This is a genomic window from Undibacterium sp. SXout7W, assembly GCF_049339385.1.
Lineage (GTDB): Bacteria > Pseudomonadota > Gammaproteobacteria > Burkholderiales > Burkholderiaceae_D > Undibacterium.
Genome location: NZ_JBMPPF010000014.1, coordinates 1 through 115,343 on the forward strand (window position 1 = coordinate 1; position 115,343 = coordinate 115,343).

The 115,343-nt window shown below is 51.5% G+C and carries 112 protein-coding genes, 3 tRNA genes and 1 riboswitch (1 of these 116 running past the window's edge); of the genes, 64 read left to right on the top strand and 51 right to left on the bottom strand.

Annotated elements, in window-relative coordinates:
* From ACO0LB_RS13460 to ACO0LB_RS13475, 4 genes are all read right to left on the bottom strand, one after another.
* Positions 1-124: GTP-binding protein (locus ACO0LB_RS13460; protein ID WP_229827326.1), on the bottom strand; the 124-nt coding region annotated here is incomplete at its 3' end.
* 75 nt (positions 125-199) lie between these two features.
* Positions 200-274, bottom strand: a tRNA-Thr gene (locus ACO0LB_RS13465).
* 34 nt (positions 275-308) lie between these two features.
* A tRNA-Gly gene (locus ACO0LB_RS13470) sits at positions 309-382 on the bottom strand.
* A 37-nt stretch (positions 383-419) separates the two neighbouring features.
* Positions 420-505, bottom strand: a tRNA-Tyr gene (locus tag ACO0LB_RS13475).
* 217 nt (positions 506-722) lie between these two features.
* On the opposite strand from ACO0LB_RS13475, the gene ACO0LB_RS13480 reads away from it, so the two are divergent.
* The gene (locus ACO0LB_RS13480) at positions 723-1,310 is read left to right on the top strand and encodes a TetR/AcrR family transcriptional regulator (protein WP_423049851.1); all 588 of its coding nucleotides are present in this window, start codon (positions 723-725) and stop codon (positions 1,308-1,310) included.
* Positions 1,311-1,414: 104 nt separating this feature from the next.
* Here ACO0LB_RS13480 and ACO0LB_RS13485 read toward each other — a convergent pair whose 3' ends face one another.
* A complete protein-coding gene (locus ACO0LB_RS13485; protein ID WP_423049853.1) occupies positions 1,415-2,137 on the bottom strand; it encodes an MgtC/SapB family protein in 723 nt (240 codons plus the stop codon).
* A 197-nt stretch (positions 2,138-2,334) separates the two neighbouring features.
* Positions 2,335-2,502, top strand: a riboswitch (yybP-ykoY riboswitch).
* A 63-nt stretch (positions 2,503-2,565) separates the two neighbouring features.
* On the opposite strand from ACO0LB_RS13485, the gene ACO0LB_RS13490 reads away from it, so the two are divergent.
* The 3 genes from ACO0LB_RS13490 to ACO0LB_RS13500 are packed head-to-tail and all read left to right on the top strand — an operon-like array spanning position 2,566 to position 4,317.
* Positions 2,566-3,138 carry a TMEM165/GDT1 family protein gene (locus tag ACO0LB_RS13490; RefSeq protein WP_423049855.1) on the top strand — a complete coding sequence of 191 codons (573 nt, stop codon included), beginning with the start codon at positions 2,566-2,568 and terminating at the stop codon, positions 3,136-3,138.
* 8 nt (positions 3,139-3,146) lie between these two features.
* On the top strand, positions 3,147-3,506 hold the full coding sequence (locus ACO0LB_RS13495) for an ArsC/Spx/MgsR family protein (protein ID WP_423049857.1): 360 nt from the start codon (positions 3,147-3,149) through the stop codon (positions 3,504-3,506).
* A 4-nt stretch (positions 3,507-3,510) separates the two neighbouring features.
* Complete coding sequence (locus ACO0LB_RS13500; protein ID WP_423049859.1) at positions 3,511-4,317, top strand: hypothetical protein; 807 nt, start codon at positions 3,511-3,513, stop codon at positions 4,315-4,317.
* 87 nt (positions 4,318-4,404) lie between these two features.
* Here the strand turns inward: ACO0LB_RS13500 and ACO0LB_RS13505 are convergent, their stop codons facing one another.
* The 5 genes from ACO0LB_RS13505 to ACO0LB_RS13525 form a co-directional block, all read right to left on the bottom strand.
* On the bottom strand, positions 4,405-5,052 hold the full coding sequence (locus ACO0LB_RS13505) for a LysE family translocator (RefSeq protein WP_423049861.1): 648 nt from the start codon (positions 5,050-5,052) through the stop codon (positions 4,405-4,407).
* A 365-nt stretch (positions 5,053-5,417) separates the two neighbouring features.
* Positions 5,418-6,974 carry an HDOD domain-containing protein gene (locus tag ACO0LB_RS13510; protein WP_423049863.1) on the bottom strand — a complete coding sequence of 519 codons (1,557 nt, stop codon included), beginning with the start codon at positions 6,972-6,974 and terminating at the stop codon, positions 5,418-5,420.
* Positions 6,975-7,176: 202 nt separating this feature from the next.
* Positions 7,177-8,886: a response regulator gene (locus tag ACO0LB_RS13515; RefSeq protein WP_423049865.1), complete on the bottom strand. Its 1,710-nt coding sequence runs from the start codon at positions 8,884-8,886 to the stop codon at positions 7,177-7,179.
* 107 nt (positions 8,887-8,993) lie between these two features.
* On the bottom strand, positions 8,994-9,191 hold the full coding sequence (locus ACO0LB_RS13520; RefSeq protein ID WP_423049867.1) for a DUF2905 domain-containing protein: 198 nt from the start codon (positions 9,189-9,191) through the stop codon (positions 8,994-8,996).
* Positions 9,192-9,281: 90 nt separating this feature from the next.
* Entirely contained in the window at positions 9,282-10,502 is a 1,221-nt protein-coding gene (locus ACO0LB_RS13525) for a class I SAM-dependent methyltransferase (RefSeq protein ID WP_423049869.1), read from the bottom strand.
* Between the two features lie 72 nt (positions 10,503-10,574).
* Here ACO0LB_RS13525 and ACO0LB_RS13530 point away from each other — a divergent pair, with 72 nt between their 5' ends.
* Genes ACO0LB_RS13530 through ttcA form a run of 3 tightly spaced genes read left to right on the top strand, consistent with a single transcriptional unit; the run spans position 10,575 to position 12,776 of the window.
* Positions 10,575-11,369: an SDR family oxidoreductase gene (locus ACO0LB_RS13530; protein ID WP_423049871.1), complete on the top strand. Its 795-nt coding sequence runs from the start codon at positions 10,575-10,577 to the stop codon at positions 11,367-11,369.
* 31 nt (positions 11,370-11,400) lie between these two features.
* Positions 11,401-11,799 (top strand): dihydroneopterin aldolase, encoded by a 399-nt coding sequence (locus ACO0LB_RS13535; RefSeq protein WP_423049873.1) that lies wholly within the window; start codon positions 11,401-11,403, stop codon positions 11,797-11,799.
* A gap of 8 nt (positions 11,800-11,807) precedes the next feature.
* Positions 11,808-12,776 carry a tRNA 2-thiocytidine(32) synthetase TtcA gene (ttcA, locus tag ACO0LB_RS13540; RefSeq protein WP_423049875.1) on the top strand — a complete coding sequence of 323 codons (969 nt, stop codon included), beginning with the start codon at positions 11,808-11,810 and terminating at the stop codon, positions 12,774-12,776.
* A gap of 269 nt (positions 12,777-13,045) precedes the next feature.
* Here the strand turns inward: ttcA and ACO0LB_RS13545 are convergent, their stop codons facing one another.
* The 7 genes from ACO0LB_RS13545 to phnG are packed head-to-tail and all read right to left on the bottom strand — an operon-like array spanning position 13,046 to position 19,070.
* Positions 13,046-14,221, bottom strand: a complete 1,176-nt coding sequence (locus tag ACO0LB_RS13545) for an alpha-D-ribose 1-methylphosphonate 5-triphosphate diphosphatase (RefSeq protein ID WP_423049877.1) — start codon at positions 14,219-14,221, stop codon at positions 13,046-13,048.
* Positions 14,218-14,955, bottom strand: coding sequence for a phosphonate C-P lyase system protein PhnL (gene phnL / locus ACO0LB_RS13550; RefSeq protein WP_423049879.1), 738 nt, complete (start codon positions 14,953-14,955; stop codon positions 14,218-14,220). The genes ACO0LB_RS13545 and phnL overlap by 4 nt, the downstream gene beginning before the upstream one ends.
* Positions 14,956-14,970: 15 nt before the next feature.
* Entirely contained in the window at positions 14,971-15,846 is an 876-nt protein-coding gene (phnK, locus tag ACO0LB_RS13555) for a phosphonate C-P lyase system protein PhnK (RefSeq protein WP_423049881.1), read from the bottom strand.
* Entirely contained in the window at positions 15,843-16,718 is an 876-nt protein-coding gene (locus ACO0LB_RS13560) for an alpha-D-ribose 1-methylphosphonate 5-phosphate C-P-lyase PhnJ (protein WP_423050111.1), read from the bottom strand. The genes phnK and ACO0LB_RS13560 overlap by 4 nt, the downstream gene beginning before the upstream one ends.
* Positions 16,718-17,968 (bottom strand): carbon-phosphorus lyase complex subunit PhnI, encoded by a 1,251-nt coding sequence (locus tag ACO0LB_RS13565; RefSeq protein WP_423049883.1) that lies wholly within the window; start codon positions 17,966-17,968, stop codon positions 16,718-16,720. The genes ACO0LB_RS13560 and ACO0LB_RS13565 overlap by 1 nt, the downstream gene beginning before the upstream one ends.
* Positions 17,953-18,588 carry a phosphonate C-P lyase system protein PhnH gene (gene phnH / locus ACO0LB_RS13570; RefSeq protein ID WP_423049885.1) on the bottom strand — a complete coding sequence of 212 codons (636 nt, stop codon included), beginning with the start codon at positions 18,586-18,588 and terminating at the stop codon, positions 17,953-17,955. Before phnH ends, ACO0LB_RS13565 begins: the two co-directional genes overlap by 16 nt.
* A complete protein-coding gene (gene phnG / locus ACO0LB_RS13575; protein WP_423049887.1) occupies positions 18,585-19,070 on the bottom strand; it encodes a phosphonate C-P lyase system protein PhnG in 486 nt (161 codons plus the stop codon). The genes phnH and phnG overlap by 4 nt, the downstream gene beginning before the upstream one ends.
* 121 nt (positions 19,071-19,191) lie before the next feature.
* Between phnG and ACO0LB_RS13580 the strand changes: the two genes are divergently transcribed.
* Both ACO0LB_RS13580 and phnN read left to right on the top strand, forming a co-directional pair.
* Positions 19,192-20,403 (top strand): alpha-D-ribose 1-methylphosphonate 5-triphosphate diphosphatase, encoded by a 1,212-nt coding sequence (locus tag ACO0LB_RS13580; protein ID WP_423049889.1) that lies wholly within the window; start codon positions 19,192-19,194, stop codon positions 20,401-20,403.
* Positions 20,403-21,701, top strand: coding sequence for a phosphonate metabolism protein/1,5-bisphosphokinase (PRPP-forming) PhnN (phnN, locus tag ACO0LB_RS13585; protein ID WP_423049891.1), 1,299 nt, complete (start codon positions 20,403-20,405; stop codon positions 21,699-21,701). The genes ACO0LB_RS13580 and phnN overlap by 1 nt, the downstream gene beginning before the upstream one ends.
* Before the next feature lie 171 nt (positions 21,702-21,872).
* Here phnN and ACO0LB_RS13590 read toward each other — a convergent pair whose 3' ends face one another.
* The 7 genes from ACO0LB_RS13590 to ACO0LB_RS13620 form a co-directional block, all read right to left on the bottom strand.
* Positions 21,873-22,355, bottom strand: coding sequence for a GNAT family N-acetyltransferase (locus ACO0LB_RS13590; protein ID WP_423049893.1), 483 nt, complete (start codon positions 22,353-22,355; stop codon positions 21,873-21,875).
* Positions 22,339-23,073 (bottom strand): HD domain-containing protein, encoded by a 735-nt coding sequence (locus ACO0LB_RS13595; protein WP_423049895.1) that lies wholly within the window; start codon positions 23,071-23,073, stop codon positions 22,339-22,341. Before ACO0LB_RS13595 ends, ACO0LB_RS13590 begins: the two co-directional genes overlap by 17 nt.
* On the bottom strand, positions 23,073-23,846 hold the full coding sequence (gene phnE, locus ACO0LB_RS13600) for a phosphonate ABC transporter, permease protein PhnE (protein ID WP_423050113.1): 774 nt from the start codon (positions 23,844-23,846) through the stop codon (positions 23,073-23,075). Before phnE ends, ACO0LB_RS13595 begins: the two co-directional genes overlap by 1 nt.
* A gap of 64 nt (positions 23,847-23,910) precedes the next feature.
* Complete coding sequence (phnD, locus tag ACO0LB_RS13605; RefSeq protein WP_423049897.1) at positions 23,911-24,903, bottom strand: phosphonate ABC transporter substrate-binding protein; 993 nt, start codon at positions 24,901-24,903, stop codon at positions 23,911-23,913.
* A 26-nt stretch (positions 24,904-24,929) separates the two neighbouring features.
* On the bottom strand, positions 24,930-25,772 hold the full coding sequence (gene phnC, locus ACO0LB_RS13610) for a phosphonate ABC transporter ATP-binding protein (protein WP_423049899.1): 843 nt from the start codon (positions 25,770-25,772) through the stop codon (positions 24,930-24,932).
* Between the two features lie 261 nt (positions 25,773-26,033).
* Positions 26,034-26,936 (bottom strand): pirin family protein, encoded by a 903-nt coding sequence (locus ACO0LB_RS13615; protein ID WP_423050115.1) that lies wholly within the window; start codon positions 26,934-26,936, stop codon positions 26,034-26,036.
* A gap of 158 nt (positions 26,937-27,094) precedes the next feature.
* Complete coding sequence (locus ACO0LB_RS13620) at positions 27,095-27,697, bottom strand: FMN-dependent NADH-azoreductase (RefSeq protein WP_423049901.1); 603 nt, start codon at positions 27,695-27,697, stop codon at positions 27,095-27,097.
* A 136-nt stretch (positions 27,698-27,833) separates the two neighbouring features.
* Between ACO0LB_RS13620 and ACO0LB_RS13625 the strand changes: the two genes are divergently transcribed.
* Genes ACO0LB_RS13625 through ACO0LB_RS13640 form a run of 4 tightly spaced genes read left to right on the top strand, consistent with a single transcriptional unit; the run spans position 27,834 to position 30,368 of the window.
* Positions 27,834-28,769, top strand: coding sequence for a LysR substrate-binding domain-containing protein (locus ACO0LB_RS13625; protein WP_423049903.1), 936 nt, complete (start codon positions 27,834-27,836; stop codon positions 28,767-28,769).
* Between the two features lie 57 nt (positions 28,770-28,826).
* The gene (locus ACO0LB_RS13630) at positions 28,827-29,006 is read left to right on the top strand and encodes a hypothetical protein (RefSeq protein WP_423049905.1); all 180 of its coding nucleotides are present in this window, start codon (positions 28,827-28,829) and stop codon (positions 29,004-29,006) included.
* Positions 29,007-29,022: 16 nt separating this feature from the next.
* Entirely contained in the window at positions 29,023-29,625 is a 603-nt protein-coding gene (locus ACO0LB_RS13635; RefSeq protein WP_423049907.1) for a sigma-70 family RNA polymerase sigma factor, read from the top strand.
* The gene (locus ACO0LB_RS13640) at positions 29,622-30,368 is read left to right on the top strand and encodes an anti-sigma factor (protein ID WP_423049909.1); all 747 of its coding nucleotides are present in this window, start codon (positions 29,622-29,624) and stop codon (positions 30,366-30,368) included. The genes ACO0LB_RS13635 and ACO0LB_RS13640 overlap by 4 nt, the downstream gene beginning before the upstream one ends.
* Positions 30,369-30,480: 112 nt before the next feature.
* Here the strand turns inward: ACO0LB_RS13640 and ACO0LB_RS13645 are convergent, their stop codons facing one another.
* Positions 30,481-30,834, bottom strand: a complete 354-nt coding sequence (locus tag ACO0LB_RS13645) for a hypothetical protein (RefSeq protein WP_423049911.1) — start codon at positions 30,832-30,834, stop codon at positions 30,481-30,483.
* A gap of 468 nt (positions 30,835-31,302) precedes the next feature.
* On the opposite strand from ACO0LB_RS13645, the gene ACO0LB_RS13650 reads away from it, so the two are divergent.
* The 4 genes from ACO0LB_RS13650 (at position 31,303) to ACO0LB_RS13665 (ending at position 34,012) form a co-directional block, all read left to right on the top strand.
* Positions 31,303-31,593 (top strand): DUF1778 domain-containing protein, encoded by a 291-nt coding sequence (locus tag ACO0LB_RS13650; RefSeq protein ID WP_423049913.1) that lies wholly within the window; start codon positions 31,303-31,305, stop codon positions 31,591-31,593.
* Positions 31,590-32,087, top strand: coding sequence for a GNAT family N-acetyltransferase (locus ACO0LB_RS13655; RefSeq protein ID WP_423049915.1), 498 nt, complete (start codon positions 31,590-31,592; stop codon positions 32,085-32,087). Before ACO0LB_RS13650 ends, ACO0LB_RS13655 begins: the two co-directional genes overlap by 4 nt.
* 127 nt (positions 32,088-32,214) lie before the next feature.
* Positions 32,215-33,681, top strand: a complete 1,467-nt coding sequence (locus tag ACO0LB_RS13660) for a hypothetical protein (RefSeq protein ID WP_423049917.1) — start codon at positions 32,215-32,217, stop codon at positions 33,679-33,681.
* A gap of 4 nt (positions 33,682-33,685) precedes the next feature.
* A complete protein-coding gene (locus ACO0LB_RS13665) occupies positions 33,686-34,012 on the top strand; it encodes a DUF6572 domain-containing protein (RefSeq protein ID WP_423049919.1) in 327 nt (108 codons plus the stop codon).
* Here ACO0LB_RS13665 and ACO0LB_RS13670 read toward each other — a convergent pair.
* From ACO0LB_RS13670 to hmgA, 4 genes are all read right to left on the bottom strand, one after another.
* The gene (locus ACO0LB_RS13670; protein WP_423049921.1) at positions 34,009-34,413 is read right to left on the bottom strand and encodes a hypothetical protein; all 405 of its coding nucleotides are present in this window, start codon (positions 34,411-34,413) and stop codon (positions 34,009-34,011) included. The genes ACO0LB_RS13665 and ACO0LB_RS13670 overlap by 4 nt on opposite strands.
* A gap of 321 nt (positions 34,414-34,734) precedes the next feature.
* On the bottom strand, positions 34,735-34,908 hold the full coding sequence (locus ACO0LB_RS13675; RefSeq protein WP_423049923.1) for a hypothetical protein: 174 nt from the start codon (positions 34,906-34,908) through the stop codon (positions 34,735-34,737).
* 100 nt (positions 34,909-35,008) lie between these two features.
* The gene (gene fahA / locus ACO0LB_RS13680; protein WP_423049925.1) at positions 35,009-36,340 is read right to left on the bottom strand and encodes a fumarylacetoacetase; all 1,332 of its coding nucleotides are present in this window, start codon (positions 36,338-36,340) and stop codon (positions 35,009-35,011) included.
* Positions 36,341-37,648, bottom strand: coding sequence for a homogentisate 1,2-dioxygenase (hmgA, locus tag ACO0LB_RS13685; protein ID WP_423049927.1), 1,308 nt, complete (start codon positions 37,646-37,648; stop codon positions 36,341-36,343).
* A gap of 74 nt (positions 37,649-37,722) precedes the next feature.
* Here hmgA and ACO0LB_RS13690 point away from each other — a divergent pair, with 74 nt between their 5' ends.
* From ACO0LB_RS13690 to ACO0LB_RS13735, 10 genes are all read left to right on the top strand, one after another.
* Positions 37,723-37,881 (top strand): hypothetical protein, encoded by a 159-nt coding sequence (locus ACO0LB_RS13690; protein ID WP_423049929.1) that lies wholly within the window; start codon positions 37,723-37,725, stop codon positions 37,879-37,881.
* Between the two features lie 33 nt (positions 37,882-37,914).
* Complete coding sequence (locus ACO0LB_RS13695) at positions 37,915-38,820, top strand: LysR family transcriptional regulator (RefSeq protein WP_423049931.1); 906 nt, start codon at positions 37,915-37,917, stop codon at positions 38,818-38,820.
* A 114-nt stretch (positions 38,821-38,934) separates the two neighbouring features.
* Positions 38,935-40,071 (top strand): alpha-hydroxy acid oxidase, encoded by a 1,137-nt coding sequence (locus ACO0LB_RS13700; protein ID WP_423049933.1) that lies wholly within the window; start codon positions 38,935-38,937, stop codon positions 40,069-40,071.
* A gap of 371 nt (positions 40,072-40,442) precedes the next feature.
* The gene (gene acpS, locus ACO0LB_RS13705; protein ID WP_423049935.1) at positions 40,443-40,958 is read left to right on the top strand and encodes a holo-ACP synthase; all 516 of its coding nucleotides are present in this window, start codon (positions 40,443-40,445) and stop codon (positions 40,956-40,958) included.
* 52 nt (positions 40,959-41,010) lie between these two features.
* Positions 41,011-41,250, top strand: a complete 240-nt coding sequence (locus ACO0LB_RS13710; RefSeq protein WP_423049937.1) for an acyl carrier protein — start codon at positions 41,011-41,013, stop codon at positions 41,248-41,250.
* 1 nt (position 41,251) lies between these two features.
* The gene (locus ACO0LB_RS13715; RefSeq protein WP_423049939.1) at positions 41,252-42,418 is read left to right on the top strand and encodes an acyl-CoA dehydrogenase family protein; all 1,167 of its coding nucleotides are present in this window, start codon (positions 41,252-41,254) and stop codon (positions 42,416-42,418) included.
* A 112-nt stretch (positions 42,419-42,530) separates the two neighbouring features.
* Positions 42,531-43,442 carry an amino acid--[acyl-carrier-protein] ligase gene (locus ACO0LB_RS13720; protein WP_423049941.1) on the top strand — a complete coding sequence of 304 codons (912 nt, stop codon included), beginning with the start codon at positions 42,531-42,533 and terminating at the stop codon, positions 43,440-43,442.
* Positions 43,439-44,443: a DUF1839 family protein gene (locus ACO0LB_RS13725; protein ID WP_423049943.1), complete on the top strand. Its 1,005-nt coding sequence runs from the start codon at positions 43,439-43,441 to the stop codon at positions 44,441-44,443. Before ACO0LB_RS13720 ends, ACO0LB_RS13725 begins: the two co-directional genes overlap by 4 nt.
* Positions 44,433-46,985 carry a glycoside hydrolase family 2 protein gene (locus tag ACO0LB_RS13730; protein ID WP_423049945.1) on the top strand — a complete coding sequence of 851 codons (2,553 nt, stop codon included), beginning with the start codon at positions 44,433-44,435 and terminating at the stop codon, positions 46,983-46,985. The genes ACO0LB_RS13725 and ACO0LB_RS13730 overlap by 11 nt, the downstream gene beginning before the upstream one ends.
* Before the next feature lie 5 nt (positions 46,986-46,990).
* Positions 46,991-48,862, top strand: coding sequence for an alpha/beta fold hydrolase (locus tag ACO0LB_RS13735; RefSeq protein WP_423049947.1), 1,872 nt, complete (start codon positions 46,991-46,993; stop codon positions 48,860-48,862).
* On the opposite strand, the gene ACO0LB_RS13740 is transcribed toward ACO0LB_RS13735, so the two are convergent.
* Entirely contained in the window at positions 48,859-50,136 is a 1,278-nt protein-coding gene (locus ACO0LB_RS13740; RefSeq protein WP_423049949.1) for a lipopolysaccharide biosynthesis protein, read from the bottom strand. The genes ACO0LB_RS13735 and ACO0LB_RS13740 overlap by 4 nt on opposite strands.
* A gap of 111 nt (positions 50,137-50,247) precedes the next feature.
* On the opposite strand from ACO0LB_RS13740, the gene queC reads away from it, so the two are divergent.
* From queC to ACO0LB_RS13755, 3 genes are all read left to right on the top strand, one after another.
* Positions 50,248-50,982 (top strand): 7-cyano-7-deazaguanine synthase QueC, encoded by a 735-nt coding sequence (queC, locus tag ACO0LB_RS13745; RefSeq protein WP_423049951.1) that lies wholly within the window; start codon positions 50,248-50,250, stop codon positions 50,980-50,982.
* A 170-nt stretch (positions 50,983-51,152) separates the two neighbouring features.
* On the top strand, positions 51,153-51,896 hold the full coding sequence (locus ACO0LB_RS13750; RefSeq protein WP_423049953.1) for a metallophosphoesterase family protein: 744 nt from the start codon (positions 51,153-51,155) through the stop codon (positions 51,894-51,896).
* A 1-nt stretch (position 51,897) separates the two neighbouring features.
* Positions 51,898-53,337: a protein kinase domain-containing protein gene (locus ACO0LB_RS13755; RefSeq protein WP_423049955.1), complete on the top strand. Its 1,440-nt coding sequence runs from the start codon at positions 51,898-51,900 to the stop codon at positions 53,335-53,337.
* 186 nt (positions 53,338-53,523) lie between these two features.
* Here the strand turns inward: ACO0LB_RS13755 and ACO0LB_RS13760 are convergent, their stop codons facing one another.
* Positions 53,524-54,723 (bottom strand): ABC transporter substrate-binding protein, encoded by a 1,200-nt coding sequence (locus ACO0LB_RS13760; protein ID WP_423049957.1) that lies wholly within the window; start codon positions 54,721-54,723, stop codon positions 53,524-53,526.
* A 217-nt stretch (positions 54,724-54,940) separates the two neighbouring features.
* On the opposite strand from ACO0LB_RS13760, the gene ACO0LB_RS13765 reads away from it, so the two are divergent.
* Positions 54,941-55,768 carry an SIR2 family NAD-dependent protein deacylase gene (locus ACO0LB_RS13765; RefSeq protein ID WP_423049959.1) on the top strand — a complete coding sequence of 276 codons (828 nt, stop codon included), beginning with the start codon at positions 54,941-54,943 and terminating at the stop codon, positions 55,766-55,768.
* Between the two features lie 11 nt (positions 55,769-55,779).
* Here ACO0LB_RS13765 and ACO0LB_RS13770 read toward each other — a convergent pair whose 3' ends face one another.
* The gene (locus ACO0LB_RS13770; protein ID WP_423049961.1) at positions 55,780-56,931 is read right to left on the bottom strand and encodes an alpha-D-ribose 1-methylphosphonate 5-triphosphate diphosphatase; all 1,152 of its coding nucleotides are present in this window, start codon (positions 56,929-56,931) and stop codon (positions 55,780-55,782) included.
* Positions 56,932-57,167: 236 nt separating this feature from the next.
* Between ACO0LB_RS13770 and ACO0LB_RS13775 the strand changes: the two genes are divergently transcribed.
* The 3 genes from ACO0LB_RS13775 to ACO0LB_RS13785 all read left to right on the top strand — a co-directional run bounded on the left by ACO0LB_RS13775 (position 57,168) and on the right by ACO0LB_RS13785 (position 59,742).
* Complete coding sequence (locus ACO0LB_RS13775) at positions 57,168-58,049, top strand: amino acid ABC transporter substrate-binding protein (RefSeq protein ID WP_423049963.1); 882 nt, start codon at positions 57,168-57,170, stop codon at positions 58,047-58,049.
* A 131-nt stretch (positions 58,050-58,180) separates the two neighbouring features.
* On the top strand, positions 58,181-58,990 hold the full coding sequence (locus ACO0LB_RS13780) for a DUF1045 domain-containing protein (protein WP_423049965.1): 810 nt from the start codon (positions 58,181-58,183) through the stop codon (positions 58,988-58,990).
* Positions 58,963-59,742 (top strand): alpha/beta fold hydrolase, encoded by a 780-nt coding sequence (locus ACO0LB_RS13785; protein ID WP_423049967.1) that lies wholly within the window; start codon positions 58,963-58,965, stop codon positions 59,740-59,742. Before ACO0LB_RS13780 ends, ACO0LB_RS13785 begins: the two co-directional genes overlap by 28 nt.
* A gap of 190 nt (positions 59,743-59,932) precedes the next feature.
* On the opposite strand, the gene ACO0LB_RS13790 is transcribed toward ACO0LB_RS13785, so the two are convergent.
* A complete protein-coding gene (locus ACO0LB_RS13790) occupies positions 59,933-62,416 on the bottom strand; it encodes a TonB-dependent receptor plug domain-containing protein (protein WP_423049969.1) in 2,484 nt (827 codons plus the stop codon).
* A gap of 390 nt (positions 62,417-62,806) precedes the next feature.
* Between ACO0LB_RS13790 and ACO0LB_RS13795 the strand changes: the two genes are divergently transcribed.
* Complete coding sequence (locus ACO0LB_RS13795) at positions 62,807-63,019, top strand: cold-shock protein (protein ID WP_110256361.1); 213 nt, start codon at positions 62,807-62,809, stop codon at positions 63,017-63,019.
* Between the two features lie 37 nt (positions 63,020-63,056).
* Here ACO0LB_RS13795 and ACO0LB_RS13800 read toward each other — a convergent pair whose 3' ends face one another.
* Positions 63,057-63,182, bottom strand: coding sequence for a hypothetical protein (locus tag ACO0LB_RS13800; RefSeq protein WP_423049972.1), 126 nt, complete (start codon positions 63,180-63,182; stop codon positions 63,057-63,059).
* A 626-nt stretch (positions 63,183-63,808) separates the two neighbouring features.
* Here ACO0LB_RS13800 and ACO0LB_RS13805 point away from each other — a divergent pair.
* The gene (locus ACO0LB_RS13805) at positions 63,809-64,678 is read left to right on the top strand and encodes an AraC family transcriptional regulator (RefSeq protein ID WP_423049974.1); all 870 of its coding nucleotides are present in this window, start codon (positions 63,809-63,811) and stop codon (positions 64,676-64,678) included.
* Between the two features lie 251 nt (positions 64,679-64,929).
* Here ACO0LB_RS13805 and ACO0LB_RS13810 read toward each other — a convergent pair whose 3' ends face one another.
* The 3 genes from ACO0LB_RS13810 to ACO0LB_RS13820 form a co-directional block, all read right to left on the bottom strand.
* Positions 64,930-65,175, bottom strand: coding sequence for a hypothetical protein (locus ACO0LB_RS13810; RefSeq protein WP_423049976.1), 246 nt, complete (start codon positions 65,173-65,175; stop codon positions 64,930-64,932).
* A 298-nt stretch (positions 65,176-65,473) separates the two neighbouring features.
* Positions 65,474-66,769: an acetyl-CoA hydrolase/transferase family protein gene (locus tag ACO0LB_RS13815; RefSeq protein ID WP_423049978.1), complete on the bottom strand. Its 1,296-nt coding sequence runs from the start codon at positions 66,767-66,769 to the stop codon at positions 65,474-65,476.
* 351 nt (positions 66,770-67,120) lie between these two features.
* Positions 67,121-68,857 carry an alkaline phosphatase D family protein gene (locus ACO0LB_RS13820; protein WP_423049980.1) on the bottom strand — a complete coding sequence of 579 codons (1,737 nt, stop codon included), beginning with the start codon at positions 68,855-68,857 and terminating at the stop codon, positions 67,121-67,123.
* 312 nt (positions 68,858-69,169) lie between these two features.
* Here ACO0LB_RS13820 and ACO0LB_RS13825 point away from each other — a divergent pair, with 312 nt between their 5' ends.
* Together ACO0LB_RS13825 and ACO0LB_RS13830 are read left to right on the top strand one after the other, a co-directional pair.
* A complete protein-coding gene (locus tag ACO0LB_RS13825) occupies positions 69,170-70,549 on the top strand; it encodes a M28 family peptidase (RefSeq protein ID WP_423049982.1) in 1,380 nt (459 codons plus the stop codon).
* Between the two features lie 129 nt (positions 70,550-70,678).
* Positions 70,679-71,290: a glutathione S-transferase family protein gene (locus ACO0LB_RS13830; protein WP_423049984.1), complete on the top strand. Its 612-nt coding sequence runs from the start codon at positions 70,679-70,681 to the stop codon at positions 71,288-71,290.
* A gap of 198 nt (positions 71,291-71,488) precedes the next feature.
* Here the strand turns inward: ACO0LB_RS13830 and ACO0LB_RS13835 are convergent, their stop codons facing one another.
* Complete coding sequence (locus tag ACO0LB_RS13835) at positions 71,489-71,869, bottom strand: DUF423 domain-containing protein (RefSeq protein WP_423049986.1); 381 nt, start codon at positions 71,867-71,869, stop codon at positions 71,489-71,491.
* Between the two features lie 147 nt (positions 71,870-72,016).
* The gene (locus ACO0LB_RS13840) at positions 72,017-75,598 is read right to left on the bottom strand and encodes an indolepyruvate ferredoxin oxidoreductase family protein (RefSeq protein WP_423049988.1); all 3,582 of its coding nucleotides are present in this window, start codon (positions 75,596-75,598) and stop codon (positions 72,017-72,019) included.
* Between the two features lie 302 nt (positions 75,599-75,900).
* Between ACO0LB_RS13840 and ACO0LB_RS13845 the strand changes: the two genes are divergently transcribed.
* From ACO0LB_RS13845 to ACO0LB_RS13925, 17 genes are all read left to right on the top strand, one after another.
* Positions 75,901-78,237 carry a methyl-accepting chemotaxis protein gene (locus ACO0LB_RS13845; protein WP_423049990.1) on the top strand — a complete coding sequence of 779 codons (2,337 nt, stop codon included), beginning with the start codon at positions 75,901-75,903 and terminating at the stop codon, positions 78,235-78,237.
* Between the two features lie 115 nt (positions 78,238-78,352).
* Complete coding sequence (dapF, locus tag ACO0LB_RS13850) at positions 78,353-79,204, top strand: diaminopimelate epimerase (RefSeq protein WP_423049992.1); 852 nt, start codon at positions 78,353-78,355, stop codon at positions 79,202-79,204.
* 6 nt (positions 79,205-79,210) lie between these two features.
* Complete coding sequence (locus ACO0LB_RS13855; protein WP_423049994.1) at positions 79,211-79,870, top strand: DUF484 family protein; 660 nt, start codon at positions 79,211-79,213, stop codon at positions 79,868-79,870.
* Positions 79,871-80,048: 178 nt separating this feature from the next.
* On the top strand, positions 80,049-80,978 hold the full coding sequence (locus tag ACO0LB_RS13860) for a tyrosine recombinase XerC (protein WP_423049996.1): 930 nt from the start codon (positions 80,049-80,051) through the stop codon (positions 80,976-80,978).
* Positions 80,979-81,244: 266 nt separating this feature from the next.
* Positions 81,245-82,693, top strand: a complete 1,449-nt coding sequence (locus ACO0LB_RS13865; RefSeq protein ID WP_423049999.1) for an alkaline phosphatase — start codon at positions 81,245-81,247, stop codon at positions 82,691-82,693.
* 30 nt (positions 82,694-82,723) lie between these two features.
* Positions 82,724-84,127, top strand: coding sequence for an alkaline phosphatase (locus ACO0LB_RS13870; RefSeq protein WP_423050001.1), 1,404 nt, complete (start codon positions 82,724-82,726; stop codon positions 84,125-84,127).
* Between the two features lie 236 nt (positions 84,128-84,363).
* Positions 84,364-85,089 (top strand): hypothetical protein, encoded by a 726-nt coding sequence (locus ACO0LB_RS13875; RefSeq protein ID WP_423050003.1) that lies wholly within the window; start codon positions 84,364-84,366, stop codon positions 85,087-85,089.
* 278 nt (positions 85,090-85,367) lie between these two features.
* Positions 85,368-85,859, top strand: coding sequence for a Fur family transcriptional regulator (locus ACO0LB_RS13880; protein ID WP_423050004.1), 492 nt, complete (start codon positions 85,368-85,370; stop codon positions 85,857-85,859).
* A gap of 17 nt (positions 85,860-85,876) precedes the next feature.
* A complete protein-coding gene (locus ACO0LB_RS13885) occupies positions 85,877-86,947 on the top strand; it encodes a CobW family GTP-binding protein (RefSeq protein ID WP_423050006.1) in 1,071 nt (356 codons plus the stop codon).
* Between the two features lie 205 nt (positions 86,948-87,152).
* Positions 87,153-87,557, top strand: coding sequence for an RNA polymerase-binding protein DksA (dksA, locus tag ACO0LB_RS13890; RefSeq protein ID WP_423050116.1), 405 nt, complete (start codon positions 87,153-87,155; stop codon positions 87,555-87,557).
* Between the two features lie 217 nt (positions 87,558-87,774).
* Positions 87,775-88,155, top strand: coding sequence for a hypothetical protein (locus ACO0LB_RS13895; RefSeq protein WP_423050008.1), 381 nt, complete (start codon positions 87,775-87,777; stop codon positions 88,153-88,155).
* Positions 88,156-88,409: 254 nt separating this feature from the next.
* Positions 88,410-90,416, top strand: a complete 2,007-nt coding sequence (locus ACO0LB_RS13900) for a TonB-dependent receptor (RefSeq protein ID WP_423050010.1) — start codon at positions 88,410-88,412, stop codon at positions 90,414-90,416.
* Positions 90,417-90,857: 441 nt separating this feature from the next.
* On the top strand, positions 90,858-92,099 hold the full coding sequence (locus tag ACO0LB_RS13905) for a hypothetical protein (RefSeq protein WP_423050012.1): 1,242 nt from the start codon (positions 90,858-90,860) through the stop codon (positions 92,097-92,099).
* Positions 92,100-92,245: 146 nt separating this feature from the next.
* The gene (hslV, locus tag ACO0LB_RS13910) at positions 92,246-92,782 is read left to right on the top strand and encodes an ATP-dependent protease subunit HslV (RefSeq protein ID WP_423050014.1); all 537 of its coding nucleotides are present in this window, start codon (positions 92,246-92,248) and stop codon (positions 92,780-92,782) included.
* Between the two features lie 109 nt (positions 92,783-92,891).
* Complete coding sequence (gene hslU / locus ACO0LB_RS13915) at positions 92,892-94,229, top strand: ATP-dependent protease ATPase subunit HslU (RefSeq protein ID WP_423050016.1); 1,338 nt, start codon at positions 92,892-92,894, stop codon at positions 94,227-94,229.
* Between the two features lie 25 nt (positions 94,230-94,254).
* On the top strand, positions 94,255-94,452 hold the full coding sequence (locus tag ACO0LB_RS13920) for a hypothetical protein (protein ID WP_423050018.1): 198 nt from the start codon (positions 94,255-94,257) through the stop codon (positions 94,450-94,452).
* Positions 94,453-94,524: 72 nt separating this feature from the next.
* Entirely contained in the window at positions 94,525-94,722 is a 198-nt protein-coding gene (locus ACO0LB_RS13925; RefSeq protein ID WP_423050020.1) for a hypothetical protein, read from the top strand.
* An 85-nt stretch (positions 94,723-94,807) separates the two neighbouring features.
* Here ACO0LB_RS13925 and ACO0LB_RS13930 read toward each other — a convergent pair whose 3' ends face one another.
* The 5 genes from ACO0LB_RS13930 to ACO0LB_RS13950 all read right to left on the bottom strand — a co-directional run bounded on the left by ACO0LB_RS13930 (position 94,808) and on the right by ACO0LB_RS13950 (position 97,871).
* Entirely contained in the window at positions 94,808-95,806 is a 999-nt protein-coding gene (locus tag ACO0LB_RS13930; protein ID WP_423050022.1) for an NAD(P)H-dependent glycerol-3-phosphate dehydrogenase, read from the bottom strand.
* 248 nt (positions 95,807-96,054) lie between these two features.
* Positions 96,055-96,504 carry an SH3 domain-containing protein gene (locus tag ACO0LB_RS13935; protein ID WP_423050024.1) on the bottom strand — a complete coding sequence of 150 codons (450 nt, stop codon included), beginning with the start codon at positions 96,502-96,504 and terminating at the stop codon, positions 96,055-96,057.
* Positions 96,505-96,555: 51 nt separating this feature from the next.
* Positions 96,556-97,026: a protein-export chaperone SecB gene (secB, locus tag ACO0LB_RS13940; protein ID WP_423050026.1), complete on the bottom strand. Its 471-nt coding sequence runs from the start codon at positions 97,024-97,026 to the stop codon at positions 96,556-96,558.
* A 163-nt stretch (positions 97,027-97,189) separates the two neighbouring features.
* Positions 97,190-97,456, bottom strand: a complete 267-nt coding sequence (gene grxC / locus ACO0LB_RS13945; RefSeq protein ID WP_423050028.1) for a glutaredoxin 3 — start codon at positions 97,454-97,456, stop codon at positions 97,190-97,192.
* Positions 97,457-97,469: 13 nt separating this feature from the next.
* Positions 97,470-97,871 (bottom strand): rhodanese-like domain-containing protein, encoded by a 402-nt coding sequence (locus ACO0LB_RS13950; RefSeq protein ID WP_423050030.1) that lies wholly within the window; start codon positions 97,869-97,871, stop codon positions 97,470-97,472.
* Positions 97,872-97,962: 91 nt separating this feature from the next.
* On the opposite strand from ACO0LB_RS13950, the gene gpmA reads away from it, so the two are divergent.
* Genes gpmA through ACO0LB_RS13975 form a run of 5 tightly spaced genes read left to right on the top strand, consistent with a single transcriptional unit; the run spans position 97,963 to position 103,191 of the window.
* A complete protein-coding gene (gene gpmA / locus ACO0LB_RS13955) occupies positions 97,963-98,709 on the top strand; it encodes a 2,3-diphosphoglycerate-dependent phosphoglycerate mutase (protein WP_423050032.1) in 747 nt (248 codons plus the stop codon).
* A gap of 6 nt (positions 98,710-98,715) precedes the next feature.
* Positions 98,716-100,053, top strand: a complete 1,338-nt coding sequence (locus ACO0LB_RS13960; protein ID WP_423050034.1) for a murein hydrolase activator EnvC family protein — start codon at positions 98,716-98,718, stop codon at positions 100,051-100,053.
* A gap of 22 nt (positions 100,054-100,075) precedes the next feature.
* Complete coding sequence (locus tag ACO0LB_RS13965; RefSeq protein WP_423050036.1) at positions 100,076-101,554, top strand: S41 family peptidase; 1,479 nt, start codon at positions 100,076-100,078, stop codon at positions 101,552-101,554.
* Positions 101,555-101,599: 45 nt separating this feature from the next.
* Complete coding sequence (locus ACO0LB_RS13970) at positions 101,600-102,388, top strand: HesA/MoeB/ThiF family protein (protein WP_423050038.1); 789 nt, start codon at positions 101,600-101,602, stop codon at positions 102,386-102,388.
* Positions 102,385-103,191: a spermidine synthase gene (locus ACO0LB_RS13975; protein ID WP_423050040.1), complete on the top strand. Its 807-nt coding sequence runs from the start codon at positions 102,385-102,387 to the stop codon at positions 103,189-103,191. Before ACO0LB_RS13970 ends, ACO0LB_RS13975 begins: the two co-directional genes overlap by 4 nt.
* Positions 103,192-103,204: 13 nt before the next feature.
* On the opposite strand, the gene ACO0LB_RS13980 is transcribed toward ACO0LB_RS13975, so the two are convergent.
* The 5 genes from ACO0LB_RS13980 to ACO0LB_RS14000 all read right to left on the bottom strand — a co-directional run bounded on the left by ACO0LB_RS13980 (position 103,205) and on the right by ACO0LB_RS14000 (position 108,614).
* A complete protein-coding gene (locus ACO0LB_RS13980; RefSeq protein ID WP_423050042.1) occupies positions 103,205-103,597 on the bottom strand; it encodes a VOC family protein in 393 nt (130 codons plus the stop codon).
* Between the two features lie 26 nt (positions 103,598-103,623).
* A complete protein-coding gene (locus ACO0LB_RS13985; protein WP_423050044.1) occupies positions 103,624-104,382 on the bottom strand; it encodes an ABC transporter ATP-binding protein in 759 nt (252 codons plus the stop codon).
* Positions 104,382-106,199 carry an ABC transporter permease subunit gene (locus ACO0LB_RS13990; RefSeq protein WP_423050046.1) on the bottom strand — a complete coding sequence of 606 codons (1,818 nt, stop codon included), beginning with the start codon at positions 106,197-106,199 and terminating at the stop codon, positions 104,382-104,384. The genes ACO0LB_RS13985 and ACO0LB_RS13990 overlap by 1 nt, the downstream gene beginning before the upstream one ends.
* Positions 106,199-107,254, bottom strand: a complete 1,056-nt coding sequence (locus ACO0LB_RS13995) for a branched-chain amino acid ABC transporter permease (protein ID WP_423050048.1) — start codon at positions 107,252-107,254, stop codon at positions 106,199-106,201. Before ACO0LB_RS13995 ends, ACO0LB_RS13990 begins: the two co-directional genes overlap by 1 nt.
* A gap of 196 nt (positions 107,255-107,450) precedes the next feature.
* Complete coding sequence (locus ACO0LB_RS14000) at positions 107,451-108,614, bottom strand: ABC transporter substrate-binding protein (RefSeq protein WP_423050050.1); 1,164 nt, start codon at positions 108,612-108,614, stop codon at positions 107,451-107,453.
* A gap of 549 nt (positions 108,615-109,163) precedes the next feature.
* Between ACO0LB_RS14000 and ACO0LB_RS14005 the strand changes: the two genes are divergently transcribed.
* From ACO0LB_RS14005 to ACO0LB_RS14015, 3 genes are all read left to right on the top strand, one after another.
* Complete coding sequence (locus ACO0LB_RS14005) at positions 109,164-109,430, top strand: hypothetical protein (RefSeq protein ID WP_423050052.1); 267 nt, start codon at positions 109,164-109,166, stop codon at positions 109,428-109,430.
* A 103-nt stretch (positions 109,431-109,533) separates the two neighbouring features.
* On the top strand, positions 109,534-110,385 hold the full coding sequence (locus ACO0LB_RS14010) for a DUF692 domain-containing protein (protein WP_423050054.1): 852 nt from the start codon (positions 109,534-109,536) through the stop codon (positions 110,383-110,385).
* The gene (locus tag ACO0LB_RS14015; protein WP_423050056.1) at positions 110,382-111,227 is read left to right on the top strand and encodes a putative DNA-binding domain-containing protein; all 846 of its coding nucleotides are present in this window, start codon (positions 110,382-110,384) and stop codon (positions 111,225-111,227) included. The genes ACO0LB_RS14010 and ACO0LB_RS14015 overlap by 4 nt, the downstream gene beginning before the upstream one ends.
* Before the next feature lie 72 nt (positions 111,228-111,299).
* Here the strand turns inward: ACO0LB_RS14015 and ACO0LB_RS14020 are convergent, their stop codons facing one another.
* Positions 111,300-113,267 (bottom strand): chorismate-binding protein, encoded by a 1,968-nt coding sequence (locus ACO0LB_RS14020; RefSeq protein ID WP_423050058.1) that lies wholly within the window; start codon positions 113,265-113,267, stop codon positions 111,300-111,302.
* 308 nt (positions 113,268-113,575) lie between these two features.
* Here ACO0LB_RS14020 and ACO0LB_RS14025 point away from each other — a divergent pair, with 308 nt between their 5' ends.
* Positions 113,576-114,871, top strand: coding sequence for a diguanylate cyclase domain-containing protein (locus ACO0LB_RS14025; protein ID WP_423050060.1), 1,296 nt, complete (start codon positions 113,576-113,578; stop codon positions 114,869-114,871).
* 68 nt (positions 114,872-114,939) lie between these two features.
* On the opposite strand, the gene slmA is transcribed toward ACO0LB_RS14025, so the two are convergent.
* On the bottom strand, positions 114,940-115,343 hold the 3' portion of the coding sequence (gene slmA / locus ACO0LB_RS14030; RefSeq protein ID WP_423050063.1) for a nucleoid occlusion factor SlmA. Its footprint extends 172 nt past the window's final position; only the last 404 of its 576 coding nucleotides appear in the window; its start codon lies beyond the right edge, outside the window; it ends in the stop codon at positions 114,940-114,942.

A 115,343-nucleotide genomic window follows, 5' to 3' on the forward strand; every position in this document is an offset into this window, starting at 1 on the left:
CACCGAATTTTGCGGACAATACTGTCGCGATCGCTGCTGTCAATGTTGTTTTGCCGTGATCCACGTGGCCAATTGTGCCTACGTTGACGTGCGGCTTGGTGCGTTCGAACTTACCTTTTGCCATTTTGGACTCCTAACGATTTTGATGAGAATGCTCAGGCACGCGCCCGACAACTACAGACTTGAAACACCATTTTCATGGTGCCCTTGACGTGGATTGAACACGTGGCCTCTCCCTTACCAAGGGAGTGCTCTACCACTGAGCTACAAGGGCAGCTTCTTTTGAACAGATAACTGCACAAATAAACTGGAGCGGGTGAAGGGAATCGAACCCTCGTCATAAGCTTGGAAGGCTTCAGCTCTACCATTGAGCTACACCCGCAGGGGCCACCACTTCAGCCACGCACAAATTCTTTACCTGGTGGAGAGGGCTGGATTCGAACCAGCGTACTCGCAAGAGGGCAGATTTACAGTCTGCTGCCATTAACCACTCGGCCACCTCTCCTCAGGGAACTCAGAATTATGGAGATGTCGCCCCCGATTGTCAACTACTTTTTGAAAAGACCCGTCAAATTCCTGCAGAATTCCTTTGCAATCACTCTCCAGAGCATCAATACAAATTATTCCCAACGAATGACCATGGCAGTATTTGAAATCACTTATTTCCTATCGTGGGCGTGACAAGCTATGATTAAGCGAATTATTTTAGAAAAACAGAATCAATGGCACGCACCCAAGCACCTGACCACCATCTGCAACGAGACGAAATTCTGGAATGCGCGGCAAGCGAATTTGCAAAAAACAGCTATCCCGGCACCTCGATGATCAATTTGGCGATGGCCTGCGGCACATCAAAAGCGAGGCTGTATCACTACTACCCCAGTAAGGAAGCGATTCTGTTTGACTTGCTGGATCGCTACACTAAAGCCCTGATTGCGATTGCTGAAAAACATGAGGATTTACCGGCCCTGATACTGGCTTTTCTGACCGAATATAAACATTCAAGAACACGGCACATTGCCTTGTTAAACGATTTAAAATTTCTCGAAGAGCCCCAGCGTGCCGTTATCGTTGAAGCACAAAGAAAACTGGTTGATTTGTTTGCCGACAGCATACAGCGCAGCTATCCCGACATCGGGGCAACGCCTAATCGCGGTGCCATCACCATGCTTTTATTCGGGATGATCAACTGGACATTTACGTGGCTAAAGCCTGGTCAGGATAGCGACATGCTGTCGTACGCAGATTTTGCCAAAATGGTGACGACAATATTCATGCATGGCATGGATAAATTAAATAGTGAACACTAACTTTAGTTGGAAATATTTTTTACTGACTCAGTGATATCGCTTTCGATATTCCCTGATCAACGCGGATAATTTTCTCGATTACGGCAAGACCAATTGAAGGGCATTCAATTGCGCGCATGCGACAACTGAAACGAATCAATACCATTAAATTTTTCCAGTTCAATTGCCAACACACTTAATGACGCTGCGAACTTGCGGTCGATGGCCACAGCAACAAAGCGCCATTCAATTTTTCCATCCTGAAACGCAATGTTGACTGAGCCTTCGGCGATTTCATAGCCATGAGCGAATGCGGCTTGGCGCAAAGCATCCGCAGTCGGTGCACTGGCCTCACAAAAACGCATAGAAATTGCTACCGCAGGTCTGGATGGCAAACATGATTCAACCCTCACAATCAAGATCATGCATGCCGCTGACAGCAATGCCAGTAAAATGGCAGCCGCGTAAAATCCTACTCCCACCAGGATACCGATGGCTGACGATGCCCATAGCGAAGCAGCCGTCGTCAGGCCACTGATCGTAAAACCTTCCTTCATGATGACGCCGGCTCCCAAAAAGCCAATGCCAGTCACGATGCCTTGTATGGTGCGGGAAGGATCCAGATTCACTGGTGACAATGCCCGTCCACCGTACCAAAAATCCGGATAACCCGAGATCACCACCAGTGCAGCAGATGCCATGCATACCAGTCCATAAGTGCGCATACCGGCAGCTCTGCCATGATAAAAGCGCTCATAGCCGACAACAAATCCAAGCAGCATAGCGCCCGCCAGATTCAGAAAAATAATGATGTTCGCGTTCAGCTCAGCTTGCGACCAATAAGCCATGAAATAATTCATATACTCAGACATAAAACAAAATGATATAAATAATTTTTATAGTGTAACAACAGCACCGGCTAAAAGGTGGATTTGCGTTGAAATACGGTGACAAAATCAATGCTAGCTCTTTGAGTATCACAAAATATCGGACAAAACATGAATACGGCGAGCTTTACTCCAAGAGCTTTACGATATAATGCTCGCTCACATTCATTGGGGAGTAGCCTGCTTCAGTCTGTTCTGAAGAAATCGCATCAACATACTTGATCAAATTGATCATGGTGCGGTTGATCTGATTAGTACGCAACCGGTTTGATCTGTTGCCACACTGATTTGATTGGGCAAGACCTTTGATAGTTGCGCTTCTGATTGCCAGGGACTGGGCAGAAGTGTGTCTATCATTGGTTAAGACAAGCCCGGTTCCACACTCAATCATGGAAGCTTTCCTCGTCTCTCTGCTCGCTGTTACCGTTGGTGAAATTGGTGACAAAACCCAATTGCTGGCACTACTACTGGCGGCGCGCTATAAAAAACCTGCCCCTATCATTCTTGGCATTCTGGTTGCCACGCTGGCCAATCATGCGCTCGCAGGTCTGCTTGGTCAGTGGATAGCGCAGCATATTTCTGCCGATGTATTACGCTGGGCGCTTGGCATTTCTTTTCTGGCGATTGCTGCATGGACACTCAAACCCGATGAAATGGACGATGATGGCCTGAATGAAAGCCATTACGGTGTCTTTATGCTGACCTGTGTTACTTTTTTCATTGCAGAAATCGGCGATAAAACACAACTCGCTACTGTCGCGCTGGCCGCAAAATATACTGATCTGTCACTGGTCATTGCAGGCACCACGCTAGGTATGCTCGTCGCTGATGTGCCTGCAGTGTTTTTGGGCAAAATCGCTGCACCGAACTTCCCTTTTAAACTGGTTCGCTGGATCGCCGCTGGCGTGTTCGCCATTCTCGGTGTATTGGTATTACTTGGCATTGGCGACCGCTTTCTTTAATACCCTTCATGATTACAATATATCACCATCCACGCTGCTCAAAATCCAGAGAAACACTGGCCATCGTCGAACAAATCGCGACCGACCAGCATCTGGCATTGGAGGTGATTGAGTATCAGAAATCACCCCCGACACCAGAGCAATTGACACAATTATTACAACAACTCGGGGGCGACATCCAGACCATGTTACGCAGCAATGAGGAAGAATATGCGTTACTGGGTCTGGCACATGCCGATGCCGCAACCGCACTGGCCGTACTGACCACTCATCCGGCATTATTGCAACGCCCTATCGTCAGTTACAACGGTAAAGCCGCTATCGGACGCCCTCCGGAAAACGTCCTCTCCTTATTCAAGAAAGCCTGAAACCATGTCGGAAGAATTTAAACTGGCCGCAGGAAGCCGTATCAAATACGGTTGCGCATCCACTTCGTTATACGCGATCCTGCGTCATGGCATCCCTGCGGATGCACCAAGGCATGGGTTTGAAGCTCCTGCTGACAGCGTAACCCAAGGCATTATGGTGGGTGAACTGATGGCGTATTTTTCTGCTTGTGCAGCCTTCTGTAACAACACCAGTGCCCTGCATCATACGCATCAGGACGTCATGGCAACGTTTGTCGGTGCACTGCAGGAAAAGCATGGTGAAAAACCTGTCATGCCAGAACTGGAAGCCATTGCGGCAGAAGCCGGATTGCCGGTCATACTGGAGATTGAACTGGCAGAGGATTGCATCTTACTCGCCGACGAACGCTTTGTGGGCGCGACAGAAGCTGAAAAAAGCTGGAAACTGTGGCGCAGCGGCAGTTTGCAAACCAGTGCCGGAATTCCTGCTAGCTGGATCAAACAATTTTATTTTCCGCGCCTGCTCGATTATCGCGATGTTGGTACCGCCAGAAGCCCTCGTATGCTGGAGCAGACGACAGATAGTGCGCTGATGGTGGGTGGGCTGATGCAAGCCTGGCACAAGGACACACCCGCTGACTTGCTGACTGCCTTCAAAAAACAATATGGCCGGACGAACTTTTCTCAGTCATTGACGTTTGATGAAACAGGGCTGGAACGCTTTTTCAATCTGAACGCAATGCTGGACCCGGCGACCCGCCTGTTGAACCAAATGACCATCTGGCAGGACATTGATGCTCTGGCAAAAAAACAGGAAATCCAGTTAGGCTGAGTGAGTTCCTGGCAAAGAACATTACACCGCGCATGAGACGATGCATCATTCTGTGCCGGTCAGCAGCAACACTGACCGGCCTGAAAATTAATTCGCAGGATTGCGTTTAACAAAGAACAGCGCCGTACCGATCGCCATCAGAATGCCACCGAAAAAGCGATTCTGCCCTTTAAGCCAGCGTGGATCACTGAAATAACGCTGCATGGTGGATGCGGCAAATGCGTAGCTGTGCATCACCACCAGATCGACCGCGCACATGGTCACGCCGAGAATCAACAACTGCGGTAACAGCGGTGCATCATGCGAAATAAATTGCGGCAATACAGCAACCATGAAAATAATCCCTTTTGGATTCGTCGCATTCGTCAAAAATCCAATCAGAAAGCGCTTACGCCAGTCAGGAATAGCGCTTTGCGCAGGCTGAGCAGTATCTTCTTCCTTCACCACTTCAACGCGCGCGCGCCATTGATTGATGCCAAGATAAATCAGATACAGCGCGCCTATCGTTTTGACGATGCTGAATGCAACTTCAGATGCCATCAGGATTGATCCCACGCCAGCACCTGCAATCGCCAGAATCATCAGCAAGCCGACTTGCAGGCCAGCAATGGTGGAGCTGGTTTTTTTCACGCCATAATTCAAACCATGCGACATCGATAATACCGCACCGGAACCCGGCGAAATTGCAATCACACATGCGGCAAAAAAGAAGGTGAACCAAGTAGTAAATGTCATCGCAATCCTTTTAAAAAATGAAATCAGCGTTCTATTCTAGCCTGTCTGTCGCCATACAGTGCACGGTGATCGACACCAGGCGACAACGAAGATTTGCCCTCACACACCAACCGCCGTCTCAGAATGATGCATGATGGTGTTAAAGATGTTGGATAGTGGCGGATGATTGATGGGTTGATGGGTTGATGGGTTGATGGGTTGATGCCCGCCAGCTTGACCGCAGTTCAAGGCAGGCAATGGACATCACCATGGCCGCGAAAAAAAGATAGCAAAGACAACCCCACTCCACCTGACGCAAGCCTATTCAGTCATATTCACTGAGCATGCTCAAAAACGGCCTGCAACAATACGCACGTTGCAGCGCGCTAGTTGCGTAACATCGCGGCCAGCAACTGGCTTCTCAGCGTTTTAATCAGCGCCGTTTCATCCGGAGGTACGCCTTCCTCTGCGGGAACAGCACGATCTGCATAAAACAGACCGAGGGGCTTTTTTTGTACCACCAATGGCAAAACGATGAAGCTGCGCGCATTGGGTAAAAGTTGTCTGTGCCAGTCTGGTAAAAGATTTTGGATTTTGGGCACGCTGGCATCTGAAATCATCAGATCAACATTGTTGTTCATCGCCAGATGAAATAAATCTGCTTCTGCCTGGGCCGGAAAAACAAAGCCTTTTTGCCGTTCGGCGTATTGATCACCCACCGCCACCCTGGCAGTAAAGCGGGCACTTTGCAGATCCCTGAGGCACACCGTGGCGAAACGAAAACCCATGCTGCTGTACAAGGTTTCCAGCACCAGCAATATCAAATCATTTAATCTGAACTGATCTTCTGCCAGCATTTGCGTCACATCCTGTACACCTGCCAGCAACAAATCACGCGCATGTACCGGCTTGCCACTCAGATAGCGCTCGTTTTCCTGCATTTGCGCCGGATCGTAGGCTTTCAGCAAAAATTCGCTAGGCAATTCTTTTTCGGACAATGGCTCGACATCTCCGGCATTGGCGTCCGGCATGGAAATGTCCATACTCTTGGCAAGCTGGCGGGTTTCGCTATCCACTTTTGCCAGCATATTGTCCATGATGCCAGCATCCAGCTCCAGCACCTTGCCATACCGCAGCAACAGGCTCTTACAAGCAGCCTTGAGATCGGCACCGGCAGAATTCACCACAATCGCAGCCAGCGCATCGCTGAAACTGGCAACTTGCTTCAACCATTCGCCACGGTGCGACGTCATTTTTAATTCGCTGGATGGCAAGGCTGCCATGGACTGCACGATGATGTCGGGAATTTTCCATTCCTGTAACGCCATTTCGCCAAAGCGCTCATAGCTGCATCCGAGCAAGACTGCACTGGCTTCGGCAGCGGTCGTCTGTCCTTTGCTGGTCATTGCCAGAATACGGGAATACAGATCATGATCGAACGAAGCCACCAGCACGCGCCCGACGTTTTTGAAGAGCGACACCACCGCCGCTTCTTCGCCATTCTGAAAGCGCCCGCGCTGTGCCATTTCACGCCCGATAATGCTGGCGCACAGCGCTTGTATCAATTCTTTCCTGACACTTTTGGCGTGTTGCTTATCTTTAAAACAATCTACCAGCAACATGGCCATGGCGCTGGTTTTAATGGTGTTAAATCCGAGCAGAAAAATCGCGCGGGAAATCGTGGTGACCGGCGCACCTGAGCTGGTGCGGTACTGGATGGTATTGGACAAACGCAGTATTTTTTGGGTCAACCCCACATCTGACAAGACAAAATGTGCGAGCTTAGAGACGGAATCTTCGCCCGAGGACGTGATCTGTACCACCTTGGAGATGGCAACACCCAAGGTCGGCAAATTATTGTCTTCTTTAATTTTTCTCAACAGCCGGTCACGCGGCGGCTCAGGTGCATGTTGTCCAAGGTTTGCGGAAGGTTCGGTTGCCATGATTCTGCTTATTCTTTTTTTATAGTGGTAAGTGCATTCAATTCTGATCACATGTCATCACGTACAATCACATGCGATCACGTATGACCAAATGGCAAAATAGTCCGTCAGCAACGTCAACAATTTCCGACTTGTGCCACTGTGAAATCAACTTCTGCACATGAGTTGCGGGTGCGCCGCCACTGATTTTTTGCGATGCTGATTATTTAACACTACGGTTAGTGATGCCGTATTTTTTCTGCATTTCGTTGTACAAACCGCGAATCGCTTTCAGACGGGGATTCATCGGGTCCAGACGGCGGGCTGATTCGATCAGCATTTTTGCCTGCTCGCCGACGGTTTGATCCCAGCCAAGATTTTCCAGACATTTCAGTGCCGCCAGCGCCGCATTCATTACCACCTGCGGATTATCAGGCGATTTGCGGGCAGCTGCCGTCATCAGATCAACGGAACCACGGAAATCGCCCTGCTTGGCTTTCTGCACACCCAGCGCCACCAGATCCATGACTTCTTTCTGACTGCGCTGCGCCAGTTCTTTACCAAGATGACCTTTGCCTGCACTTTCGAATACACCCAATGCGCGCGTCATGACTTGCTGGCTGCTGGCATTTTTCATGACATCGAGAATAATCTCGGAGGCGTCACCTTCCTGATCGTTGTCGAGGCAGCTTTTTGCCAGCCCCAGCTTGGCACCGGTAGACAGCCCGATATCTTCACGTGACGCGACAACGGCAGCCCCAAGCTCTTCGCTCAGGCGCACGTCGCCCGTTTTAGCATGTACCATCGCCGCGGAAATCGCCCGGCAGGCTGCGGTTTTTTTGAGACCGGACATATTTTTTTCCATGTCCCGGATCACCGATTTCGCCTGATCGGTATCGCCTTTTTTGACCAAGGCACCAACCAGATTCATATGGTCTTCCGGGTCCCGGAATTCTGAAAATTTAGCTTTGCTGACAACCTTTTTGAACACGTCTTCGGCAGTTTCGATGTCGCCGGTTTCCATGGCAATCCGTCCCAGATTGCGCAAGCGCCTGACTGCGTGCGGCGACACACTGACCGCGGTATCAAGTACGACTTTTGCCTCTGGTAACTGGCCGATCATTTCATGTGTTTTGGCGAGCCAGTCATAGGCATCCATGTATTTACTGTTTTCAGCGACCAGATTTTTGAGGATATCTTCGGCTTGCTGGTATTTTCCCTGCATGAACAGGGTTTTTGCGAGGCCCAGCCGGGCCCAGGCAACGGCCTTGAGCTCAAACAAATGCACATACAAGGCCTCTGCTTCTTCGGCTTCCCCCTGGATGACGTGCAATTCTGCGCGCAGGCGCATGAAATCAATGGCGTATTTCGGATAATCCCGTTCACCGTGATGGCAGGCAAGAATCGCTTCGACGATCGCACCTTGTTCCATGAGTGCATGTACTTCGACAAACGCCTTACGCTTTTCTAGCGCCCGCACCACGCGTTCGAGCAGCATGTCGGCGGTAAAAGGTTTTAACAGGTAATCGGAGGGAGCCAGTTCTGCGGCGCTGACGACTTTGGCATACGAGCGTTCGGCAGTCACCATGATGAAGATGGTAGATAAAGGCGTCAGCTTGTGATGGCGAACATCTTCCAGTAATTGCTGTCCGTCTTGCCCGACGCCCAGATCGTATTCGCACAGAACCAGATCGAATACCTTGCCTTGTATTGAGCGCACAGCGGTGCCGGCCGTCAGCGCGTGTTCGATTTTTGTAATGCCACACAAATTAAGCATATTGTGCAAACTGACCCGCATTCCCTGATGCGGTTCAATGAGCAATGCCCGGATATCGCTGAGTTCGCTCATTTCAACCTTTACTGTAATTGTGTCTCCACTACCATTCACTGCCGTATCAGCATTGTCGGCCACTGCATACTGCTGCGTCGGCATTCTCAGGATAGATCCTAATTATAGGAAGGTGACGGCAATGTGGCGCAGAAACTTTAACCCTGAGACCATGATTGTTGCAACAGAAGAACAATTTATATTATTTAATATTATTTAAAAATGCGGGCAAGCAGCAACACCAGTAATGAAATCAGTATCGTCGACGCAAACGGAAAAGAAAACGTGCGTCCAAACAAGCGAAACCGGACATCGCCGGGCAAGCGACCGATACCCAGTTTTTCCAACCACGGCAAAGCGCTGGAAAATACGATCACGGCCAAAAAAATCGTCAGTACCCAGCGTATCACCACATACTCCCCATCAATTTAAACAAAACGCGCTTCTAGTCAGCAAGATCAAAGGCTTTCAAAATATACTCCCCATTAGTATATTTTTACTCATAAACGATGGCTACGATCCTGACGCAGCAACCCAGACGGCAAATCCATCTGACACCCCACCATCAACACCTTGAATAACTCACCCATTTCGGCGGGAGAAACCAGCTTTTGTAAGGCATTCGCTTGTGGCAAATAATGCATCACCTGCTCTGCCGATGTTCTCGACAACAGCTGGGTAATACCTGCTTCGATCAGCAAACTGGCCTGGCTGGTGTAAGACAACAACTCCACTCCGCCATCCAGTGCGGCCTTTGCCATCGCTGTAAAATCCACATGCGCCGTAATGTCCTGCAGACCCGGCAAATAAAACGGATCTGGATGCGCATGGTGACGATAATGACACATCAGGCTGCCCTGATGACGCTGCGGGTGATAATACTCAGCCGCCGGAAAACCGTAATCAATCAGGATCGCCATGCTTCCGAGGCCGGTGTCGGCATGACCCGCCTTCAACATCTGCGCCAGACTGTGCATAAAACCACTGGCAACAGCGTGCACTTCGGTCATGTAACCAACCGGCAACTGTTCGGCATCCGGAATCTGAGCGATGTGATCCGCGATATCTGATTGACCGACCTGCCCGGTTTGCTCTGTTTGTTCGGTTTGTTCGGGGCGTTCGCGGTAAATCAGACGGGCAGGCGTTTCCTGTGTCACGGCTGCCACGCCGATCTCGCGCCATCCCTGTTCAGTCTTGATCACAAGATCAACCGGCATGGCATCGAGCACCTCGTTACCGATGACGAGACCGCAAAAAGCCTCTGGCATTTGCTGCAACCAGACCACCTGCGGAAAGTCGCGCAACAAAACTTCCTGACGTGCGCGCAGTTCGCCGGACAATTCCACGATAAAATAGCGGTCGATGACAATGCCGGAAGATTGGCATTCTGTTAAAAAATCCAGTGCCAGCTTGCCAGTGCCAGCGCCAAATTCCATGATCTGCGGCGTCGTTTGCTTCAGCAGATCAGCAGCCAGGGTTGCCAGCGAAGCACCAAATAAGGACGACATTTCCGGTGCGGTTGTAAAATCACCGTCTTTGCCTAATTTTGTGGCACCACCGCTGTAATAACCCAGATCCGGCGCATACAGCGCCAGCTCCATGTAACGGGAAAACGGTATCCAGCCTGCATGACTGGAAATATCATCGAGAATCAACTGTTGCAACGCGTGCGATGCAGCAAGCGCATCAGGCGCCGGGACAGGAAGTGAAAGTGTAGTCATACCGGCATTGTATTAAAAACGCCATTGCGGCGTTCAACTTTTGACATTTTGATCCTCAGCGAGCATACATTCATGAACCATTCCGTTTCCAGTCCACGCAGGGTCGCCATCGTCACGGGCGCTGCCAGACGTATAGGACGGCAAATCGCCCTGACGATGGCAGAACAAGGCTGGGATATTGTGGTCCATTTTGGCCAATCGGCAGAAGAGGCCGCCAGCGTGGTCGCTGCCATCCAGACACTGGGATGCCGCGCGATTGCACTGGCCTGCGATCTGTCCGACGAAGCTGCAACGCGGCAATTGTTTCAGGACGCACAACATCAAATGGGCCGCATTGATTGCGTGGTCAACAACGCCTCCCTGTTTGAAGAAGACCAGGCCAGCACTGTCAGCCAGATGGCACTGGACAAGCACATGCATGTCAACCTCGCCGCGCCGCTGATTCTGGCGCAGGCATTGCATGCGGCAACACCCGAAGGGCAGCAGGCCTGCGTCATCAACGTGCTGGATCAGAAACTGTACAACCTGAATCCGGATTTTTTTTCGTATACGCTATCCAAAGCTGCACTACAATGCGCGACCACCATGCTGGCGCAAGCAATGGCACCAAAGCTGCGCGTGGTCGGCGTGGCACCCGGCATCACGATGGTGTCCGGTCATCAGAGTCAGGATGATTTTGAACAGGCGCATCAGGCTACTCCTCTGGGGCGTTCCAGCACGCCAGAAGACATCGCCCGCACCGTCTGTTTTATCGCCGACAGTCCCGCCATGACTGGCACAACCATACTCGTCGATGGCGGCCAGCATCTGATCCCACTACAGCGCGATGTGATGTTTCTTGCAACGGCAACAACAAAGCATTCCTGAAGAATTACCCTTTTATCTTATCGAGCTCATTATGTTATCCATTCTGCACCACCCACAACTCGCCGATTGTCGCCGCCTGTTTTTACGCAACTACGAAATTTCGATCAACATCGGCGTTCATGAGTTCGAGAAAAAAGGCGAGCAACGTGTTCTGATCAATGTCGATCTGTATATTCCGCTGGCACTCTCCACCCCCAAAGACGACCAGTTGGAAGAAGTCGTTGACTATGATTTCATGCGCGGCTCCATCGCACAGCGTATTGCGCAGGGCCATGTGCACCTGCAGGAAACCTTGTGCGATGATGTGGCTAATATCATGTTGTCTCACCCGCGTGTACGCGCAGTCCGCGTATCCACAATGAAGCCGGATGTTTATCCCGATTGCGAAGGCGTCGGCGTTGAAGTATTCCAGATTAAAAACGAAATTTAAGTTCTGCCATGCAAGCTCTCAATGAATCTTTAGTTGATGTCGTGCTCGACACCAGCACTGCCAACACTGGTACGCGCGCCGACACCGGTGTGAAGTCGCAAGAAAAAATCACCTACGAAAATAATAAATTACACAAGCGTCTGTGCCGTCTGGTGGGTCAGGCGATCGGTGATTTCAATATGATCGAAGACGGTGACAAAGTCATGGTCTGCCTGTCCGGCGGCAAGGATAGCTATGCCCTGCTCGATATCCTGATGACGCTGCGTGAACGCGCGCCGATACATTTTGATATCGTCGCGGTGAATCTGGATCAGAAGCAGCCGAACTTTCCGGCCGATGTATTGCCGACGTATCTGGAAAAAATCGGCATTCCGTATCACATCGAAAATCAGGATACGTACAGCATCGTCAAGCGCCTGATCCCAGAAGGTAAAACGACCTGCTCACTGTGCTCGCGCCTGCGTCGTGGCATTCTGTACCGCGTTGCCGATGAACTGGGCGCGAATAAAATTGCACTCGGCCATCACCGTGACGATATTCTCGAAACCTTTTTCCTGAATATGTTTTTCGGCGGAAAAATCAAGGGCATGCCAGCCAAACTGCAATCGGATGATGGCAAGCACATCGTCATCCGCCCGATGGCGTATGTCAAAGAAGCTGATACCGAGCGTTATGCAGAAGTCAAAAATTTCCCTATCATTCCTTGCGATCTGTGCGGCTCGCAAGAAAATCTGCAACGCAAACAGATCAAAAATCTGATGCGTGAATGGGATAAGAAATATCCGGGTCGTGTCGATAATATTTTCTCGTCTTTATCCACCGTCGTGCCTTCTCATCTGATGGATAAAAATCTGTTCAACTTCACTGATTTGCAAATAGATGGTGAAGCGAATCCGGATGGCGATATCGCCTTCGATGACGAGCCATGCGCCACGCCAACCAACAGCGTGATTCAGCTGCATCTGGATCAGGATTAAACTTGTTGAAGTGCTGCATTCTGCATACCAGAATGCAGCACAGTGATGTGTGGATGTCGTCTATTTCGATTCGCTTGATTGGCTATGTATCACGAATGCGATCAGCTTTTTGATCACTTATTTTGAACAGTTATTTTGATCAATTTTTTTGATCCATTTTTCTTGATCAAATTCCTTCGCTCAGCTCCTTCATTCGACTCCCTGATCGAATGCAGGATTCAACATATTCAGAACAAAATCTGATATTACCCGTATGTGCATTTCGGGTATCACGCAATCCGTTGTCCTTCCTTCCAGACGCCAAGAACCACGGGAATTCCCTGTGATAAGCGCACCCGTACAAAGTCGGCCCGTAAGCCAGTGGCGATTTCGCCGCGATCCTGCAAACCGACCATCTGTGCCGGATTGCGCGACACGGTAGCGATCGCTTTTGGCAAACTGAATCCCTGCTCCTGCAATAAAAATGCAGCATGCAACAGACTCGCCGGTACATAGTCGGAAGAAAGCACATCGAGTAAATCTGCCCGTGCCAGTTGCGCAGCAGATACGTTGCCGGAATGTGAACCACCGCGCACCATGTTCGGTGCACCCATGATGATGCCGAGACGCTGTTCGCGGGCAGCATGAGCAGCGGCTAATGTCGTTGGAAATTCAGAAATACTGACGCCATCATCCACGCCTTCTGTCACATGAGCAACCGTCGTGTCATCGTGAGTCGCCAGTGGCACAGGTCGCGCCAGACTGCGGCAACTCGCCACCACGCTCTGCCGGTTACTGGCGGCATAGGTTTGCTGACGCACCAGCAACCGTTCCAGCATGTATTCAACCTTATCCTCACTCCAGCCACGTTTGCCGGACACATAAGTGCGGTAATGCGCCAGGTCTGTCCACTGACGTTGGCCCGGTGTGTGGTCCATCAGCGAAACCAGTCTGAGTCTGTCATCGTGCAGATAGGGAGAAAACATATCCAGCAAATGTTCTTCTGCCAGCTCCAGTCGCATGTGAAGAAAATGATCTGCCCGCAAAATGCCGGCGTTGGCAGCATGGCGCAGACCCTGCGTACAGGCGTACAAGGTATCGTTGCGCATACTGTCAGAATCGATATCGCCGACAGAAATCGCATCCAGCACCGTGGTAATGCCGGCCGAAGCAATCTGCGCATCATGCGCCATGATCGCGGGCAGGGTCGGCCAGTTCACCTTTGGCCGTGGCATCAGATGTTTTTCGAGATTATCCGTATGCAATTCGACCAGACCGGGCAACAGATAATCGCCACCCCAGTCTTCGACAGGAACATTCCCCACCTGCGCCGCACGGATGCCAGTACCAATAACAGCACCAGCGCCCTCTCCCAGATCAATGATGATCCCGTTCCGGGTCAGCATGCTGCCGCAAAATGTTTGCGTCGCAGTGACTATATGTGCGTTACGTATCAGCGTCATCATGCAGCTACCAAAGAAGCCGGTGATGCCGGCGTGATGGAAAAAATTCTTGTTGCCAGCGCCTCACGTACGGCCTCGTCATGAAAAATACCCACCACAGCAGCACCACGCTCACGCGCAGCATTAATCATCTGTATCACTGTCGAACGGTTTGCCTCATCCAGTGAAGCCGTGGGTTCGTCCAGCAACAGCACCGGATAATCACAAATCATCGTGCGGGCAATATTAACGCGCTGTTGTTCACCACCAGAAAAAGTCGCTGGCGGTATCTGCCAGAGTCGCTGCGGAATACGCAACAGCGACAATAATTCCTGTGCCTGTTCACGTGCGCTCTGTGGCTCAACACCGCGTGTCATCAACGGCTCGGCAACCAGATCCAGCGTAGAAATACGTGGTATCACCCGCAAGAACTGGGTAACAAATCCCATCGTGGTATGACGTACTGCCAACACCTGTTGCGCCGGTGCAGATTGCACATCCACCCACGCATCACCGTGGCGAATATGCACACTACCGCTGCTGGCACGATAGTTGGCGTACAGGCAGCGCAATAGCGTACTCTTACCAGCCCCCGACGGTGCATGAATCACCACGCACTCACCGGCGTCGACTTGCATATCAATGCCGGACAAAATTGGCATCGACACGCCACCTTGCAGATGCAAAGTAAAGTCTTTGCACAAGGCGCTGACTTCAATTCGCCGGGATATCGTTCCAGACATCGTGTTAGATATCATATTCAACCTGTTTCTTTATGCCTGCAAAACGGAAGACACCAGCAATTGCGTATAGGGATGTTGCGGGTCATCCAGCACCTGATCGGTCAATCCCTCTTCCACTACCTGTCCCTGACGCATGACCATCAGGCGATGTGCTAACAAACGCGCAACGGCCAGATCGTGCGTAACAATCACCGCTGCGACCTGCAATTGCGACACCAGTTGCCGCAGTAAATCGAGCAAGCGCGCCTGCACGGATACATCAAGACTGGCGGTCGGTTCATCCATAAAAATCAGGCGTGGTTGTGTCACCAGATTGCGGGCGATCTGCAAACGCTGCTGCATACCTCCTGAAAAATCACGCGGCAAATCATCAATCCGCGCGGCATCAATTTCCACACGCTCCAGCCACTGCTGCGCCTCGCTGCGCAAACGTCCATAATGACGGCCACCGACGGCCATCAGCCGTTCACTGACATTCGCGCCGGCAGACACATTGATACGCAAACCGTCTTTGGCACTCTGGTGCACAAATCCCCAATCGGTACGTGATAATAAACGGCGCCTGGCTTCGCTGATGGTCAACAAATTCACCAGACCTTCATCACGTGTCTGAAACCAGACTTCACCCTGCTCCGGCATTAATTGACCCGCCAGACAATTGAGCAAGGTCGATTTACCTGAACCGGATTCACCGACGATTCCCAGCACTTCACCGGGATAAAGATCAAGATGAATATTCTGGCAAGCGACTTTGCCACCATACCACTTGCTCAGATGGCGAACCTGCAGTAAAGGCGAAGGCAGAGACTGGCGCTGTGGCGAAGCTTGCTGTACAGGCGGCGCCTGTTCATGAGCAAATGCATCATCAAACGCCATCGCAGAGGCGTGCGGTATCACGGTATTCATGATGACTCCTCTGTCTGGCGGACCTGACGCGTGTGGCAATAATCGGTATCGCTGCACACATACATGCGAGCGCCCTGATCATCCATGATCACCTCATCGAGAAAGCTGTCATCCGCCTTGCACAGTGCGCAGCAATGTTCCCAGCGCTCGATCTCAAATGGGTAATCTTCAAAATCCAGACTCTTCACCGATGTGTAAGGTGGCACTGCGTAGATGCGCTTTTCACGACCAGCACCAAACAGCTGGAGTGCCGGACTATGATCGAGTTTAGGATTATCAAACTTAGGAATCGGTGACGGGCGCATCAGATATCGGCCATTCACGATCACCGGATAATCATAGGAAGTTTCGATTTTTCCGAGACGGGCAATATCTTCATACAGCTTGACGCTCATGAGGCCGTAGTCCGCCATGGCATGATATTTCCGTGTTTCTGTTTCGCTCGGCTCCAGCCAGCGCAAAGGCTCTGGAATGGGTACCTGATAGACCATAATCTGCCCCGGTGACAGCGGTGTTTCCGGTATCCGGTGGCGTGTCTGTATTAAGCTTGCCAACGTCGTTTTTTCCGTCGTCGCCACGCCTGTCGTGCGACGGAAAAAGCGTCGTATATTGACCGCATTCGTCGTGTCATCGGATCCCTGATCAATGACTTTCAGTACATCGTCCTGACCGATGATAGCGGCAGTCACCTGAATGCCGCCTGTGCCCCAGCCATAAGGCAAAGGCATTTCACGTCCACCAAACGGCACCTGATAACCCGGAATCGCCACGGCTTTCAAAATGGCGCGCCTTATCATGCGTTTGGTCTGCTCATCCAGATACGCAAAGTTATAGCCAGGTTCTGCCTGAGTCATCATGTGTTCACTGCTCATCATGCAACCTTTTGCTGTGCGCTGGGCATGTGCTGTGTGCCGGTAGTTTGATTGCTACCTTCATCCAAATCCACCTCTGTCTGAGGTTCATTCATCGACGCAGAAGAAGAAACTGCCTCCGTTGCTGTCGCCTGTATGCGTTGGCGTAACTCGCGTAACAGATTCAGCTCTGATTGAAAATCGACGTAATGCGGCAACTTTAAATGCTGCACAAATCCGGAAGCCTCGACATTATCTGCGTGGGACAAAACAAACTCCTCCATCTGTGCCGGTGCAGTAATTTCTTCTTGTAATTCGGTCGCCCGCAAAGCCCGGTCCATTAAACCCATCGCCATTGCTTTACGTTCGCCATATCCAAAGCTCAAGCCATAGCCGCGCGTGAATTTGGGAGCTTCAGTATGTGAGCCGATAAACTGATTCACCATCTGGCATTCCGTCACATCCATTTCACCGATCTCAATGGCAAATCCCAGTTCTTCCGGTATCACTTCCACATTGATTTTCCCGTAGCGGATTTCTCCGGCAAACGGATGATTGCGTGCATAGCCACGCTGGGTTGAATATGCCAGCGCCAGTAAAAATCCTTCATCACCACGCGCCAGACTTTGCAAACGCAAAGCGCGTGAAGCAGGAAAATGCAAAGGTTCACGAGTCAGATCAGCTGGCTCAGGATCGCCTTCCGGAATCTGTTCTGCTTCGATCAAGCCTTCTGCATTTAAAAAATCCAGTACTCGCGGACAGGCTACATTTGCCTCACTCTTCACCTTTAGCGTATTCGCAGAAGCAGCGCCGCTCAGCATATCTGAACGAGTTTCCTGATCAGATCCGGTGGTTGCCAGCACATCTGCCGCCAAAGAAAAATCGAGCAGGCGTTGCGTGTAATCGTAAGTTGCACCAAGTACCTGACCACCTGGCACATCCTTGAATGTGGCTGAAATACGGCGCTGTATCAGCATGCGTGAGGTGTCCAGTGGCACCGTCGCCAGCAAGCGCGGTAAGGTGGTGCGATACGCTCGCAGCAAAAATATCGCCTCAATCAGATCGCCGCTGGCCTGCTTGATCGCCAGTGCCGCCAGATCCTTGTCATACAATGAGGCTTCGCTCATCACGCGGGCAACTGCCAGTGACATCTGTTCACGTATCTGGGCAATGCTCAGTTCCGGTACCGTGATATCACCGCGACGTAGTGTTGCCAGTGCCTCGTATGATTGCTCTATGGCTTTCTCGCCACCCTTTACTGCGACATACATGGTGCGTCACCTTTCTGTAACCGGGTCGTCCGTGGCAAGCCGAGCACTTTGTCTTCACAACAAAAAATCACATCCACGCCTGCCGGAAATGCCTGATGGTTCTGCTCCCAATCGGCAAAAAAATGTTCTGGCAAACCGCTGACACGCAGGCTCGCACGATCCTTGATACCAGGGCCGGACATCCAGAATTGCGGGCCATGCTCCAGATCATCGAGCTGTATCAGCAAGGTGGCCGATGTATCGGGATAGGTCAGGCTCCCCTGAGCAAAATCATGCAGCGTGAATGGCGGTAATACGCCCTGCTCCGCCGCCAGCACCGCAAACTGCGCCCGCACTCGTTCGCTGACCAGTGGCATACCACAATGAAAACGTAAATAGCTGCGCAGTGCCGGTGTATCAACGCCCGGCGCTAGCCAGACTGGCGTCTCAAAATCCATCAGACTCAGACAGGCTGCAGTCGTCGCCAGCATCAGCGGTGCAACGGGCGTCAGCTGTACTGGTAATTGCTGTATCACGCCTGGCTCAGACAGCGCTTTCAACAGGCAGCGGAACGTTGCCTGCGCATCATGTACGGGGTCCTTCCATGCTGGCAGCAAGCCCTCATCAGCAATGATCGTCATGCATCTTCTCCCCGCACCATCGTCATGAATTCCACTCTGGTCGCCTGTGCTTGCGCCTGCAATTGTGCTTGCTGTTGCTGCAGTCTGCCTTCTATCGGTGTGATCACGCTGGCTTCTATGCTGGTAGCAGCGGAAGTCTGCATCAGTGCATCGAATAGTGCCACTCTGGTGGCATGTGCCGTATCGCGACCAGCGATATATGCCATGCCGGTTTCACCGGATACGAGGCGCAGGGAACAGCGTGTCACAGACATTTCACCGAGATTAAACTGAGTACCGCTGCCGCCGGTACGGGCGCGCACCATTGCCAGACCGGTTTCCGGCTGACGTAACCAGACATAGGATGGCAATGTACCGAACTGTTTCGCGGCTTCTTGCAACCACGCTGGCGGCGACTTGGCGAGAACAGACATCCAGCGTGCACGGCCTTGTTTTTTCTCTGTGCTACAGGTGGAATCTGAAGTAAATTGAGATGAGTTCATCTCTTCATTACAGCATCTGAAAATGAAGTCTTGATGACATGACGGAATACTGTACTGCATGTCAATCGGTAGTCATATTTGATGACTAAGATGAGCTGTATTGATCAGACAAGGACGCGCCATGAACCAGCCAATTCACCTGTACAACGGCACTGTATTGCAGCACCATCCTGCGGCTGCGTCCGAATGGAAAAACACGGATTTGCATCTGGCGGGGCAGCAGATCGTCAGCACCGCAGACGTTGCGTCATCAGCAGGCCCGGGCAGCGTACGGCATTTTGATGCCAGTGGTTTGCTGGTGTTGCCGGGTCTGGTGGATATCCACGGCGATGCCTTTGAACGTCAGGTGCAGCCACGTCCCGGCACGACGTTTTCGTATGACATCGCATTTGCCGATACCGACAAACAACTGATCGCCAATGGCATCACTACTGCCTGCCACGGACTGACGTATTCATGGGAAGGCGGTTTGCGCGGACGTGAAGCCGCGCTGGCATTGATTCATCAGTTGCAACAGCAAAAACAGAGCATGCATGCTGATCACCGTTTGCATCTGCGTTTTGAAAATCATCATACCGATGGCTGCGCCGAAGCACTGGAATGGATAGAACAGGGGCTGGTGGATTTTTTTGCCTTTAATGAGCACCTGCCATCCATCTTAAAAAAATCGTCGTCTCCCGAAAAACTGATGACTTATGCCGAGCGTGCGCGCTGTGATGTCAATCAGTTTCTGGAACGTCTGCATAAAGCACAATCACGCTCCACCAGAGTAGCGCAGACCATACAACTGCTGGCGGCTGCCTGTCGCAGAAAAGGCATCGCAATGGCCTCACATGATGATGAAACTGCCGCAGACCGTGAGCGCTATCAGGAACTCGGTGTGCATATCAGTGAATTTCCAAAAACCGACGTCGCCCTGAACACCGCACGGATGCTGAGTAATCACGTCATCATGGGCGCACCGAATGTGTTGCTGGGTGGCAGCCATTGTGGCGGCTTGTCTGCCACCGAGGCTGTGCGCCGTGGTCAATGCGACATTCTGGCATCGGATTATTACTATCCTGCCTTATTGCATGCGCCTTTCCGGCTGGTACAGGAAGGCGCATGTGATCTGGCACAGGCATGGGATCTGGTCTCACGCAATCCGGCACAAGTACTAGGCTGCGGCGATCGCGGACAATTGCATGCAGGCGCACGCGCTGACGTGCTGCTGGTGGAACAACTGAGTAACGGCAGCCCACGTCTGATCGCCACCATCGCGGCAGGCAAGCTGATTTACTGCGCACAACCCGAACGTCTGGCCAGCGCCAAGCTGGTCTCACTGGCGGCATAATGCGCTACGCCCTGTATTTCAGCCCGGCACCGGAGAGTCATTGGTGGCAAGCCGGAGCCGACTGGCTGGGACGTGATCCTCTGCATACCGGCCCGCATCTGCAAACCCGTATTTCCGGCGTGCCAGATTTGCTGTTAGCTGAGCTGACAAGGGACGCGCGTCGCTATGGTTTTCATGCCACGCTGAAAGCACCGTTTGAACTCAGGGAAGGCTTTCATGCCTGCGATCTGGAAGCGATGGCCAGTGCATTTTCTGCGATACAACATGCATTCCCGGTGGGGCCGCTGTCGGTACGCCGCATGGGGCAGTTTCTGGCCTTGCTACCGGCAGAAGACAAGCATCTGCGGGCGCTGGCGATGCGTTGCGTCAGTTATTTTGATTTGCTCCGGGCAGCACCGGATCAGCAATCCCTGAACCGCCGCCGACGGGCTGGCCTGAGCGCAAGGCAGGAAGAATTATTATTGCAGTGGGGATATCCTTACACCGAAGAAGAATATCATTTTCATCTGACACTCACGGATGCCATGACCGACAGCAATGCCAGTCCGGATCTGCAATATGCCATACGCAAAGCTGCTGAACAGCATTTTCAGCACGCTGCGCAAATAGCGCCTTTACTAATAGACGGGCTGACGATTTTTCGGGAAGAACATCCGGGGGCTGATTTTCAGTTCTGGCGGCGTTTCCCGTTTCAGGCTGCATTTCAGCAAAAAAGCCTGCCGGATGGTGGACGCCTGTTTTATGTGGTTGGCCCTTCCGGTGCGGGTAAAGACAGTCTGCTGCAATGGGTCAGAGCACGTTTGCCAGCCGACAGGCGGATTCATTTTGCCCAGCGCGTGATCACACGTCCGTGTCACGACAGCGAAGATCATTTTCCGGTAACGCAGGAACAGTTCTGGCAACAGGCATCAGCGGGCGAATTCTGTATGCACTGGCAAGCCAATCAATTGCATTACGGCATACGTCGCCATATTGAGGCACATCTGCGCTGCGGCCAGGATGTGGTGGTGAATGGCTCCAGAGAATATGTCCCACAACTACGGCTGCGTTTTCCGGAGGCACAGATCATCTGGATAGAAGCGGATGCAACCTTGATACAAGAACGCATTGCGCGCCGTCAGCGCGAAACGGGAGCCGCCCTGCTGCATCGCGTACAGCGCGCCCAACAGTTCACTGCCGACAACGACAACATACATAAAATTGATAACAGCGGCACCATCGACATCGCGGGACAACAACTATTGCAACTATTGATGACGCCTGCCAGTTCTCAGATATCGTCGATGCCTGCGGAGTGATGTAATGCCATAGGGTAGACATAATCCGTATTGCATGGACGCACACGGGGGCACACGGCATGAACATGACGCTATAGGTATATGAGTGCTATAGGTACATGAGTGTTATAGGAACGCTGCAAAACTCCTGGAAGAGTTCTGTAGCCATCCTGTGCCGACTTCGCTGTTGCTTCACAGTTCTATACTGAAACTCAGGCCATGCTGAACAAAACCCAGGCGCTCATAAAAACGATGTGCCGCCACTCGTTTCAGATTCGACGACAGCATCATCTTGTAGCAACCAGCGCTGGCGGCGAGTTGCATAGCCTGCTGTATCATCATTTCGCCATATCCTTCGGAACGACGGGCGGCTGTGATCACCACCGCATCGAGCAAGGCTTGCGGGCTACCCTGATGTGATGGACTGGCAAATATCAGCAAACTGAAACTACCGATGATCTGATCATGATCAAGCAAAAAATAGGCATGGAAATCAGGATAGGTCGCCATGATTTTTAATGTCTGGCGCATGGCGGCAATGTCCAGCTGATGTTCAGCAAGCGGCAGATCATCATCCATTTCTGCCTGCAAGCGCGCCAGTAAAGCCGCATCATCTTCCTGCACCAGACGAAACGAAACACTCTCGGGAATGATGGAATCAGGCATCGTATTCATGGGTGTCCACGTCCGTGTTCATATTGGAATGCAGGTCGGCATGCATATCAACATTCATGTCAGCGCCAGACGCGTGAGGCGCGATCATCACTTCCTGCATGATCGCAACGAAATGCGCTAACGGCAGCGTCACTTTATCACGTTGTTTTGCTGCATCATCCCAGAGCCGCAGCTGTACGGCATCGTCTGCATACGGCTGTCGGATAAAGATGTCTGCCTGCTCTGCGGTATAAGGGCCACCTTGCCATTCCAGACTACGTCTGGATGCGGGCGACAGGCCAGACCAGTACAATGGATCGGCTGCGCACAGATAGCGCTTTGCTTCGACATGCATGCGTACAGGCTCGATTACAGCAGGGCCAAACAATTGGCTTAACAAGGCTGATGCAAGTTCACCGTGAGGATAAGTTTCATCCGTTTCTCCGTCTGCCAGATGACCAATATCGTGCAATAAAGCCGCGCTGATCAACGAAGCGCTGGCACCGTGTTCCAGCGCCAGCTCAGCACATTGCAAAGCGTGTTCCAGCTGAGTAATGGCTTCGCCACCATAAAAACCACCGGCACGCTGTTCCAGCCAATCAAGCAGCGTTGCCAGAATGATCGGTGCCGCCAGTTGCCTGTATGTGGAAGGACCGGACGGAGTGATCAAAGCAATAGGATGATCAGAAATAATAGAAGTCATAGCAGCCAAAGAAAACGCAGCAGAAGATTCTGTCATCAGATAAAAATCTTTCTGAGGCGAGAAGAAACCACATCAATCGCGCTGACGGTGATGACAATCATGAGGATGACAGCACAGGTCTGCGCATACTGAAATGCCCGTATCACTTCCCATAAAATCACACCGATACCACCAGCGCCCACCATGCCGACCACCGTGGCAGAACGCACATTTGACTCAAACCGGTACAAGGTAAAAGAAATCCACAGCGGCATCACCTGCGGCAAGACGCCGTAGACAATTTCTTCGAGTGCATGCGCACCAGTAGCGCGAATGCCTTCTACCGGTTGCGGATCAATCGCTTCCACGGCTTCAGAAAACAGCTTGGACAAAATGCCGGTTGTGTGTACAAACAGCGCCAGCACGCCAGCAAACGGCCCCAGCCCGACTGCCACCACAAACAACATCGCGAAGACCATTTCATTGATGGCACGCGCTGCATCCATCAATCGCCGCACTGGTTGGGTGACCCAGTCAGGCGCGATATTGGATGAACTCAGCAAACCCAGAGGTACTGCACACACCACCGCCAGGGCTGTGCCCCAGACGGCAATTTGCAAGGTCACGATCAGCTCTTGCAAGTAAATACGCCATTCATGAAAATCCGGCGGAAAAAAACTGGCAACATAAGTAACCATGTTACCGCTGTCACGTATCAGTTCCAACGGACGCATGTCTGCGCCCTGCCAGGACAGACCCAGCAGCGCCAGCACAATCGCCCAGACCATCAGTTTGCTCATATCCTGTCTGGGTGGTTGTGGTAATTGCATGGCCTTCGACGCTGACTGGCTGGATGAAGCAGACATACGATGAGACATAGAATCAGAAATAGAATCAGGATTTGGCGATGTCATTGAGTTTGCGGGTAATGTCATCGAGCTTTTGTTTTCTTTCCTCTGCCGAGATCGTCATGTCAGATTCCAGTTTCACTTTTTCCTTGAACAGTTCAAGCTGGCGTATCGGCTTGAGTTGTGCATTGGAAGATTCTTGAAATCCGCTGAGTGTCAGCTTGTTCAGTTGTGCTTTTTCGCGCGCAGCATCAGGGCCAGTTTTGCCGTAAGTCACAAAGAAATTTTTGATCTTGTTTTTAGTATCTGCTGGCAAATCTTTGCGCCAGACGATAGGATCAGCGGCGATCAGCGGAGACTTCCACACCTGACGCAACTGGCTTGCCATTTCAGGCTGGCGTGCTGCAATGCGGTCGAGCGTATCGGAGCTATGTACCGCCGCATCTACCTGCTTATTAGCGACTGCCAGGATATTCGTTTCGTGATTAGCACCACGTACCGTCTTGAATGTGGTTTTAGGGTTCAGATTATTTTGTGCAAACACGTAATAACTCGGCACCAGATAACCTGATGTGGAATTCGGATCACCAATCCCAAAATTCATATTTTTAGCGTTACGCAACACTTCATCCAGCGTTTGATAAGGACTGTCTTTGTGTACGCTGATCATGCTGTAATAGCCTAAGGTGCCATCGGTATTCACGATCTGGGCAAATACTTCTGCATTTGAACGGTCTACTGCTTCAATCGCTGATTTATTACCAACCCAGGCAAACTGTACTTTGTTAAACCGCATACCTTCGATCACACCGGCATAATCAGGCGCAAAAAAGGCATTGATTTTCATGCCCAGTTTTTTGCTCATATCATCCAGAACCGGCTGCCAGTCCTGCTTCAGATTTTGTGAAGACTCGGTGGAAATAATGCCGAAATTCAGTGTTTTTCCTGCATCGTCTGCCAGCGCGCCACCGGCGCTCGCGGCCAGTGTCAGACCCAGTGAGAAAGAGAACAGCATTTTACGCAGCGTTACAGTGGTCATAGTGACTCCAGAAGAAACAATAAAACTCAGGCGGCAGCCGCAAGAGCAGATAAAGGAAGGTGTTCAACAGGCAGATCGGCAGTATTCGGTACAGGCGCTGCACTCAATAATTCATCGGCTTCAGCGCCATATAATTCACGCAGCATGGATTCGGTTAATTGATTCGATGGTCCGTCATAGACCACCCGGCCTTTGGATAAGGCGACGGTGCGCGGGCAAAAGCGCAACGCCACATCAACCTGATGCAGCGATACCAGCACCGTCGTACCATCCTGACGGTTCAGGTCTGCCAGCGTCTGCATAACACGCCGGGCAGATTCCGGATCAAGAGAAGCAATGGGCTCATCCGCCAGAATCATGTTGGCGCGTTGCACGATGGTGCGGGCAATCGCGGCACGCTGTTGCTGGCCGCCAGAGAGCGCCGATGCACGCTTATACGCATGTTCAGCAATGCCAACCCGTGCCAGCGCCGCCAGACCAGCAGCTCGCTCTTCTGCGGTGAATATTCTGAAGCAGCTGCGCCATAAAGGAATACGGGCGATGCCTCCTGTGAGTACGTTCGTCAACACCGGCAAACGGCCTACCAGATTGAATTGCTGGAACACAAAACCAATCTGCGAACGCAACTGACGGATATGCTGGCCGATCACCCCATTGGCTTGCACAGGTCGGCTGCCAAAGAGGATCTGATTATCACCAGCATCGGCGGCAATCAGGCCAGAGATATGACGGAGCAAGGTGGATTTGCCCGAGCCGGATGCACCGATCAACGCCACCATTTCTCCGGGAGAAAAAGTCAGCGATACCTGATCAAGCGCCTGATAGCCGCCCCGAAAAGTTTTTGAAATCCCGTTGATTTCCAGCTTCATGACATCCGCTCCGATAGCACTGATCTGCGGGAGTATTGAGCATGAATGTGTCAGGCGTATGAACGCCGGATTACAAAATGATGAAACGGCAGGGAAGCTGTTGCTCCGTCTGCCGTTTCTTATGTGAGTATGTGATATTGGTTTTTAAAAAATCAGATACCAGTAACAATGTCCACCTTATACCAACTTCCGATCACGCTTGAGACCGCCTTGCATTTGCCACGTTATTCGCCATGCAGAGTGCATTCTGTACATTTTTCATCACGCATGACTCACCAGTTTACCGGCCTGAAAATCATGAATCGCTTGCAAAATTTCTTGCTGAGAATTCATGACGAAAGGGCCGTACTGTACTATCGTTTCGTTCAACGGCTGTCCGGCGATCAGTAAGGCTCTGGTTTCTGTTGTGGCATAAGTCGCATCGGTAGCATGGGCTGCCTGCATCACCACACCGTCAGCCTGCGCTGATTTTTTCAGAATCGCCATCCGTTGTTGCGGTACCAGTCTGTCGCCGATCAGTAGTTCGCCTTCATACACATACACAAACGCATTGAAATGAGCAGGCAATACTTGCTCCATCGTCGTACCGGCGGGCAGATGAATATCCAGATACAGCGGCTGTGTCACTTCCCGTTGCACCGCGCCGTCGATGCCATGACTGCTTCCGGCAATCACTCTGACCCGCACACCTTGTGACGTTAAAAATTCAGGAATCGCTTCGCTCTGGATGTCGCGGTACCAGGGGGCAGTCATTTTGTCTTTGGCGGGTAAATTCAGCCATAGCTGAAAACCTGCCATGCGTCCTTGATCCTGCTCCGGCATTTCGGAGTGAATCACGCCACGTCCGGCGGTCATCCATTGCACGCCGCCGTTCTGCAACAGTCCTTCGTTGCCAGCACTGTCGCGGTGGCGCATGCGCCCGGCCAGCATGTAGGTGATGGTTTCGAAGCCGCGATGCGGGTGATCAGGAAAACCTGCGATGTAATCACCAGCCTCATCGCTGCCAAATGCATCCAGCATTAAAAAAGGATCAAACCGGTACTGAAATGGCTGCGTCAGCACCCGCGTCAGCTTGACGCCAGCGCCATCCGATGTGGCTTGTCCTGCCACCAGTTGCTCCACCTGACGTGACTGCTGTACCCGGTTTGCGAGCGTGGTTTCTATGAGTGTCGCTGTTGCTGGTACTGCTGCTGTTACTGTTGCTGCGGCCATGACTTTCTCCTGCGCTATGTTCTGTGCATCTGATGCGGGTTCGCCAGATGCGGTAACGGTATTTACTCTGCTCATGATGTTACCGGAGTAGCGACTCCGGTAACAATGGCTCAGATCGCAATCAGTGTTTCGATTTGCTGTGTTGCGTCTGTGAGTGCGGCGGCTTCTGCGTCGGGGCCCATTGCCAGACCTTCGGCAAAAATAAACTCGACATCGCTCATCCCCAGAAAACCAAGGAAAGACTTCAGATACGGTGTTTGTGAGTCGTTCGGCGTGTTGCGATACAGGCCGCCACGCGTCAGGACCACATACACTTTTTTGCCGGTCAACAAACCTTCGGGGCCGTTCGCGGTGTAGCGGAACGTGACTTGCGCTCTGGAAATGGCATCAATCCAGCTTTTCAGTTGCGCAGAAATACCAAAGTTATACATAGGCACGCCCAATACCACAACGTCCGCCGCCTGAATTTCGGCAATCAGGGCATCATCAAGTGCAACTCTGGCCTGTTGCTCCGCAGTACGTTGCTCTGCGGGTGTGAACAATGCCTGCAGCGCAACACCATCCAGAGCAGGGTGTGGTGTATGACCAAGATCACGCAATACCAGCGTGGCATCCGGATGCGCTGCTTGCAAACGGGTGACAACCTGGCTGGCAAGACGATTGGAATGGGAAGCGTCGGAACGGATGCTGGAATTAATTTGTAAGAGTTTCATGGCTAGACCTTTTTATGTAAGTGACAGCGGACTCAATGTGTTGATGTGTTTGCTGGATGTAGGTACTTTAATCGTTCCAAAATCAATCCGGAAGGCGCTAAAATGGATATCATTGTTCCAAAAATAGGATAATCACATGCATCTGGAACCCAACGACCTGCTGTTGTTTGCCCGTGTGGTGGATGAAGGCAGCTTTAGCAAAGCGGCAGAGCGGCTCGGCGTGCCCAAATCAACGCTGTCGCGGCGCATCACGGTGCTGGAGTCACAACTGGGTGAACGGCTGATTCTGCGCACCACGCGCAAGCTGACGGTGACGGATTTTGGACAGAGTGTGTTGCTGCATGCACGGCAGGTGCAGGAAGAAGTAAATGCGGCACTGGCGCTGACGCAGCACCGTCAGGCTGAGCCGTCGGGACGTTTGCGGATTTCTATGCCAGCCGACTTTGCCAATCATGAAATGGGGCAGATGCTCTCGGACCTGATTTTCAAATATCCGGCGATTTCGCTGGATGTGGATCTGTCGCCGCGCCGTGTTGATCTGATTGGCGAAAATATCGACGTCGCGATCCGCGTCGGAGATCTGCCGGACGATGCCTCGCTGGCCGCCCGCAGTCTGGCGACGTTCACCGTGGGGCTGTACGCCGCGCCGTCGTATCTGGCGCAGCACGGTATGCCGCACGAACCCGAAGAACTGATGGAACACGATGCCTTACGGCTGTTGGCTCGCAATGGCGAACCAGCGCTATGGCAATTGCACAGGGATGAGCAGAAATGGGAAGGCATACCACCGGGACGCGCCACCGCCAATTCGCCCGAATTGCTGACGCGATTGGCATTGAAGGGACACGGCATCATCATGATTGTTCATCATTTTGCGCAGCGTTTTATCGACAGCGGCGAACTGGTGCCGGTTCTGGAGGACTGGCAACTGCCCAGCATTCAGGTCTGGGCAGTATTTCCGGGACGCCGCCTGATGCCAGCGCGTACCAGAGTGTTTCTGGACTTATTGCAGACCGAATTCACCAGCACGCGCTGCCAAAGTCTGGGGAACAGAATCAATCCGATACGCTGAATATTGGCGTCGCTATGGTTACCTACGTCACATCCGTCACATGCGTCAGTCATAATCGTGAACAATTGTGACTCTGAAGCCAGAGGCGCACTGGTGATGGGTCTGGCGGCCAGTCTGACGCTGATTCTGGGCTACAATTCAGCGGCACAGCCGACCATGCCAGCCTTCGGTCTGGTATATCGGTTTCCGTTATTGCAACATACCTCCGCCACCTCAGACACTTCATCGCTACGTTGACGAACAGGATATTCAATTGCCCAATCCCGCCCCCGCCGCCACCCCAGTCCCCGCCGCCAGTCAGCTACATCACTGGCTCGATGCCGTTACCCGTCAGGATGCTCAGGCATTTAAATCGCTGTATGACGCAACTTCAACGAAACTGTTTAGCTTCGCGCTGCGTATATTAGTTAAGCGAGAGTTAGCGGAAGAAGTTTTGCAGGAGAGTTACGTCAGCATCTGGAACAACGCCAGCAGTTATCAGTCCAGTCTGGCCGCACCGATGACCTGGATGACGACCATCGTGCGCAACAAAGCGTTCGATCTCTTGCGACGTCTCGATCATGATGTGGAAATTGACGGAGAAAGTTTCGATATGAATATCGTGCATGCAATGGAGAGTAGCGATCCTACTCCGATACAAACGCTGGAAATCAGCCAGGATGGCAAGGCGCTGGCCGGCTGCATGTCACGGCTGGAAGGCTTGCACCGGCAGGCAGTGGCGATGGCTTTTTTTCATGATCTGTCGCATTCGGAAGTAGCGGAGCAACTGAAATTACCGATCGGTACCGTCAAGACCTGGATACGCCGTGGGCTGGACAAGCTGCGCCAGTGCCTGAACCGGCTGGAGGCATCATGAATCTGTTGTCCATTCAGCATAACCAGCAGCTGCAACACAAGCTGGCAGCCGAATATGTGCTTGGCACCTTACGCGGCGGCGCACGGCGGCGCTTTGAGCACTGGCTGGGACAGGATGCGGGCCTGCGTCAGGTGGTACGCCAGTGGGAAAGCCATCTGCTGCCGATGGCAGAATTTGCCCCCGCAGCACAACCGTCGTCACACGTGTGGAACGCGATCGAAAAGCGTCTGCAACTGAAACCAACGGCACAGGCAGGCAAATCCGGCAATGACCGCTGGGCTTACTGGCGCAATCTGCGCGAGGATCTTGCCTTCTGGCGCGGTCTGGGCATGGTGTCTACCACTGCAGCGCTGATCATGTTGTCGGTGTTACTGAGTAAGCAGACAGAACAAAGTTTGCCTATCCAGAACAACTATGTCGCGACGCTGTCCGATGATAAAGCTCAGCCAGTTGCCGTCATTACGGGCGACAGCAAGCGCCATCAACTGGTGGTGAAAATGGTCACGGCGCAACATATCCCGGCCGATAAGAGCCTGGAATTATGGGCCGTATCCAAGGCAGGCACCGTCAAATCACTTGGTTTAGTGGCGGATAACGGCAGCATCGTCTTGCCAATGCCAGACAATATGAACGCGGCGGATATTCCATTACTGGCTGTCACGCTGGAACCCAAAGGCGGCTCAGGCAATCCGGAAAAACCGTCTGGCCCTATCATCTTCAAAGGAAACTGGCTGGAAATTTAAGCATCTCCTCCCAAGCCTTCCGCCCCATCTTGGCAGGCGCAGGCAACCAGCCTGCAACCTGAAAAAGGACGCAACGATGCGTCCTTTTTTGTTTTCTGATGGCTGACCGATGTTAGCTTCGGCGGTGCTTCAATAGGGGCATCGATACCCGTTTGACCTTCGCTTCGAAGTTGATGCTGGTGTTGGTGTTGGTGTTGGTGTTGGTGTTGGTGTTGGTGTTGGTGTTGGTGTTGGTGTTGGTGTTGGTGTTGGTGTTGGTGTTGGTGTTGGTGTTGGTGTTGGTGTTGGTGTTGGTGTTGGTGTTGGTGTTGGTGTTGGTGTTGGTGTTGGTGTTGGTGTTGGTGTTGGTGTTGGTGTTGGTGTTGGTGTTGGTGTTGGTGTTGGTGTTGGTGTTGGTGTTGGTGTTGGTGTTGGTGTTGGTGTTGGTGTTGGTGTTGGTATCGGCTTCAATCCCAGCGTGACTCATAACGACATCGGCAATCCCATCACTCCCCCCGCGTTCTGCTCAGCTTGCACAATCACCGGTATTTTTTCAGTTTTTAAGGGAGTATCGACCAATATCAGCCTATCGTCTATATAAAATAAGGCATGTATTTATATACTACCCCCAGTATTTTTCAGGCCATACAGGCAAAAATATCCGTAGGGTGCGCCGTGCGCACCGCACCACCAACACCACCGCAGTCAGTGCCAGCCTCACCGTCGCAGGCAACACCTAAGTGAGGTTTTTTTAGCGGCTAAGAAAGAATCTGTCTAGCCGATAGCTTGCCCGATCGCCAGCCTGAGCACCGCCAGGTCTGCTGCACTTAGCCGCCCCAATTGCCGATATCCTTGATGAAACAAGTCCGGGTAGACAGTGCAGGGAAATACGTTTGTATGTACAATGTAATGACATTTAAAAATTATTCCCGCTCCGACGGAACAAGAGGCAATCATGGCATCCACTGTTGCAACCCGAGAAACGACCATTAACCTGCGTGCGCCCAGCGCACAGCGCGCACTGATTGATCAGGCCGCCCAACTGGCGGGCAAGAGCCGCACCGACTTCATGCTGGAAGCATCTTGTGAGAAGGCGCAACGATTATTGCTGGATCGCACCTTATTCGCGCTCAATGAAACAGGCTTCAAGCGCTTTGCCGAGGTGCTGGACGCGCCCCTAGAAAATCGCGAGGTGCTGGCACGTCTGTTGAGCCGCCGTGCTGCATGGGAGCCCGCGGATAAATGAGCTTGATAGCGCCTTGCCCACTTCACGACGGACACGATCTCACTACCTTTCATTGCACCGAACCCGAACTGGAAAACTGGGTCAGGCAACGTGCGCGCAAGAACCAGCAGGACGGCGCGACGCGCTGCTTTGTCGTGTGCGATAGCAACACGGTAGTGGGCTATTACGCCCTGGCGGCAGGCTCGGTGCTGCATGCGCCAGCGCCCGGCAACATCCGGCGCAACATGCCCGACCCGATCCCCGTGGTGGTACTTGGCCGCCTGGCCATCCATACCGACTACCAGGGCCGTGGCCTGGGTGCCGATTTACTCCAGGATGCCGTGTTGCGCTCGCTGCGACTCTCACGCGACATGGGCATCCGCGCCCTGTTATGTCATGCCATCAGCGAAAATGCCAAACGCTTCTATGTGCATCACGGCTTCATCGAGTCCCCTGGCGAGCCGATGACCCTGATGTTGAACCTGTCCAAGCTGGCTAGCTCAGGCATCGCCTGACACTCTTCTTTACAGCGTAACGAGGAAAGATACCACCCAATCCGGCATTACCGGCATTGCCGGCAACAAAGACGCCAGAACCGGAGACAAAGAGACAGGGCTTCAAAAGATATTTGACTCAAGCGTAGTGAGCAAAGAAGTCAACGCCCAGGTTCAGATCACCAGCGAGTTTGGCAAACTAGCCAGTACCGCAGTAGGCAACTACGCCCAGAAACAATATGAACAAGCCCTGGCCAACAACGACACGGCAGGCATTGAGCAATGGAAAGAAGGGGGGACATCGCACGTCCTGCTTCACACCGTAGTAGGAGCCCTGACAGGAGGAACGAGCGGAGCGGCTGGCGCGGCAGCGAGTGCCAGCTCAGCCGAATGGATGAACAACCTGCAAAGCGGCATCCAGACGAACTTACAAAAGGCAGGGTTAAGCGAAGAAACCGCCACCCTTACAGCCAAAGGCATCGCCGACCTGACAGCGGCAGGCATGGGATTCCTGGCAGGAGGTACTCAAGGAGCAGCGAGCGCATTGGCGACAGATGCGAATAACCGGCAGTTGCATCCGAATGACTACACCCTCGCCAAAGCCCTGGCAGCAAAGAGCAAAGGACAATACACAGAACAACAAATTCTGGATGCACTGCGCGCTTCAGGCGTGAAAGACAGCAACGGCAACGTCATCGTCGCAGAAGGCACGCAAGAAACCCTGATCAACAAGAATGGCACACTCACCAACATCAACAATGGATTAACGATCCAGGAAACCTACAAAGAAGACAAAAGTATCTCCTTGCGTCCTTCTGGCCAAACAGCCCTCATAGAAGATGCACCAGTCCGCCCAAACAATGACCTGATCACCTTTATCATTGCTAACACTGGAGGTACAGCGAGTCCCTTCATACTGACCAAAGGGCCGACATACACCAGCTCCTCAAGCCTTGTCGCCACCCCAGATGGCACACAACGCAACACAGTCATGGTGGATGGAAATGCCTACTTCCCATTAATAGCAACCTGCCCAGCGGCAAATTGTACAAATGGTGACCCGATAGCCAATGCGATACCGGATGCAGGAACGCAAGCGTATAACGAGGCCTTGGCGAAAAAGCAGGAAAAGGACTTTAACATTGCGACTACCGTATTGGGATTAGGTAGTACGATACTGCGGGCAGTGCAAGTTGTAGATGAGATTGCTACTGCGGGAATGACGGCTAATAATGTGGGTAAGGTGGGGGCTGGGGTAAATAACGTAAAGAGCAGCGTACAAGCTAACAAGGCGGCCGGTGACGCTTGGGAAGCCCAGGTAATAAAAGATGTGCTCCCCGAAACTCAAGTCAATATTCAGCCGCAAATTACGATAAGATCAAATGGGCCATCAGGCTTGAAAGTTCGACTAGACGCATTGGGCGAAAACATTGAAACGGGATCGATAAAATCGTCTGATATGAAGGCTTCGCAGACCGCACCATTCACTCCAAATCAAACCATTGCGTATCCTGAGTTAGAGATTTTTGGTCGAACGGTTGTGGGGAAAGGAAAGGTGCCATATGTCGGAGGCATAAAAATTCCGCCAACAACAGTGGATATTTATAGAAAGTAGGATTATGAGCTTAGAAAATAGTGAGGTCGTTGATGCTATCGGCCTTGAAAAGGCGAGCGACACTATTGTACTTAGTATCGTTGATTCGTGGGACTGGAACGATGAGAGAGGTCACTTGATGGCCCTACAGGAAAAGCTAAATGCTTATTTCGGATTCGTCGAATCAGGGCAAATTTATGAGTCGTATCCAGACGCTAACAGCAAGGCCTTGCGTATAGATGTCGTTGGGAGATATACAATTCCAGCTGCGGGTATTTCATTCTTAGAAAAGGCATCAGCAACGGCTTCTGAGCTTGGCATGGCGGTCACGCACAAATTGCATGCGGATTAGTACGATTTAGCCAGCGTGGAGCACCCAGTAGGGTGCTCCACGCGCACCACACCAACACCATCCTCCTCCAAGCCGCCGCCAACAGTGCCACAGAACAAAGCACCAGCAACAGCCACAACGCCAGCATCGGCACCAGCGGAAGCAGTACCAACAACGGTACCAACAGCGGCAACCTCCACATAGAAAGCCTGCAAGACACCAGCACCTACCAAAGCCAGGACCACAACATCGGCGGCAGCCTCACCGTCGGCATCAGCAACATGCCCGTCAGCGGCAACCTCAGCGCAGGAGCAGGCAACACCCAAAGCACATTCAACAGCGTGACCGAACAAAGCGGCCTCAAAGCAGGCAACAACGGCTTTCAGCAAGCGTAGCGTGCGTACTTCTGTAGGGTGCGCCATGCGCACCGTTTCATCGGATATCTTCAATTTAAGCCGCTCGTTTTTCATCATTGGTGCGCATGGCGCACCCTACATAATGGTTGTGCGGCTTGTGGCGTGTTTTGGTGCCACGAGGCACATCTTTGCTGGGGAACCGTTTTCACAGAGATTGACGAGTGATCGCGTTCAGGGTCGGCTGTGATTTTATTTCTTGCGCCTTTCTCATGTCTAATTACCGACGTTCACATATCGCTGGTGATACGTATTTTTTACGGTAAATAGCTTTCGTCGGCGATCTATTTTGACCGCCGAATCATTACGCGTTGCCTTACACACGACGATTCAGCCAGCGTAGCATGCGTACCCGTAGGGTGCGCCGCGCACATCACAGCAGGCAACACCCTTACTCTGACCAGCGGCAATGCCCCCCTCCAAGGAGCCATTACCAAAGCCGAGCGTATCATTGCCGACATCGGCACCAGCGGCCACCGCCACCGCACTCGTCACTGATTCCATCGCCCGCTTGACCACATGATCTGCAAACAACAAAAAAGGGAGCCAGTAAGCTCCCTTATTGAAATGAACGCCGTTGCGCTTGATACGTTTGCGCTATGCGTTACGTGCGCGCTGGCAACAGGGTTCCGGCGACTTCGCCAAAACCTACGCGGGCAACGCCGTCCTTTTGTGCCCAGCCGCGCATGATGACAGTATCGCCGTCTTCCATAAAAATCCTTTGCTCGCCGTTGCTCAGCGTTAATGGCTTTTTACCGCCTTCAGTCAGTTCCAGCAAAGAACCAGCCTCCTCCGGTGCAGGGCCAGACTGCGTACCGGAACCCAGTAAATCGCCGGGATTGAGGTTACAGCCATTGACGGTGTGATGCGTCACCAGTTGCGATACCGTCCAGTAAGAATGGCGGAAGTTCGACAGCGACAAACGCTCCGGCGCTACGCCGTCATGACGCATTTTTTCAGTCTGCAATAAGACTTCCAGTTCGATATCGAACGCGCCGCCATCACGCAAGGCCGCAGATTCCAGATACGCCATTGGCTGCGGGTCGGCGGCATCGCGCGTCCAGGCACGGCGATACGGGGCCAGCGCTTCCAGCGTCACTACCCACGGAGAGATCGTCGAAGCAAAGTTCTTTGCCAGAAACGGGCCTAGCGGTTGATATTCCCACGCCTGCACGTCACGGGCTGACCAGTCATTCAACAGACACAGGCCAAACACGTGCGACTCCGCTTTTTCTATGCCGATATGATCGCCCAGCGCATTACCGGAACCAATGAAAATCCCGATTTCCAACTCATAATCCATCCGTTTCGCCGGTCCAAACACCGGATCATCGGAAGCCGGCGGCTTGGTTTGCCCCAGCGGACGACGGAATTGCTGACCAGACACGCCAATCGACGATGCACGTCCGTGGTAGCCAATCGGTACCCATTTGTAATTCGGTAATAGCGGATTATCAGGACGGAATAATTTACCGACGGCCGTCGCATGATGGATAGACGTATAAAAATCGGTGTAGTCACCAATCTGCGCCGGCAAAGCGAATTCCGCAGCGCTTTGCGCCAGCAGGCAAGCCTGCAATGTGCCCTGCTGCGCTGCGCCTTCGCGTAACACCCGCGACAGCGCCAGACGCAGCGCCGACCAGACCGGCGCGCCAAGATTCATCAGACCATTCAGATTCGGCGCATTCACAGCCGCCGTAAAATGTCCCCCTTGCAATTCGGTATAACCAGCCAGCGCATGCACCGCATGAGCGGCCGCCAGATCCAGAATCTGATCGCCAATCGCCACACCGATACGGAAAGCCTGATTACTGCCAGCGCGACGGAACACAGCGAATGGCAGATTCTGTATCGGGAAATCGCTCTCGGGCTGATTCGCCGAAGGCACCCAGCTACGCAGAAGTACGTCATGGGTTTCATTGAGTTGCAACGTCATTTATGCTTGCTCCGGATTAAAATTTTTCTTGATACCTTGCCAGCACTGGAAATAATCTGCCTGCAATTGCGGCGATTCCATGGCGGCACGGGTGGGTTTGATGATGTTACGCGTTTCTATCATAAACGCCATCGTATCATCGACCTTTTGTGGCGTGCGGGTGTCGATCTGGCTGGCCTTGTCAAAGGTCGGCGCATCGGGGCCGTGGCCGGTCATGCAATTGTGCAGACTGGCGCCGCCGGGACGGAAACCGGCCGACTTGGCATCGTACTGACCATGAATCAGCCCCATAAATTCGCTGGCAATATTGCGATGGAACCAGGGCGGACGGAAGGTGTTTTCAGCCGCCAGCCAGCGCGGCGGGAAAATCACGAAATCAATCGTATCGACACCCGGCGTATCGCTAGGCGCTTGCAGTACCAGAAAAATCGATGGGTCAGGATGATCGTAGCTGATCGAGCCGATGGTATTGAAGTGACGCAGATCGTATTTGTATGGTGCAAAGTTACCATGCCAGGCCACGACATCCAGCGGTGAATGACCGATCTTTGCCGACCACAGATTGCCGCTGAACTTGGCGACCAGTTCAAAATCGCCTTCTTTGTCTTCGTACCACGCCTGCGGGGTCTGGAAATCACGCGGATTGGCAAGGCCATTCGAACCGATCACGCCGAGGTCGGGCAGCTTTAACATCACACCAAAATTTTCGCAGATATAACCACGTGCTTCACCGTCTGGCAATTGCACCTGAAAGCGGATGCCGCGCGGTATGACAGCGATTTCCTGCGGCTCAAGATTGATCAGACCCAGTTCTGTGCGCAGATGCAGACGACCCTGCTGCGGAATAATCAGCAATTCAGCATCGGCGTTGTAGTAGAAGCGGGTTTCCATGTCGCGGTTTGCCGCATACAAATGAATTGCGCAACCAGTCTGTGCATCGGCAGAGCCATTGCCTGCCATCGTCAGCCAGCCATCGATAAAATCAGTCGGAGCTACGGGCATGGGCATCGGGTCCCAGCGCAACTGATTCGGCGTGGAAGGTGCCTGATTAAAATCGTTGGTCATGCGACCATTGTCGATCTGCTGGAATGGCTGATGCATTGCAGCAGGGCGAATCCGGTAAGTCCATGAACGACGATTCGCATGGCGCGGCGCGGTAAAAGCCGTGCCGGAAATCTGTTCCGCATACAGACCATACGCACATTGCTGTGGTGAGTTCTGATTTTTCGGTAAAGCGTTTGGCAATGCTTCGGTGGCGAATTCATTGGCAAAACCGGTCTGGTACTGAAGTGCGTCGTGCTGAGTCATCTGTCGCTCCGCGTTGGTATGTTGTTGTATGTTGTGTTGTGCGCTGCGTTGTGCGCTACCTTATGCGATGTGTTGTGCGTGATGTTTTACGCGGTACTTTCGCTTTATTTAGCATTGCACAGACTTGCCATGTTGCCGGTATGACTGGCCTGACTGATATTGCTGATATTGCAGACCCTGGCTTGACTGTGGATGACGCACTGTACTGCAAACATCGTCGTTTTACGATATAAATACAAAAATGTGCCACATTCATCAAATCAATAATGCTTGAACCCAAAGATATCGATCTGAACCTGCTGGTGGTGTTTCAGGAGGTGTATCAGGATCGCCAGATTTCTTCCGTTGCGCGCAAGCTCGGTCTGTCACAACCCGCCGTCAGTAATGCGCTGGCACGCCTGCGCCGGCATTTCGGTGATGAACTGTTTGTGCGTACCGCAGCAGGCATGCAGCCCACCGCGCTGGCGCAACAACTGGCCGAGCCAGTGGCTCTGGCGTTGAATCACATCACGCAGGCATTAAACCGGCAAGAGAGCTTTGATCCCGCCACCAGTCACCGCCACTTTACGATTGCCATGACCGATGTCGGTGAGGTGTATTTCATGCCGATACTGGCAGAACGTCTGCACACGCTGGCACCGCAATTACAACTATCCACCGTGCGGGCCAGCGAAATTGATCTGAAAACAGAAATGGAATCCGGTCGTGTCGATCTGGCGATTGGCGCGTTTGATCACTTATCTGATGCATGGTATCAACGTCGCTTATTCAGGCAGCAATATGTTTGTATGTTTCGCCAACAGCATCCATTAGCCGGTGACAAACTGACGCTGAAGAACTTTCTTTCAGCGCAACACCTGATTGTCGCCTCCAAAGAAAATCCCTACGCCCGTGTAAATCAAAGTCTGGAAAAAGCCGGCATTGCGGCGTCAGCGCATTTGCGGGTGCCGCATTTTGTGGCAGTGCCGTATATCGTCAGCCACCATGATTTGCTGGTGACCGTGCCCCAGAAACTGGCCGAGCGCTCTGCCGCACCTTTTGGACTGACGTATGTCAAACCACCGCTGAGGCTGCCTTCGCTGCAAACCAATATGTTCTGGCATCGTCGCTATAATCAGGATGCGGGCAATCAATGGCTACGTAGTTTTATCTCGGAACGCTTTGTCGAGTGAATAAAACAGCGAAAGGCTGAAAATACTTCACTGAATGACTGAAACGATTTCCCCCATTGACAGCACGTTTTCCCCTACACTTTCGAGCATTCCCATATATTCCGGAGACCCGTCATGCCCGTCATCACCTGTGTAGAAGATCTGCGTTTGTTAGCCAAGAAACGCGTCCCCAAAGCTTTTTATGACTACGCCGACAGTGGCTCCTACACAGAAAGCACCTATCGCGCCAATACAGATGACCTGGCGGCCATCAAATTGCGCCAGCGCGTTGCCATTAATGTAGAAAATCGCAACACAAAAACCACGATGATAGGCCAGGAAGTGTCGATGCCAGTCGCCATCGCACCGACCGGGCTGACCGGTATGCAATGGGCCAATGGCGAAATGCTGGGTGCCATCGCTGCTGAAAAATTCGGTATTCCGTTCACGCTGTCCACCATGAGCATCTGTTCGATTGAAGACGTCGCCAGTGTCACGACCAAGCCGTTCTGGTTTCAGTTGTATGTGATGCGCGACCGCGGCTTCGTCAAAGAAATGATTCAGCGCGCCAAAGCCTGCAAATGCTCGGCACTGGTGTTGACGCTGGATTTACAGATTCTGGGGCAGCGCCACAAAGATTTAAAAAACGGTATGTCGGTACCACCAAAACTGACGCTGGCAAATATCATTGATCTCGCCACCAAACCCAGCTGGGCATTACGGGCACTGGCGGGGCGCAAGACTTTCGGTAATCTGGTCGGCCACGTCAAAGGCGGCGATGGCATCCTGACATTGAGCCAATGGACGGCCAGCCAGTTCGACCCTACTCTGAACTGGGACGATGTGGCCTGGATCAAAAAAGAATGGGGCGGTAAGCTGATCCTGAAAGGGATTCTGGATGTGGAAGATGCAAAACTGGCCGTGGCTGCCGGTGCCGATGCCATCGTCGTGAGCAATCACGGTGGCCGCCAGCTCGATGGCGCAATGTCATCTATACAAGCATTACCTGCGATTGTCGAGGCAGTGGGACATCAGACTGAAGTCTGGTTCGACGGCGGCATCCGCACCGGTCAGGATATTCTGAAAGCCACCGCGCTTGGCGCCAAAGGCAGCATGATTGGTCGCGCTTTCCTGTATGGCCTGGGTGCAATGGGCGAGCAAGGCGTGACAAAAATGCTGGAAATCCTGCAAAAAGAACTCGATGTCAGCATGGCGTTGACCGGGACAAAAGATATACGCGAAGTGGGTCCGGCCAATCTGATCCGCACCTGATCAGTCTCACGTCCGCATCCGATACGTCTATCAATCTGCTTCAATCGCATTTCGGATGCGCTCTTCCACTGCCCTGCCTCCCCGCGGGGCAGTTTGCTTTTTCTCAGTCGTTCTCTGAGGCACTCGCTCCGACGTTGATGCATATGTCTATGCGTATATCGCGTGATGCATCGCATTCGCTTGCTGCTGCGTCCCACAGCGCAGGAAGCTTGCCTGACCCTGCCTGACCTTATCTGGGGGCAATGCTGCGCCGTCTTCAATGGCTATCTTCTTGCCTGATCAGGCTCAAACTTAACGATTGTTAACTTCAGCGACGTTGACGTTCGGCTATGCTATGGTCTTTAAGACATATCAAATTTTCATTTTCCATCATGAACCGTACCCCTGCGTTTCCCGGCTTTTTGCTGCGCTCCCCTGCCAAACAGGGCCGCAAGCCGGTATCGCCATTACGGATAGGCACTGATCTGGTATGGATACCCGAGATAGCACAATCACTGGAACAATTTGGTGAACGTTATCTGAACCGGGTCTTCAGCGCGCAGGAACAGGCCGATTGCAGCGGCGAAGCACCACGACGGGTAGCCAGTCTGGCCGCCCGCTTTGCTGCTAAGGAAGCAATGATGAAAGTACTATGTCCGGCAGCAGATACAGCACTCCCGTGGCACAGCATCGAGATTGTGCGACAGACCGATGGTCATCCTGAGATTGTCTTGCACGGTGCAGCATGCATCCTGGCACAACAATGGAAGATACGGCATTTATCCCTGAGCATGAGTCACGAAAAGGATTATGCCAGCGCAACGGTGGTTGCTCTCTGCCATGAATCAGGCAAGAATCATGAATCTGGATTTTGTGTCGTTAATCCTCATCGATATCGTCATCAATAACAAATTCATCAATATCTCATATTTATAATATAAAACCCGGAAAGGCGAAGCAATGAGTAAGGAACAAATTCGTAATGTATTGAAAGAACATGGGAAATTCTCTTCCAATATCGACACGTTGGCAGACGATGCAGACTTATACGAAGCAGGCATGACCTCGCATGCCAGCGTGAATGTCATGCTGGCGCTGGAAGATACTTTTGATCTGGAGTTTCCGGACCGCATGCTCAAACGCAGTGTATTTGAAAGTATCAACGCCATCCATGCAGCAATTGAAGAACTGACCGCCTGATATGCATACTGCCGCCACACTCATGGAATCTGCGCGCCTGGTCGCCAGAGAATACGCAGCGCCGCATGCCGATGCTGTCGATAAAGATGCCCGTTTTCCGCAAGAAGCAGTCGATGCACTGAAGCAGGAAAAATTGCTGAGCGCCTATGTGCCGCGTGAACTGGGCGGCGCCGGTGCGAGTTTGTCTGAGTTGGTGGAAATATGCGACATCCTTGGTCGCCAGTGTGCGGCCACTGCGATGATCTTTGCCATGCACCAGATTCAGGTCATTACTATCGTCAAACATGCCCTGGACAATCCCTGGTATCGTGATTATCTGCAACGACTGGTGCAACATCAGTATCTGATCGCGTCGGTCACTTCTGAAGTTGGCGTCGGTGGCGAAATGCGCCGCAGCCGCTGCGCCGTTGAACAGGATGGCGATCACTTCCGTCTGATCAAGGACGCCACCACGATTTCATACGGCGCGCAGGCAGATGATTTGCTGGTCACGGCCAGACGTACGCCGGAAGCCGCTGGCAGCGATCAGGTATTGATTCTCGTCAGCAAAGCTGATTACACACTGGAGCAAAAAGGCAACTGGGACACTATGGGTATGCGCGGTACCTGCAGCCCACCATTTCTGATGACGGCCACCGGTTCGCTGAATCAAATCATCGCCCAGCCATTTGGTGATATGTCGGCACAAACCGTTGTTCCGGTCTCACATCTGTTATGGGGCGGTTGCTGGTCTGGCTGTGCGATTGCCGCCACCAACAAGGCACGCGCTTTTGTACGCGGTCAGGCACGCGCCAATCCCGGCACGGTACCACCGACTGCCTTGCGCCTCGCTGAACTGGTCAGCATGCTGCAAAGTCTGCGCAGCTCAGTACAGGCATGCCTGACAGAATATGAACAACTGGCCGCAGCAGATGATGCGGCTTCTGGCCCTCTGTCTTCGATAGGATATTCACTGAAAATGAATAACCTGAAAATTGACGCCACACAGGCATTGCCACAGATAGTGACAAAAGCCTTGTCGATTTGCGGTATTTTAGGTTATAAAAATGACAGCAAGTTCAGTATGAGCCGCCACTTGCGGGATGCACATTCGGCAGCACTGATGGTGGGTAATGATCGTATTCTGGCAACCAATGCAAATCTGTTGCTGGTTCTCAAAGACGACTGACAACGATCAACAACGATCGAACGCGGCTCAAAACAACTTAATGGCAATGAAAGCCACTGAATGCACCGTCAGTCAGTGAATATAAGTGAATAAAAACAAGTAAGGAATTTCCATGTCTATCGATTTTTCTCCGGAAGCTCTGACTGACGACCTGGTCGCTGCCGGTCATATTATTCCTGTTGGTGTGCAGGGTATTTTTGGTCGTGGCCCGGTATTTGAAGATGTGCTGCGTCGCTTTGATGACTATGTCTCGCGCATCGCTGCGGATGATCATGCGACCCGGATGTCGTTCCCTCCTTGCCTGGATCGCAAAGTGCTGGAACGCAGCGAATATCTCGATTCGTTTCCGCAACTGGCCGGTACAATTTTCAGCTTCAGCGGCACAGAAGCCCAGCATAAAGAGTTGGTTGAAAATGTACATGAAGGTCGGCCCTGGACGCATCTGCAAACCATGACCGCAGTCTGCCTTACACCAGCAGCCTGTTATCCGGTCTATCCGAGTTTCAGCGGCACCCTGCCTGAGGAAGGCAAACTGGTCGATATGCAAAACTGGGTATTTCGCAATGAGCCATCGCCAGAACCAACCCGTATGCAATCTTTCCGAGTCCGCGAATTTGTACGCGTCGGCACCCCGGACATGGTGGTACCGTGGCGTGATCTGTGGTTGCAACGTGGGCTGACTATTTTGCAGTCGCTAGGCTTACCAGCGCGTGCAGAAGTTGCCTCTGATCCGTTTTTTGGACGTGGCGGCCGCATGCTGGCGGCGAACCAGCGTGAACAGCAGCTGAAATTCGAGGTAGTGGTTCCGGTGATTTCTGAACAAAAGCCGACTGCGGTCTGCTCCTTTAATTACCATCAGGATCACTTTGGTCAGCTGTTTGATATTCATACCGCGAATGGCGATGTGGCACATACCGCCTGTCTGGGTTTCGGACTGGAACGCATCGTGATGGCACTGTTCAAGACCCACGGCATGGACCCTGCTACCTGGCCACAAGCTACCCGCGATATTCTCTGGTCATGAGCGTCTGCGCCCTCACCAATATCGATGTCAACAGCTATGTCCCGCACGCGTTACATGGTGCGGACAGAGCCTGGGCAGAAACCAATTGCTATATTGATGTCTGGCTGGAAGTACTGCACACGCTGAAGCTGGAGCCACTCGCCTGCCTGCCTATGGTGTTTGCCAATGATTTTGACGGCGATCAGTGGACTTTTTATAAGCCAGCACATGATGATCTGTTTGCGCTGTACGGTGTGGATGTACAGGAACTGAACGTCTGGCGCGGCTTACTGGACAATGCACTGACGCAATTGCAACGTGGGCGTCTGGTGCTGACTGAAACGGACTCATTTTACCTGCCAGACACTGCAGGTACTGACTATCGCAGCAATCATGTCAAAACCACGATTGCGATACAGGAAATTGACCTTGAGCAGCAGCGTCTGGGTTACTTCCATAACAGCAGTTATCATCAGTTGCAGGGTGAAGATTTTATCGAGACGTTCCGCATTGGCAAACCCGCAGACCCTTGTTTCATGCCTTTGTTTGCGGAATTCGTGCGCCTTGATCACCTGCAACAACATCCTCCGGCAACGCTGGCGGCAATGTCACTGACATTGTTACGCAAATACATGTCCCGACGCCCGCAAAAAAATCCGGTCAGACAATTCCAACCCGTCTTTCTGGATGCCGTAGAGCATCTGAAACAGGAAGGACTTGCGGCCTACCATGCCTATGCCTTCGCCAACCTGCGACAGCTGGGCGCGGGTTACAGTCTGGGCGCCACGTATCTGCAATGGTTACAACAACATTCCGAACTTCGCACTGAACTTTGTTTAGACGCAGCGATCACAGAGTTCAATGCCATCTCTGATACCACCAAAACATTACTGCTCAAAACAGCCCGCGCTGTCATGGGTAAAAAAGCCGTTGATCTTGCGCCACTGACAGAACAACTGGCAGAACACTGGGATCAGGGGATGTCCCTGTTAACAACGACACTGCACCTCGATGCTGGCTGATACCAACAACCTTGTCCCGCCCTTCCGGCGCGCGCTTGATACCGCATGGCAGATGACACTGACTGCCGCAGATGCCGCAACGCAAGCATCTGCACTGACGACACTGCCGTTAACATGGCAAGCCGCAAGCGTGCCGGCAACCGTTGCTTCAGTACAGCGCGATGCTGGCACTTTTCAGTATGGTGCGCACCATCTGGATGATCTGGATGCCTGGTTCCGCTGTGAACTGGATATCCCAGAAGCGGCATACGCTTTGCACTTTGAAGGATTAGCAAGTCTGGCAGAAGTCTACTGGAATGATCGCTGCATCCTGCGCAGCGACAATATGTTTACAGAACACCGCCTGCTGGTGGCAGAACATGAATTACATGGTCACGGTGTACTGTGTGTGCGCTTTGCTTCTGTCAATCAGGCACTCAAACAACGCCGGCCACGACCTCGCTGGAAAACAAAATTAGTCGAACAACAGCAATTACGCTGGTTGCGTACCAGCCTGCTGGGTCGCATGCCGGGCTGGTCGCCACCGGTAGCGCCGGTCGGCCCCTATCGCCCTGTCTGGCTGGAAATGCACAGACCGCTGCGCGTTGAGCACCTCCGGCTGCAGGGACTGGCAGATGCCGATCTGCAATGCCGGATTGACTTGCACTGCCGCATTCACGTCCAGCCACATCAGCTACAAGAAAATACCGCGATCAGCAAGGTCATTTTGCATCTGGATGATCAGCAATATGTGTTGGATGGTGCAGAACAGCAACATGGATATTATGAATTGTGTTCATCGATTGCCATTCCCGATGCACAACTCTGGTGGCCGCATACGCACGGTGCACCGCGTCTGTATCGCGCCCGTCTGGAAATTCAATGTCAGGATCAGCAATATATTGAAGAACTGGGACACATAGGATTTCGGCATTTGCAACTGCATCAGCAGGAAGGCGATTTTCATCTGCATCTGAATGGCACGTCGGTCTTCTGTCGCGGCGCCTGCTGGACTCCGGCCGACTTTTTATCTCTGAATGCAGATCGCGCTACGGTGCGGCGCATGTTACAACTGGCACGCAATGCCGGAATGAATATGCTGCGGGTGGTCGGTACGATGGTGTACGAAACCCGTGACTTTTATCAGCTCTGCGATGAACTCGGGATCATGGTCTGGCAAGATATGATGTTCGCTAACATGGATTATCCGGTCAGCGACCCGGCATTTTCTGCCAGCATCACCGAAGAAGCTCGCCAGTTTTTATCCCGCACACAAGCACGTGCCTGCATTACCGTCATCTGCGGTAACAGCGAAATAGAACAACAGGCGGCGATGCTGGGGCAAGCTCCGGCGTTGTGGAGCAACATTTTTTTTCAAGAAACGCTGCCGCTGCTTTGCTCATCCATCCGGCCGGACGCTGTTTACTGGCCTTCCAGTCCTAGTGGCGGAGTGATGCCATTCCAGATTGATGCTGGTGTTGCCCATTATTTTGGGGTGGGCGCTTATCTGCGTCCGCCAGAAGATGCGCGACGTTGCGGCGTGCGCTTCACCTCAGAATGTCTGGGATTGTCCAACATGCCGGATGATGCGCTGATTGACCAGATGTTGGGCAATGGAGAAAGCCCCGGCCCTCATCCTGCCTGGAAACGCGGTGTTCCACGGGACAACGGCACTGGCTGGGATTTTGAAGATGTGCGCGATCATTACATGGCACAGCTATATCAGGTCGATCCTGTCCGCCTGCGCTATGCCGACCGCGAACGCTATCTGGCACTGGCGCGCACAACCAGCGGCGAAGTCATGTCTGCTGCGCTGAACGAATGGCGACGCACCGATTCCGGCTGCCATGGTGCACTGGTCTGGTTCTGGCGTGACTTATGGCCCGGTGCCGGTTGGGGCGTGATCGATGCCAATGGTCAACCTAAAGCCGCTTATTACTATCTGCGCCGCGCGATGTTGCCACTGACGGTGCTGATTACAGACGAAGGTCTGAACGGTCTGTTTGTACATATCGCCAACGATACGCCCATGCCGTTCGACGGTGAACTGGAATTATGCCTGCTGCGGCATGGCGATATCAGCGTAGCCAAGGCGCGCATCAGGGTAAATGTTGCTGCACACAGCACCCGCTTGTTCCGTGCCGACGCCCTGTTGCCACACTTTGCTGATACCAGCTATGCCTATCGTTTTGGCCCACAGGGACACCACGCCGCCATCGCTCATCTGTATCACGCCGATACGCCGCAGCCATTTGCCAGCGCGACTTTTTTCCCCAACAATCTGGCTTTGCCGCAAGAACGTGATCTGGGTCTGCAGGCGCAATTGACGAAATCAGACAGTGGAGATTACATCCTGAGCCTCAGAACAGAAAAGCTGGCACAATCGGTTTATGTGCAGATCAGTGATTTTCTGGTCGAAGATAATTATTTTCATCTTACCCCCGGCGTGGAAAAACAATTGGTGCTGTTGCCATTACATGCAGAGACAGACAAGATACCCAAGGGCACTGCGCAAGCGCTGAATGCGCAGAACAGTGTCAAAATTCAGCTTCTTCCTCACTGAACAACGTGGCCTCACAACAATTTCCAAGCAAAGATATTTTTTGCCCACCACAAGCATTCTGGTTCGGACACCAGGATGCGCCGGTGCTGGGCTGGTTTCATGCCGCCAAAGTGCGGGAAGCCGGAGGTACGCGGGAATGCGGTGTCGTTCTGTGTCCGCCGTTCGGGCATGAATACATGGTCTCGTATCTGTCCTATAAACATCTGGCAAATCAACTGGCACAAGCAGGCTTTGATGTCGTATTTTTTGATTACAACAATACCGGCGATGCCGCGGATGCCGTCACTCCGGATAATGATCGCATTGCCTTATGGCAGGAAAATATACAACAGGCCGCCGACCAATTACGGCATATCGCCGGTGTCAGCCACATTGCCCTGTTCGGACTGCGTCTGGGTGGATTGCTGGCAGGCAGCGTAGCGACAACAATCAACGCTTCTGCCCTGATGCTGATGGCACCGGTCATTTCAGGACGTGCGTATTCCCGCGAGATGCTGGTTCTGCGCAGTATGAGTCCGATTCAGCCCAATCCGGACGACCCTGCCCGCAGCGTTACGGACGATGAACTGACAGGTTATGAATTGTCAGCCGCCACCCGCAGCAGTCTGGGTAAGCTCGATTTACTCAAAATGCCTGCGCCGACCATCCCTGTGCTGGTCATGTCGCGTGACGATATATCAGGACAAGAAGCCAAGTTGGCAAATGCCTGGCATCAGGAAAATCCACCGCAACCGCCGACATTACATTTATCAGCGCAGCCAGGTTATGCCGCGATGATGACCGAGGATGCGCATGAGACAACCGTGCCAGTCTTGATATGGGAAGAATGCGTGCAATGGCTGGCGACCCATTTTCCTATCGCCGGAGCAAAGGCCGCCAGTGCGCCTGATACCAGTCGCTTGGCGGTCACCACAACTGTCAACAAACGGAGCGGTGTCTCGGAAGAATTAGTCAGCTTCCAAGGACTGGTTGGAGTTGTGAGTCAGCGTGTTGACGCTACACAGACTTCTGGTGCGCAGGTTGCCCACTTGCCAGCAGTGATCATGACCAATATCGGTGCCAATCATCGTGTCGGTAATCATCGTTTATACGTGACACTGGCCCGGACACTGGCGGCAGCCGGATTCCGGGTTTTACGCTATGACAAATCAGGCATCGGTTACAGCCAGACAACTCCGGCTGGTCTGGAACATGATGTCCACAACGAATGCGGCGTGGACGATATCCGTTCAGCCATGGATTTTTTACAAAACCGCTATGGCACATCCGGATTTGTACTGGCCGGATTATGTTCGGGTGCGTATCTTTCATATCTGAGTGCGATTGACGAGCCACAGGTAAGGGGCTTGGTATTGATGAATCAGCTGACCTATCGCTGGCATGAAGGCGATACGATCGAAGTACGCAAAAAAAATTCGATTAAATCCACCCATTTCTATCTGCAGGCAGCCACCGATTTAACCACCTGGAAACGCGTCATGACAGGACGCATCGAATTCCGGCAAATTGCCTCGCATCTGTCGCGCCGTGTGATCAAGCATACGCGTGCACGTTGGCAATCCGGCATGACCCGTCTGATGAAAAACTACCATTTACTGGGCAGGGTTGCGCGTCATTTCAGAGCAATGGAAGCACGGGGTACAGAATTACTGTTTATTTTTGATGCCCATGACAGCAGTATTGATCTGATGTCTGAGCAACTCGGGCATAAAGCCAGCCTGCTGGGCGCAAGCCAGCGCGTCAGAATTGAAGTACTGAATGGTACTGACCACACATTCACGCCTCGCTGGGCGCAACAGCATCTGGCCGATCTGATCAGCACGCATTTGCTGGAACGCTTTCAGACCACTGAGGAACAGAAAAATAAGGAAAATTAAGAGGCTTTTTGCAAACGCGGCAAAATGAACTTCCAGACCACGATCAGTTCGAATAGCTCAACCGCAATTAACGCCAGAATAGCACCTGCAGAACCCCAGCGCGGAATGCTGACCGAAGTGATCGTGATGACCAGCGCCAATGTCACGCTGCCAAGAATAAACATGGAACGGAAAGCACCTCCGCTGGAAAGCCAGGAAGTACCAACCCAGCGTGCCGCATTCACGGCAAAATAGCCCCCCCACAGCATTACCAGCGGATCCAGCCCGCTATATTTACTGCCGATCACGTAGTCTTCCAGCCACGGCAACGCCAGCAATAACACAATCACATAGGCCAGCACCACCAGTTCAATCACACCGATGGACAGCAAGGTCAGCTTGCGCAATCCCGCCCAGTTCTGAGCTGCCATCAGCCGACTGGCTTCTGGTCGAGCCACGCGCGACCAGGCAGCGACCGCCAGTGGAATCGGCATCAATAACAGGCGGGAGGCGTTCAGATCCGCAATGGCAGATAAGCCAAGCCAGGCACCGGACAAATACACATAACTGTAATTAGAGAGCCAGCCGACAATCACGCCCAGCACCGCCCAGCGGCCATGTCCACGGATCGTTTCCTGATGCGATGCCAGCACTTGCATGTCTTCGGCATCGTCAACATCGATCGCCGTTGTCCGGGCCATCAGGTGTTTCAGCGTCAATAATATGCAAAGCAGGGAAGAAAGCGCCAGTACGATAAAGACCGCAACCAGCTCCACCTGAAAAAAGGTATAGATAATTGCCAATCCACTGACCACCAGACCGGCATACAACACATCTTGTCGTAGTACGCTTGGAATATCTGACTGAATAAAGCCAACGGTGCGGCTGTACTCACGCAAACCATTGCCGATCAGATAGGCCGCAAAGACGGTTCCCAGCAACCAGCTCTTGTTGCTGTAATGCGTCACCGCCGGTAAAAACTCCACCGCAGCAAATGCCAGAAAAGCCATCGCCAGCGTCCAGAATATCTGTCGATACCAGTATCGCCGTAACAAACGCTTGCGGGTATTCTCATGTACTGCACTGGCAACCGTGGTCAGCGGCCCGGCAATCCAGGAATCCACCACCAGACCGACCAGCAAGCCGCCAGCGTACAATTGCCCATACAAACCATAGTCGTCTTTGTTGACGAGACGTATCAGCAAGGCGCCAATAGCAAAATTCAGCGCACTTAACATGCCCTGATCGATCACAGACAAAATGGACGACGATAAAAATTTTTTATGAAAACCCATGGGCTTGCTTTAACATTCCACTCATTCGAGCAGAACCTTACCATCAGGATCGACTGATGTACAAAGTGTTTCATTCTTTTACAATCGGTTTTCTTCTTTTTACCTCAGTCTATGAACAATTTCACCCATCACGAAGGGGCACTGGTGCTGTTCAGCGGCGGCCAGGATTCCACAACCTGCCTGGCATGGGCGCTGTCACGCTATCAACGCGTTGAAACCATTGGTTTTGATTACGGGCAGCGGCATGCAATTGAACTCAGTATGCGTCCGGACTTGCTGGCAGGCATGCGCACATTATCACCCCAATGGCAAGAACGTCTGGGGGAAGATCATATGATCGATCTGTCGCTGATTTCCCAGTTGTCGAGTACCGCCATGACGGAAGATATTGCCATCGAAATGCAGGAAAACGGATTGCCCAATACCTTTGTTCCGGGACGTAACCTGATGTTCATGACGGTAGCAGCCACCCTTGCCTATCGGCGTGGACTGACGGTATTGGTCGGCGGCATGTGTGAAACGGATTTTTCCGGTTATCCGGATTGTCGGGATGACACCATGAAAGCCTTGCAGGTGGCGCTCAATCTGGGCATGGCGACGCGGCTGAAGCTGGAAACGCCTCTGATGTGGATTAACAAAGCGCAAACCTGGTTGCTGGCAGAACAATTGGGCGGCTCCGCGCTGGTAGAGACTATCCGTGCCGACACGCATACCTGCTACCTGGGTGAACGAGGTCAATTGCACCCTTGGGGACATGGTTGTGGCAGCTGCCCGGCTTGCACGCTCAGAGCGCGTGGTTACGAGCAATATCGCAACGGCGAATTCAGCATCAATCCGGCGGCATGAAGCTGTGGTGGCATGAAGCTGCGAGCGGCAGGACAACCCATACAGCGACATCTCTCCATGTGCTACATGAAATAGCGAAAACGCTGATGTTGCAGCTTTGCCGCGTGTAAGCGCACAGTTAGCTTGATCGTCTACAATGAAGCGATTCTTTTACAACGTCTGACAACATTATGCTGATTGCCTTTCTGACCGACCTCCATGCCAATCGGGAAGCCGTTTCCGCTTGTCTGGCGCATGCTGAACAGCAACAAGTCACTCAATATGCGTTTCTCGGTGACCTGGTCGGCTACGGTGCAGATCCGGCATGGGTGATGACCACCGTTATGGAGTATGTCCGTCGTGGTGCATGGGTATTACTCGGCAACCATGATGCGGGCGTATTACAGGAAGACCGGCAGGGAATGAATCCCGTTGCCCGGCAGGTCGTCGAGTGGACACGCTCGCAGCTCAGTCTGGAACAGCTGGATTTTTTACGTGCCTTGCCTTATCGGGTGGAGTGGAAAGATCTGCTGCTGGTACATGCCAATGCCTGGGCACCGGAGAAATGGGAGTACATCGACGGCGTCATGGAAGCAATGCGCAGCATGCATGCGACCAAGGCCGCCATTACGTTTTGCGGCCATGTGCATATGCCAACGCTGTACCACATGACGCTGACGGGTAAAACAGGCGAATTCCTGCCAACGCCGGAGAACAGCATTCCGTTAAGTAAACAGCGACGCTGGCTGGTCATTCCCGGCTCTGTAGGCCAGCCACGTGATGGCAATCCGGCGGCCTGTTATGCCACGTTTGATACAGAAACACAGGAACTGACGTATTTCCGGGTTCCTTACGATACCGAGACTGCTGCGCAAAAAATCCGTCTGGCAGGCTTACCTGCCAGCCTGGCTGATCGTCTGATCACAGGAAATTAAAATGCAATCCAGCAAGCAACACAAACTTCAGGCTGGAATGGAATTCGATGGCTACCGGCTCGAAGAAAAATTACACACCGGTGGCATGGCGGCATTGTGGCGAGTAACAGATTTGCGTGAACGTCACCTTGGCAAACAAGGAATGGAAACCGCGGTACCGCCACTGATCATGAAAGTACCGCTGCTGTTTTCGACCGATGATCCAACTGCGATCGTGGCATTTGAAGTTGAGCAAATGATCATGCCTAAGCTCAAAGGCCAGCATGTACCACGTTACTTCGGCTCAGGTGATTTTGATGAGCAGCCATACATTGTCATGGAGCAAATCGCTGGTGAATCCTTACGCAGCAGATTTGAACAAGCCCCTTTACCGGTTGATGAAGTAGTCAGCGTTGGTATTCGGGTAGCAAATGCGTTGCAGGATTTGCATAAACAGCATGTGATTCATCTCGATATCAAACCCAGTAACATCATGTTTCGCGCTGATGGTGTGGCGGTACTGATTGATTTCGGCCTGTCACGACATGACCGCCTGCCGGATTTACTGGATGAAGAATTCCGTTTGCCCATGGGCACGGGGCCATATATTTCACCGGAACAAGTTCTGGGTGTCCGCAATGAACCCCGCAGCGATTTATTTTCTCTTGGCGTACTACTTTACCATCTGGCAACGGGGGAGCGGCCTTTTGGCCATCCGACCTCAGTATCGGGCCTGAAAAAACGTCTGTACCGCGACCCGATTCCACCACGCAGCCATCTGGCGACAATTCCCGCCTGGTTGCAGGAAATCATCCTGCGCTGCCTGGAGGTCGATCCGGCAGCCCGCTTTGATACCGCTGCCCAACTGGCGTTTCTGCTGCAACATCCTGATCAGTTAAAACTGACGGCACGCGCCGAAAAAACGGCGCAGGATGGCTATCTGTCTGTGTTGAAACGTCGGCTGCAAGCGGCAGGATCAGAACCGGTTTTGCAACACAGCGTTTCAGAACAATTATCGAAAGCACCGATTATCGTCGCCGCACTGGATCTGGCCAATAGCACAGAAGCATTGTCAGAAAGCTTGCGCAACATCACGCGCCGCATGTTGCAAACCGAGCCGGGTGCGCGGCTGGCTTGCCTGACGATACGCAAAACCAGTCGCATCGGCATGGATGAAAGTCTGATACAACAAGGTGAAAACATCCATGTCAAACAACTCGTCGATCTGAAACACTGGGCACGCCCGCTGAATCTCAGTCCCGATAAAATCACGTTTCATGTCATTGAAGCGACCGACCCTGCCAATGCGATAGTTGATTATGCCCATAACAATGGCGTCGATCACATCATCATCGGTTCACGCGGAAGTTCAGGTATCCGGCGCTATCTTGGCAGTGTCTCAGCACAGGTGGTTGCAGAGGCGGAATGTACTGTTACCGTAGTCAAATCCCAGGCGAAATAAAATCAGCGAAGCATCTGCTGGCAAACCCGGCAGACCGGGAAAATATTGCATATAAAAAAACATCATGCCCGCATAACGCCAACATGATGTTTTTCAATCACTATCCAGGAAATCATCGCCGGAAAAACAGAAGCCAATTCCACTAATCCGCCCATCCGCTCATGCGGCGAACGCAGGATTACAGGATTACTTGGTACGGACAATCAGGCCGCTGTTAGCATCTTCTTTGTACGCATAATTGACACGCCCTTTGCGCACTTCTCCCATGAAGATCATATTCTGGACAATCGCCTCATGATCAGTTTTGGAAAACGGTTTTTTGTAGCGGGTGATGACGGTCGATGTGGCATCGTATTTCATGTCTTCCAGCGCCAGCCGGATTTGCTCAGGGTCTGTCGAATTCGCCTGCATGATGGCCAGACTTAAAATACGCAGCGCATCATATGTCTGCGCAGCAGCAACAGCCGATGGAATACTTTTTACATTGTTATAACGCACATAAGACGCAGAAAAACTGCTGCTGCGATTACTGGATTCATTTTCAATAAAAGTAACCGGCATTCTGGCACCTTCAGCATTCGCTCCTGCCAATTCTGCAAAACTGTGTTGCGACAAAGTCCATGAGCCTGTCAGCGGAACATTCCATTTAATCTTGTTGATGCCATTGGCAACCATCGCCGCTTCCGAACTCAGGCAATACAAGGCAACGATTTGTGCTCCCGCCTGCCTCGCACGGGTCAATTGTGCCGTCATGTCCTGATCGCCAATTTTAAAGCTCTCTACCAGCACCGGACTTATTTTACGTTTTTGCAATTCTGCCATCATATTATCCTTACCAAACTGTCCGTAAGGCGTATCGTCGTGCAGGATAGCAATCTGCGTCAGCTTGCGCTTATCAATCGCATCCTTGAGTATTGCGGCCGGTTGCAGACTGTCACTGGCAGAAACGCGGAAAATATAACTGACGGGCACCGCTGGCGGCATGTATTGTTTGGTGATGTTGGCACCAGTGGCGACGCTGATAATCAGCGGAATTTTGGCATCCTGAAACACTTTGGCAGCTGGAATGGCAACACCGGTGTTGGCAAATCCGACCACTGCCACGACTTTTTCTTTTTCGATAAGTTCTTTTGCCATAGCAACGCCGACTTCGGGCTTGGCCAGATCATCACGTTCCACCAACTCAATTTTACGTCCCAGTATCCCGCCAATCTGATTAATATCCTGCAAAAAGACTCTGGCACCACCACGCAGACTTTCGCCCATATCGGTAGAGGATTTCCCGGTAAATGGGCCTATCACGCCAATACGAATCGTGGCATCTTCTGCCTGAGCCAATACAGAACAACTCAGCAGCAAAGTCACCAGCAGCGAGGATAAGCGCATTTTTTTCTCCGTAAAGTTATATTTTGCAAATACCATAATCGCAACGATGCATTCCGTCAATCACAAACATTTCACCTTTATTGAAGCAAAGATGAGCACGAAGATGACGATTGAAATAAGCACTGAGTGACCAGAGACATCGTCACTGCAAACCATGCTATTGCTATCGCACAGCGGAAATGGCACAGTCATCTTATTTCATCCGAATGACTTCACCATGACGCTGACATCCGCCTTGCAGCAGGCAGCCGAACTGATTACCCAGGCAGATGCTCTGATCATCACGGCGGGTGCGGGTATGGGCGTGGATTCAGGCCTGCCGGATTTTCGTGGTTCAGAAGGGTTCTGGAATGCCTACCCTGCACTCGGTCGCCGGAATCTGGTGTTTCATGAGATTGCCAATCCTGCCGCGTTCCGGCGAGACCTGCGTTTAGCATGGGGGTTTTATGGTCACCGCCTGCAACTGTACCGCAACACGATGCCACATAAAGGTTTTGGAGTGCTTAAAAAATGGGCCGAAAAAATGCCTCATGGTTATCAGGTATTTACCAGCAATGTGGATGGCCAGTTTCAGGCGGCGGGATATGATGAGCAACGTATTCATGAGTGCCACGGCTCTATCCATCATCTGCAATGCCTGCTCCCCTGCCGCAATGCGATCTGGTCTGCGCAAGACTTTCTACCTGAGATTGACACACAGCAGTGCCAGTTACTCAATGCAGCACCAACATGTCCACACTGTGGTGGCATTGCCCGGCCCAATATTTTGATGTTTGGTGACGCCGAATGGCTGGAACAACGCCAGCAGCAACAGCAAGCGAGACAAGCCTCCTGGTTAGCAACCGTCAGCAGACCGCTGGTGATAGAACTGGGCGCAGGCACCGCCATTCCCACGGTGCGACATTTCAGCCATCGTCTGCTACATGAACATCATGGACGTTTGATACGTATCAATCTGCGCGAACCACAGGTTCCGACATCACTCGATGTCGGGCTGGCAGTGGGTGCACTTGATGCACTCACTGCCTTAGATGCTTTGCTTTAGGCTGGCAAACATCAAACAATCCGGCGCCCCTGCTTCCAGACACCCAACACCACCGGAATACCATGCACCTCACGTACCCGGATAAAGTCTGCCCGCAATCCCTCAGCAATCTGCCCCCTGTCTGACAAACCCGCATAGCGCGCCGGTTGCAGGCTGACGGTCGCAATCGCCTTGGGCAAAGAGTACCCATCCTGTTGCAGTAAGAACGCTGCATGTAACAAACTGGCCGGCACATAATCTGACGAGAGAATGTCGAGCAGATCATGCTGTGCCAGTTCAGAAGCCGAGACGTTACCAGAATGCGATCCGCCACGAACACGGTTTGGCGCGCCCATCACAATCGCCAGTCCGTGTTCACGTGCGGTTCTGGCGGCTAACAATGTCGTCGGAAATTCAGAAATGGTCACGCCTTCCGCAACGCCTTCGTATACGTGCTCTGCCGTTGTATCATCATGGCTGGCCAAAGGCACTGACCTTTGCTGCCGACATAGATGAATAAGCTTACGGCGATTCAGCGCCACATGCTGATGCTGACGTTCCACCAGCAGATCCAGCATCTTATCGACCTTCTCATGACTCCAGCCACGCTTACCTGTGACATAAGTACGGTAATGGGCAATATCTGACCATTGCCTTTGCCCCGGCGTATGATCCATCAGCGATACCAGCTTCAACTGCTCATCTTGCAGGAATGGCGTAAATAAATTGATCAGATCTGGCTGTGCCAGTTCAAGCCGCAAATGCAGGAAGTGATCGGCCCGTAAAATACCAGCGGCGGCGGCCTCTTTAAGACCATGCACACATTGCACCAGCATCTGGGTACGTAAACTATCGGGGTCAATATCACCAATCGCAATCGCATCCAGCACACTGGTGATGCCGGATGCCGCAATTTGTGCGTCATGCGCAATCACTGCGGGCAATACCGGCCATTGCACTTTCGGTCGCGGCATCAGGTGTTTTTCCAGATTATCGGTATGAATTTCCACCATTCCCGGTAACAGATAATCACCTTCCCAGTCATCTCCCTCCACGCCATCAGTATCTGGCAATATTCCTTGTATCAATCCCTGGCTGACAGACAACGTCCCGGAAATAACATCAGTAGCAGTCACGATGCGGGCATTACGGATAGAAAAATCAGTATGAGTAGTCGGATTCATCGACATGAAAGCGGATAATATGGAAGACCATCACATTAGCATGAATAGTCCAGCGTCAGTGCAGCATCCGTAATAAGCTGGACAACGACCAGAGCAGATAAATACAAACGTATTTCGCACTAAATCTTGTTCGGAAATAAGATTCACATTGCGTTTTTTATATTGAGAATTGGCTGTTAAAGTTTCAAGGTAAATAATTTTTTTGCTGCGTTTCAACTACTTTCCCGGGAAAAATAATGCGCAATGTGATTCTGAGTCTATCCTCCGCTTTTTGTCTGCTGACACCGGTACTGGCTACTGCAGATACCATCGGAAAAATCCGTAGCAGTCAGACAATCGTCATTGGCATACGGGAGACACCACCGTTTTCCTACACCGACGACAAAAAGCAGGCACTGGGGTATTCCGTAGACTTGTGTCTGAAAGTCGTTGATGCACTGAAAAAAGAACTGAAACTGCCAAATCTGAAGGTGCAGTTTTACCCGGTTGATTCCGCCACCCGCTTTTCTGCACTGGTCGAAGACAAAATTGATCTGGAGTGCGGCAGTACCACGAACAATGCCGAACGTCGTAAAAAATATGGCTTTACCATCCCGCATTTCTTTTCCAGCGTTCGTGCCTTAGTGCGTACGGAAAGTGGCATTAAGAATTGGAATCAGTTGCGCAACCGGACTGTCGTCACCACCAAGAGTACGACAACCGTTAAATTGCTGACCGAGCGCAACGACACGAATTCCCTCAATATCAAACTGGTCGAAGGCAACAGTGATCAGGAGTCGTTCAAAATGGTAGAAGATAAAAAAGCCGATGTCTTCCCTATGGATGACGTGCTGTTGTACGGCTTACGCGCTGATTCAAAAAATCCGGCCGCTTTTTCGATTGTGGGCGATGCCTTGTCGATAGAACCGTATTCGATCATGTTGCGCAAAGACGATCCGGCTTTCAAAAAAATCGTCGATAATGAAATGCTGCGCTTGATCCACGAGGGAGAGATTTATAAAATCTATGACCGCTGGTTTATGCGCCCGATTCCCCCAAAAGGAATCAACATGAATATGTCGATGGGATTTTTATTACGCGATTCTTTACGCTTCCCTACCGATCAGGTTGGCGACTGATGGCAGGACATCGTCAGATGCCTATCTTCGTTACGTGATCAGCTCAGATGAACAAGTAAAACACATTGATGCGTTGATAGATCGATCAATAAGTCGATAGATCAACGTCTCCATGCCCGGAGATGAAGCAGGTGACCCCAATCCCCCACGCCAACACAATTCGCCCGGCACACGAGAAACACTCTGCCCCCTTAATACCCTCCGTACACCGCTACGCCCTGTATTTTTCGCCGGAAACAACCAGTCGTTGGTGGCAGGCGGGAAATCAGTGGCTGGGCAGAGATCCCTCCTCCTCTGTCGTGCAGGATTTGATACAACCAACCATATCCGGGGTGACAGCCGAGAATCAAAGAATACTGACTGCGAGTGCGCGCCGTTATGGTTTTCATGCCACGCTGAAGGCGCCATTCCGTCTGCGGGATGGTGAAGATTTTGCAGCACTGGATCAAGTGCTGAGCACATTTTGTCAGCAACAGACAGCCCAGATCGTCCAATTACCAACAGTGCAGTGGATGGGCGATTTTCTGGCATTGCGTCCGGAGAGTGATTCCCACGACATGATGAGCTTTGCGCAAGCGTGTGTCGCCAGCTGCGATCACCTGCGTGCACCGCTCAGCCAGACAGAACAGGAGCGCCGTCGTCCGGATCGGTTGAGTGTCCGGCAACGAGAATTACTCGCTCGCTGGGGTTATCCGTTCACAGAAGAGGCCTTTCGCTTTCATATGACACTCAGCGATAAAGTGACGCATCAAACCGATGCTGATCTGCTCTATGAAGCTGCGGTAAGGCATTTCGATATCCGCGAAGACCTGTGCATCGCCAGCGTATCTCTGTTTTATGAACCAACAGCAGGCGCCGACTTTCAACTCTTACAACGTTACCCTCTAGCTGCATCAACAATCTCTGCTTCAGCATGTCACAACTCTGGCAGGACGGACTGATGGTCGACTTGCTGCTTCCGGCATTCCCACCACATATTGTCCTGATTCCCGGATTCATGTGCGATGCCAACCTCTGGCAGGCACTGTTACCGGCATTGCGCCCATACGCTGAAATCCATTACGGCAATCTGAATCAGGGCGACAGCATCGATCAGATGGCAGAACACATCATCGCCAGGTTGCCCGGACCCAGCCTGATCATCGGCTTTTCTCTCGGTGGCTATGTTGCAAGGCGCATCGCTTTCACTGCACCAGAATTCGTGGCCGGGCTGGCATTGCTTAACACGTCTGCGCGCGCCAGCACACCGGAAGAACTGCTCAGGAATCAACAACAAATCCGCATGGTGCAACATTACCCTTATAAAGGTCAGACCAGAAGCGCACTGCGCCGTGCTCTCGATCCAGATCATCAGGATAACGAGGTCTTACTGGCCCAATTGCAAGCGATGTCATTGACACTGGGCAAAGATATTTTTTTGCGCCAGCTGGCATTACACCGTGCAGATGGACATGCCGAACTGGCGCATATCCATTGCCCGGCAATCATGGTGGCGAATAGAAAAGACCAGATGCGTCAACCCGATGAAGCAGAAAAGCTGGCTGCAGGATTATCGCGTGGCGAACTGCGCATCATCGAACAAGGTGGACATATGTCGCCATTGGAACAACCGGCAGAGCTGGCGGCGATACTGTTTGCGTGGATGCAAAAATACTGGACCATGCCAATCGCGACGACATCAACGCATCGGTAAATAAAAAAGCAGCCTTGCTGCTGGCTGCTTTTTTATTTCATTCATTTCACTCATTTCATTCAGGTTGTTTCTGGTTTGTTTTAGCTCACCTGTGAAACATAGATGGGCTGAATACAAACTGAATACAAACTGAATACAGGATGTTTGCAGGGTCTTTGCGACTGCCAGCAACATCCTGCCACAACAAACATTACCAAGCGTACGCTGCCTTGGCGTAGTAATAGCGACCATTAAAGCCATAAGGCGAGAAAGTGCTGTACGGCAAAGTACCACCGGTATTCAGATTGCCGGCAGATGTCACCTGATCAGGGTATTTATCACCAACATTATCAATCCCAGCGCTCAGTGTCCATTTTCCGAGGCGATAGCTACCCGATACATCGACCACCACATTGGCGCCGTATGTCTGATCCAGAGCCACACTGTTTTGTGGGGAAATGAAACTACCGTACCGTGTTGCCAGACTATGGAAAGTCCAATTGCCACGGAGATAGTCGAGTGCCAGACTGAACTTGTCTTTCGGTGATGTCAGTGTAGCGCGGTTGATGGTCTGGCGATCAATCAACGTCAGGCCATTTTGGGACAAAATAGCTGGATTGGCTGCAATACCGCTGACGCTGGTATTGTTATGGTTGTAGCCGACGGTGAGTCCTAATTTGTCGGAACCGGACAATGCCCACTGATAAGTACCTACGACATCAACACCACGGGTCTGGCTATCCAGCGCATTCGTAAAATAGCGCGCAGCACCGACCAGCACGCCCTGCTTTGCCAGCACACTTTGCAAAGTCGCTGGCAATACCAGATTGCCGGAATACAAAATACGGTGATCAACATCAATCTGGTAAGCATCAATACTCAACGTCGCATTGCTGACCGGTTGCAAAACCGCACCTATGCTGTAGTTACGTGATTTTTCTGCTTCCAGTGGCTTGGCGCCTAACGCTTTTGCAGCCGCTGTCGCGACACCAAACGTGCCGGTATCCACCAGTTGTGAACTACTATTGATCGTAATCAGATTCGTGGTGGAAATCGTGTAATTTTGTTGTGCCAGTGACGGTGCACGGAAACCATTAGAAGCAGCCGCACGCAAAGCAAATGCCTTGGTGAACTCATAACGTCCGGATAATTTGCCAGAGGTAGTGCTGCCAAAGTCGCTGTAATTTTCGTGACGGATGGCAAGCGACGCGCTCAACTGCTTCGTCAGCTCAGCTTCTGCATTGGCATATACCGCAGCGCTGTGACGGTTAAAACTACCTGCATTGGACGGCTGGAAACCAGCAAAACCCTGAGCACCACTGCCCAGATAAGAATTTGGCTCACCGGCGCCAATTTCATACTGGTCACGGCGATACTCCGCACCGACAGCGAAAGTGACGGGCGTGCCGGACAATTCAAATTCTTTGGCGGCATCAAAATTAAGCAAGGTTTGTGTATTTTGCAGTTTGCCAGCATAAAAACGAGTAGGACTGGCGGCGCCCAGAGTCAGATTGGCGGTGTTCGTCACATCCAGACTAAACTCACTGGAACCGTAATTCAGGCTGGCATCCCAGCGCCAGCCGTCAGTGCGTCCACGCACACCACCCACGGCGGCGACATCGGTGCTGACCGATGCTTCATTCGGTAAAAAACCATTCGGATACAGTGTGGAACGCAAGGTCGTACCTGTCGAGTACGCGGTGCGCCAGGTTGCTGGAACATCGCTGTTACGACGGCTGTAATGAGTAAATCCATATAATTCCAGTCCGTTATCGAGCGGCAGCGCTGCATTGAGTCCGACACTGGTTTGCTGTGTTTTAGGATCACCCTGTACCTGCGTTACCTTGCCATACAAGGGTTCGGCAGGATTGCGGAAATCGGCTCCGGCACGATTCGTTTCGTTCTGATTGCGCTGTTCAGCGGTAATCCGTAACCAGCCTTTCTCGCCCAGCGCAGTACCAATGTTCGCACTCAGGTTCGCCTGTGTTCCGTCGCCCTTGCTGTACTGACCACCACCAACCTGTATCTCTCCACCACTGGCACCTTTTTTGAGAATGATATTGATGACGCCAGCGATTGCATCGGAACCATATTGAGCGGCAGCACCATCGCGCAACACTTCTACATGGTCAATTTCCGCCAGCGGAATTGTATTCAGATCAGCAGGCGATGATCCGCGTCCAACGGAACCGCTGACGTTCACCACCGCCGTCGTATGCCAGCGCTTACCATTCACTAATACCAATGTCTGATCAGGAGACAAGCCTCGTAATTGCGCGGGACGTGCCGCCGATGTTGCATCCGTTACTGCTGGTCGTGGAAAATTCAGCGATGGTAATAAGCGACTCAATGCCGTGGCCAGCTCCGCAGAACCGGTAGACTGCAAGTCCTTGGCAGTCAGAATATCCACCGGCGCTTCAGAATCAGAGATGGTGCGCTTCAATGAGCGCGTGCCCGTCACAATCACTTGATTTGCCTGTTCTGTTGCAACAATGCCGGTTTGCTGTGCATATGCAGGAATCTGGCTGGACAAAGCTGCGCATGCCGCAGCAATCAGGAGCGATGCTCGCTGACGAGGGAAAGGAATCAGTTGCGTCGTAGGAAAACTCATCATCAATTTTTCTTTCTGCTGAGAAGCAAATTCACCAGTGCACACGCGCTGTACGCGCCAGAATGACGGTGGATGAAATAACATGAATTGATCATACGATGCAGTCACATATTACTCAAACGAAGGTTTTATAATTTCTACATGCCATTTATGTATATAAAACCTGTTATTTGACGCAAAAAAGTTTGGTTTCACCTATGAAAATGGGCTTTTATTTCAAAAAAATCTTATTGGTTATTTCTAACAATCCAGACAGAATATGACTGTCTCCTTTTTAAAACATCAAATAAGATTAGGTGATTCTGGTTTCTGCGCGTATATTGTGTCCTGTACTTGCATCAAGTCCTTATATTGTTGGTCCCAATTCCGCATAGCTTTCTCCTCTGGCTGTTCTGTTTGTTCTCCTCCGGTTTTATTTCTTGGTTTCAAGTGCCTTCAGGCAATGTTGCCTATCTATTTTTCAAAGGAAAAAACATGAGTACTCAAACAGGTATCGTCAAATGGTTCAATGATGCAAAAGGTTTCGGCTTTATCGCTCCAGACGCAGGTGGCGCGGACTTGTTCGCTCACTTTCAGGACATCCAATCCAGCGGCTTTAAAAGCCTGAGCGAAAATCAGCGCGTTTCTTTCGAACGCACTGCTGGTCCTAAAGGCGATAAAGCAAGCAATATCCAGATTCTCTCCTAAGTGAATCCGTGGTGAAAACAGCCAATCAACATCATGCTTAACTGCTCCAGTGTTTGACTGCTTCACCACCAGAAACTCTTTTTTGCTGTTCTTTTTCATATTCTTTGTCATTCGTCACAAAGACACCTGACAGATAGTCAGGGTTGAGTCCGAAACAAGACATGAATAAGTTCAGCGACTGCTTCTTATGTCAGCAATATGCTGATGCGCAGATCAATTCTCACCGGCCAGCGGCACTACGCAGATAGCGTGGGTAACTGGGAAATGGCGTAGTTGATCAGTGATCGTCATGGTCACCGCAGAGTCAATATGAAGATTGACTCAAACGCGCCTCTGTTCTCACCGACCTGTATGCATGCCACCGGTGGCATGTGGGAAAATGGTGTAGCAGATTTAAGAAGACTCACATTCGTATTACCCTTTGTCTGCGCAAACAATCGCTTGCAATGACAGAACGAGGCAACTCTCCCGCTGTAGAAACACTATGCAGATAGCATGGGTGACTATAAGGAAAAGCCAGTGGCACCTTACAGATAGTAGGGGTTGCTGACGAGTTACCGACATGAATGGAATGCCCGCCTTTGCGCGGGCTTTTTGCGTTTACAACACTACTTACTGCACTCATGTACTGTCCGACTTACTGCTCTGCTGACAATGTGCCACTGAGTGCCCTGCCTGCGACAACACTGCCCTCCGCTACTGATCAGCACACACCGTCAAGTCCGCAAGATTTGTCAAATGAGGCCGTGTTATTGTTGCATCTTCTTCATCAGACAACGCCAGCCGCACATGGAATCCAGATCGACCAGAATCAGTTACGAACGTCGCCTCATGCGAGTGACCAGCTATCTGCACGAGCATCTGGATGATGCTCTCGATCTTGATAAGCTGGCAGAAATTGCCTGCATGTCGCCCTATCACTGGCACCGGATATATCAGGGCATTCATGGTGAAAGCGTGGTTGCCACCGTCAAACGCCTCCGGCTACAACGTGCGGCGACTTTGTTGTCCCGCACCACGACTGCGGTAGACGAGATCGCCGCGCTGTCTGGCTATCCGAATGTACAGTCATTTACCCGGATTTTTTCGTCTGTGTATGGCATGCCGCCTGCGCGTTATCGCAAAGAAGGCAGCCACACACAATTCCCTGTACCCCCTCAGACCAGGAGTCATCTCATGTTTCATGTCGATATCAAGACCGTTGCAAGTATTCCCCTGCTATGTATAGAGCATACCGGTTCTTACATGGGTATCAGCAAAGCCTTTGACCTATTGAACGGTATCGCCGCATCGCGTCAGTTGTTCAATGAACATACGCGCTGGATAGGTATTTTCTTTGACGATCCCTGCGCCGTCGAAGAATCTGCGCTACGTTCGCGCGCATGTATCAGCATCCCTGAACATCAGCAGTATCAGGAGCAGCAAACACCAGATGCCCCATTAGTATCGATGCAGATTGAGGGTGGTCGTTACGCAGTACTGCGCTATCGGGGTCCGTACTCGGATATGCAACCAGTGTATCAATGGTTTTATGGCACCTGGCTACCGGCATCTGGTCATGAGGCAGCAGATGCGCCTCCGTTTGAAGACTATCTGAATAATCCACGGGAGACGCCACCGGCAGATTTATTGACAGACATCTATATGCGTCTGCGATAGACGTTGGTTCGCTGAATATGTCTGACCTACGTGTATAGCCAACGCTGAATTGTGCCGCAAAGCACGTAGGTCAGACTGAATGACATCTATCTCTTATCGTCTGTCACCAGAACGTAAGTCGCTATCATTAGCTTATCAGGTATAACAATATTAATTATCGTCAGGTAAGCGACAACTTCAGTAGTAACTTAAGCAAGCACTGCCAACAATCCACAATGAAAGTGGCAGCAACACGGCAACAATCCTGATCGTTATTTCGATTCTGATTTTGGTACTGGTGGCGTTTTTGGTGCTGCCGCTCGGTTGTCTGTAGCGGAATCCGGGCGATTACCTGACTGAACATCTTTAATCCTGACGACTTTACCTTTGACCTTGCAAGGATTGTCAGACCAGATTACACGGCCGTCCAGCTCGCATTTAAACACGGACACTTGTGCTGTTGCCATAATAGGAAGCAACAACATCGCCAAACCGGCGGAACAGAGTATTTTTTTCATCAGCAATCGCAATATCGTAGAACGGAGAGAAGATTCATCCGGCATCGGCAAATGGCGCAGGCATCACCTACCAACAGAAAATTCCAATCAATTTTTATCAAAAAGATATTGCCATTATCGCATTACAGCTCCATTACTGACGATCAATTTTCTCTCTTTGAGGCACCATCAACACTTCTTCACTGAGTGCCGGAAATGTGTACCGCATTACGCTAGACACACTCCGGCGCTGGGTTGGGCAAATAACCCGCCAATAATCAAACAGTCAGACAATCATTAGGTCACAATTCCATAACCCTCAGGCCAGATTCATGCGCTTTGCCTCCGCCAACAATTCGGCCCGGAAATCGGGATGCGCGATCGCAATCATTTCCTGCACGCGTTGTCTGGCAGATTTGCCTCGCAATTGCGCCACACCAAATTCCGTGACCACGTAATTGATATCATTTTTACCCGTCGTGACATGCGTTCCCGGTGACAGTGTCGGAACGATACGCGTGATACTGTCTTCTTTTGCCGTAGATGGCAGCACGATGAAGGCTTTTCCATCTTTCGAGCGATTGGCTGCGCGTACAAAATCCACTTGACCACCCGTGCCGGAATACGGCAAATGTCCCAGGCTTTCTGAGCCGCACTGACCCAGCAAATCAATTTGTAACGTGGCGTTGATCGCAATCAGTTTGTCGTTTTTGGCCGCCAGATACGGATCATTGGTAAAGTCAACCGGATGAATTTCCAATGCTGGATTGCGATGCATAAACTGGTACAGTTTTTTAGATCCGAGTGCAAACGTCGCTACCATTTTGCCGGGCATATAGGTTTTTTTGCGATTAGTCACCGCACCACTCTCTACCAGCGTCAAGATACCGTCGCCGATCATTTCGGTATGAATACCCAGATCGTGCTTACTGGTTAACTGCATTACTACTGCATCCGGAATCCCACCATAACCGATTTGCAAGGTCGAACCATCGTCAATCATGTCTGCCACATACTTGCCGATAGCTTCCTGTACAGGGCCAATTTTTGGCAAACCCACTTCAGTCACAGCATCGTCGTTCTCGACCAGTGCCGCCACCTGAGAAATATGCACATGGCAATTGCCATTGGCAAATGGTACATTCGGGTTCACTTCGAGCACCACTGCGCGCGCCTTGGCAATCGCTGCCATGGTGTAATCAGCCGCCAGACTCAAGGAAAAATAGCCGTATTCATCCATCGGTGACGCCATGGCAAATACAACATCTGATGGAATCAGGCCGCGCTCAATCAGCGACGGCATTTCGGAAAAATAGCTGGGAATAAAATCTATCCAGCCCGTCTGCCCGCCCGAACGTGATGCGGCGCCAAAAAAGAATGCCACATGGCGGACATGTTCCACCGTTTCCGGATCAAAATAACCATATTTCCGGACTGCCAGAATCTGCGCGACCTTGACATCATGAAAACGTCGTCTTTGCTCCGATAAAGCCGTCAATAAAGTCGGAGGCTCACCCACGCCGGTAGGAACGATAATGAAATCCCCATCCTGCACTTGAGCCAGGGCATCAGCGGCGGAGCAACGTTTTTGACGATACAGTTCTTGAACAGACATGATAAGCAATAATCCCGGTAAGGTTGACCACCCCAGACCCGGCGCACAGCAAATTCTGCGCACCTGGCATAGCAGGCAGTGACAGCAATCAACGCAATGAATCAACCAATACCGTGCTGCAGAAAATACAGTTCATCAGGATCATTCAACGATCCCGCCATATGATCCAGCCAGCATCACAGATTGGTACTGATCAGCGATTTCAGATCGTTACTATATGCTAAGTCCCTGTCATGAAAATTACAGTCAGTCTGATGACATTTCTATTCTTTTTTGTTCTACAACAAAAAAAGAGCACAGAAACTTTCGTTTCTATGCTCTTTCATGTGATGCGCCTTGCGCGCAATACGCCTAGCCCGCGTAAGTCAAAGTATCAACACTGGTGGTGTAGCTGCTGCTGGTTACCGTGCTGACATAGACATAATCGGCTTTTGCCAGCGTTGGTGTCAGGGTGATCAGCATATAGCCACGACGATACGTGTCGATATACGAAATATCGTCCACCAGCGCCTTGACTGTACCTGCCAGCGTTGCCGGTGGTACCACTTCCGGTGGAAATACGCCTTCAAACCCAGAAGAAGTGACCGACATCCCGGCAAATTCTGCTCCCACCTGTGTACCATCAGCCAGTGTCAGTTTATTGAACCAGGCGTTGTGGCTGTCGCCAGATAAAACGAGGAATTTTTTACCGGCAGTTTTGAGCTTTGCAGCAGATGCAAATACGGTGTCGCGAGCATTGGGATAACCTTCCCAGTTATCAAAGGTATAGGAGATTTTTGGATTTTTTGTCACATCCAGCAAATCTTTCTGCGCCTGTGTCTGGGACGCTACCGGCGTCGCTTTGGCTGTTAAATAAGCCGTAACGGATGCTGTGCTCAGGTTGGTCGATAACACCGATGCAGGCAATTGCACACGTCCCATGACCGTCTGATTTCCCAGAACCTGCCACGTAGCTTTGGAGGCTGTCATCTGCGTGTCCAGCCATGCCTGTTGCGTCAGCCCCATCAATTGCTTGTTCTTGTTGAACGCATACGGCAAGAATTGCGGATTCGCGACATCGCGCCCCTGCGCATCCACCATACGATCCGGTGCCTGTTCCCGACCGATGATGCGGGTATCCAGCATATGCAAAGACAGCAGATTACCAAAGTCAAACGAGCGGTAAATTTTCAACAGATTACTGGTATCCGGTGTGCGTATCGGCATCCACTCATGGTAGACCTGACTTGCGGCGGCCTTACGTGCGCTCCAGGCACCTTGCGTTGCAGGATTGTGATTTTCTGCACCATCCATCCAAGCATTATTGGCAAACTCATGATCGTCCCAGATCGCAATCATCGGCATACGCGCATGCAACGCCTTCAGGTAAGGATCAGCCTTGTGCAAGGCGTGGCGCGCACGATAATCGGCGACTGTCACTGTCTCGCTTGCCGGGGCAGAAACACGTCCCGCAACTTGTGAGGCAACTGGTGGATATACGCCATCCTTATATTCATAAATATAGTCACCCAGATGTAAAGCAAACTGCGCACCGGAAGATACTGCGGCATCGTAAGCATTGAAATAACCCGCAGGATAATCACTGCAAGAAAAGACGGCCAGCTTCACTTCTGCCACGTTACCGACTGGCAAAGTGCGGGTACGGCCAACAGGAGAAATACTGTTGTTCGGTGCAACGAAACGATAAAAATATTCCGTATTTGCGGCCAGCCCGGTCACATCGACTTTGGCTGTAAAACTCGCGTCTTTGGTCGCATTGACTTTACCGGAAAATAAAACCGCAGCAAAACTGGCATCTGCTGCCATCTGCCATGTCAGTTCAACCGTATCGTCCGTTGATACCTTGGCATGTGTCCACAGGATCACGCGGTCAGCCAGAGGGTCGCCACTGGCTACGCCGTAATTAAAGGCAGCCTGTTCGCCATTGAGTATGCTGGTAGAGCCCGAACCACCGCAGGCAGTCAGTACACCACCAGACGCCAGCACCGCAGCAACCGAGGACATCTTGATGACGAAGCCACGGCGACCCGTGTTTGTCGGCAAATGTGTCGGCAGTTCTGTCACTGGCATATTGTCTTTCCCGTTCATCCTGATCTCCCCGATAAAACCGACGATTCTATGGAGTTGGTATGTCAGGCCTGTGACAAAAATACAAAATCGCATCTTCTCAATCCTGAGAAAAGCTTCTATTTTTTATCAAAACAAACGTGGTATGGCGAAACTTTATGCGCCATGATAGGTCTGTCTTATCTGAGTCATTTGAACTGAACCACTCAACCAAAGCATCTCAAGGGCGGCGCTGTTGCTATCCGGCAGATGCCGACGCGCATATCAGGAAATGACCGCACTCTCCGTTACTCATACTGCATGTACTTTGTCTGCGTTTTTGAAGGAACAATAATGACTCTCCGTTTGCCTATACCTTCCGTGTTATTGCTGAGCGGCTTACTCGCAGCAACCTGCGATGCTGATGCACAAACAAAGGTCGTACAAGAAGCCGATATCACGGCAAAAAAGCCGCAGATAGAACAGATCGTCAATGAAATTTCTGCTAGCAGAATTGATGCTTATATCCGTAAGTTAGTCAGTTTTCAAACGCGCCATACCATGTCTGACGCCACGTCCGATACCGTGGGAATTGGTGCTGCACGGCGCTGGATCAAACAGGAACTGGAACGCTGCGGTGCGGGCAAGCTTGATGTGCAATTTGACAGCCATATTGCACCAGTCGGCCGTCGCATCAGCCGCCCTACCGAGATTGTCAATGTCGTCGCCACTCTGAAAGGCCATACTGACAGCGACCGATATTATGTCGTCAGTGGTCACTATGATTCGCGGGCAACAGATGTGATGGACGCTACCTCATTGGCGCCGGGTGCCAATGATGATGCCTCCGGTACAGCCGCTGTGATGGAAATGGCATGCGTCATGGCCAGACACCGTTTTGATGCCAGCATCGTCTTCATGACTGTCGCGGCAGAAGAACAGGGGCTCTATGGCGCCACGCACTGGGCACAACAAGCGCGGGAAAAAAATCTGAATATTGCCGGCATGTTCACCAATGACATTATTGGCAGCTCCCGGTCAGAACACGGCGAGATCGACAATAAAACCGTACGCCTGTTTGCCGAAGGTGTGCCTGCGCTCAAAGAGCTGCCAGAACAGACTCGCACACTGATTGCTACGGGCGGCGAAAGTGACTCCCTCTCGCGCCAACTGGCACGCCAAGTCAAAGAAATCGGCGAGCGCTATGTTCCCGGCTTTACGGTCAGTATTGTCCATCGTCGCGACCGCTATCTGCGTGGCGGCGACCATATTCCTTTTCTGGAACGCGGCTATGCAGCGCTACGCTTCACCGAGCCCAATGAGGATTTTAATCATCAGCATCAGGATGTGCGGGTAGAAAATGGCGTACAGATGGGAGATCTGCCCGAATTCGTCGATCCGGACTACACTGCCAACGTCACGCGTATCAATGCTGCCGCGTTAGCCAGTCTGGCATTGGCACCAGCAGCACCATCCGGTGTCCGAGTGAACACGGCACAACTGGAAAACGATACCAGCATTATCTGGAACACAAACAAGGAACCTGATCTGGCAGGCTACCGTATTGTCTGGCGCGAAACTACCAGTAGCGTCTGGCAAGGCAGCATATTGACCGGAAAAGTCAATGCCTACACAGTCAAAGGGAAATCCAAGGATAATTACTTTTTCGGTGTTCAAGCCATTGATCAGGACGGCAACGTCAGCGTCGCCACCTATCCTTTACCCGGAAAGTAAAGTCAATAAGGGCACTCAAGCCAATAACACCGATATGCATTCATCACAGATGTAAGCCAATGCAGCCGACACACCATCTGAAACACCTGAAGCACCTGAGATACGTTCTACATACTATAAAGGCACATCATGATTGAGTTACACCATCTGAAACAATCACGCTCCCGTCGCATTACCTGGCTGCTCGAAGAGCTGGGACAAGAGTACACGGTCATCAGCTACGATCGCCATCCGCAGACGAATCTGGCACCACCAGAACTGAAAACCATACATCCGCTTGGCAAAGCGCCAGTCTTGCGTGACAAAGGTGTAGTACTGATTGAATCAGCGGCCATCATTGAATATCTGATCGCTGAATATGGTCAAGGAAATTTCATTCCGGCACGTGGCACAGCGGATTACTACCGTTATCTGCAGTTGATGCACTATGCTGAAGGATCAGCCATGTTACCGCTGCTGTTAAATTTATACGTCGGTCGACTGGGAGAGGCAGGTGCACCATTGCATCCACGTATCCAAAGCGAAATCGCCAATCATCTGGGCTACCTGAATAACGAACTGGAAGGACGAGACTACTTTGTTGGCAACTCCCTGACCGGCGCCGATGTGCAATTATCTTTTGTGGCACAAATCGGCATCAGAAATGCGGGGAGAGAGGCGTTCCCACATCTGACACGCTTTGTTGATATGCTACAAGCGCGCCCCGCATATCAACGGGCAGTGGCAAAAAGCGGCGAATAAATCATAGCATTCATCGCCAGTGCAACAGGAATGAGCGGACTGCCATAGGCATCAGAAAACCTACTACAGTCCGCTTCACGTTAAGGCTCCAGATATATGCTGTCTGATATGTTGATGTTGCTGATGCTTGGATATCCTCAGTGTGTTGGTTTGATGCGCGCCATGCACGCAATAGACACCAGACGCACCACTGGTATATCAGGATTTTCCTGATGTCCATGCCTGCCATGCGAGCATTGCCCAGGCAAGCAAAAATGCCAGCCCGCCTATCGGTGTAATTGCACCGAGTATGCGTATGCCTGTCAGTGCCAATGCATACAGGCTACCGCTGAAAATCAGAATCCCGATCAGCATCGCCCAACCGACACGCCTCATCCAGACGGGATCCAGACGCAACATCAGCACACCAGTCGCGATCAATCCCAGTGCATGCACCATCTGATAATGGACAGCAGTATGCCAGATTGCCAGCATGTCCACGCTCAATATCTGTTTTAATGCATGGGCGCCAAATGCCCCGGCAGCAACAGCGATCAGCATATTGAATGCGCCCAAACCAATCAAGTGACGATCTTGCATGACATGCCCTATCTTGAGAAAACACTTATTGTAGTAGATAGCAGGCGAATGAATGAGTAAGTTAAATCATTGATGGTAAACATAAAAATGGCTGACAAACGTCAGCCATTTTTATGTTTACCAGGAAGCGACAGGCACTACACTCGTTCAAGCAGCTCTGGATTTACTTTGCACCGTATTGAACTCCACCATCAAGCTGTCCTGCTTGAGTTTTGCCGCTGCCAGATAACGTTCTTTCACGTGCCCGTAACCACGGATGTCTTCCGGAACGGCAGCAATCGCCACCGCTTTCGCCAGATTATCCGCGTTCAACAACGGCAGCAGGCGGCTAATGGTTTGTTGATATTCCACCGGCAAAGCACGTTCCGTTTTGCGCTCTTCGGTACGACCAAAAATATCGAATGCCGTACCACGCAAGGATTTGAAACCAGCCAGTAAACCGAACGCTTTCATCATCCACGGTCCATACTGTTTTTTCACCAGATGACCCTGAGCATCATGTTTAGCGAAGAGCGGCGGTGCCAGATGAAAGTGGATCGCGTAATCACCTTCAAACATATCGGCGATTTTTTTCTGGAATTTGCCATCGCTGTACAAACGGGCAACTTCGTATTCATCCTTGTATGCCATCAGCTTGAACAGATATTTCGCCACCGCTTCGGTCAGGCGTAAAGCCTTACCGTCGGCGATCTTGCTTTCGGCGGCTTTCACTTGCGCGACAAAATCAGCATACTGCTGCGCATAAGCGGCGTTCTGATAATCAGTCAGGAAATTAACCCGCTGATTGATGGTGTCTTCCAGACTCGGTGCGCGTTTCAGCTCTATCACTTGCGACGGTGCGACCAACCGTTTGACGGCGGCCAGATCGTGCGCTGCCAAACGCCCCCAGTTAAACGCCTGTTTATTAAAATCAATCGACACTGCATTCAACTCAATCGCCCGCATCAGCGCTGCGCCTTCCAGCGGTACCCAGCCTTTTTGCCAGGCATAGCCAAGGATGAACATATTGGTGGCAATATTGTCGCCCATCAGTGCGGTGGCAATTGATGCCGCATCTACCATATCAACACGGCCTTCGCCGCAGGCTTTACGGATATCCTGTTCGGCAGAAGTACCGGGGAACTGCCAGTCCGGATTTTTGATGAAAGTCGAGGTTGGCGTACCGTTCGCATTGATGGCCGCGTAAGTGCGGCCTTCACCCATGCGTGATAACGCATCTTTGCCTGCTGTCACGATCAAATCGCAACCAATCACCAGATCAGCCATGCCGGTACCAACGCGGGTGGACTGTATGTCTTCTGCTTTGTCGGCCAGACGCACATGCGACATCACTGCGCCACCTTTTTGCGCAAGTCCGGTCATGTCCAGCACCGAGCAAGCCTTGCCTTGCAAATGCGCAGCCATCGCCATGATCTGGCCGATGGTGATCACACCGGTACCACCAACGCCGGTGACCAGCACGCCGAACGGCACCTTGGTATCAGGCAGCGCCGGATACGGTAAAGTATTCACATCCAGTGCATTACCCGCTTCGATTTTCATCTTCGCCGGTTTTTTCAGCTTGCCACCTTCGACCGTGACAAAACTAGGGCAGAAGCCGGTCACGCAAGAAAAATCTTTATTGCAGGACGATTGATTGATCTGGCGCTTACGACCGAATTCAGTTTCCAGCGGCTCCACCGACAAACAATTCGACTGCACCGAACAATCTCCGCAGCCTTCGCAGACCGCTTCGTTAATCACTGCACGCTTGGCCGGGTCGGGGAAACCCGGTTTGCCGTCCTTGTCGATTTTTTTGCGGCGGCGGCGTTTTTCGGAAGCGCAGGTCTGGTCGTAAATCATGGCCGACACGCCTTTGCATTCGCGCAGCTCGCGCTGTACTGCATCGAGTTCGGAACGGTGACGCACCGTGACACCAGCTGCCCACGGATAACCGGCCGGGTATTTTTCCGGCTCATCGGTGACCACAATAATCGGGTTCACACCTTCCGCAGCAATCTGGCGCGAAATCATGCCGGGATCGAGCGGGCCGTCGAATTCCTGTCCGCCGGTCATCGCGACAGCATCGTTGAACAGAATTTTGTAAGTGATATTCACATCACCAGACACGGCGGCGCGGATTGCCAGCAGGCCGGAGTGATAATAAGTACCGTCGCCCAGATTACAGAACACATGCTTTTCATTGGTGAACGGCGCTGCACCGACCCAGGTCACACCTTCGGCTCCCATGTGGGTAAAGGTTGAGGTTTCGCGATCCATCCAGGTCACCATGTAATGGCAGCCGATACCGGCCAGCGCACGGCTGCCTTGCGGTACTTTGGTGGAGGTGTTATGCGGACAGCCTGAGCAAAAATGCGGAATACGGTCTTTATTCGGATCCGGCTTACCAACATTCAACAGCGCGTTTTCTTTGGCTTCCAGATAGGCAACACGTTCTTTGACGCGCTGCTCTACAGGATGTCCGGCAAAGTACCGGGTGATGCGGGAAGCAATTGCCCGCGCAATCTGTGCCGGGCTCAGTTCATAGGTCGCAGGCAGCAGCCACTCACCGTGGCCGGAGCCATGCAGATTGCTCCATTCGCCGGAGTCATCGAACTTGCCGACCACGCGCGGACGCACGCTGTCTTCCCAGTTGTACAATTCTTCTTTCAGCGCGTATTCCAGAATCTGGCGCTTTTCTTCCACCACCAGAATTTCTTCCAATCCGGTCGCAAATTCGCGCACGCCTTCTGACTCTAACGGCCAGGTCATACCAATTTTGTACAAACGGATACCGATGTCTTTCGCTACCTGTTCGTCGATCCCGAGATCAGCCAACGCCTGACGGGTATCGAGATAGGATTTACCGGCAGTGATAATACCGATCCTGGCATGCGGGCTGTCCCAGATGATCTGGTTCAGCTTGTTGGCTCGCACATAGGCGAGTGCGGCATACCATTTGTAATTATTCATCCGGGTTTCCTGCGCCAGCACAGGGTCTGGTGTGCGGATGCTGACACCGTCCGCCGGCAGCACAAAGTCTTCCGGAATCACCGGCTTCACGCGATCCGGATCAATCTCGACCACAGCGCCGGATTCGACGATATCGGTCACACATTTCATCGATACCCACAGGCCGGTGTAGCGCGACAGCGCGATGCCGTGCAGGCCGTAATCCAGATATTCCTGTACGGTAGACGGATACAACACGGGAATGCCGCAGGCTTTCAGAATATGTTCGGACTGATGCGCGGCAGTCGATGATTTCGCCGCATGATCGTCACCTGCCACCACCAGCACGCCACCGTGCGCAGAAGTACCGGCCAGATTCGCATGTTTAAACACGTCGCCGCAACGATCCACACCCGGCCCTTTGCCGTACCACATCGCAAATACGCCATCGTATTTCGCACCGGGGAACATATTGACCTGCTGCGTGCCCCAGACCGAGGTGGCTGCCAGATCTTCATTCACGCCGGGATGAAATTTGACGTGGTGTTTTGCCAGATGTTTTTTGGCTTTGGCGGCTGTCAGATCGACATTGCCCAACGGGGAACCGCGGTAGCCGCTGATGAAACCGGCGGTGTTCAGACCCGCTTTTTCATCGGCCTGACGCTGCAGCATCATCAGGCGAATCAGTGCCTGAGTGCCGGTCATGAAGGCGCGGCCGCGCTGGAGGGTAAATTTATCGTCGAGCGTGACAGATGTGTCGATCTGCGCCTGCTGCCCGATTGTAAGGGGTGCATTCATGGTGGAGTCTCCGTGCTTTTATTGTGTGGCGATTGTGTACGCTACAAAAAAGAATCACCTTGTGAGTGAATCATATACTCTTTAGTACGGGACGCACATTACCATGCTGTATTAGCCCTTCCCCATGCACAGTGCTATAAAAAAAGACCAGTACAGTATGACTGACACCGAGTCAAAGTGTACTGGTGATGTCAAGCAATATTTACCCAGTAGCAATAAATTGTTGTTTCTTCCAGAATGCTCATATGAGCCTAATAAAATATGGCAAAATATGTAGAAATATATATAAAAAAGGGGCTGCAATGTCTTCTGCCATAGATAAGCTGATCAAAACTATCATGCTGCCATCGTCGCTCATCATGACCAGGCTCAGCTTGCGCACAAAACTATTGTGCATGTTTGCCACGCTGATACTGCCAATTTGCGTACTGGCTGTCTATGTCGTGTTCAAGGTACAGGCAGACGTTGATATCGCTAATGCAGAACTGACCGGTGTTAACGCGACCCGTCAGATCATGGATGTCATGATACAAACGCAAAAGCATCGGGGACAAGTCAACCTCAAACTGTCTGGTCAGAATGTCGATGAAGCGTTGAGCAAAACACGCAGCGCATTAAGCGCAGGCCTGGATCAACTCGATCAGTTGGTCAAGGAAACGCCGCAATTTGAACTAGCAGCAAACTGGAAACCTATGGCGGACGAGTTGCGCCAGCTGGCAAGTGGTCAGATCGCTGATTCAGCGCCTGCCAGCATTGCGCAGCATAGCCGTCTGATCGCCGACATCATGCGTTTCTCAACGCTGGTCGATGAAAAAAGTGGCCTGCTGCTCGACCCGGAAGCAGCCAGTTATCTGCTGATGGATATGTCAATACAAAAAATGCCGGTGTGGATAGAACATGTTGCTTTGTTACGTGGCCTGGGCGCCGGCTATCTCAAAAGCGGTACGCTGAATTTCGATGACAAAGCGAAACTGGTGTCGCGTCTGGATGCGCTGCAAGCGGCGATGACCGGCATTAAAGAAATGGAAGCACCGCTGAAACGTGCGGGCGAAACCATTCTGGATGAACAGAATATCGCGATGGAAAGCAGCCAGCAGTTCGCCGGTCTGGTGGCAACAAACTTACTGGGTGAGGCTGTCAGCGGTGACGCATCTGCTTACTTTGAACAAGGTACCCGCACCATAGAAAAAGCGATTCTTTTACAGACAAAACTACATGATCGCTTATCGACCATATTGCGCGAAAGAGCTGCCAGTCTGACGCTGACGCGTAACATCATCAGTATCGGCATGTTGCTGGTGACTCTGCTGACGTCCTACCTGCTGATTGGTTTTTACAAAAATTTCATGCATGCTCTGCAAGAAGTCGGGCGCTCTGCTTCCGCCGTTGCGTCTGGCGATCTGAGCCAGAAAATTCATATTGATGGCCGGGATGAGCTGGCAGACACCGGCAATACACTGGAAAAAATGAATGTCAATCTGTCGGCTTTGGTCGCCAATGTGCGCAGTAATGCCACAATGGTGTCGCAACTCGGAGAACAACTCTCCACCGGTGTCAGCGATCTTTCGATCCGCACAGAACAACAGGCATCAAGCCTCGAAGAGACATCAGCCAGCGTAGAAGACCTCGCCGATACCGTCAAAAAGAATGCTGACAGCGCCCAGGAAGTGAATGAGCTGGCGAGTAAAGTTCAGCAAATCGCTGAATCCAGCGGCAGCACCATGCAATCCGCTGTCCAGTCCATGGAAGAAATCCAGAGCAGCTCACTGAAAGTACAAGAAATTGTCGGCGTACTGGATTCTCTTTCCTTTCAGACCGATATTCTGGCGCTGAATGCAGCGGTAGAAGCCTCACGTGCTGGCGAACAGGGTCGTGGCTTTGCGGTGGTGGCCAGCGAAGTACGCCAGCTGGCGCAGCGTAGCGCAGACTCCTCGCGACAAATACGACGCCTGATCAATGAATCCGTGCACAGGGTTGAAGAAGGCGTGACGCATATCAGTGAAGTCAGTACCACGCTATCGGATATCGTATCGGGAATTCAGCATCTGGCCAGTAATATCAATTCCATTTCTACTGCGTCGGTAGAACAAAGCAATGGTCTGGCACAAATTTCGGAAGCTCTGCGCCATCTGGATCAGATCACGCAGAGCAACGGCCAGATGGCGGAACAAGCCAAACATACGTCGATTGATCTGGGAGATCGTGCCAGCGCACTGGCAAAATCCGTATCGGGCTTTACCCTGCGCCAGGGAACAGCCAATGAGGCACATGCGATGGTCAGCAAAGCGGTAGCGCTGTACAAAACGCATGGGCAACGTTCACTCGCCATGATCACTGCGGATCAGCAACATATCTTCAGTGACCGTGATATGTATGTCTTTGCCATCACGCAGCAGGGGCAGTATCTGGCATTCGGTGGGAATCCGGAAAAACTCAAGGTCAGTCTGTTTAATATCAGTGGGTTTGACGGTCGTAAGCTGGTTGCAGACGCATTCAATTTGCCAGCAACTGGCGGCTGGGTGGATTACGCCATCACCAACCCGGTATCGCAAAAAGTAGAGTTAAAAACTTCTTATATTGAGCGTGTTACTGACAATATCGCCATCGGATGTGGTGTCTACAAAATTGAAAATGGCTGAGAAATTACGCAGCTCGTCCCCGGACAATGCGAAAAATCCGTGGGATGCCCCTGAAAATAAATCAGAAGTCAGCGAGAAGTCCGGCATCCTGTGAGTACCGCGATATAATGTTGTGATGAAACTTAAATTTACCAAAATGCATGGCGCCGGAAATGATTTCGTCGTCATTGACGCGATACATCAAACGATCAACTTTACTCCTGCGCAGTGGAAGCAGATTGCTGACCGCCGCTTCGGTATCGGTGCAGATCAGATTCTGGTGGTAGAGCGTCCCCAAAGCCCAGACGTGGATTTTCGTTACCGCATTTATAACGCCGATGGTGGCGAAGTAGAACAATGCGGCAATGGCTCCCGTGCATTTGTGCGTTTTGTGATTGAAAAAGGCTTGACCAGTCAATCCGCCATTCGCGTTGAAACCATGTCCGGTGTGATTGAGCCTCGTATGGAAGCCGATGGCAGCATCACTGTCAATATGGGTGCGCCTATCCTTGATCCTGCCAAAGTCCCCTTTGATGCCACAGGTCTGACACCGGTAGCAGAAGGCAATGACCAGTTGTGGCCATTAGAGATCAATGGCAAACAGATTCTGATTTCCACGGTGTCAATGGGTAATCCGCATGCGGTGCAAATCGTGGCAGATGCAGAGGCGTTTCCTGTGCTAACGGATGGCCCTGTGATTGAGCATCATCCGCGTTTCCCAAAACGAGTCAATGCGGGTTTCATGCAAATTCTGAGCCGCCATCACATTCGTCTGCGGGTGTTTGAGCGCGGTGCTGGTGAAACACTGGCCTGCGGTACCGGTTCCTGCGCTGCCGTAGTGGCAGGAATACGGCGCGGCGTCCTGGATAGTCCAGTCAAAGTGACCACGCATGGCGGCGAACTGTCGATCGCCTGGCTGGGAGAGCAGCAGCCAGTGATGCTCAGCGGACCGGCTGTCACGGTCTTCGAAGGTGAAATTACTATTTAATCCAGAATGAATTCCAACAATATCGCTAGTTATCTGATTGATCATCCACAGTTCTTTGAAGAACACGCTGAACTGCTGTCGACGATCAAACTCACCAGCCCAGTCATGGGTCGTACGATTTCTTTGCAAGAACGGCAAATGGAAGTCGTGCGCGAAAAATATCGTCTGCTGGAATTAAAACTGTCTGATCTGTTGCGTGTCGCCGAAGAAAATCACGATATCACCAAAAAATTCCAGCGCTGGACACGTTCGCTGTTGTTGGCACGCAATGATGTCGATCTGCCGCATGTGCTGACACAAGGGCTGGAAGATATTTTCGACTTACCACACGCGACACTGCGCTTATGGAACGTGGCGCCTGACTTCTCACATACCTGGTTTGCACAGGCGGCCAGTGATGATGCACGCTTGTTTGCCAAGGGATTATCGACGCCGTTTTGCGGGCAGAATCAAGATTTCGAAGCAGCCGGCTGGATCGATGCCAGTGCGCCGGTACAGTCGCTGGCGATGTTGCCTTTACGTCTGGCACCAACGTCTGCCACATTTGGCCTGCTGGTATTAGGCTCACCCGACCCGGCACGCTATACCAAAGACATGGCCACTGATTTTCTGGTCAAGATCGCCGATACCAGCAGCGCTGCGCTCAGCTGTCTGATTGATCAGTAAATGCTGGTGGGCATTCTTCCTGAATGCGTCTGGATGCATCTGGAATGCGCCTTGAACACACTGTGATATCAGCCCATCTCAACTGACATCGGCTGCAGTCAGCCGGTGCCGACAGATACCGCCGGATACTGACCAATGCAAGCCGATGCTGAATGATTCTGGCGAAGGAAGAACGCTCATGACAACGCAAGATGCCAGCCTGGAATGCTATCTGGATGTCTTGCGTACGCAGCGGCATTTGTCGGAACACAGCCTCAACAGTTACCGGCTGGATTTACTCGAACTCATCCGCATGGCGGGGCAGCAGGAACTACGTTCACTGACACCACAGCATCTGCGGCGCTTTACCTCGCAATTGCATGCTGGCGGACTGAATCCTCGCAGTATTGCCCGCAAATTATCCAGTTGGCGTGGTTACTATCGCTGGATGATAGAAGAACACGGCCTGTCGGCGAATCCTGTCGAAGGCTTGCGCGCTCCCAAAAAAAGCAAACCCCTCCCCAAAGCACTGGGCGCTGATGACGCCGTGCGTCTGGTTGCACATCATGCCAGCAATCAGGCTGATGTGCCGACACGATGCGCCAATCGCGCTATGTTTGAACTGCTGTATTCCAGTGGATTGCGGGTATCAGAACTGGTAGGACTCGATATCGCCGATATTCAAGAGGCAGGCCATCATTCCTTGGGATGGGTTGATCTGGAACAGCACGAAGTACATGTCACCGGAAAAGGGAACAAACCCCGCATCGTCCCCGTTGGTCAGGCGGCGATGACCGCGTTACGCGATTGGTTGGCGGTGCGCGGCAGCTTACTGAAAGCAGACCCGCATCCATTATTCCTGACCGGACGTGGCACCCGCATGTCAGTACGGCTGGTACAACTACGCATCAAGGCACATGCGCAGGCGCTCGATATTCCGGCCAATGTGCATCCCCACATGCTGCGCCACTCGTTTGCCTCGCATATCCTGCAATCCTCAGGCGATTTGCGCGCCGTGCAGGAAATGCTGGGACACAGTTCGATTTCTGCCACTCAGGTTTATACGTCGCTAGATTTTCAGCATCTGGCGGCAGTCTATGATAAAACCCATCCACGCGCCAAAAAATAGCATACTCCCCCGGTATTTCTATTTAATCAGCCGCTACACCATATAAACAAAGGCGTTCAAAATATACTCCCTTCAGTATAAATAAGCGTCATTTCTTCTGCATACGCCACGCTTACCGCCAGCTCCAATCCACGTCCTGTCACACACCCACCTGACCTGTTCAGCAATGCGGCCCGATCACATAATTCAACAACCGTTTTCACGTCACTTAGCCGTCATAAAGCACTGTTACATTACGTTACCTTTAACAAGCTGGACAGATGACAATGAAACGTACTTCTTTCTCTTTTGCCGCCATCAGCATCGCCGTCGGACTGCTGGTTGCCGGATGCAGTAGCAGCACTCCTGCCACAGATACCACAGCCGCCGCACCTAAAAACGTGATCTTCTTTTTGGGCGATGGCATGGGCATGACAACGCTGACCGCAGCGCGTATCTATTCTGTCGGCGAAGATGGCGAGCTGACCATTGATACCTTGCCAGAAACAGCGTTTGTCAAAACGTTCTCCAATGACGCACAAGTCACTGACAGCGCACCATCCATGTCGGCTTACATGACCGGCGTCAAGATGAACAATGAAGTCATTTCCATGACACCGGATACCAAGGCGATTGATCCTGGTACCGATGCCAACGGCAACAAGCTGCTCAATAACTGCGGCACCAGCAACGGCGCATCCACACCGACATTGCTGGAACTGGCGAAGGCACAAGGTTTGTCCACAGGCGTTGTCACAACCACCCGTGTGACTCACGCCACGCCAGCCGCCACGTATTCTCATATCTGCCACCGCGATCTTGAAAACGATATCGCTGCTGCAGCGGTTCCGGGTGGTACAGGTTACAACGGTGCATTAGGCACGAATGGTCTGGACGTCTTGCTGGGTGGCGGACAACAGTTTTTCATCCCATTCAAAGACGGCGGCAAACGCGCTGATGGTCGTAATCTGATCACAGAAATGAAGGCAAAAAATTACGCCTACGCCAGCAACAGCACAGAATTCAATGCGATCGACGGCACAAAAACAGACCGCCTGCTCGGCTTGTTCACCTCCAGCCACATGAGCTACGATCTGGATCGCGATCCAGCAAAAGAACCTAGTCTGGCAGACATGACGACCAAAGCGATGGATGTCTTGTCGAAAAACAGCAAAGGTTATTTCCTGATGGTCGAAGGCGGTCGTATCGATCACGCCTTGCACGAAACAACGGCTAAAAAAGCGCTGCAAGATACCGTCGCTTTTGATAACGCCATCAAAGCTGCCATCACCAAAGCAAAAATCAGCGATCCTGATCTGAAAAACACCCTGATCGTTGTCACAGCCGACCATGACCACACACTGGTACTGAACGGTTACGCCAAACGTACAGGCAAAACGGCTGCTGGCAATCCAGGTGTTCTGGGCGTCGTGAAAAACTATGTGACCGGTACAGTAGAAAAAGATCTGGACGGTGCACCGTATTCCATTATCGGTTTTGGTAACGGTGAAAACCGCACACAAGGTAATCGCAGTAGCATGGCCAGTCTGGATGAAACAACGACCAGCGCCAATACCTATCATCAGGAAGCAGTGGTACGTGTTGCAGCAGGCAGCGAAACACACGGTGGTACAGACGTGTTCCTGGGCGCTATCGGAAAAGGTTCTGAAACCTTCTTGGGCACCATCGATAACACCAAAGTATTCAGCCTTGTTAAAGCCTCTGCTGGCCTGTGATTATTCAACCCTGTTGAGAACGGAAATATAATGAAACGCACTTTACTGGCCAGCATATTGGCACTCACATTCACCTCCGCAGCACACGCTGCTGGCGAAGCAAAAAATATTATTTTCTTCCTGGGCGATGGTATGGGTCCTTCCACCATCACAGCATCACGTATTTATATGTACGGCGAAGATGGCAGCCTGAATATGGATAAACTCGAACGCACAGCGCGTATCAAGACCTATTCCAACGATGCACAAACCACGGACAGCGCCCCGTCCATGGCAGCCTACATGACCGGCGTGAAGATGAATAATGAAGTCATCTCCATGTCTTCTGACACCGTTGCCACCAACCCTGGCAAAGATGCCAACGGCAATCTGGGCATCAATAATTGCGCCGCCAATAACGGCAGCATCGTTCCTACCATTCTGGAACTCGCCAAAGCCAAAGGTAAAGCAGTCGGCTCGATCACCACGACAGAACTGACACACGCCACACCAGCAGCGACGTTCTCTCACATCTGCAACCGCAATGCGCAATACGCAATTGCCGCTCAGGTAGTTCCGGGCGGCGCCAGCTACAATGCCGCGTTGCTCGATGGCGTTGATGTGTTGATGGGCGGTGGCCGTAATCATTTCCTGCCTTACGATGCCAGCAGCAGCAATGGCAAACTGGGTCGTGCAGATGGTCGCAATCTGCTGACAGAATTAGCCGCCAAAGGCTACACCGTTGCTTCCACAAAAACAGAAATGGCAGCAGCACCGACGAACAAAAAATTCATCGGTTTGTATAGCAGCAAGAGCCATCTGGAATATGAACTGGACCGCACAGCAACTCCACCGCTGGGTGAAGGCGCGACACAGCCAAGTCTGTCGGAAATGACAACCAAAGCGATGGATATTCTGTCTCAAAACAGCAATGGCTATTTCCTGATGGTCGAAGGCGGTCGTATCGATCACGCTTTGCACGGCACGAATGCCAAGCGCGCACTGACAGACACGATTGCGTTTGACAATGCCGTCAAAGCAGCGCTCGACAAAGCTAAAATCACTGACCCTACATTGGCCAACACATTGATCGTTGTGACCGCCGATCATGATCATACGCTGGCATTCAACGGCTACGGCAAACGCGGCAATCCTATCCTGGATATCAACCGCGATTACAAAACCGGTCTGCCATCCAAAGACGCTGACGGCAATACCTACACCACACTGGTGTTCGGTAACGGCCCAAATCGTCCTGATCTGAGAACCAATCTCGACAGCGCCACCGTTCTGGCTGACAATTATCTGCAAGAAACCGGTGTTCGTCTCGCCAGCGAAACGCATGGCGGCGGCGATGTTAAATTGTTCGCGACTGGCGCTGGGGCAAAAACCTTCAAAGGCACGCTCGATAATACGAAAGTCTTTAGTCTGTTGAAATCTGCATTTGGATTCTGATTCGGATTCTGAAAGCATGACTTGCCCGTCAGCATCCGCTCATAGCGGCGCTGACGGGCAAATTACTTGTCGGGTCATTTCGTTATAAACAAGCTTGCGGTCCACATCGCCAACGTTGTCACCGACATCTTCTGCGTCACCTGTATCACTGACATCTGTCCCCATTCACGTCGGAACAGAGACCACAAATACCGGCACTGACCTATCCGCTACTATTCTTTTCTCTGAAAAATTCTATGAAAATTTTACCGTTTCTGGCTGCCCTACTCTGTGCTTCCAGCGCGTTTGCAGCAACCCCTGCGGCCGTTACCAATAATGCGCCCGACCTTGACCTGAACATTCACTATTACAGCAAAGTGCTGACGCCAGAAGGCGTGACGCGCGAAGCCAGTTATGATGAAACCATGCTGCGTCGCCCGGGGCACGTATGGACCGCACGCACGTTGCCTAAAAATGCGCAGGACGCACACGACGATCACGGCAAGGATAAAAAGAAAAACAATACGACGGCGAAAGAAAGCAAACACAAGCATTTCAACCACGTCGTGATACCGCGCCATATCGCCATGGAAAATAATCAACTGCGCATAGAATTTATCAATGCGGCAGACAAAGAAGTCATTGCAATTCCACCATCCGAATATGAGAACGTGAATTTCGATGGTTCCTGGGACAATGCCTATTTTCTGGTGGACCCACAAATCATCAAAGTCATGACGGTTTCTGCAAAAAGCTCACCAGTCCCCGGTGCTCGCTGGAGAGAGCGGGAAAAGAATGGTGTCTTCCAACGGGTGTTGTGGGATGAGCAAAAACAGATTCCACTGATCATAGAAAGCGGCAACAAGGAAGCCACTTTTTATCGCCGCGTGGATATCAAGCCACAAACCACCACCGTGCGCGATCTTCCATGGGCAAATACCAAGGGCTTCGCCAGAAAAGAATACGCTGATTTTCTGGATTAAGCCTGATAGTGCCAGTACTGGTACCAGTACCAGTTAATGATATCGGCTCCATCAAGCCGACTCCATTGATGCGACGAGGATCGTTGAGTATCTGTGATGATCTGTCATCAGCAGCAATGCGCTGCTATCATCTTTGCCGCTACCACACCCTTGACCGGAAACTTTCGTCACTGATGCGTTTCCGGTAGCGTCTGCCTGATGGTACCGGATTGGGGCAAATCAGAACGCTCACCTGCTTTTCATAGATAATGTCGGCTTACGCAGTCAATGACATCATCATGCAACCAACCAACACCACCCCGCTTCCTGATGCCTACCTTGCCAGCAGCATGCTGCGACAGGCGGGTGTCCGTACGACAGAAGCGCGACAGCGGGCGCTGCTGACACTACTGACGAACCGGCATGCGATGTCCCATCTGGAAATTCAGGATGCGCTTCCGGATATGGACAGGGTGACGTTGTACCGGGCGCTTGATTGCCTGACTGAAGCAGGACTGGCGCATAAAATTTCTGGTGATGATCGCGTGTTTCGCTACAGCACCGGTAGTGAACGCCCGGACAACATGGCGTCGGACAAGGCAACCCAGCATCAGCATGGGCATTTCAGATGCACCCGCTGCAATCGCGTATTCTGTCTGGACGACGTACCCAACGCGACGTCTCTTCGTGATCAGTTGCGTACCACGCTCGATGCCACGCTGGGACGAGGCTTTCAGAGCCACGATATTGAGTTGACGATCAAGGGTTGGTGCGCTGACTGCGCACAATAATTTACTGAGGACATTCTATGGCACTTATTCCTACCACGATCCTGACCGGCTTTCTTGGCGCTGGCAAAACCACCCTGCTCAACCGGATATTGCAAGAAGATCACGGCCATAAAATTGCTGTGATTGAAAACGAATTCGGACAGGAAAATATCGACAATGAAATCCTGGTTCAGGATAGCAACGAACAAATCGTTGAGATGAACAACGGCTGCATCTGCTGCACAGTGCGCGGTGATCTGATCGTCGCCCTGAGCAAACTGATACAACAAAAAAATGAAGGCAAACTGCATTTCGATCGTGTGATTATCGAAACCACAGGTCTGGCGAATCCTGGCCCGGTCGCGCAGACATTTTTTGTCGATGAAGAAGTCGGCACGTATTACATGCTGGATGCCGTTGTCACGGTCGTCGATGCACGCCACGCCATGCAACAACTCGATGAGCATGAAGAAGCGCAACGTCAGGTTGGTTTCGCCGACAAAATCCTGTTATCCAAAACCGATCTGGCAGACCCTGCGCAGATCGATGTGCTGCGCAGTCGCCTGACGCGTATGAATCCACGCGCGCCTATCGTTAACGTTGATTTTGGCAATGTTGCCATCAATGAAGTGCTGGATATCAAGGGCTTCAACCTGAACGCCAAGCTGGATCTGGATCCAGATTTTCTGCGCGCAGAAGAACAACATGACCATGATCACGGCCACGATCACGAACATTGCGACGAACATTGCACACATGAAGAGCATCATGCACACGGTCATGAGCACAATCATCATCACGCACATCATTCGGATGACATCGCCGCCTTTGTGTTCAAAAGTACACGGCCATTCAATACCGGACAACTGGATGAATTTCTCGGCGGACTGGTACAGGTATTTGGCCCACGGATGCTACGTTACAAGGGTGTACTGCTGATGCAGGGTGCTGACCGCAAGGTGATATTTCAGGGCGTACACCAGATTATGGGCACAGACATCGGCGCCAAATGGGGGGACGATGAATTACGTGAAAGCAAGATGGTATTTATTGGCAAAAATTTACCAAAACAGATATTTATTGAAGGTTTGGAGCAATGTTTGGTATAAACTAGCGGGCTACTGAAAGCAGGCATTTCCTGTCGGGCAAGTGATATTCATGCAAATGTCATTTACTTTGTCAGTAAGGGGAGGATAATCGTCTGCGGCAACCCTGCCCCAGATTTGTTCTATGTATTAACCCGTCGTATCGAAAGTAAGCGAAGTGGCAACTAAATCACCTAAATCGACTGCTACAGTCAGCGCACCCGAAACTCTGCTCACTGAGGAAGAAATCCTCAAGATGGGCGAGCAGGACTACATGAACGCTGCACAACTGGCATTTTTCAAGGCCCGTTTGCAGCAGCTTGAAAAAGATTTACTGAAGAATGCCGACGAAACCACCGAGCATCTTCGTGAAACTGTCCTGGTACCAGACCCGGCAGATCGCGCGACCATCGAGGAAGAACATGCACTCGAACTGCGTACACGTGATCGTGAACGCAAGCTGCTGAAAAAAGTACAACAAGCCATCGCCAGTATTGATGAAGGCGATTATGGCTGGTGCGAAGAAACCGGTGAACCTATCGGCGTACCACGTCTGTTGGCTCGTCCTACAGCGACGCTGTCTCTGGAAGCGCAGCAAAGACGTGAAATGAAACAAAAACTGTACGGCGATTAATCACCTGCAATTGTTTCGGATAAAAAAGCGTGCATGGAGTTGCACGCTTTTTTTACCACCCTAAGTGCAACTCAGTTGCACTTAAAAGGAATCGATCATTGATTGCTGAATCTGCTTCGGATGACAAAAGAGATCAGCTGTTCAGCATACTTGTCGGTTTTTTGCCACAATAAATGTTTTCACCGTAGATAAGCAAAAAATACACTTTGTACTTGCCATGACTCAGTCCTCTCGTCTCACACGCAAACAGTACTGGATACTGTGCGTATTGCTACCGGCATTATTGCTGGCGCAATGGGCCGGGCTGTCACATCGCCTGTCGCATGCTGGCTGGGCCGACGGCAAGTTGCAAAGCAGACTGGTGCTGCAGCAGGCAAATGTTGTATGGCAATTTTTTTCTGCTGATAACGAAGAAAAAAGCCTGCATTCTTGCGCGCTGGTGGATGCCGCGACCAACGCCGATTATCTGCATGCAGTTCCGGCACCAGAGCCCGGTATCAGCCGCCAGCCTGTCATGCTGTCCGATAGCCACTACGCTACCTGGCTGGCATCTGTCCGCGTCCCCTTCTCTTCCCGCGCCCCGCCTGTTTTTTCCTGAGTACCTGACTCTTCACGACGCCATACCGTCTTCACTGACTGTTGTCGTTCATTGATTGCTCACTGACTTGCTCATTGATCGCTCATTGATTGCTGATCACTAACGATCGCTATCAGTACTGTATGCGCGTGTGAAGGGAGACGCCACAGACTCGGCTTCAAACGAGTCTGCTGATTTTATGATCTGGAACGGATGATCCTCCATACGCTCAATAGAGGCGACGATCTCCGTTTTTCTGCACCACAGGAAATAACATGCAACTCCGACGCACACTGGCTGCCAGCGCAGTCTTTTCCGCTTTCGCACAACTCAGCCACCCGGCAATCGCGCAAAGCGCTCCTATCAATACCGTCACTGTTTCTGCCAATCCGCTTAGTAACGATGAAAATATGCAGGTGCTGACGCCAGCCAAGATACTCGCGGGCCCGGAATTACGTGCCAAAGTCAGCACTTCTCTCGGCGATACGCTGGGAGGGGAACTGGGCGTATCCGCTTCTGGTTTTGGTGCCGGCGCATCCCGCCCTATCATTCGCGGATTAGAAGGACCTCGTGTCAAAATCCTGCAAAACGGCATGGGTGTGGCGGACGTCTCCAGCCTCTCGAATGACCATGCAGTCGCCACGGAAAGCGCCACCGCACAACAAATTGAAGTGTTACGCGGCCCGGCGGCATTACTGTATGGCAGCGGGGCAATCGGCGGACTCATCAATGTGGTTGATAACCGCATCCCAACCCGTCTGGTACCTCAAGTCACTGGCGAAGCTGAACTGCGTATCGGTAGTGTCAACCAGGAAAAGAGTCTGTCATTCTCGGTAGATAGCAGCAGCGCCGATATCGGCCTGCATGTCGATGGAAATTCACGCGACACCGGCAATTACAATATTCCCGGTGCCATCTCACAAGGCGATACCAGCATCGTGAGTAAACGCTTACCTTCCAGTTTTACCAGAGAATCCAGCCTCGCCGCAGGTGCTTCACTGATTCGCTCCTGGGGACATCTGGGGGCGGCGATTCAGACGATGGATGATCATTATGGCATCCCCACGGCAGAACGTTCATTCATCGATCTGACGCAACACCGGCTCGATATTGATGCACTGGTCCATCAGGCAATCCCCGGTTTTGACAGCCTGAAAGTCAAACTCAGCGGCACAGACTATCAGCACACGGAAAAATCCGAAGCAGGTACGCCAATCACGCAGTTTAAAAACCGTATGCTGGAAAGTCGCATAGAGTTGGCGCATCCGGCATGGGCAGGCTGGCAAGGCAGCTGGGGGTTGCAAACGGAGCATGTGCAGTTTTCCGCATTATCCGCCACTACCGGACGTGCAGATACTGTGCCGACCACACAATCTCAGTCCGTCGCCGCCTTTATCGTAGAGCAACGCCAGTTTGGTGATGTTCTTGCCAGCGTTGGTGCCAGATACGACAATGTTCGCCGCACACCTGAGGCATCCACGCTATTGCCCAGCCGGGAATTTCACTTATTTTCCAGCTCGCTTGGTGGATTGTGGCAATGGACGCCCGGTTATGCCGCAGGCCTGAGTGTCTCACTCGCTCAGCGCGCACCAGCGATAGAAGAATTGTATTCTGCTGGTCCGCACGAATCGACTGCCACGTTCGATATCGGCAATAACCAGATGCAAAAAGAAATCTCTCGCAATCTGGAATTGAGCCTGCAAAAAAATACCGGAATCGTCAGATGGAAAATCAATGCCTTCCTGAATAAAATCAGCCACTACGTCTATGGCCACACAAACGGCGTCAAGGTAGATGCAGACGGCAACCCTGACGCTACCGCGGAATTCACCTTGCGCAACTGGTCACAGGCGGCTGCCACCATTCGCGGTGGCGAAGCAGAAATCAGCTATAACTTGCTAGGTCAGGGCTGGTCGGTTCGTGGCTATGCCGATACCTCGCGCGGCACGCTGGACGATGCTGGCAGCCTGCCACTACAACCAGCAAGTCGTATCGGCATGGATGTGGCGTACCGACATGCAGGATGGCGCGGCAGTCTTGCTGTTCTGCATGCACAACAGCAAGACCGATTAGCGAGCTTTGAAAGTTTTATCACACCAGCCTATACCAAAGTGGATCTTGGCCTGACGTATACGCATCCCTATCAGGGCGCACAATTAAGCTGGTTCCTGATGCTCAAGAATGCGTTGAATCAGGATATCCGTCTGTCCACATCCCTGCTCAGAGAAACAGTACCGCAACCAGGACGTAACCTGATTGCAGGCGTGCGCGCCACTTTCTGATAAAGGGTGCCAAGGGTGTCAATAGAGTGTAAGCAGATGTAATGTTATTTACTTTTCCGTCATCTATTTTTGGCTGCTGAAATTCTACGCAATGCGTACTTCACATCGGTTGAATGAAAGATGACGGAAATTAAGCGATTCTCCAGAGCAACATACCATGTGTATTCCTGTAAATTCTTGAAAAACTGTTCGTACATTGGTCTGGGGATGAACTATTCCCCCCCAAACCAGCATATACTTATGAGTACAAAGTAATCTGACTATACGGTCAGTTAGCAATTTTTTTTTGGGAACAACGTGGGGATTTTTTCTCTTTTCGGTAAAAAACGCGGAAGAAAAGAAGATCGCGCCGCCGAGAAATCTTCTTCTCATCAATCTCGCTCAAAAAGTGGGAACACGGTCATCACTGGCTTTCAGGATAGTGAGCTTTTCAGCAACTCCATGATTGCTCAGCGCCATGTTGCCCGCGCTACCGAGCGCAAAATTGACGCGATCGAATTTGAAATGTCACGCGACATTGTCAAAACGCGCCCGCCTGTCGTCACCAAACTCGATATTTCTGAACCAACGCAACCGATGGACAACAAATATCACGGCATGGATTTTCAATCCACATTGCCGATGATGTTGCCCACAGATTACCTGCTCGGCCAGCATTCCGAGCTGTCTGCATCTGCCATCGCCCAGAGCGAGTCAGTACCCTTACTGGAAGAAGCGGCAATTTTGTTTGCCAGCGGCCAGAATCAGGTGGCGGAGCAAATGCTGATTTCGGTAGTGAAGCATCCGCAACACGGCATAGGAACAGAAATCGCTTGGCAAATGCTGTTTGATCTATACAGAATCACTCACGATCAGTACAAATTCGAAAGTCTTTCTCTCGACTACGCCAATAAATTCGAAACCTCACCACCACTATGGCCTGAAAATATGCCTGCGATGGAGCAGGACACACCGCAAGATCAGTCCTCAGTGAATGTGACGTTCCCCTCGAAGTTTGATGCTGGCATCGTCAAGAATTTAGAAAAATTACAACAATCCAGTCTTAAAAGCCATTCTGTACGCCTGGATTTCACCCGCGTCAAAGAAGTCGATCCGGTAGGTTGCGGCTTATTGTTACGGGCCATCAAGAATCTGAAAAAATCCGGTCATGACCTGATGCTGGTCCATGCTCAGGAGTTTGCAGATAAAATTCGCGGGATCTTGCAGGTAGGTCGTCGGGATGAAACCGAAGCCCCCTGGCTGTTGCTGCTCGAAATTTTGCAATTACTGCATTTTCAAAAAGCCTTTGAAGAAGCCAGTATGGATTACTGTGTGACTTTTGAAGTATCGCCACCCGCGTTTGAAGCGCCGCGCAATAATGTCACCAGCTCCTTCCCTGAGATTACCCTGCCAGAAGAAATGAGCGACAAATTCCCGATGCCCGTGACGGTAGAAGGAAAAATGGATATCCTGCTCAAGAATATTGCGGATCAGGCTGCCAATTACAATCCTTTAGTGCTTGATTGCTCGCGTCTGGATCGCGTGGAATTCAGTGCCTCTGCCGATTTACTCAGCGGACTGGCACCGATTGCGGCAAAAAAAGGCATGAGCATACGCTTTGAAGAAGTCAATTATCTGGTCATGATGCTATTTCATGCCATGGGCCTGAAAAATATCGCCACCATCAGCACACGCAAACACTAAATCTGCTTGTAATTCCGCTTGTAATTCGCTGAAATTACCCCATTTCCGAGAGTATCGGATTATCCCCTTACCATTCGCCCCTACAATATCCGCGAGCATCCTGACTTGCTGCGGACATCGGCCGATTATTCACACTCGAGGTTCACATGGAACAATTTCACGGCACCACCATCCTGACTGTCAGACGCGGCAATCTTGTCGCGCTCGGAGGGGATGGCCAGGTCACGTTGGGCAATATCGTCATGAAGGGCACTGCCCGCAAAGTACGCAAGCTGTATCACAACAAGGTTCTGGCGGGATTTGCTGGCGGAACGGCAGATGCCTTCACCCTGATTGAGCGTTTTGAATCCAAACTGGAAAAACACCAGGGTCATCTGATGCGCGCTTCGGTCGAACTGGCCAAAGACTGGCGCACTGACCGTATGCTACGTCGTCTGGAAGCGATGTTGCTGGTCGCCGATAAAGACTCTACGCTGGTCATTACTGGCAATGGCGATGTGCTGGAGCCCAATCAGGGTATCGGCGCGATTGGTTCTGGCGGTACATTTGCCCAATCAGCCGCGATTGCGCTGTATGAAAATACCGATTTATCACCCGTCGACATTGTAAAAAAATCACTGACTATTGCTGGCGAATTGTGCATTTACACCAACTTGTCGCACACGATAGAAACTCTGGAATAAGACATCGACCCTCGCAGGCATCACAGGTCGCAGCACGCCAATCCAAGCCCGTTCTGTATCTGCAATGCCCTCAGATCAACCGATGTCTGCCGCAATGATAGGAAAAAACATGAATATGACCCCTCAAGAGATTGTCTCCGAACTCGATAAACATGTCGTCGGACAAGCGAAAGCAAAACGTGCCGTTGCCATCGCCTTGCGCAACCGCTGGCGCCGTCAACAGGTAGAAGAACCGCTACGCCATGAAATCACGCCTAAAAACATTCTGATGATAGGCCCGACTGGCGTAGGTAAAACTGAAATTGCTCGTCGTCTGGCAAAGCTGGCAGACGCGCCGTTCATTAAAATCGAAGCGACTAAATTCACTGAAGTCGGCTATGTGGGTCGCGATGTCGATACCATTATCCGTGATCTGGTCGACATTGGTATCAAGCAAACGCGTGAAGCGGCTACCCGCAAAGTCCGTCTGCGTGCAGAAGACGCCGCCGAAGATCGCGTCCTCGATATTTTGTTACCTCCGGCCCGTGATTTTGGTATCCATCCTGAAGGTACGGAACAGGCAACGCCAGACAACACCACACGTCAGACTTTCCGCAAACGTCTGCGCGAAGGCGCATTGGACGACAAGGAAATCGAGCTGGAAGTGGCAGAACCGACAGCGCATATGGAGATCATGGCTCCACCGGGCATGGAAGAAATGACCGAGCAGATCAAAACGATGTTTTCTGGCATGGGCAGTGGCCGCAAGAAATCGCGCAAGCTCAAAATTAAGGATGCATTGAAATTATTGACGGAAGAAGAAGCAGGCAAGCTGGTCAATGAAGAAGAATTGAAACAGGAAGCCATTAAAAACGTCGAGCAAAACGGTATCGTTTTCCTTGATGAAATCGATAAAATTGCTTCGCGTTCTGAAACTGGTGGTGCCGAAGTGTCACGCGCGGGTGTGCAGCGCGATCTGCTGCCACTGGTGGAAGGTACCACCGTCAACACCAAATACGGCATGATCAAGACGGATCATATTCTGTTCATTGCCTCCGGCGCTTTTCATTTGGCAAAACCGTCTGATCTGATTCCGGAACTGCAGGGTCGTTTCCCGATTCGTGTAGAACTTGAGTCCTTGTCGATTGCTGATTTTGAACGTATTCTGACCAGTACGGATGCCTGCCTGACACGTCAGTACCAGGCTTTGCTGGCGACCGAAGATGTGGCGATTGATTTCACGCCTGAGGGTGTGGAAAGGCTGGCGGGAATCGCTTATTCTGTCAACGAAACTACGGAAAATATCGGTGCCCGGCGTTTGTATACGGTCATGGAAAAGCTGCTGGAAGAAATTTCTTTTGATGCACATCAAAATACCGGAAAAACGATCAGCATCGATGCAGCCTACGTCGATCAACGCTTGCAAGCCTTGTCTGTCGACGAGGATTTATCACGCTATGTACTGTAACTGACTCTGAAAAGCGAAGCTCAATATGGCAAATAAAGCACTGGCAACCAGACAACGTTTGCAATTCCGTATTGAGCCTTCGCAATCAAGGCCACGCAACCCAGTGGCGCTGGCGGCCAAACAGCGCGCCGCCGGTTCGCACCGGGCAAGCACCTCTGCGGTGAGACAACAACTGAAAATCAGCCTGAAAAAAACGCAGGGGAATGACGATAACGAGCCATGATGTTATACATCAGGGAGATTGACACGCATCTCGCGTGATCTTCCTCTGATGATCGGATAGGGAGATGTTGCCATGGCAGGATGTCGTCGTCGCAAATTGCAACATAAACGCCAGCGATATCTGCGCCGGCGTGACCTGATTACCCGGATGCTGGTGGATCTTGGTCTGCATTATCTGGGCGTACTCGGTACCGCGCAGGCGCGTGAATTCATGCATCAGCAAAAAATTCCGGAACATGTGATAGTCAGGGTGCTGAAACTATCCGCCTGAGACATCACCCGCCAGCTTGTTGCCCGCCTTCATGATACGTCACGATCTTTCAGCAGATTCCGCTACATCCGCCGAAAAATCAGGCTCAGTGGATTTCCTGTTTGGCGTCGCGCGCTAACAAACGTGTGATCATTTCTTGCGCGGAAATACCATCAAACAGCACACTCGCCACAGCATCGGCAATAGGCATATCAACACCCTGCTGTTGCGCCAGAGTTCGCACTGCCTTGGCACAACGCACGCCTTCGGCAACATGACCCAACTCCTGAATAATCGTCTCCAGGCTTTTACCCTGCGCCAGCGCCAGCCCTACTTTGCGATTACGCGACAAATCACCAGTACAGGTCAGGATCAGATCACCCAATCCTGTTAATCCCATCAAGGTTTCTGCCTTGCCACCTAATGCGGAACCCAGACGGCTGATTTCTGCCAAACCACGTGTCATCAGCGCCGCACGGGCATTCAGGCCCAGACCCAGACCATCAGCGACACCAGTTGCAATCGCCAGAATATTTTTGACAGCGCCACCGACTTCGACCCCCACCAGATCATCGCTGGAATACACTCGTACCGCATTACCATGCAGTGCCTGCACGACTTGCTGACACAATGCCGTCGATGTCGATGCAATCGTCAGCGCGCAAGGAAGACCTTTAGCCACCTCCTGCGCAAATGACGGGCCGGACAATGCGCCTATGGTGGCAGAAGTGCCGAGCACTTCACGCGCAACCTGATGCGGCAATAACTGGCTGCCTTCTTCAAAGCCTTTGCACAACCAGATCACACGGCCAGGCTGATACGGCACACAGGCCTGTAAGGTTGGCCGTAAGCCCGACACCGATGTCGCGATCACCAGCAAACTGTCCGGTGCTGCGATATGCGCCATCGCCGTTGCAAAATCCGGTGTCAGTTGAAGATGCTCCGGGAAAGAAAATCCCGGCAGGTACGTCGTGTTCTCACGCCGAGCTTGCATGTGAGCAATGGCGTCGGCATTACGTCCCCACATCAATACCTCGTTTTTTGCCGCCAACGCCATCGCCACCGCAGTTCCCCAGGCACCGGCACCTAATACGCTAATGTTCATTCTTGTACCTGCTTACGATTGTTATGTTGCCATGCTGAAAATGATACGATATTCAGTATAAATATACTCCCACCAGTATCTTAAAACCCGCCTTATTTTATGCTGACGTACGCTTGATTTGCATAAAACATAGGGGGAGTATATGCATACAAAAAGAGGACAGCATGCTGTCCTCTTTTTTTTACCGATAGATTCATTGATAGATTCATCGATACATTCATCTCAACACGATGGTGATCACGACAACATCATAATCCCCAGACTTCGGCCGCTTTAACATAGCCGATCTGACCATCACGATGTCTGACCTTGACCCAGCCTGCAGTTGCCGGCTCAGCCATTTCCAGCAAAACATTTTTATCAGCACTGAACACCAAGGCTGCTGTCTCCTCGGCTGTTGCACGGATTTTGGCATTTGCCACGCGTACAATCAGATTACGACGGGTAACCAGGTCTTTCGACTCTACCCAGCTCATTTCACCCGACATATCACGCACTTTGCTCCAGGCACCGGAAGTAAAGACCACTTCCAATGGCATGCCACGCGGTGCCACTGACAACTTGCCACCTTTGGCAGACGGCGCATCGTACATCACCACGGGACTAGCTCCCACAGAACGAAAATCCAGTGCCTGCGCCCATCCTGCGCTGAACAACGTCAGTAAGGCAACAACGGGGATAGTCTGAAAATGCCGCATGAATTTCCTTTTCGCATCCAACCCGGCCTTCACCGGGTCACATGGACAGAATTACTGAATAGTTGCTGGTGCATCAACATTCGTCTGATCTGCAGCGATTTGCAAACGCTGCGCATAGAATGCTTCAAAATTAATTTCAGACAGATGAATCGGTGGGAAACCGGCACGAGTGATCGCATCTGCGACGTTAGAACGCAGGTATGGATAAACGATATTCGGGCAGCCAATACCGAGCAGTGGATCAAGCTGGTCTTCAGGAATATTGCGTGCTTCGAAAATACCGGCTTGTTTGCCTTCTACCAGGAAAGCCACTTTTTCGCCGATTTTTGCAGTCACAGTGACAGTCACGGTTGATTCGTAAATGCCATCTGCCAGCTTCTCAGAACCGACATCAACAGCAACTTCAATGCCTGGCGCTTCTTGTTCCAGGAAAATCGCTGGAGAGTTTGGCTGTTCAAGCGACAAATCTTTCAGATAAACGCGTTGAATTTGGAATACGGGCTGCAGATTTTCGTCAGACATGTGATGCTTTCTAAAATTCTAAAAGATTAATAATGAACAGCGAAGCAAAGAGATATGGCCGTTGCCGGTCTTTTCAAGGTCGCGGCGCGTTATTGTAGCAACTAGACTGCAAAAACAGTAATCAACACCGCATTCCCGCACAAAATCTTGCAAAAGTCTGCTTTTAGTCAACCGGATTCAGTAAAGGTTCCAGTTTTCCGGCACGGTCAAGGGCAGACAGATCGTCAAAGCCGCCGACATGGGTTTCACCGATATAAATTTGCGGCACGGTGCGTCGTCCGGTTTTCGACATCATCGCTTCGCGTACAGCAGGATCGAGATCCACGCGGATTTTTTCGATTTCCTCAACGCCTTTCGATTTCAGCAAACGCTCTGCCATCGTGCAATAAGGGCAAACGGCAGTACTGTACATCACTACATGAGCTTTCATTATTTTCTCCTGCTTATTTCACGGTCGGCAGACCTTGGGATTTCCATGCATCGGTACCGCCTTCGAGACTGAATACCTGCGTGAAGCCCGCCTTATTCAATACAGATGTCGCGCTGGCGGAACGAACACCACGGGCACACACGGTAATGACGACTGCATTTTTTGATTTTTCAATCTCAGCAATACGCTCATTCAGAGCATCAAGAGGAATGTTTTTCGCATTCGGCAAATGCCCGCTGGCAAACTCTTCCGCATTGCGCACATCCAGAATCAGTGTTTTTCCCTGATTGATATACTGTGTGGCTTGCAATTGCGATACCTTGGCCCCACGTTTTTGCAACATCGGAAACAACAGAGCACCACCGGAAATAAGGGCGATACCAATCAGAAAAATATTATCAAGAACGAATTTCACAGGTTTCCAGTAGTAAAAATGGTTATCAGAAGCACGTCATTATAAAATAGATGCTGTAATAGCATACTAACCTCGACATAAACTCATCATCATGTACAAAATCGTATTAATGCGCCACGGCGAATCCACCTGGAATCTTGATAACCGCTTCACCGGCTGGACCGATGTTGACCTGACCGCTAAGGGCGTAGCGGAAGCAACTCAAGCGGGTAAACTGCTGAAAGAAGCGGGCTTCACATTCGACCTGGCTTACACCTCCGTGCTCAAACGCGCCATTCGCACACTCTGGGGCACGCTGGATGAAATGGACCTGATGTGGTTGCCTGTCATTCATGACTGGCGTCTGAATGAACGTCACTATGGCGCATTGCAAGGTCTGAACAAAGCAGAAACTGCCGCAAAATATGGCGACGATCAGGTATTGGTATGGCGTCGCAGCTACGATACGCCACCCAATCCACTGGCGGAAGATGATGACCGCACGTCGTTCAATGATCCGCGTTATGCCGGTCTGGATCGCCAACAGATTCCGCTGACAGAATGTCTGAAAGACACGGTTGCCCGCGTTGTGCCAGCATGGGATGATGCCATCGCACCAGCCATCCGCTCCGGCAAACGCATCCTGATCTCAGCACATGGCAACAGCCTGCGCGCGCTGATTAAAATGCTCGATGGCATCAGCGATGAAGATATCGTCAACCTGAATATCCCGAATGGACAACCGCTCGTCTATGAACTGGATGCCGATCTGAAACCGATCAAACATTACTATCTGGGTGACCAGGCCGCCATTGATGCTGCGTTAAAAGCAGTCGCAAGTCAGGGCAAGGCAAAATAAGTTTTGATGCAACAACGCCCATCGTTATTCTGGCCAGCCCTGTTATGCCTGAGTTTATCCGGCATAACAGGCACGTCGCTGGCTGCCAGCAACAGCCGTGCTCTGCAAAAAAACAAGGCTGAGTCGGAACGCGCTGAATTACAGCAAAAATTAAAATCACTGAAAAGTGATATCAATAAGACAGAGTCGGCGAAAGATCAGGCCAGCGATGCACTGGCACAATCCGAACAGGCCATCTCAGAAGCAAACCGCTCGCTGCGTGATCTGCAAAACGAACAAACCGGAACCGAACAAAAACTGCAACAACTGATAGAAGAGCAGCAGCGACTGACGGCTAAAGTTGAAAAGCAAAAAAAACAACTCTCCGATTTTCTGCGTCGGCAATACATGCGCGGCGACAGTGACCGCATCAAATTGCTGCTCTCGGGTGACAACCCAAACCGGATCAATCGTGAGCTGCAGTACATGAGCTATGTGTCACAGACACAGGCAAAAATGATTGAGGAGCTGCGTACCAGTCTGAAAGACGTGGAACGAAATACGCTCGATGCTCAGGAAGCGAAAATCGAGCTGGACGAAATCGCCGAAGAAGAAAAAGACCACAAGGCAGCACTCGAAAAAGAAAAGAAAAAACGCTCTGTGCTGTTGACACAACTGGCAGACAAACTACATTCACAAAAAAAACAGGCCGATAGTCTGCAAAAAGATGAACAAAGGCTGAGTAATCTTGTCACACGTCTGAACCAGTTAATTGAGGAGCAGATCAAAGCGGATCAGGCCAAAGCGGCGCTGGAAGAAAAACAGCGTCAGGAAAGAATTGCGGCCGCCCAAAAGGAAAAAGCAAGACTGGCCAGCCTCGGCAAGAAACCACCGAAAACCACGAATCCCAACGCCATTGATGCTGACGAAGCACCGAAACAAGCCAAAGTCGAGACACCACCGGCAGGTGAATTCGACAAGCTGAAAGGACAACTGCGTCTGCCTGTCAAAGGTGAGTTGATTGCCCGCTTCGGCACCCGGCGTGGCGATGGCCCAAGCTGGAAAGGCTTGTTCATCCGGGCCAGTGAAGGTGCAGAGATTAAGGCGGTTGCGCCTGGCAAAATCATTTTTGCCGATTGGTACAAAGGCTACGGCAATATGATCATCGTCGGACATGGTGATCAGTACATGAGTATTTATGGCAATAATCAGGCAGTATTGAAACATGTCGGTGATACCGTCAAAGCGGGCGATGTGATTGCCAGCGCGGGAAACAGCGGCGGCAATGAAGAATCAGGTTTATACTTTGAAATCCGTCATCAGGGACGGGCATTTGATCCTCTGAACTGGATCGTCATTAAATAAGCACATAGGCTTTAGGTGAAACATGGGCAGTAAATTTAAGAATTTCGGTTTAATCAGCCTTGGCATGATTGCCGGTGTAGCAGCGTCCATGCAGTTTTCTGCGCAAGCACAAAAAAACGCTGGTACACCTCTGCCAGTAGAAGAACTGCGCCAGCTGGCCGATGTATTCGGCCTCATTAAATCCGACTATGTTGAACCAGTCGAAGATAACAAGCTGCTGACGGAAGCCATTTCTGGCATGGTCGCATCGCTTGATCCGCATTCCGCCTATCTGGATAAAAAAGCATTTAAAGAGCTGAAGGAAGGTACTCAGGGAAAATTCGTCGGCCTCGGCATCGAAGTCGGCATGGAAGATGGTTACGTCAAAATCATCTCTCCGATTGAAGATTCCCCAGCTTACCGCGCTGGCCTCAAGCCGGGTGATCTGATTACCCGTCTGGACTCTGTTCCCGTCAAAGGCCTGACGCTCGACGAGGCCGTCAAAAAAATGCGTGGTGAGCCCAACACTAAAATCACGCTGACGATCGCCCGTAAAAATGAAGACAAACCCATCATCGTCACGATTACCCGCGAGCTGATCAAACAGCAAAGCGTCAAGGCGAAAATGGTCGAGCCTGGTTACGCATGGTTGCGTATTTCCCAATTCCAGGAGCCAACCGTCGAAGACATGGTCAAAAAAATTCAGACTCTGTACGCACAAGACCCTGCCATCAAAGGTCTGGTACTGGATTTGCGGAATGATCCGGGCGGTGTTTTACCAGGTGCAGTCGGCGTGTCTGCGGCGTTTTTACCAAAAGACGTTCCTGTGGTGTCGACCAACGGCCAACTGGCAGATTCCAAAGCAACGTTTTATGCAAAACGCGAATTTTATTCAGGCCGCACCATGAGTGACCCATTGGCGAAGCTGCCAGATGCAGTCAAGAATGTACCGATGGTCGTATTGATCAATACCGGCTCTGCGTCTGCATCAGAAATCGTGGCGGGTGCCCTGCAAGACTATAAACGGGCGACGATACTTGGCACACAGAGTTTCGGCAAAGGATCGGTACAGACAATACGTCAAATCTCTGCAGATACAGCAGTCAAGCTGACGACTGCACGCTACTACACGCCAAATGGCCGGTCGATTCAGGCCAAAGGCATCGTGCCGGATCTGAATGTGGAAGAAACTGCGGAAGGTGACGGCTTCAATAGCTTGCGTACACGTGAAGCGGATCTGCAAAAGCATCTGAGCAATGACAAAGAAAAAGAGCAAAGCAGACCAAAAGTGGACGAGCTGGAAGAAGAACAACGTCTGATTGCGCTGGCGAAAAAGAGCAAACCGCTGGAGTACGGCAGCACAGAAGATTACCAGTTAGCGCAAGCGCTGAATCACCTGAAAGGCTTGCCTGTCAAAGTTACCAAGGCAGATGTCAAAGAAAACAAAGACAGCAAAGATGCAAAAGAATCTGATAAATCTGACAAAACAGAGAAAGACAGTAAGTCAGATAAGAAAAAATAATCCCCTCTGATTCAAGGCCGCCGACAGCGGCCTTTTTTACGACATATGAACGACCAACAACTCCTGCGCTACTCACGTCACATCCTGCTGGATCAGATCGGCATTGAAGGGCAAGAAAAAATCACCCGCGCACATGCATTAATCATTGGTGCCGGCGGACTTGGCTCACCGGCTGCTTTTTATCTTGCCAGTGCAGGCGTGGGCACCATCACATTGGTGGATAACGACACCGTGGATATGACCAATTTACAGCGGCAAATTCTGCACACCACCAACAGCGTAGGATTACCAAAAGTACTATCAGGTCAGCAGACGCTGGGGCACATCAATCCGGAAGTGCATGTGATCGCCTTGCAGGAACGGGCGGAACATCAGCGGCTGGAAGAACTGGTCAGTCAGGCCAGTATTGTGCTCGATTGCTGCGATAATTTTACGACCCGCCATGCAGTGAATGCTGCTTGCGTGAAATATGGCGTACCGCTTGTTTCTGGTGCGGCCATTTCTTTTGATGGTCAGATCAGCGTCTTTGACAGTCGCCATGCGGACTCTCCGTGCTATGCCTGCCTGTTTCCGCCGGAGCAGCAATTTGAGGAAGTATTGTGCTCAACGATGGGCGTCTTTGCACCGTTGGTCGGCATTATCGGCACCACGCAGGCAGCCGAGGCACTGAAAGTCATCATGGACATCGGCACCAGTCTTCGCGGTCGCCTGCTATTACTGGATGCCATGCATATGGAATGGACATCCATACGTATGAATAAAAATCCGACCTGTTCCGTTTGTGGCCAGAAGCATGGCCTTACGGCGCAACATACCAGCACAGAGGTCATGTGAATCAGCTCAGTCAAAAACAAGTCGCGGCTTATGCTGCAAATCAGTCTGATCAGTCCGATCAGCTTCCAGACATTTCTATTTCAGAATTCCAGGGTGTACGCTCATTGCATTTATCGTCGGAGGCGATTCAAGGCTCCATGCGTCTGGCGATGCCAGACCAGATTGAACTCGAATATGTGCAGCAAATGATGATGTGGTTGCTATTCCAGGAACAACCACGGCATGTGGTACAGCTGGGTCTGGGTGCTGCGGCATTGACGAAATTCTGCTACCGGAATTTCCCTCAGTCCAAAGTGACTGCCGTGGAACTGAATCCGCACGTGATTAAGGCCTGTTATCAACACTTTAAACTGCCACCGGATGATGCCCGTTTGCAGGTACTGGAAATGAATGCGCTGACATTTGTCAATGATCCGTCACGCCACGGCACCATTGACATCATGCAAGTCGATTTATATGATGCCGCCGCTGAAGCACCGGCACTCAGCAGTCCTGAGTTTTATCAAGCCTGTGCAGATTGTCTGAGCAGTGACGGTATGCTGACCGTCAATCTGTTCGGTAATCCGGAAAATTATGAAGCGAATTGCAACGCCAATCTGGAAGCACTGGAAACCGCATTTGATTCGGTCGTCTGGCTCCCACTGGTACATGATGCCAATACCGTGGTGATCGCGTTCAAAGCAGCGCCTGTCGTCGATTTTGAGGTGCTCTACACGCGTGCCAATGAAATACGGCTGAAGATGAAATTACCGGCAGCTAAATGGGTTAACGGACTGAAAGAATGGATGTACGATGCACAGTAATGTCAGTCTGTTGTCATTCCGGTATATGACAACAGACGCATAATTTATTTCCATCCAGATCACGGAAATAAGCACCGTAGTAATCGGCATGGTATTGCGGTCGCAGACCAGGAGCACCTTCGCAAGTTGCCCCCAACTGTATCGCCTTTGCATACACTTGTCTGACCATCGCACGGTCAGACGCCAGCAATGCAATCATCTGCCCATTTCCGGCCGAAGCTGGAGCTCCATTAAATGGTCTGCCGATCAAAAATAGAGGTCGAGGCTGATCGACCGCAACCCATCCTGCCCACGAATTGATTTCATCTGAAAATTTGAGTTGTAATGCCAGTTCAGGCATTACCCCCGAATAAAAGTGAAAAGCGCGGTGAAAATCCGTCACGCCAACAAATACATGAGATAGCATCACATCCCCTGATGAAGCTTATGCTTTTAATGAGCTTTTTTCGCCAGCCCCAGATAGGTATCAATCACGCGCTGATCAGTTGCCAGATCAGCGGCGTCGCCCTCAAGTGCGATTTCACCCATTTCGAGTACATAGGCATAATCAGCCACTTGTAAGGCAGCACGGGCATTTTGCTCCACCAGTAAGATTGCCACACCTGTTTGTTTCAGGCGCTGAATAATATGGAAAATTTCCTTCACAATCAGCGGTGCCAGACCGAGACTAGGCTCATCCAGCATCAGCAATTGTGGTTTGGCCATCAGTGCGCGCCCCACTGCCAGCATTTGCCTTTCACCACCAGACATGGTGCCTGCCGCCTGATGACGACGCTCTTTCAGACGTGGAAATAAGTCATACACCACCGATAATTGATCATCGTAATTTTTTTCCCCGGCCTGATAACGGCGATAACTGCCGAGCAATAAATTATCTTCCACTTTCATCGTCGAAAACAATTCACGCTTTTCAGGAACCAGACACATACCTTGTGCCACACGTTTTTCGATGGCGACGCCGGACAGCTCCTTGTCCGCTAGTATCACCTGCCCCTGAGAGCTTCCATTGATCGGCAAAGCGCCTGCAATCGCATTGAGCATCGTCGATTTGCCTGCACCGTTGGGGCCGATCACCGTCACAATCTGCCCGGCACCAACGGTAATGTTGGCACCTTGCAGCGCTTCGACCTTCCCATAAAACACTTGCAACTGCCTGGTTTGCAGTAATGTCGTTGATGTTGGTGTCGTCATCAGTCTATCCCACCCAAATACGCTTCCAGCACTGCCGGATGTTGTTGAACTTCTTGCGGTAAACCTTCGGCAATCTTCGTGCCAAATTCCATGACCACGAGCTGATCAGTCAGGTTCATCACAAAATCCATATCGTGTTCTACCAGCAGCACGCTCATGCCTTCTGCCCGCAGCTTGCGCAAGAGATCAGCAAGTTCCTGCTTTTCCTTGTAACGCAAACCCGCCGCTGGCTCGTCCAGCAACAACAGGCTTGGATCACAGCACAAAGCGCGGGCGATTTCCAGAATACGCTGCTGTCCCAGCGCCAGACTACCGGCTTCTTCATGCAGCAGATGACCAAGGCCTACGCGCTCTAATTGGTATTTGGCTTCGGCCAGCAGGGAATGTTCTATGCTGCTGTCACGACGCAGAATGCTCGACAACACCTCACCGACATCACCGCCTTTGGCTCGCAGATGTGCGCCAATCGCCACATTTTCGAGTACCGTCATACTGGCCAGTAAACGTACATGCTGAAAAGTCCGGCCAATGCCCAGTCTGACAATCTCCCGCGAAGGCAGGTTATTAATCGGCTGCAACTGACCATCCCGATAAAACCGGATCGCTCCTGCGGTCAGTGGCAACACACCCGTCACGAGATTGAACATCGTGGATTTACCCGCGCCGTTCGGACCGATCAAACCAACAATCTGACCAGAACTGACCTTGAATTGCATATCATTAACAGCAACCAACCCACCAAACTGCTTACGTGCTTTATCGACTTCCAGAATCACGGTATTGGCGGGTGGTTTTTGCCGTGTCGGCAACGCTGCTGCGCCAGCCGGTACTTGTATGCCTGCATTGTGTGGCAACCAGCGACCAAACAAAGCGTTCATCAGACGTGAGAAATAAGGCCAGACACCATCACGTGCATTCTGGAGCAACAACACCAGCAATACACCAAAGACAATTACCTCAAAGTTACCATCGGATCCCAACAAGGCAGGCAAGATAGACTGCAATTTATCTTTCAACAGCGTCAGTAATGCCGACCCCAGCAAGGCGCCCCATACATGCCCGGCGCCACCCACAACAGCCATAAACAGATATTCGATACCGGCGTTCAGGCCAAATGGCGTCGGGTTCACTGCGCGCTGCAAGTGCGCGTACAACCAACCGGAGACACTCGCCAACATGGCAGCAATCACAAAAATAATGACCTTCATCCGGGCGGTATTCACCCCCATTGCTTCGGCCATCACCCCGCCACCTTTCAGAGCACGGATTGCTCTGCCCGGACGCGATTGCAACAGATTCTGCACCGCGACGACAGACAATAACAAAATCACCCAGATCAGCACATACATGCTGCGACCGGTATCGAGTTTGTAACCCAGAATCGCAATGGAGGGGATGCCATTCAGGCCATCGTATTTTCCGAGGAATTCCAGATTGCCGAACAGGAAGAACAACGATAAGCCCCAGGCGATGGTTCCCAGCGGCAGATAATGCCCGGACAAACGCATCGTGATCATGCCGATGGTGAATGCCGCAGTCATCGTCAGCAACAGACCCACAAGCAAGCCAAGCCACGGTGAATAGCCAAACGCCGTGGTCAGATATGCCGACGAGTAAGCACCGAGTCCCACAAATGCAGCCTGACCAAACGAGGTCAGACCACCGACACCGGTCAGCAACACCAATCCCAATGCAACAATCGCATACATACCAATGTAATTAGCCAGCGTGATCCAGAATTCTGGCACGGGCAACACCGGTACGAGTAATACAGCAGCAACCGGGAACAACATCCAAAGATTAAAACCTGACTTCATTATTCTTCATCCTCGTCGTTATGTGTGCTGCTCAGCGAACGCCATAACAACACAGGAATAATCAGGGTGAATACAATCACCTCTTTATAGGCACTGGCCCAGAACGAGGAATAGGATTCCAGTAAACCCACGAGCAGAGCACCCGCTGCTGCCACCGGATAGCTAACCAGACCACCGACAATCGCACCAACAAACCCCTTCAGACCGATCAGAAAACCACCGTCGTAATACACGGTCGTCATTGGCGCAATCAGAACACCGCACAACGCCCCCAAAGCTGCCGCCAATGTGAACGCCAGACGACCCGCTTGCGTCGTACCGATACCCACCAGCTGTGCACCCAGACGATTCACCGCCGTTGCCCGCAACGCTTTGCCTGACAGACTACGTTCAAAATAGAAATACAATGTTGCGATCAGAATCGCAGAAACACCAACGACCACCAGACTCTGGCCAGAAATCGTCAATGCACCCAATTGAAAACTGGCATCAGAAAATGCCGTCGTACGCGATCCCTCAGCACCAAACATCACCAGCCCCATCCCTGTGAGCGCAAAATGCACACCCACGGAGACAATCAGCAATACCAGAGTACTTGCCTCTGCCAACGGTTGATATGCAAGGCGGTACAGCATTGGCCCCATCGGTATCACGATCGCCAGTGCCATCAACACCTGTACAAACAAAGGCATTTGCTGCGTGCCAAGATTACGCACCAACAGCCATAAAACCAGAGGAGCAATAAAAAGCCTGATCGTCGCTAATGCCAAATCTTTGTTGCGCGTCGCGCTGACTTGTTTAGCGCGCAGTTGCGCGGTCACTTCCTTGATCAGACTCAGAATACCGAACACCAGCAACAAACTGGCTGAATGCGGAAACTTACCTGTTTGCAAGGCGGCCAGCGTCAGTGCGCCGAAGGCAACGAATTCGCCTTGAGGAATAAAAATAATCCGCGTGACAGAAAATACCAGCACCAGTGCCAGCGCCAGTAACGCATAGATGGCTCCACTGGTGATGCCATCTTGTGCGAGGATAGCTGCAATTGATAAATCCATGAAAACCCAACTTTCTTGCGAAGAACAATCCAGACTACTTACCGATACGTGTTGTCTGCCAGCCAAATAGAAATGGCAGACACAGCCAGCGTCTCAGGCAGAGAGCATCTCTGCCGGACGATCACTATTGCATCGATACATGAAAGATATGGAAATGGAGGAAGGGAATAGACCTTCCTCCTTGTTAAATCTGGCCTCAGTTAGCCTGTGCGCCCAGTTTCCATTTGCCGCCGACGATCTGCACCATGACGCGTGAACGCTGATCCATACCCAGATGGTCAGTCGTGCTCATGTTGACGATACCGTGAGAAACAGCAAGATTATTGATGTTTTCTAAAGAAGTACGTAAGGCTGCACGGAATTCTTTTGTACCTGGCTGTGCTTTTTTGATTGCAGTGGTAATCGCTGCTTCGAGCAACAGACCAGCATCCCAGGCATGACCACCGAATGTGGATACGGTGCCAGCGCCATAGGCTTTTTCATATGCGGCCACATATTTCAATGCCGTCTTTTTGACTGGATTGTCTGCCGCCAGTTGATCTGCCACCAGCAACGGGCCAGCTGGTAACCAGGTACCTTCGCAGTCTTTTCCGCACACGCGCAGGAAGTCGTTATTGGCGACACCATGTGTCTGATAAATTTTGCCTTTGTAGCCACGCTCTTTGAGTGTTTTTTGTGGCAACGCAGCAGGTGTGCCTGCGCCAGCGATCAAAACAGCATCCGGATTCGTTGCCATGACTTTCAGGATCTGACCAGTCACTGATGTATCGCTACGGGCAAAACGTTCATTGGCGACGATTTTAATCTTACGCAGTTCGGCCAGTTTAGAAAATTCCTTGTACCAGCCTTCGCCATACGCATCTGCAAAACCAATAAATGCCACGGTTTTGATACCGGTGTCGCCCATATGGCCTGTGATCGCGGTAGACATATGCGAATCATTTTGTGGTGTTTTAAATACCCAGAAACGCTTGGAATCTATCGGCGCAATGATCGCAGCAGATGCCGCCATCGAAATCATCGGTATTTCATTTTCTGCCGCTACGTCCACCATTGCCAGCGAGTTAGGTGTAATCGTGGAGCCAATCAGAATGTCGATTTTGTCTTCGGCAATCATCTTGCGGGCATTTTTGACAGCGGTCGTTGTGTCAGAAGCATCATCCAGAATGATGTATTCAACCTTCTTGCCAGCAATTTCCTTGGGCATCAGCGCAAAAGTATTTTTTTCCGGAATACCCAGCGAAGCAGCCGGACCTGTCGCGGAGACGTTGACGCCTACCTTGATCTGTGCGGACGCATTCGTCGCCAGTACCAGAGAAAGCATTGCGGGGATGATAGCCAATCCAAATCGAATCTTCATATTTAAGTCTCCTGAGTCATCTTATTTAAAGAAATTTTTATTTCTCGACCGCTTGGTCGGTTAATTTTTTTCAGTGTAACCTGTAGTTTGCGGCGGCACAACATGGGCAAGTCATTTTGATGGCAGTTTTCGCCATCATCGCAACAATTTCACACATTATCAGCCTGATCAATATTGCTTCTTTTAGCGCAACAAAGCACGATTTTTCTGATTGCCTGGGTTGGTTTTTGTTGCAAAACCTGACTTTTTAACTATCCTGTTTTCAGCTTCAGATGAAATTTCTTTATTTGTGGCTGAATGTCACAGCGCCGCACAACAGCCTCCGGGAAATAAAGTAAATCGGCAACTCCTCCTTCCGCAAACTCTGCTTTTTTATCCCTCTCTCATCTTTGTTGTTAATTTTTTTGTTTTTATGTAAGGAACCTGAAATTCCAACGACAGATGCATAAGTTCAATCGGAAAACACCAGAATCTGTTTCAAAACACCGCGGCAAGCTGACCCGAACGAACCCAGACTATTTTTCACTTTCTTATTTTTGGAGAACAAATATGAAACAAGCTATTCACACTGGCGCAATGATCGCCGCAGCAGCGGCTGCCATGGCACTGTCTGGTGCTTCTTTCGCAGCAACCACAACTATCAGTGCAGCAGATACTGTCCACTGCGCAGGCGTCAATAGCTGCAAAGGCACCAGCGACTGTAAAACTGCTGAAAATGCCTGCAAAGGCCAGAATTCCTGCAAAGGCCATGGCTTCGTTGCATCCAAAGCGGGCGAATGTCTGGCAAAAGGCGGCAAGATCATTGATCTGAAATAAATTCTTTCAACGTCGTCGACGTCGATCTGCTCCAATCTTTGCTGATGTCACGTTGCGCCTGCGGTCAACGTGACATTATTTCCTGGCCTCTATTTCTGATTTCATGACCACGACTGCACTTGCTTCTCCAGGCTTTGGACTGGGCTTACGCACTGATCACTATCACGCTGTTCTGGAGCAAGCTCCGGCGGTGGACTGGTTTGAAATTCTGTCTGAAAACTATATGGTGCCAGGCGGAAAACCGTTGGCGATGCTTGATGCCATCCGTGCCGATTATCCTATGGTGATGCACGGTGTTTCTATGTCGATTGGTTCTGCAGAGGGTCCCTCTGATGCGTACCTCAGTGAACTCAAAACACTGATACGACGCGTACAACCTTTATGGGTGTCCGATCATTTATGCTGGACCGGCGTACACGGCACCAATATGCATGATCTGTTTCCGCTTCCTTACACAGAAGAAGCCGTCAAGGTCATGGTCAACAACATTCGCCGGGTTCAGGATGTACTGGAACGACCACTGGTACTGGAAAATGTCTCCAGCTATCTGTCTTTCAGTAGTGATCAGATGACCGAGTGGGAATTTGTGACCGCAGTTGCCGAAGAGTCCGACAGCCTGATTTTGCTGGATGTGAATAACGTCTATGTCAGCAGCGTCAATCATGGCTTTGATCCCTTTGCCTATCTGGCAGGTATTCCTGTAGAACGCGTGCAGCAAATTCATCTGGCAGGACACCACCATCACGGCACGCATATTATCGATACCCACGATCATCCGGTGGCCGATCCGGTCTGGGAACTGTATGCCCATGCTTTACGGCGCTTTGGCCCGGTCGCCAGCATGATAGAACGTGACGACAATATTCCACCATTAGCTGAACTGGTGGCGGAACTGAATATCGCACGACGGATTGCCGCTGGCATTTTTCCAGCAACAGCGGGGTACGTGGAATGAACTTACCACCAAAGCGAGTAGATTCATTAGATCAGTTGCAACAGCACTTTCAGGAATTTATTCTGGGTCAGCAAGATGCTGACAGCGTCTTGCCTTTCATCGCTGAAACAAAGAAAACAACGAAGACAGCAGACATATCTGGCCAGACACGGCTGGATATTTACTATCAGGCCTATCGTTTGCGTCTGCGTGATGCCTTATCCGAAGCATTCGACAAAACACATCGTTATCTGGGTGATGATCTGTTTTTTGCAGCCTGCACAGCGTATATTGCGGCGCATTCTTCCCGGCATCGCAACCTGCGCTGGTATGGCAGCGACTTTCCTGATTTCCTGCGCAGCTATTGTGCGGACATTCCACTGGTTGCTGAATTAGCGACGTTTGAGTGGACATTAAGTCTGGCATTCGATGCAGCTGATCAACCCGTATTGACACTGGCTGACTTGGGCAACTTACAGGCGGAAGACTGGGAAACAGCAGGTTTTGTCTGCCAGCAATCGAATCATTTCCTGCGTATGGACTGGAATTGCGTCGCCATCTGGCTGGCGCTGACTGCAGACGAATATCCACCAGAACCTTTGCAAAACACCGCACCCGTCATCTGGCACATCTGGCGGAAACAGCAGCAACCACAATTCCGCTCCCTGAACCCCGATGAAGCTCAGGCTTTACAAGCGATCGTTGCTGGGTACTCTTTTGCAGCAACCTGCGTCGCCGTCAGCGAACAGTTCCCGGAATCTGCTGCTCACCTGGGCGCCTGGTTGCAAACCTGGATTACACAGGAAATGCTGAGCCAGATTCAGCATATATCGGATCAATCAGGTGGCAACATCATCGGGTAGGATTGATGCGTGAGGCTTATTTCTGAGACTTATTTGTGAAGCTTATTTATGAAGCTTGCTGATGAGACTGATTCACGAAGCCTGGTCTTGCAACGTCACCGTGAAAGCTCCACGCAAAGAATTGCACAGCAAAATCTGGTCGGCCTGCAACACATCACGACGTGTCAGATGTTGCTCACGCAAACCCAATGCTGCGTCGTCCATCAAAACGGAACGCATTACGCCAGGCAAAACGCCATCACTTAAAGGTGGTGTCAGCCACTGTTTGCCAAATCGCAGCAAGACATTACTACGTCCGCCCTCAGTCAAATGACCGGTCTCATTGAAAAACAGCATATCAAACGCGCCTTGCTGTTCTGCGGCTTGCCAGGCACGATCATATTGACTGCGTACGCTGGTCTTGTGGCGCAGTAACAAAGTATCGCTTTGTGTCGTTTCAGATGACAGCAGCACCCGCATCTGAGTAGCCGCTAATGGCAGCAGCACGCCGCTACTGAGACTAGTTTTTCCTTCCACATCAAGTGACAGACGCAAGCGGTATGCGGTCTGTGGCGGTAAATCATGGCAGAACTGTTGCAAAGTCTGGCGTATCTGCTGCTCATCAACAACAAAGCCAAAGTATCTGGCGGATGTCTGCAGACGCAACAAATGCCTATCCAGATAGCGGCACCCTACTTCGCGTGTGGCATGCATGGTTTCAAATAAGTCAAACTGGGCAGGTAAACCCGTCAGGAATTTTGCTTTCAACCGGCATTCGGCAAATTCTTCACTGGCGACACTGTCATACACAATTCCGGCGCCTACACCCATCACACCTCGCCGTATCTGGCTGCCATCCCGTGTTGATGGCGCTTCCAGTTGTAATGTGCGGATGGGAACCGACAGACAAAAATCACCGATGGCTGCTCGCACTGATGGGGCTACTGGGATGGCCGGGATTGATTCTGCGGCATTTTCTGTCACAACTTCTGCATCGACATGATCAGCTGGCGGATCAAACCAGCCTATCGCTCCGGTGTATAAGCCGCGTGGCTCTGGTTCCAGTTCCTGAATGATTTCCATGGTTCTGCGTTTGGGTGCGCCGGTGATCGAGCCACAGGGAAACAAGGCATGCAAAATGTCCGGCAGTGCCAGTTGTGGCTGCAACTGCGCATCAATCGTGGATGTCATCTGCAATACACTGGAGTAACGGGTCACCTCAAACAATTGCGAAACCTTGACCGAGCCTGTTGTCGCGATTTTCCCGAGGTCATTACGGAGCAAATCAACGATCATCAGATTTTCAGCACGATTTTTGGTATCGGCAGATAAGGCCGTTGCTCTTGACTGATCCTGCACCGCATCACCAGTCGCGGCTGCCGTACCTTTCATCGGTCTGGCCTGTAAATGTCCCCGATAATGGCGTACAAAGAGTTCTGGCGACATCGATAATACGGCTTCGCCATGTGGCAAACAAATCAGTGCACCATAAGGCACTGGCTGGCGCTGACGCAAACGCTGGTAAAGCGCAGCAGGGGATCCGTAGGCATCGAAATGCAGCCGGTATGTGTAATTCACCTGATAGGTGTCACCCGCGGTAATGTAATCGCGGATGGTATGGATAGCGGCAGAAAATGCGGGCTCATCAATATTGGAGCGAAGCTGCGCCACGCCAGCGACATCGGTAACGTTAGTTTGTTGCGCCAGAAACCGGGTGACATCTTCGCGCTGCAGATGCTGGCAATCGCGGAAGATCAGAATCTGAGAAGGCTGTGTTGCTGCCGAGGCAGATAAATCTGGGTCAGTTGGTATGCCCTGAAGATGTACCCCAATGTCATACGATAACAACGCCACAGCGTATTGGTTTTTTTGCAATGCCGTCTGAGTCTCAGACCAGAACTGCTGCCATGTACTGGCATCGTCGCACTGGAGCACTTGTTGCAAGCCGGAATACAGACGCGATGCGGCGCCATCCGCCTGAGCATCATCCAGCAAGGCAAACCCGCCGCTGACATCGGGGAAAAAAGACGAAGAGACATTCATGTGGGAAAAAGCGGACACGGCAACCTGCAAAATCATGTAACAGGCGGCAGTGTACCCCCAGATGCCAATCGCTGCACGTCTGCTGAGAAACCAGCAATTGGACTTAGCATGCTGGCATTCTTCGCTGTGACGAGAGCATTTTTACATGACTTCGTAACAACAAATAGGTATAGTTTGCTGACGAGTATGTATTCTGTACCAGTTTTCCGGGCGCCGTCACTGAACGGAACACGACAACCGAAGACCATACAAGCAATAACCAGCAATAGCCAGCAATACCAAGCGATTCAGCGATGTAAGAACATTGATATGTTTCAGGATGATAGATGGAAAAAACGATACACGATCTGCCACTGACAAGGCAGTTTTTTCGCCATAATCTGGCGATCTGTGCTGCAGCATTATTGTCGCTCCTGTTGTTGAGCCTGTCGCTGTCAGTGTATCTGACACAAAAAAACATGCGTAGCGATCTGCACTACAAGACCATCACGCTGGCGAACAATATCGCCGACAGCCTGCAAACAAATAATATTCGTGGCATGCAAAATGTAGTGCTGAACGCCATCCATGCGCCAGAGTTACTAGGCATCACGGTCTTTGATAAAAACGGTAAAGCGATACTGGCATGGAAATCTGAAGGCCAACTGGTCAGCACCGAACATATTGCCAGCTCACCGCTCGTCAAAAATACGCAGATCACATTACAACGGTGGCAATTGAATGCCGAAACACCGATCGTCAGCAGCACGAATACCGAAGGAAAACTATTGGTGCAAATCAGTACCGGCTCCGTATGTCGCCATGCCCTGCTGATGCTGTTATCCGGCCTGATGGCGACTGTCATCATTGCCACAATCGCTGCACAAAGGCTGACACGCAAGCAATTGCGAGCGCTGACACCGGTGCTGGCGCTGTCCACGGTCGCTGAACGAGTCGCAACCCTTGGCGATTACAGCCTGCGTGCCGCGCAGGACAAGCAACATGAACTCGGTAACCTGATCATGCATTTCAACCTGATGCTGGCCAGAATGGAAGCTTGGGAAAGCGACATGCAAAGCGAAACGCGTGCACTACGTGAAGCTGACAGCCACATCGCCATACTGGAAAACCACGACAGCCTGACCAAATTACCGAATCGCTATTATTTTCATCAGTTGATCACGAGCAGCATGGAAGAAGCCATCAGTCATCATCAGATGGTGGCACTGATGTTTATCGACCTAGACCATTTCCGGGCATTAAACAGAAATTTTGATTATGATGCCGGCGATCTGGTACTGACCATCATGGCCAACCGACTATGCGCGGCGTTGCGTACGACCGATACCTTATGCCGCGTTGATGCCGATGAATTTGCTGCGATACTGCCTCAGGCGGGCGATCTGGAGACCGTCACCACTCTGGCGGAAAGGCTGATCGACACCATACAACAGCCTGTCATCTTGCGTGGGAAAGAAGTCACCGTCACCGCCAGTATCGGGATTGCGTGCTGCCCGCTGCATGCACAGAATCAGCGTCTGTTTTTGAAGTATGCGGATCTGGCATTGAAAGCAGCGAAAGCAGGCGGACGCAATACCTGGCGCTTATATGATGAAGCCATGCATGGCGACACAGAACAATGAGCGCAATACGTCGCCATGCATCGTAAGACGTTGAGAAAATACACCGAGAAATAAGCGATCTGTCGCTGTCAGCGCAGCAATACCGCAATCTGCGCTACGGCCTGCTCTGTCGGCAACTGTTTGAAGCCGGTTTTGGCAAAGCGCAACCAGCGGCCGAGTACAAAACTGCATAACAAGGCAGCACGTGCCTGCACATCACTTTCAATAAAATGTCCCTGACTGGCAGCAATACGCAACGATTGACGGAAAGCCATTTCCAGACGTTCTGCCAACTGATTCATGCGTAGCTGCAAGCGTTCGTCCTCGTTAACCAGTACATCACCGATCAGAACACGAGTCATACCGGGATTACGCTCGGCAAACTCCAGCAGCATCTGAAGAACAGACTGCGCCTGCATCAAACCATCTTCCTGCTGATCACTGATCTGATTAATCAGGCCAAAAATCGATGTCTCGATAAACTCAATCAACC

Coding starts and splice junctions, on each gene's coding strand:
- ACO0LB_RS13545 (WP_423049877.1), bottom strand. CDS start 14,221: ATGATGACGCTGATACGTAACGCACATATAGTCACTGCGACGCAAACA.
- phnN (WP_423049891.1), top strand. CDS start 20,403: ATGCGCTACGCCCTGTATTTCAGCCCGGCACCGGAGAGTCATTGGTGG.
- ACO0LB_RS13505 (WP_423049861.1), bottom strand. CDS start 5,052: ATGACATTTACTACTTGGTTCACCTTCTTTTTTGCCGCATGTGTGATT.
- ACO0LB_RS13980 (WP_423050042.1), bottom strand. CDS start 103,597: ATGCTATCTCATGTATTTGTTGGCGTGACGGATTTTCACCGCGCTTTT.
- ACO0LB_RS13820 (WP_423049980.1), bottom strand. CDS start 68,857: ATGAACGGGAAAGACAATATGCCAGTGACAGAACTGCCGACACATTTG.
- ACO0LB_RS13595 (WP_423049895.1), bottom strand. CDS start 23,073: ATGACAGAATCTTCTGCTGCGTTTTCTTTGGCTGCTATGACTTCTATT.
- ACO0LB_RS13665 (WP_423049919.1), top strand. CDS start 33,686: ATGAGCTTAGAAAATAGTGAGGTCGTTGATGCTATCGGCCTTGAAAAG.
- ACO0LB_RS13795 (WP_110256361.1), top strand. CDS start 62,807: ATGAGTACTCAAACAGGTATCGTCAAATGGTTCAATGATGCAAAAGGT.
- ACO0LB_RS13930 (WP_423050022.1), bottom strand. CDS start 95,806: ATGAACATTAGCGTATTAGGTGCCGGTGCCTGGGGAACTGCGGTGGCG.
- ACO0LB_RS13810 (WP_423049976.1), bottom strand. CDS start 65,175: ATGAAAAAAATACTCTGTTCCGCCGGTTTGGCGATGTTGTTGCTTCCT.
- ACO0LB_RS13700 (WP_423049933.1), top strand. CDS start 38,935: ATGCCCGTCATCACCTGTGTAGAAGATCTGCGTTTGTTAGCCAAGAAA.
- ACO0LB_RS13825 (WP_423049982.1), top strand. CDS start 69,170: ATGACTCTCCGTTTGCCTATACCTTCCGTGTTATTGCTGAGCGGCTTA.
- ACO0LB_RS13965 (WP_423050036.1), top strand. CDS start 100,076: ATGGGCAGTAAATTTAAGAATTTCGGTTTAATCAGCCTTGGCATGATT.
- ACO0LB_RS13885 (WP_423050006.1), top strand. CDS start 85,877: ATGGCACTTATTCCTACCACGATCCTGACCGGCTTTCTTGGCGCTGGC.
- ACO0LB_RS13645 (WP_423049911.1), bottom strand. CDS start 30,834: ATGAGTCACGCTGGGATTGAAGCCGATACCAACACCAACACCAACACC.
- ACO0LB_RS13490 (WP_423049855.1), top strand. CDS start 2,566: ATGGAAGCTTTCCTCGTCTCTCTGCTCGCTGTTACCGTTGGTGAAATT.
- ACO0LB_RS13560 (WP_423050111.1), bottom strand. CDS start 16,718: ATGAGCAGTGAACACATGATGACTCAGGCAGAACCTGGCTATAACTTT.
- ACO0LB_RS13800 (WP_423049972.1), bottom strand. CDS start 63,182: ATGTCTTGTTTCGGACTCAACCCTGACTATCTGTCAGGTGTCTTTGTG.
- ACO0LB_RS14010 (WP_423050054.1), top strand. CDS start 109,534: ATGACCACGACTGCACTTGCTTCTCCAGGCTTTGGACTGGGCTTACGC.
- ACO0LB_RS14005 (WP_423050052.1), top strand. CDS start 109,164: ATGAAACAAGCTATTCACACTGGCGCAATGATCGCCGCAGCAGCGGCT.
- phnG (WP_423049887.1), bottom strand. CDS start 19,070: ATGAACTCATCTCAATTTACTTCAGATTCCACCTGTAGCACAGAGAAA.
- ACO0LB_RS13995 (WP_423050048.1), bottom strand. CDS start 107,254: ATGGATTTATCAATTGCAGCTATCCTCGCACAAGATGGCATCACCAGT.
- ACO0LB_RS13815 (WP_423049978.1), bottom strand. CDS start 66,769: ATGTCTGTTCAAGAACTGTATCGTCAAAAACGTTGCTCCGCCGCTGAT.
- grxC (WP_423050028.1), bottom strand. CDS start 97,456: ATGAAAGCTCATGTAGTGATGTACAGTACTGCCGTTTGCCCTTATTGC.
- phnH (WP_423049885.1), bottom strand. CDS start 18,588: ATGACGATCATTGCTGATGAGGGCTTGCTGCCAGCATGGAAGGACCCC.
- ACO0LB_RS13625 (WP_423049903.1), top strand. CDS start 27,834: ATGCATCTGGAACCCAACGACCTGCTGTTGTTTGCCCGTGTGGTGGAT.
- hslV (WP_423050014.1), top strand. CDS start 92,246: ATGGAACAATTTCACGGCACCACCATCCTGACTGTCAGACGCGGCAAT.
- ACO0LB_RS13835 (WP_423049986.1), bottom strand. CDS start 71,869: ATGCAAGATCGTCACTTGATTGGTTTGGGCGCATTCAATATGCTGATC.
- ACO0LB_RS13510 (WP_423049863.1), bottom strand. CDS start 6,974: ATGGCAACCGAACCTTCCGCAAACCTTGGACAACATGCACCTGAGCCG.
- ACO0LB_RS13905 (WP_423050012.1), top strand. CDS start 90,858: ATGATTGCTCAGCGCCATGTTGCCCGCGCTACCGAGCGCAAAATTGAC.
- ACO0LB_RS13650 (WP_423049913.1), top strand. CDS start 31,303: ATGGCATCCACTGTTGCAACCCGAGAAACGACCATTAACCTGCGTGCG.
- ACO0LB_RS13895 (WP_423050008.1), top strand. CDS start 87,775: ATGACTCAGTCCTCTCGTCTCACACGCAAACAGTACTGGATACTGTGC.
- ACO0LB_RS13580 (WP_423049889.1), top strand. CDS start 19,192: ATGAACCAGCCAATTCACCTGTACAACGGCACTGTATTGCAGCACCAT.
- ACO0LB_RS14025 (WP_423050060.1), top strand. CDS start 113,576: ATGGAAAAAACGATACACGATCTGCCACTGACAAGGCAGTTTTTTCGC.
- ACO0LB_RS13770 (WP_423049961.1), bottom strand. CDS start 56,931: ATGAATCCGACTACTCATACTGATTTTTCTATCCGTAATGCCCGCATC.
- ACO0LB_RS13515 (WP_423049865.1), bottom strand. CDS start 8,886: ATGCCGACGCAGCAGTATGCAGTGGCCGACAATGCTGATACGGCAGTG.
- ACO0LB_RS13875 (WP_423050003.1), top strand. CDS start 84,364: ATGAAAATTTTACCGTTTCTGGCTGCCCTACTCTGTGCTTCCAGCGCG.
- ACO0LB_RS13935 (WP_423050024.1), bottom strand. CDS start 96,504: ATGCGGCATTTTCAGACTATCCCCGTTGTTGCCTTACTGACGTTGTTC.
- ACO0LB_RS13750 (WP_423049953.1), top strand. CDS start 51,153: ATGCTGATTGCCTTTCTGACCGACCTCCATGCCAATCGGGAAGCCGTT.
- ACO0LB_RS13500 (WP_423049859.1), top strand. CDS start 3,511: ATGTCGGAAGAATTTAAACTGGCCGCAGGAAGCCGTATCAAATACGGT.
- acpS (WP_423049935.1), top strand. CDS start 40,443: ATGAACCGTACCCCTGCGTTTCCCGGCTTTTTGCTGCGCTCCCCTGCC.
- ACO0LB_RS13720 (WP_423049941.1), top strand. CDS start 42,531: ATGTCTATCGATTTTTCTCCGGAAGCTCTGACTGACGACCTGGTCGCT.
- fahA (WP_423049925.1), bottom strand. CDS start 36,340: ATGACGTTGCAACTCAATGAAACCCATGACGTACTTCTGCGTAGCTGG.
- phnE (WP_423050113.1), bottom strand. CDS start 23,846: ATGCAATTACCACAACCACCCAGACAGGATATGAGCAAACTGATGGTC.
- ACO0LB_RS13730 (WP_423049945.1), top strand. CDS start 44,433: ATGCTGGCTGATACCAACAACCTTGTCCCGCCCTTCCGGCGCGCGCTT.
- gpmA (WP_423050032.1), top strand. CDS start 97,963: ATGTACAAAATCGTATTAATGCGCCACGGCGAATCCACCTGGAATCTT.
- ACO0LB_RS13755 (WP_423049955.1), top strand. CDS start 51,898: ATGCAATCCAGCAAGCAACACAAACTTCAGGCTGGAATGGAATTCGAT.
- hslU (WP_423050016.1), top strand. CDS start 92,892: ATGAATATGACCCCTCAAGAGATTGTCTCCGAACTCGATAAACATGTC.
- ACO0LB_RS13590 (WP_423049893.1), bottom strand. CDS start 22,355: ATGAATACGATGCCTGATTCCATCATTCCCGAGAGTGTTTCGTTTCGT.
- phnC (WP_423049899.1), bottom strand. CDS start 25,772: ATGAAGCTGGAAATCAACGGGATTTCAAAAACTTTTCGGGGCGGCTAT.
- ACO0LB_RS13675 (WP_423049923.1), bottom strand. CDS start 34,908: ATGGAATCAGTGACGAGTGCGGTGGCGGTGGCCGCTGGTGCCGATGTC.
- ACO0LB_RS13900 (WP_423050010.1), top strand. CDS start 88,410: ATGCAACTCCGACGCACACTGGCTGCCAGCGCAGTCTTTTCCGCTTTC.
- phnK (WP_423049881.1), bottom strand. CDS start 15,846: ATGAATACCGTGATACCGCACGCCTCTGCGATGGCGTTTGATGATGCA.
- ACO0LB_RS13790 (WP_423049969.1), bottom strand. CDS start 62,416: ATGTTATTTCATCCACCGTCATTCTGGCGCGTACAGCGCGTGTGCACT.
- ACO0LB_RS13805 (WP_423049974.1), top strand. CDS start 63,809: ATGGAATCCAGATCGACCAGAATCAGTTACGAACGTCGCCTCATGCGA.
- secB (WP_423050026.1), bottom strand. CDS start 97,026: ATGTCTGACGAAAATCTGCAGCCCGTATTCCAAATTCAACGCGTTTAT.
- ACO0LB_RS13970 (WP_423050038.1), top strand. CDS start 101,600: ATGAACGACCAACAACTCCTGCGCTACTCACGTCACATCCTGCTGGAT.
- ACO0LB_RS13990 (WP_423050046.1), bottom strand. CDS start 106,199: ATGAAGTCAGGTTTTAATCTTTGGATGTTGTTCCCGGTTGCTGCTGTA.
- dapF (WP_423049992.1), top strand. CDS start 78,353: ATGAAACTTAAATTTACCAAAATGCATGGCGCCGGAAATGATTTCGTC.
- ACO0LB_RS13640 (WP_423049909.1), top strand. CDS start 29,622: ATGAATCTGTTGTCCATTCAGCATAACCAGCAGCTGCAACACAAGCTG.
- ttcA (WP_423049875.1), top strand. CDS start 11,808: ATGCAAGCTCTCAATGAATCTTTAGTTGATGTCGTGCTCGACACCAGC.
- ACO0LB_RS13480 (WP_423049851.1), top strand. CDS start 723: ATGGCACGCACCCAAGCACCTGACCACCATCTGCAACGAGACGAAATT.
- ACO0LB_RS13865 (WP_423049999.1), top strand. CDS start 81,245: ATGAAACGTACTTCTTTCTCTTTTGCCGCCATCAGCATCGCCGTCGGA.
- ACO0LB_RS14015 (WP_423050056.1), top strand. CDS start 110,382: ATGAACTTACCACCAAAGCGAGTAGATTCATTAGATCAGTTGCAACAG.
- ACO0LB_RS13695 (WP_423049931.1), top strand. CDS start 37,915: ATGCTTGAACCCAAAGATATCGATCTGAACCTGCTGGTGGTGTTTCAG.
- ACO0LB_RS13860 (WP_423049996.1), top strand. CDS start 80,049: ATGACAACGCAAGATGCCAGCCTGGAATGCTATCTGGATGTCTTGCGT.
- ACO0LB_RS13655 (WP_423049915.1), top strand. CDS start 31,590: ATGAGCTTGATAGCGCCTTGCCCACTTCACGACGGACACGATCTCACT.
- ACO0LB_RS13710 (WP_423049937.1), top strand. CDS start 41,011: ATGAGTAAGGAACAAATTCGTAATGTATTGAAAGAACATGGGAAATTC.
- ACO0LB_RS14000 (WP_423050050.1), bottom strand. CDS start 108,614: ATGAAGATTCGATTTGGATTGGCTATCATCCCCGCAATGCTTTCTCTG.
- ACO0LB_RS13985 (WP_423050044.1), bottom strand. CDS start 104,382: ATGACGACACCAACATCAACGACATTACTGCAAACCAGGCAGTTGCAA.
- phnL (WP_423049879.1), bottom strand. CDS start 14,955: ATGATATCTAACACGATGTCTGGAACGATATCCCGGCGAATTGAAGTC.
- hmgA (WP_423049927.1), bottom strand. CDS start 37,648: ATGACTCAGCACGACGCACTTCAGTACCAGACCGGTTTTGCCAATGAA.
- ACO0LB_RS13535 (WP_423049873.1), top strand. CDS start 11,401: ATGTTATCCATTCTGCACCACCCACAACTCGCCGATTGTCGCCGCCTG.
- ACO0LB_RS13620 (WP_423049901.1), bottom strand. CDS start 27,697: ATGAAACTCTTACAAATTAATTCCAGCATCCGTTCCGACGCTTCCCAT.
- ACO0LB_RS13765 (WP_423049959.1), top strand. CDS start 54,941: ATGACGCTGACATCCGCCTTGCAGCAGGCAGCCGAACTGATTACCCAG.
- queC (WP_423049951.1), top strand. CDS start 50,248: ATGAACAATTTCACCCATCACGAAGGGGCACTGGTGCTGTTCAGCGGC.
- ACO0LB_RS13760 (WP_423049957.1), bottom strand. CDS start 54,723: ATGCGCTTATCCTCGCTGCTGGTGACTTTGCTGCTGAGTTGTTCTGTA.
- ACO0LB_RS13925 (WP_423050020.1), top strand. CDS start 94,525: ATGGCAGGATGTCGTCGTCGCAAATTGCAACATAAACGCCAGCGATAT.
- ACO0LB_RS13715 (WP_423049939.1), top strand. CDS start 41,252: ATGCATACTGCCGCCACACTCATGGAATCTGCGCGCCTGGTCGCCAGA.
- ACO0LB_RS13485 (WP_423049853.1), bottom strand. CDS start 2,137: ATGGCTTATTGGTCGCAAGCTGAGCTGAACGCGAACATCATTATTTTT.
- ACO0LB_RS13855 (WP_423049994.1), top strand. CDS start 79,211: ATGAATTCCAACAATATCGCTAGTTATCTGATTGATCATCCACAGTTC.
- phnD (WP_423049897.1), bottom strand. CDS start 24,903: ATGACCACTGTAACGCTGCGTAAAATGCTGTTCTCTTTCTCACTGGGT.
- ACO0LB_RS13740 (WP_423049949.1), bottom strand. CDS start 50,136: ATGGGTTTTCATAAAAAATTTTTATCGTCGTCCATTTTGTCTGTGATC.
- ACO0LB_RS13775 (WP_423049963.1), top strand. CDS start 57,168: ATGCGCAATGTGATTCTGAGTCTATCCTCCGCTTTTTGTCTGCTGACA.
- ACO0LB_RS13920 (WP_423050018.1), top strand. CDS start 94,255: ATGGCAAATAAAGCACTGGCAACCAGACAACGTTTGCAATTCCGTATT.
- ACO0LB_RS13960 (WP_423050034.1), top strand. CDS start 98,716: ATGCAACAACGCCCATCGTTATTCTGGCCAGCCCTGTTATGCCTGAGT.
- ACO0LB_RS13725 (WP_423049943.1), top strand. CDS start 43,439: ATGAGCGTCTGCGCCCTCACCAATATCGATGTCAACAGCTATGTCCCG.
- ACO0LB_RS13670 (WP_423049921.1), bottom strand. CDS start 34,413: ATGGCGCACCCTACAGAAGTACGCACGCTACGCTTGCTGAAAGCCGTT.
- ACO0LB_RS13880 (WP_423050004.1), top strand. CDS start 85,368: ATGCAACCAACCAACACCACCCCGCTTCCTGATGCCTACCTTGCCAGC.
- ACO0LB_RS13870 (WP_423050001.1), top strand. CDS start 82,724: ATGAAACGCACTTTACTGGCCAGCATATTGGCACTCACATTCACCTCC.
- ACO0LB_RS13830 (WP_423049984.1), top strand. CDS start 70,679: ATGATTGAGTTACACCATCTGAAACAATCACGCTCCCGTCGCATTACC.
- ACO0LB_RS13525 (WP_423049869.1), bottom strand. CDS start 10,502: ATGACTACACTTTCACTTCCTGTCCCGGCGCCTGATGCGCTTGCTGCA.
- ACO0LB_RS13565 (WP_423049883.1), bottom strand. CDS start 17,968: ATGTATGTCGCAGTAAAGGGTGGCGAGAAAGCCATAGAGCAATCATAC.
- ACO0LB_RS13530 (WP_423049871.1), top strand. CDS start 10,575: ATGAACCATTCCGTTTCCAGTCCACGCAGGGTCGCCATCGTCACGGGC.
- ACO0LB_RS13785 (WP_423049967.1), top strand. CDS start 58,963: ATGTCACAACTCTGGCAGGACGGACTGATGGTCGACTTGCTGCTTCCG.
- ACO0LB_RS13495 (WP_423049857.1), top strand. CDS start 3,147: ATGATTACAATATATCACCATCCACGCTGCTCAAAATCCAGAGAAACA.
- ACO0LB_RS13845 (WP_423049990.1), top strand. CDS start 75,901: ATGTCTTCTGCCATAGATAAGCTGATCAAAACTATCATGCTGCCATCG.
- ACO0LB_RS13840 (WP_423049988.1), bottom strand. CDS start 75,598: ATGAATGCACCCCTTACAATCGGGCAGCAGGCGCAGATCGACACATCT.